General features: G+C 70.8%; 95 protein-coding genes (2 of these 95 cut by a window edge). 53 read left to right on the top strand and 42 right to left on the bottom strand.

Annotated features, from left to right (window positions below):
- Positions 1–1,556 carry the 3' portion of a methyl-accepting chemotaxis protein gene (locus KYK13_RS31795; RefSeq protein WP_223637439.1) on the top strand. The gene continues 61 nt to the left of window position 1, outside the view, so the window shows 1,556 of its 1,617 coding nt (coding positions 62–1,617); its start codon lies beyond the left edge, outside the window; the stop codon is at positions 1,554–1,556.
- Positions 1,557–1,624: 68 nt separating this feature from the next.
- Here KYK13_RS31795 and clpA read toward each other — a convergent pair whose 3' ends face one another.
- The 4 genes from clpA to KYK13_RS31775 form a co-directional block, all read right to left on the bottom strand.
- A complete protein-coding gene (clpA, locus tag KYK13_RS31790) occupies positions 1,625–3,907 on the bottom strand; it encodes an ATP-dependent Clp protease ATP-binding subunit ClpA (protein ID WP_223637438.1) in 2,283 nt (760 codons plus the stop codon).
- Positions 3,908–3,910: 3 nt separating this feature from the next.
- Positions 3,911–4,237 carry an ATP-dependent Clp protease adaptor ClpS gene (locus tag KYK13_RS31785; RefSeq protein ID WP_223637437.1) on the bottom strand — a complete coding sequence of 109 codons (327 nt, stop codon included), beginning with the start codon at positions 4,235–4,237 and terminating at the stop codon, positions 3,911–3,913.
- Between the two features lie 61 nt (positions 4,238–4,298).
- Positions 4,299–5,459, bottom strand: coding sequence for a GNAT family N-acetyltransferase (locus KYK13_RS31780; protein ID WP_223637436.1), 1,161 nt, complete (start codon positions 5,457–5,459; stop codon positions 4,299–4,301).
- 63 nt (positions 5,460–5,522) lie between these two features.
- Positions 5,523–5,963, bottom strand: a complete 441-nt coding sequence (locus KYK13_RS31775; RefSeq protein ID WP_223637435.1) for a hypothetical protein — start codon at positions 5,961–5,963, stop codon at positions 5,523–5,525.
- Positions 5,964–6,106: 143 nt separating this feature from the next.
- Between KYK13_RS31775 and KYK13_RS39385 the strand changes: the two genes are divergently transcribed.
- The 3 genes from KYK13_RS39385 (at position 6,107) to KYK13_RS31755 (ending at position 8,860) form a co-directional block, all read left to right on the top strand.
- Positions 6,107–6,667 carry a NifU family protein gene (locus tag KYK13_RS39385; RefSeq protein WP_370645198.1) on the top strand — a complete coding sequence of 187 codons (561 nt, stop codon included), beginning with the start codon at positions 6,107–6,109 and terminating at the stop codon, positions 6,665–6,667.
- A 113-nt stretch (positions 6,668–6,780) separates the two neighbouring features.
- A complete protein-coding gene (locus KYK13_RS31760; protein WP_255654404.1) occupies positions 6,781–7,584 on the top strand; it encodes an SAM-dependent methyltransferase in 804 nt (267 codons plus the stop codon).
- A 424-nt stretch (positions 7,585–8,008) separates the two neighbouring features.
- Positions 8,009–8,860: an alpha/beta fold hydrolase gene (locus tag KYK13_RS31755; protein WP_223637433.1), complete on the top strand. Its 852-nt coding sequence runs from the start codon at positions 8,009–8,011 to the stop codon at positions 8,858–8,860.
- A gap of 3 nt (positions 8,861–8,863) precedes the next feature.
- Here the strand turns inward: KYK13_RS31755 and KYK13_RS31750 are convergent, their stop codons facing one another.
- On the bottom strand, positions 8,864–9,757 hold the full coding sequence (locus KYK13_RS31750; protein WP_223637431.1) for an oxidoreductase: 894 nt from the start codon (positions 9,755–9,757) through the stop codon (positions 8,864–8,866).
- A 243-nt stretch (positions 9,758–10,000) separates the two neighbouring features.
- On the opposite strand from KYK13_RS31750, the gene KYK13_RS31745 reads away from it, so the two are divergent.
- A complete protein-coding gene (locus tag KYK13_RS31745) occupies positions 10,001–10,750 on the top strand; it encodes a 1-acyl-sn-glycerol-3-phosphate acyltransferase (RefSeq protein ID WP_223637429.1) in 750 nt (249 codons plus the stop codon).
- An 85-nt stretch (positions 10,751–10,835) separates the two neighbouring features.
- Here the strand turns inward: KYK13_RS31745 and KYK13_RS31740 are convergent, their stop codons facing one another.
- Together KYK13_RS31740 and KYK13_RS31735 are read right to left on the bottom strand one after the other, a co-directional pair.
- The gene (locus KYK13_RS31740; protein ID WP_223637427.1) at positions 10,836–12,722 is read right to left on the bottom strand and encodes a glycosyl hydrolase family 18 protein; all 1,887 of its coding nucleotides are present in this window, start codon (positions 12,720–12,722) and stop codon (positions 10,836–10,838) included.
- Positions 12,723–13,112: 390 nt separating this feature from the next.
- Positions 13,113–14,120: a fatty acid desaturase family protein gene (locus KYK13_RS31735; protein ID WP_223637424.1), complete on the bottom strand. Its 1,008-nt coding sequence runs from the start codon at positions 14,118–14,120 to the stop codon at positions 13,113–13,115.
- 406 nt (positions 14,121–14,526) lie between these two features.
- Between KYK13_RS31735 and KYK13_RS31730 the strand changes: the two genes are divergently transcribed.
- Together KYK13_RS31730 and KYK13_RS31725 are read left to right on the top strand one after the other, a co-directional pair.
- Positions 14,527–17,118 (top strand): response regulator, encoded by a 2,592-nt coding sequence (locus KYK13_RS31730; RefSeq protein WP_223637421.1) that lies wholly within the window; start codon positions 14,527–14,529, stop codon positions 17,116–17,118.
- The gene (locus KYK13_RS31725) at positions 17,115–18,251 is read left to right on the top strand and encodes a class I SAM-dependent RNA methyltransferase (RefSeq protein ID WP_223637418.1); all 1,137 of its coding nucleotides are present in this window, start codon (positions 17,115–17,117) and stop codon (positions 18,249–18,251) included. The genes KYK13_RS31730 and KYK13_RS31725 overlap by 4 nt, the downstream gene beginning before the upstream one ends.
- Here the strand turns inward: KYK13_RS31725 and KYK13_RS31720 are convergent, their stop codons facing one another.
- The 3 genes from KYK13_RS31720 to KYK13_RS31710 all read right to left on the bottom strand — a co-directional run bounded on the left by KYK13_RS31720 (position 18,252) and on the right by KYK13_RS31710 (position 21,842).
- On the bottom strand, positions 18,252–19,856 hold the full coding sequence (locus tag KYK13_RS31720) for an ATP-binding protein (RefSeq protein WP_223637416.1): 1,605 nt from the start codon (positions 19,854–19,856) through the stop codon (positions 18,252–18,254).
- A 249-nt stretch (positions 19,857–20,105) separates the two neighbouring features.
- The gene (locus tag KYK13_RS31715) at positions 20,106–21,452 is read right to left on the bottom strand and encodes a TIGR02266 family protein (RefSeq protein ID WP_223637414.1); all 1,347 of its coding nucleotides are present in this window, start codon (positions 21,450–21,452) and stop codon (positions 20,106–20,108) included.
- A 15-nt stretch (positions 21,453–21,467) separates the two neighbouring features.
- A complete protein-coding gene (locus KYK13_RS31710; RefSeq protein ID WP_223637412.1) occupies positions 21,468–21,842 on the bottom strand; it encodes a response regulator transcription factor in 375 nt (124 codons plus the stop codon).
- A gap of 81 nt (positions 21,843–21,923) precedes the next feature.
- Here KYK13_RS31710 and KYK13_RS31705 point away from each other — a divergent pair, with 81 nt between their 5' ends.
- Complete coding sequence (locus tag KYK13_RS31705; RefSeq protein ID WP_223637410.1) at positions 21,924–23,321, top strand: M20/M25/M40 family metallo-hydrolase; 1,398 nt, start codon at positions 21,924–21,926, stop codon at positions 23,319–23,321.
- Between the two features lie 46 nt (positions 23,322–23,367).
- Here KYK13_RS31705 and pip read toward each other — a convergent pair whose 3' ends face one another.
- Positions 23,368–24,333, bottom strand: a complete 966-nt coding sequence (pip, locus tag KYK13_RS31700; RefSeq protein WP_223637408.1) for a prolyl aminopeptidase — start codon at positions 24,331–24,333, stop codon at positions 23,368–23,370.
- A gap of 127 nt (positions 24,334–24,460) precedes the next feature.
- Entirely contained in the window at positions 24,461–25,672 is a 1,212-nt protein-coding gene (locus tag KYK13_RS31695; RefSeq protein ID WP_223637406.1) for a small ribosomal subunit Rsm22 family protein, read from the bottom strand.
- A gap of 58 nt (positions 25,673–25,730) precedes the next feature.
- Between KYK13_RS31695 and KYK13_RS31690 the strand changes: the two genes are divergently transcribed.
- From KYK13_RS31690 to KYK13_RS31675, 4 genes are all read left to right on the top strand, one after another.
- Positions 25,731–26,741, top strand: coding sequence for an ATP-binding cassette domain-containing protein (locus tag KYK13_RS31690; protein ID WP_223637404.1), 1,011 nt, complete (start codon positions 25,731–25,733; stop codon positions 26,739–26,741).
- Positions 26,738–27,544, top strand: a complete 807-nt coding sequence (locus KYK13_RS31685) for an ABC-2 family transporter protein (RefSeq protein ID WP_223637401.1) — start codon at positions 26,738–26,740, stop codon at positions 27,542–27,544. The genes KYK13_RS31690 and KYK13_RS31685 overlap by 4 nt, the downstream gene beginning before the upstream one ends.
- A gap of 7 nt (positions 27,545–27,551) precedes the next feature.
- Positions 27,552–28,346, top strand: coding sequence for an ABC transporter permease (locus KYK13_RS31680; RefSeq protein WP_223646852.1), 795 nt, complete (start codon positions 27,552–27,554; stop codon positions 28,344–28,346).
- Between the two features lie 349 nt (positions 28,347–28,695).
- The gene (locus tag KYK13_RS31675; RefSeq protein ID WP_223637399.1) at positions 28,696–30,723 is read left to right on the top strand and encodes a kelch repeat-containing protein; all 2,028 of its coding nucleotides are present in this window, start codon (positions 28,696–28,698) and stop codon (positions 30,721–30,723) included.
- A 1,101-nt stretch (positions 30,724–31,824) separates the two neighbouring features.
- Here the strand turns inward: KYK13_RS31675 and KYK13_RS31670 are convergent.
- Positions 31,825–32,730, bottom strand: a complete 906-nt coding sequence (locus KYK13_RS31670; protein ID WP_223637397.1) for a helix-hairpin-helix domain-containing protein — start codon at positions 32,728–32,730, stop codon at positions 31,825–31,827.
- Between the two features lie 170 nt (positions 32,731–32,900).
- Between KYK13_RS31670 and KYK13_RS31665 the strand changes: the two genes are divergently transcribed.
- Entirely contained in the window at positions 32,901–34,019 is a 1,119-nt protein-coding gene (locus KYK13_RS31665; protein WP_223637395.1) for a hypothetical protein, read from the top strand.
- On the opposite strand, the gene KYK13_RS31660 is transcribed toward KYK13_RS31665, so the two are convergent.
- Positions 34,016–34,417, bottom strand: coding sequence for a RidA family protein (locus tag KYK13_RS31660; protein WP_223637394.1), 402 nt, complete (start codon positions 34,415–34,417; stop codon positions 34,016–34,018). The two genes, KYK13_RS31665 and KYK13_RS31660, sit on opposite strands and share 4 nt — an antisense overlap.
- Positions 34,418–34,538: 121 nt before the next feature.
- Between KYK13_RS31660 and KYK13_RS31655 the strand changes: the two genes are divergently transcribed.
- The 3 genes from KYK13_RS31655 to KYK13_RS39140 are packed head-to-tail and all read left to right on the top strand — an operon-like array spanning position 34,539 to position 40,176.
- A complete protein-coding gene (locus KYK13_RS31655) occupies positions 34,539–36,167 on the top strand; it encodes a peptide chain release factor 3 (protein ID WP_223637393.1) in 1,629 nt (542 codons plus the stop codon).
- Between the two features lie 15 nt (positions 36,168–36,182).
- A complete protein-coding gene (locus KYK13_RS31650; protein ID WP_223637392.1) occupies positions 36,183–38,204 on the top strand; it encodes a hypothetical protein in 2,022 nt (673 codons plus the stop codon).
- A complete protein-coding gene (locus KYK13_RS39140; protein ID WP_304504067.1) occupies positions 38,191–40,176 on the top strand; it encodes a hypothetical protein in 1,986 nt (661 codons plus the stop codon). The genes KYK13_RS31650 and KYK13_RS39140 overlap by 14 nt, the downstream gene beginning before the upstream one ends.
- Before the next feature lie 8 nt (positions 40,177–40,184).
- On the opposite strand, the gene KYK13_RS31640 is transcribed toward KYK13_RS39140, so the two are convergent.
- Positions 40,185–40,727, bottom strand: coding sequence for a hypothetical protein (locus tag KYK13_RS31640; protein WP_223637391.1), 543 nt, complete (start codon positions 40,725–40,727; stop codon positions 40,185–40,187).
- A 43-nt stretch (positions 40,728–40,770) separates the two neighbouring features.
- Between KYK13_RS31640 and KYK13_RS31635 the strand changes: the two genes are divergently transcribed.
- A complete protein-coding gene (locus KYK13_RS31635) occupies positions 40,771–42,276 on the top strand; it encodes a carboxypeptidase M32 (RefSeq protein WP_223637389.1) in 1,506 nt (501 codons plus the stop codon).
- 4 nt (positions 42,277–42,280) lie between these two features.
- Here the strand turns inward: KYK13_RS31635 and KYK13_RS31630 are convergent, their stop codons facing one another.
- Together KYK13_RS31630 and KYK13_RS31625 are read right to left on the bottom strand one after the other, a co-directional pair.
- A complete protein-coding gene (locus tag KYK13_RS31630; protein ID WP_223637387.1) occupies positions 42,281–42,637 on the bottom strand; it encodes a hypothetical protein in 357 nt (118 codons plus the stop codon).
- Positions 42,638–42,828: 191 nt separating this feature from the next.
- Positions 42,829–43,998, bottom strand: a complete 1,170-nt coding sequence (locus KYK13_RS31625) for a ribonuclease D (protein ID WP_223637385.1) — start codon at positions 43,996–43,998, stop codon at positions 42,829–42,831.
- A gap of 65 nt (positions 43,999–44,063) precedes the next feature.
- Here KYK13_RS31625 and ttcA point away from each other — a divergent pair, with 65 nt between their 5' ends.
- The 3 genes from ttcA to KYK13_RS31610 are packed head-to-tail and all read left to right on the top strand — an operon-like array spanning position 44,064 to position 46,561.
- Positions 44,064–44,921, top strand: a complete 858-nt coding sequence (gene ttcA / locus KYK13_RS31620; RefSeq protein WP_223637383.1) for a tRNA 2-thiocytidine(32) synthetase TtcA — start codon at positions 44,064–44,066, stop codon at positions 44,919–44,921.
- Positions 44,900–45,724 (top strand): tellurite resistance TerB family protein, encoded by an 825-nt coding sequence (locus KYK13_RS31615; protein WP_223637380.1) that lies wholly within the window; start codon positions 44,900–44,902, stop codon positions 45,722–45,724. The genes ttcA and KYK13_RS31615 overlap by 22 nt, the downstream gene beginning before the upstream one ends.
- Positions 45,725–45,736: 12 nt before the next feature.
- Positions 45,737–46,561: a phosphate/phosphite/phosphonate ABC transporter substrate-binding protein gene (locus tag KYK13_RS31610; RefSeq protein ID WP_223637377.1), complete on the top strand. Its 825-nt coding sequence runs from the start codon at positions 45,737–45,739 to the stop codon at positions 46,559–46,561.
- Positions 46,562–46,604: 43 nt separating this feature from the next.
- On the opposite strand, the gene KYK13_RS31605 is transcribed toward KYK13_RS31610, so the two are convergent.
- The 9 genes from KYK13_RS31605 to KYK13_RS31565 all read right to left on the bottom strand — a co-directional run bounded on the left by KYK13_RS31605 (position 46,605) and on the right by KYK13_RS31565 (position 60,220).
- A complete protein-coding gene (locus KYK13_RS31605; protein ID WP_223637374.1) occupies positions 46,605–48,140 on the bottom strand; it encodes a serine/threonine-protein kinase in 1,536 nt (511 codons plus the stop codon).
- Positions 48,141–48,276: 136 nt separating this feature from the next.
- Positions 48,277–51,273 (bottom strand): choice-of-anchor D domain-containing protein, encoded by a 2,997-nt coding sequence (locus KYK13_RS31600; protein WP_223637371.1) that lies wholly within the window; start codon positions 51,271–51,273, stop codon positions 48,277–48,279.
- Positions 51,274–51,508: 235 nt separating this feature from the next.
- The gene (locus tag KYK13_RS31595) at positions 51,509–52,408 is read right to left on the bottom strand and encodes an alpha/beta fold hydrolase (protein ID WP_223637368.1); all 900 of its coding nucleotides are present in this window, start codon (positions 52,406–52,408) and stop codon (positions 51,509–51,511) included.
- Positions 52,409–52,462: 54 nt separating this feature from the next.
- A complete protein-coding gene (locus KYK13_RS31590; RefSeq protein ID WP_223637365.1) occupies positions 52,463–52,654 on the bottom strand; it encodes a hypothetical protein in 192 nt (63 codons plus the stop codon).
- Positions 52,655–52,855: 201 nt separating this feature from the next.
- Entirely contained in the window at positions 52,856–54,775 is a 1,920-nt protein-coding gene (locus KYK13_RS31585) for an AAA domain-containing protein (RefSeq protein WP_223637362.1), read from the bottom strand.
- 66 nt (positions 54,776–54,841) lie between these two features.
- Positions 54,842–56,089, bottom strand: a complete 1,248-nt coding sequence (locus tag KYK13_RS31580; RefSeq protein WP_223637359.1) for a chitosanase — start codon at positions 56,087–56,089, stop codon at positions 54,842–54,844.
- A 132-nt stretch (positions 56,090–56,221) separates the two neighbouring features.
- Positions 56,222–57,094, bottom strand: a complete 873-nt coding sequence (locus KYK13_RS31575; protein ID WP_223637356.1) for a hypothetical protein — start codon at positions 57,092–57,094, stop codon at positions 56,222–56,224.
- Between the two features lie 8 nt (positions 57,095–57,102).
- A complete protein-coding gene (locus KYK13_RS31570; RefSeq protein WP_223637354.1) occupies positions 57,103–57,645 on the bottom strand; it encodes a DUF350 domain-containing protein in 543 nt (180 codons plus the stop codon).
- Positions 57,646–57,697: 52 nt separating this feature from the next.
- Positions 57,698–60,220 (bottom strand): ELWxxDGT repeat protein, encoded by a 2,523-nt coding sequence (locus tag KYK13_RS31565; RefSeq protein ID WP_223637352.1) that lies wholly within the window; start codon positions 60,218–60,220, stop codon positions 57,698–57,700.
- Between the two features lie 505 nt (positions 60,221–60,725).
- Here KYK13_RS31565 and KYK13_RS31560 point away from each other — a divergent pair.
- The 6 genes from KYK13_RS31560 to KYK13_RS31535 all read left to right on the top strand — a co-directional run bounded on the left by KYK13_RS31560 (position 60,726) and on the right by KYK13_RS31535 (position 68,302).
- Entirely contained in the window at positions 60,726–61,550 is an 825-nt protein-coding gene (locus KYK13_RS31560; RefSeq protein WP_223637350.1) for an AfsA-related hotdog domain-containing protein, read from the top strand.
- On the top strand, positions 61,547–62,194 hold the full coding sequence (locus tag KYK13_RS31555; RefSeq protein WP_223637348.1) for an isoprenylcysteine carboxylmethyltransferase family protein: 648 nt from the start codon (positions 61,547–61,549) through the stop codon (positions 62,192–62,194). The genes KYK13_RS31560 and KYK13_RS31555 overlap by 4 nt, the downstream gene beginning before the upstream one ends.
- Positions 62,182–63,144 (top strand): NAD(P)-dependent oxidoreductase, encoded by a 963-nt coding sequence (locus KYK13_RS31550; protein WP_223637346.1) that lies wholly within the window; start codon positions 62,182–62,184, stop codon positions 63,142–63,144. The genes KYK13_RS31555 and KYK13_RS31550 overlap by 13 nt, the downstream gene beginning before the upstream one ends.
- 14 nt (positions 63,145–63,158) lie before the next feature.
- Positions 63,159–65,855 (top strand): PEP/pyruvate-binding domain-containing protein, encoded by a 2,697-nt coding sequence (locus KYK13_RS31545; RefSeq protein ID WP_223637344.1) that lies wholly within the window; start codon positions 63,159–63,161, stop codon positions 65,853–65,855.
- Positions 65,852–66,760: a hypothetical protein gene (locus KYK13_RS31540; protein WP_223637341.1), complete on the top strand. Its 909-nt coding sequence runs from the start codon at positions 65,852–65,854 to the stop codon at positions 66,758–66,760. Before KYK13_RS31545 ends, KYK13_RS31540 begins: the two co-directional genes overlap by 4 nt.
- A 1,278-nt stretch (positions 66,761–68,038) precedes the next feature.
- Entirely contained in the window at positions 68,039–68,302 is a 264-nt protein-coding gene (locus KYK13_RS31535; RefSeq protein WP_223637339.1) for a hypothetical protein, read from the top strand.
- Here the strand turns inward: KYK13_RS31535 and KYK13_RS31530 are convergent.
- Complete coding sequence (locus tag KYK13_RS31530) at positions 68,289–69,620, bottom strand: glycosyltransferase family 39 protein (RefSeq protein ID WP_223637336.1); 1,332 nt, start codon at positions 69,618–69,620, stop codon at positions 68,289–68,291. The two genes, KYK13_RS31535 and KYK13_RS31530, sit on opposite strands and share 14 nt — an antisense overlap.
- Positions 69,621–69,784: 164 nt before the next feature.
- Here KYK13_RS31530 and KYK13_RS31525 point away from each other — a divergent pair, with 164 nt between their 5' ends.
- Positions 69,785–71,875, top strand: a complete 2,091-nt coding sequence (locus KYK13_RS31525; protein ID WP_223637333.1) for a thioredoxin domain-containing protein — start codon at positions 69,785–69,787, stop codon at positions 71,873–71,875.
- A gap of 30 nt (positions 71,876–71,905) precedes the next feature.
- On the opposite strand, the gene KYK13_RS31520 is transcribed toward KYK13_RS31525, so the two are convergent.
- From KYK13_RS31520 to KYK13_RS31510, 3 genes are read right to left on the bottom strand one after another with little or no spacing between them, the layout of a single operon-like run.
- A complete protein-coding gene (locus KYK13_RS31520; protein WP_223637330.1) occupies positions 71,906–73,426 on the bottom strand; it encodes a transglutaminase family protein in 1,521 nt (506 codons plus the stop codon).
- Positions 73,427–73,467: 41 nt separating this feature from the next.
- The gene (locus tag KYK13_RS31515; protein WP_223637327.1) at positions 73,468–73,896 is read right to left on the bottom strand and encodes an N-acetyltransferase; all 429 of its coding nucleotides are present in this window, start codon (positions 73,894–73,896) and stop codon (positions 73,468–73,470) included.
- Positions 73,835–74,935 (bottom strand): ATP-grasp domain-containing protein, encoded by a 1,101-nt coding sequence (locus KYK13_RS31510; protein WP_223637324.1) that lies wholly within the window; start codon positions 74,933–74,935, stop codon positions 73,835–73,837. Before KYK13_RS31510 ends, KYK13_RS31515 begins: the two co-directional genes overlap by 62 nt.
- A 167-nt stretch (positions 74,936–75,102) precedes the next feature.
- Here KYK13_RS31510 and KYK13_RS31505 point away from each other — a divergent pair, with 167 nt between their 5' ends.
- Together KYK13_RS31505 and KYK13_RS31500 are read left to right on the top strand one after the other, a co-directional pair.
- Positions 75,103–76,401, top strand: a complete 1,299-nt coding sequence (locus tag KYK13_RS31505; RefSeq protein ID WP_223637323.1) for an HD domain-containing protein — start codon at positions 75,103–75,105, stop codon at positions 76,399–76,401.
- Positions 76,402–76,418: 17 nt separating this feature from the next.
- Entirely contained in the window at positions 76,419–77,945 is a 1,527-nt protein-coding gene (locus tag KYK13_RS31500) for an MBL fold metallo-hydrolase (protein WP_223637322.1), read from the top strand.
- A 9-nt stretch (positions 77,946–77,954) separates the two neighbouring features.
- Here KYK13_RS31500 and KYK13_RS31495 read toward each other — a convergent pair whose 3' ends face one another.
- From KYK13_RS31495 to KYK13_RS31475, 5 genes are all read right to left on the bottom strand, one after another.
- The gene (locus tag KYK13_RS31495; protein ID WP_223637321.1) at positions 77,955–78,698 is read right to left on the bottom strand and encodes a GlsB/YeaQ/YmgE family stress response membrane protein; all 744 of its coding nucleotides are present in this window, start codon (positions 78,696–78,698) and stop codon (positions 77,955–77,957) included.
- An 11-nt stretch (positions 78,699–78,709) separates the two neighbouring features.
- On the bottom strand, positions 78,710–80,590 hold the full coding sequence (locus KYK13_RS31490) for an FTR1 family protein (RefSeq protein WP_223637319.1): 1,881 nt from the start codon (positions 80,588–80,590) through the stop codon (positions 78,710–78,712).
- Between the two features lie 122 nt (positions 80,591–80,712).
- Complete coding sequence (locus KYK13_RS31485; RefSeq protein ID WP_223637318.1) at positions 80,713–80,949, bottom strand: hypothetical protein; 237 nt, start codon at positions 80,947–80,949, stop codon at positions 80,713–80,715.
- A 63-nt stretch (positions 80,950–81,012) separates the two neighbouring features.
- The gene (locus tag KYK13_RS31480; RefSeq protein WP_370645197.1) at positions 81,013–81,501 is read right to left on the bottom strand and encodes a dihydrofolate reductase; all 489 of its coding nucleotides are present in this window, start codon (positions 81,499–81,501) and stop codon (positions 81,013–81,015) included.
- Entirely contained in the window at positions 81,498–82,292 is a 795-nt protein-coding gene (locus KYK13_RS31475; protein WP_223637313.1) for a thymidylate synthase, read from the bottom strand. The genes KYK13_RS31480 and KYK13_RS31475 overlap by 4 nt, the downstream gene beginning before the upstream one ends.
- A gap of 103 nt (positions 82,293–82,395) precedes the next feature.
- On the opposite strand from KYK13_RS31475, the gene KYK13_RS31470 reads away from it, so the two are divergent.
- Genes KYK13_RS31470 through KYK13_RS31460 form a run of 3 tightly spaced genes read left to right on the top strand, consistent with a single transcriptional unit; the run spans position 82,396 to position 84,894 of the window.
- Positions 82,396–82,956: a cob(I)yrinic acid a,c-diamide adenosyltransferase gene (locus KYK13_RS31470; protein ID WP_223637310.1), complete on the top strand. Its 561-nt coding sequence runs from the start codon at positions 82,396–82,398 to the stop codon at positions 82,954–82,956.
- A 4-nt stretch (positions 82,957–82,960) separates the two neighbouring features.
- Positions 82,961–83,986: a tRNA epoxyqueuosine(34) reductase QueG gene (gene queG, locus KYK13_RS31465; RefSeq protein WP_223637307.1), complete on the top strand. Its 1,026-nt coding sequence runs from the start codon at positions 82,961–82,963 to the stop codon at positions 83,984–83,986.
- Positions 83,959–84,894 carry a DMT family transporter gene (locus KYK13_RS31460; RefSeq protein WP_223637304.1) on the top strand — a complete coding sequence of 312 codons (936 nt, stop codon included), beginning with the start codon at positions 83,959–83,961 and terminating at the stop codon, positions 84,892–84,894. Before queG ends, KYK13_RS31460 begins: the two co-directional genes overlap by 28 nt.
- Positions 84,895–84,991: 97 nt before the next feature.
- Here KYK13_RS31460 and KYK13_RS31455 read toward each other — a convergent pair whose 3' ends face one another.
- Positions 84,992–85,798, bottom strand: coding sequence for a hypothetical protein (locus KYK13_RS31455; RefSeq protein ID WP_223637301.1), 807 nt, complete (start codon positions 85,796–85,798; stop codon positions 84,992–84,994).
- Positions 85,799–85,893: 95 nt separating this feature from the next.
- Between KYK13_RS31455 and KYK13_RS31450 the strand changes: the two genes are divergently transcribed.
- Together KYK13_RS31450 and KYK13_RS31445 are read left to right on the top strand one after the other, a co-directional pair.
- Positions 85,894–86,784, top strand: a complete 891-nt coding sequence (locus tag KYK13_RS31450) for an MTAP family purine nucleoside phosphorylase (RefSeq protein WP_223637298.1) — start codon at positions 85,894–85,896, stop codon at positions 86,782–86,784.
- Positions 86,785–86,890: 106 nt separating this feature from the next.
- Positions 86,891–87,940 carry a YihY/virulence factor BrkB family protein gene (locus KYK13_RS31445; RefSeq protein ID WP_223637295.1) on the top strand — a complete coding sequence of 350 codons (1,050 nt, stop codon included), beginning with the start codon at positions 86,891–86,893 and terminating at the stop codon, positions 87,938–87,940.
- A gap of 29 nt (positions 87,941–87,969) precedes the next feature.
- On the opposite strand, the gene KYK13_RS31440 is transcribed toward KYK13_RS31445, so the two are convergent.
- On the bottom strand, positions 87,970–88,794 hold the full coding sequence (locus KYK13_RS31440) for a M48 family metallopeptidase (protein WP_223637292.1): 825 nt from the start codon (positions 88,792–88,794) through the stop codon (positions 87,970–87,972).
- 147 nt (positions 88,795–88,941) lie between these two features.
- Here KYK13_RS31440 and mutM point away from each other — a divergent pair, with 147 nt between their 5' ends.
- The 9 genes from mutM to KYK13_RS31395 all read left to right on the top strand — a co-directional run bounded on the left by mutM (position 88,942) and on the right by KYK13_RS31395 (position 97,650).
- Positions 88,942–89,847, top strand: coding sequence for a bifunctional DNA-formamidopyrimidine glycosylase/DNA-(apurinic or apyrimidinic site) lyase (gene mutM / locus KYK13_RS31435; protein WP_223637288.1), 906 nt, complete (start codon positions 88,942–88,944; stop codon positions 89,845–89,847).
- 79 nt (positions 89,848–89,926) lie between these two features.
- Entirely contained in the window at positions 89,927–91,783 is a 1,857-nt protein-coding gene (locus KYK13_RS31430; protein WP_223637285.1) for a TIGR04551 family protein, read from the top strand.
- Between the two features lie 3 nt (positions 91,784–91,786).
- Positions 91,787–92,002 carry a hypothetical protein gene (locus tag KYK13_RS31425; protein ID WP_223637283.1) on the top strand — a complete coding sequence of 72 codons (216 nt, stop codon included), beginning with the start codon at positions 91,787–91,789 and terminating at the stop codon, positions 92,000–92,002.
- Positions 91,999–93,240, top strand: coding sequence for a diaminopimelate decarboxylase (gene lysA, locus KYK13_RS31420; RefSeq protein WP_223637282.1), 1,242 nt, complete (start codon positions 91,999–92,001; stop codon positions 93,238–93,240). The genes KYK13_RS31425 and lysA overlap by 4 nt, the downstream gene beginning before the upstream one ends.
- A gap of 16 nt (positions 93,241–93,256) precedes the next feature.
- Entirely contained in the window at positions 93,257–94,144 is an 888-nt protein-coding gene (gene dapA, locus KYK13_RS31415) for a 4-hydroxy-tetrahydrodipicolinate synthase (protein WP_223637281.1), read from the top strand.
- A 17-nt stretch (positions 94,145–94,161) separates the two neighbouring features.
- Positions 94,162–94,980 carry a 4-hydroxy-tetrahydrodipicolinate reductase gene (gene dapB / locus KYK13_RS31410; RefSeq protein WP_223637279.1) on the top strand — a complete coding sequence of 273 codons (819 nt, stop codon included), beginning with the start codon at positions 94,162–94,164 and terminating at the stop codon, positions 94,978–94,980.
- A complete protein-coding gene (locus KYK13_RS31405) occupies positions 94,977–95,744 on the top strand; it encodes a fumarylacetoacetate hydrolase family protein (RefSeq protein ID WP_223637277.1) in 768 nt (255 codons plus the stop codon). The genes dapB and KYK13_RS31405 overlap by 4 nt, the downstream gene beginning before the upstream one ends.
- The gene (gene folK, locus KYK13_RS31400) at positions 95,741–96,280 is read left to right on the top strand and encodes a 2-amino-4-hydroxy-6-hydroxymethyldihydropteridine diphosphokinase (protein WP_223637275.1); all 540 of its coding nucleotides are present in this window, start codon (positions 95,741–95,743) and stop codon (positions 96,278–96,280) included. The genes KYK13_RS31405 and folK overlap by 4 nt, the downstream gene beginning before the upstream one ends.
- Entirely contained in the window at positions 96,277–97,650 is a 1,374-nt protein-coding gene (locus KYK13_RS31395; protein ID WP_223637273.1) for a hypothetical protein, read from the top strand. The genes folK and KYK13_RS31395 overlap by 4 nt, the downstream gene beginning before the upstream one ends.
- A 12-nt stretch (positions 97,651–97,662) precedes the next feature.
- Here KYK13_RS31395 and KYK13_RS31390 read toward each other — a convergent pair whose 3' ends face one another.
- Positions 97,663–98,739, bottom strand: coding sequence for an SIS domain-containing protein (locus tag KYK13_RS31390; RefSeq protein WP_223637271.1), 1,077 nt, complete (start codon positions 98,737–98,739; stop codon positions 97,663–97,665).
- A gap of 136 nt (positions 98,740–98,875) precedes the next feature.
- Between KYK13_RS31390 and fsa the strand changes: the two genes are divergently transcribed.
- The 4 genes from fsa to KYK13_RS31370 all read left to right on the top strand — a co-directional run bounded on the left by fsa (position 98,876) and on the right by KYK13_RS31370 (position 102,801).
- Complete coding sequence (fsa, locus tag KYK13_RS31385) at positions 98,876–99,541, top strand: fructose-6-phosphate aldolase (RefSeq protein WP_223637269.1); 666 nt, start codon at positions 98,876–98,878, stop codon at positions 99,539–99,541.
- A gap of 151 nt (positions 99,542–99,692) precedes the next feature.
- Positions 99,693–100,829, top strand: a complete 1,137-nt coding sequence (locus KYK13_RS31380; RefSeq protein ID WP_223637267.1) for an acyl-CoA dehydrogenase family protein — start codon at positions 99,693–99,695, stop codon at positions 100,827–100,829.
- Between the two features lie 164 nt (positions 100,830–100,993).
- Complete coding sequence (locus KYK13_RS31375; protein WP_223637265.1) at positions 100,994–101,791, top strand: electron transfer flavoprotein subunit beta/FixA family protein; 798 nt, start codon at positions 100,994–100,996, stop codon at positions 101,789–101,791.
- A 44-nt stretch (positions 101,792–101,835) separates the two neighbouring features.
- The gene (locus KYK13_RS31370) at positions 101,836–102,801 is read left to right on the top strand and encodes an electron transfer flavoprotein subunit alpha/FixB family protein (RefSeq protein WP_223637263.1); all 966 of its coding nucleotides are present in this window, start codon (positions 101,836–101,838) and stop codon (positions 102,799–102,801) included.
- Positions 102,802–102,894: 93 nt separating this feature from the next.
- Here the strand turns inward: KYK13_RS31370 and KYK13_RS31365 are convergent, their stop codons facing one another.
- Positions 102,895–103,455, bottom strand: a complete 561-nt coding sequence (locus KYK13_RS31365) for a cytochrome c oxidase assembly factor Coa1 family protein (RefSeq protein WP_223637261.1) — start codon at positions 103,453–103,455, stop codon at positions 102,895–102,897.
- Between the two features lie 112 nt (positions 103,456–103,567).
- On the opposite strand from KYK13_RS31365, the gene KYK13_RS31360 reads away from it, so the two are divergent.
- From KYK13_RS31360 to KYK13_RS31345, 4 genes are all read left to right on the top strand, one after another.
- A complete protein-coding gene (locus KYK13_RS31360) occupies positions 103,568–104,545 on the top strand; it encodes a GNAT family N-acetyltransferase (RefSeq protein ID WP_223637259.1) in 978 nt (325 codons plus the stop codon).
- A gap of 86 nt (positions 104,546–104,631) precedes the next feature.
- On the top strand, positions 104,632–105,555 hold the full coding sequence (locus tag KYK13_RS31355) for a DMT family transporter (protein WP_223637257.1): 924 nt from the start codon (positions 104,632–104,634) through the stop codon (positions 105,553–105,555).
- A 65-nt stretch (positions 105,556–105,620) separates the two neighbouring features.
- Positions 105,621–106,595: an MBL fold metallo-hydrolase gene (locus tag KYK13_RS31350; protein ID WP_223637255.1), complete on the top strand. Its 975-nt coding sequence runs from the start codon at positions 105,621–105,623 to the stop codon at positions 106,593–106,595.
- Positions 106,596–106,631: 36 nt separating this feature from the next.
- Positions 106,632–107,243 carry an MOSC domain-containing protein gene (locus KYK13_RS31345; RefSeq protein ID WP_223637252.1) on the top strand — a complete coding sequence of 204 codons (612 nt, stop codon included), beginning with the start codon at positions 106,632–106,634 and terminating at the stop codon, positions 107,241–107,243.
- Positions 107,244–107,256: 13 nt separating this feature from the next.
- Here the strand turns inward: KYK13_RS31345 and KYK13_RS31340 are convergent, their stop codons facing one another.
- From KYK13_RS31340 to KYK13_RS31330, 3 genes are all read right to left on the bottom strand, one after another.
- Positions 107,257–108,813, bottom strand: coding sequence for a DUF3943 domain-containing protein (locus KYK13_RS31340; protein WP_223637249.1), 1,557 nt, complete (start codon positions 108,811–108,813; stop codon positions 107,257–107,259).
- Between the two features lie 70 nt (positions 108,814–108,883).
- Positions 108,884–110,326 (bottom strand): DUF3943 domain-containing protein, encoded by a 1,443-nt coding sequence (locus KYK13_RS31335; RefSeq protein WP_223637246.1) that lies wholly within the window; start codon positions 110,324–110,326, stop codon positions 108,884–108,886.
- Positions 110,327–110,608: 282 nt separating this feature from the next.
- Entirely contained in the window at positions 110,609–112,087 is a 1,479-nt protein-coding gene (locus KYK13_RS31330) for a pentapeptide repeat-containing protein (protein ID WP_223637243.1), read from the bottom strand.
- A gap of 44 nt (positions 112,088–112,131) precedes the next feature.
- Here KYK13_RS31330 and KYK13_RS31325 point away from each other — a divergent pair, with 44 nt between their 5' ends.
- Entirely contained in the window at positions 112,132–113,094 is a 963-nt protein-coding gene (locus tag KYK13_RS31325) for an RluA family pseudouridine synthase (protein WP_223637240.1), read from the top strand.
- 30 nt (positions 113,095–113,124) lie between these two features.
- Positions 113,125–114,514, top strand: the 5' portion of a protein-coding gene (locus KYK13_RS31320) for a penicillin-binding protein 1A (protein WP_223637237.1). The gene runs 1,184 nt beyond the window's last position; the window shows 1,390 of its 2,574 coding nt (coding positions 1–1,390); the start codon lies at positions 113,125–113,127; the stop codon falls past the right edge of the window.

Below are 114,514 nucleotides of genomic sequence, written 5' to 3'. Positions count from 1 at the left end.
TCGTGCTCGTCACGGCGGTCATCAGCGCCTCCGTGGCGCTGCTGCTCACCCTCATCGCCACCCGCCAGCTGGAGTCCAACCTGGAGGCGCGCCACGCCAGCGAGGGCGAGGCCGTGGCGCTGAGCCTGGCCATCGCGGCGGAGCAGGGCGTGTCCGCGGGCATGGGGTCGCTGCAGCCGCTGCTGGAGACGTTCCGCGAGCGCGAGGACCTGGCCTACATCTTCATCCAGGACCCCACCGGCTTCGTGCTGGTGCACTCGTTCCAGGGGGGCTTCCCGGAGGCCCTGAAGGCCGCGCTCGAGGCGCAGCCGGGCGTGGGCAAGGGGCGCACGCGCGTGGTGCCGGAGGTGCGCATCCAGCGCGGCGGCCGGACGCTGCGCGCCCTGGACGTGGCCGCGGCCGTGGCGGAGCAGGGCCGGTTGGGCACCGTGCACGTGGGCATGGCGCGCGAGTTCATCGACGCGAAGGTGAACGCCCTGCGCTGGAACATGCTGCTGTTCGCCTTCGTCCTGGAGGTGGGCGGCGTGGTGCTGGCGGCGCTGTTCGGCCGGAGCATCGTGCGGCCGCTGGCGGAGCTCACGTCCGTGACGGCCCACATCGTCGCGTCCGGGGACCTCACCCGCCCCATCCAGGCGCGCGGCAACGACGAGGTGGGGCGGCTGTCCAACTCCTTCTCCCAGATGGTGGGCAAGCTGCGCGAGGTGACGGTCAACCTCCAGCACGCCGCCACCGCGCTCACCCAGTCCACGGACCACCTCAACGCGTCCTCCACGGAGCAGGCGCAGACCATCTCCCGCCAGGCCGCCGCGCTGCAGGAGACGCAGGTGACGGCGCAGGAGATCAAGCAGACGTCCACGCTGGCCGCGCAGAAGGCGGAGAGCGTGCTCAGCGTCGCCGAGCGCGCGGACACCCTGGCCAAGGCGGGCGAGGCCTCCATCGCGCAGACCATGGCGGGCCTCAACGACATCCGCGCGCAGGTGGGGGAGATCGCGGAGAAGATCCTCGAGCTGGGCGAGCGCACCCGCCAGATTGGCGGCATCACCCAGACGGTGAAGGACCTGGCGGACCAGTCCAACATGCTCGCGCTCAACGCGGCCATCGAAGCGGTGCGCTCCGGCGAGCACGGCAAGGGCTTCAGCGTGGTGGCGCGTGAAATCCGCGCCCTGGCGGACCAGTCCATCCAGGCGACCACGCGGGTGCGGGAGCTGCTGGACGACATCGCCAACTCCGTCACCTCCGCGGTGCGCATCACGGAGCGCGGCGCGGAGCGGATGGAGGCGGGGCTGGCGCAGGTGCGGGACAGCGGGCACAACCTGCGCGAGCTGTCCTCCATCGTCCAGGACAACGCCGCCGCCGTCCGGCAGATTGCCGCCGCGGTGAATCAGCAGAACGTGGGCATCAACCAAATCACCCTGGCGGTGAATGATTTGTCCAAGATGATGGACGACACCGTGGCCCGCATCGGGTCCACCGGTGAGGCGGCCACCACGCTGCAGATCATCTCCGAGCAGCTCTCCAACGCCGTGGGCGCCTACAAGGTCGAGGCGAAGGAGTAGGAACACGAAGGCCCCGAGTCCCCGTGAAGGGGGCCCGGGGCCTCGGGTGCTTCAAACCGCCGTCGTGCCTACGCGGGCACGGCCTCGGTGGCTTCCGCCTGGAGCTTCACCGCGTCGTCCACGACATCGAAGCGGGCCACGCCGCCGCTCTTGAGCGAGCCGAACAGCAGCGCCTCCGCGAGCGGCTTCTTCAGCGTGTTGTCCACGAGCCGCGCCATGGGGCGCGCGCCGAAGGCCGGGTCGTAGCCGTGCTCGGCCAGCCACGCGCGGGCGGCGGGCGTGAGCTCCAGCTTGACCTTCTTCTCGTCGAGCACCTTCTGGAGCAGGCGCACTTCCTTGTCCACGACCTTGAGGATGACCTCGGGGGGCAGGCCGGAGAAGAGGATCCACCCGTCCAGCCGGTTGCGGAACTCCGGCGTGAAGGTGCGCTCGATGGCCTTCTTCGCCCGCGAGCCGTCCACCACCACGGCGGGGTCACCGAAGCCCATGGCCTTGGTGCTCATCTCGTGCGCACCCGCGTTGGTGGTCAGGATGAGGATGATGTTGCGGAAGTCCGCCTTGCGGCCGTTGTTGTCCGTGAGCGTCGCGTGGTCCATCACCTGGAGCAGGATGTTGAAGAGGTCCGGGTGGGCCTTCTCAATCTCATCCAGCACCAGCACCGCGTACGGATGCTTGCGCACGGCGTCCGTGAGCAGGCCGCCCTGGTCGAAGCCCACGTAGCCCGGAGGCGCGCCGATGAGCCGGCTCACCGTGTGCTTCTCCGAGTACTCGCTCATGTCGAAGCGCAGGAACTCCACGCCCAGGCTCTGCGCCAGCTGCTTCGCCAGCTCCGTCTTGCCCACGCCCGTGGGGCCGGAGAAGAGGAAGCTGCCAATGGGCTTCTCCGGCGCGCGCAGGCCGGAGCGCGACAGCTTGATGGCGCTGACCATCTCCTCAATGGCCTTGTCCTGCCCGTAGATGACGCCCTTGAGCTCCTTGTCCAGGTTCTGGATCTGGACGCCCTCGCTCGCGGACACGCTCTTGGCCGGAATCCTGGCCATCTTGGAGACGACCTGCTCCACGTCGTGCGCGGAGACGACGCCCGTGCGCACACCCTCCGGCTTGAGCCGCTCCGCGGCGCCGGCCTCGTCGATGACGTCGATGGCCTTGTCCGGCAGGAAGCGGTCGTTGATGTGCTTGGCCGCCAGCTCCGCCGCCGCCTGGAGCGCACCCTCGCCGTACTTCACGTGGTGGTGCTCCTCGTAGCGGCTGCGCAGGCCCTCCAGCACCTTGACGGTATCCTCCACGCTGGGCTCGTCCACTTCAATCTTCTGGAAGCGGCGGGACAGCGCGCGGTCGCGCTCGAAGGACGCCTTGAACTCCTGGAACGTCGTGGAGCCGATGCAGCGCAGCCGCCCAGACGCCAGCGCGGGCTTGAGCAGGTTGGACGCGTCCATGGACCCGCCGCTCGTGGCCCCCGCGCCGACGATGGTGTGGATCTCGTCGATGAAGAGGATGGCGTCCGGCAGCTCCTGGAGCGCCTTGAGCACGCCCTTGAGGCGCTCCTCGAACTGGCCGCGGAACTTGGTGCCCGCGAGCAGCGCGCCCATGTCCAGCGAGTAGACGACCGCGTTCTTCAGCGCCTCCGGCACGCGGCCCTCGTGGATGTGGAGCGCCAGGCCTTCCGCGATGGCCGTCTTGCCCACGCCGGCCTCGCCCACGTAGAGCGGGTTGTTCTTGCGGCGGCGGCTGAGCACCTGGATGGTGCGCTCCAGCTCCTTGTCGCGCCCGATGAGCGGGTCGATGCGGCCCGCCTTGGCCTCGTTGTTGAGCTGGACGGCGTAGGCCTCCAGCGGGCTCTTCTTCTGCGTCTCGCCGTCCTCGTCGTCCCCGGCGGGCGTGGCGCGCGCCTCGCCCTCGGACTCGCCGTCCTTGCTGATGCCGTGGGAGATGAAGTTGAGCAGGTCCAGGCGGGTGACGCCCTCCTGCTGTAGCAGGTAGAGCGCGTGGCTCTCCTCTTCACGGAACAGGGCGACCAGCACGTCGCCGCCGTCGATGTACTTCTGCTCCGCGGACAGGGCGTGCATGGCGGCGCGGTGGAGCACGCGCTCCACGCCGATGGTTTGCTGCGGCTCGGCGTCCACGTCGTCGGGCAGGCGCTCGACCGTCTCCTCCAGGAAGGAGACCAGGTTCTCCTGCAGGCGCTTGACGTTCGCGCCGCAGCCCTTGAGCACCTCGCGGGTGCGCGACTCACGGGTGAGGGCCAGGAGCAGGTGCTCCAGGGTCAGGTACTCGTGACGCATCTTCCGCGCCTCGTCGAGCGCGGTGCGGAAGCTGGCCTGCAATTCTTTGGCAATCGATGGTCCTGCCACGGTTCAGCCTTCCTCGGGTTCCATGGACAGCCGCAGGGGGAACCCGTTGTCCCGCGCCGCGGCCTCCACTGTCTTGAGCTTCGTCTCGGCGACGTCGTAGGTATAAACGCCCGCCACTCCGATGCCGTTGTAATGAACGTGCATCATGATCTGCACGGCATCCGTCTCCGACTTGTGGAAGATCTCCTTGAGCACGGCCACGACGAACTCGCGCGTGGTGTAGTTGTCGTTGTGCAGGAGGACCTTGTAGAGCGTCGGCCTCTTCAGCTTCTGCTTGGGGACGGTCTCCGTAACGACCTGGCCGTCATCGTGTGGGTGCTTCTGAGCCATGGGCTTGCGGACTCCCTTGCCTTCGCTTCGCTTTCCCGTTGGCGGGCCTGCCTGAAGATGCTCAGACCCGCTCCTTGAAACCCGTCTCCGCCCACCACAGGGGCATGCCGCTTTCGACGGCTGCCCGCTCGTGCGCCAGGAAGCCGCGCACCGCCCGGTCCAGGCCGGGGTGGAGGAACAGGTGCGCACTGTACGTGAGGTGCGGCTCGAAACCCCGGGTGAGCTTGTGCTCGCCGCCGGCGCCGGGCTCGAAGCGCTCGCGGCCCCGGGCGATGCAGTCCTCCACCGGATGGTAGAGGCACACGTTGAAGTGCAGGAACGGTTGTTCCTCCAGCGCTCCCCAATAACGGCCGTACAGCGTGCGCGGCCCGGTGAAGTTGAACGCGCCAGCCACCCTGCGGCCTTCCCGCCGGGCCTCCACGAACTCGCAGCGGTGCCGGAAGCCGGCGAGCAGGCGGGCGAAGAAGTCCTCGGTCAGCGAGCGCGCGCCCCATGGGTAGCGGTCCACCGTGGACACATGGAGCCGGTGGGCCCAGGCCGCGTCCACCTCCTCCAGGGCGTCGCCCCGCAGGGTGCGCAGGGTGATGCCCCGGGCGTCCATCGCGCGCCGCTCGCGCTGGATCTGGTGCCGCCGCTTGGCGCGGAAGCGGGCGAGGAAGTCATCGAACGTCCGGTAGCCCGCGTTGCGCCACAGGTATTGGACGCCCAGGCGCAACGCATAGCCCTGCGCCTCCAGCACCGGCAGCTCCTCCGCCGTGGGGAAGAGGACGTGGACGCTGGAGAGCCCCTCGGCGCGCGCGAACTCCAGCGCGGCGCTGTAGAGCTCCGCCTCGCGGGAGGGGGCGTCCTCGCCAGGAGCCACCAGCACGCGGCGGCCGGTGGCGGGCGTGAAGGGCACGCCCAGCACGAGCTTGGGGTAGTAGCGCAGGCCCGCGCGCTCGGCGGCGGTGGCCCAGGCGGCGTCGAAGACGAACTCGCCGCGGCTGTCGTTCTTGAGGTACGCGGGCGCCGCGGCGACGAGGCGCGAGCCCCGCCACACGGTGAGGTGGCGCGGCTGCCAGCCGCGCTCGGGCACCACGCTGCCGCTCTCCTCCAGGGCGGCGAGGAAGCCCCACTCCAGGAACGGCACCGACTCCGGGTCCACGAGCGCGTCCCAGGCCGGCGCGGGAACGTCGGTGATGGAGGTGAGCAGGCGCAGCGTGGTGGGGAGCGGGACGGACATGGACGTGGCGAGCGCCAGCCTATAACGGCGGGTGGCGGCTGCCGCCACGACTGGCCGGACGTGCTACTTCCCGCGCGTGAGCTCCTGGGCCAGGAAGCCCGCGACCTCTGTCAGCCCCGCGGCGGCCCGCTTGCGACCCTCGTCCGACTCCATGACGCGGCGGGCGGCGTCGCCGGCGGTGCCCACCTCCAGGTCCACCAGGATGAGGAAGGCGCTCCACCCGGGTGTCAGGGGAGCGACCTTGCCCGGCCGCAGGGGCCGCTCGCCCAGGGTGGTGGCCACCTTCTCCAGGAGGCCTTCTTCCTTGAGACGTTTCGTGCGCCCGAGCATCTGCGTCCAGGTGGCCTCCAGAAGGGAGGTCAGCAGCGGACCCTTGAGGGCGGTGGCGAGGCGCAGGGAGGCCTCCTCGGCGTCCACGTGGTGGGCGGCCGCGTAGGTGGGGCTCAGCCTGGCCACCACCACGGCCCTGGTGGCGAGGTGGGCGAGGCGCGGCGGGAAGGACATGGGACCTTGTGTCATACATCGATGACGGGCGTCGGCTCCATCCGGAGTGAATCCGCCGTGCGGGGCGTTTGCCTGACGGCCGGACTGGTTGCTATGGGGCCCGGCGCCCTTTAGAGGAAGCGGACTTTCGTAGGGAGAACAGCATGTCAGTGAACATCCAGCTCGAGTGGACCCCCAACCCCAGCACGCTGAAGTACGTGGTGGACCGCAAGCTGCTGGCCGGTGGCGCGGTGAACTTCACCAGCCGCGACGACGCGCAGGCGAAGTCGCCGCTGGCGCTCAGGCTGATGGACATCACGGGCGTGACCGCGGTGATGCTGGGCACGAACTTCGTCACGGTGACCAAGGGCGAGTCGGGCGAGTGGGACGAGCTCAACGACTCCGTGATGTCCACGCTGGACACGCACCTGTCGGAGAACCTGCCGGTGGTGGACGAGGCGGCCATCCAGGCGGCGCGTCAGGCCACGGCGTCGGACGGCACGGTGGAGCAGCGCATCCAGGTCATCCTGGACGAGGAGATCCGCCCGGCCGTGGCGCAGGACGGCGGTGACATCACGCTGGACCGCTTCGAGGACGGCATCGTGTACCTGCACATGAAGGGTTCGTGCGCGGGCTGCCCGTCGTCCACGGCGACGCTGAAGATGGGCATCGAGGGCCGTCTCCGGGAGATGATCCCGGAGGTCACCGAAGTGGTGTCCGTCTGAGGCGGAACGTCAAAGCGCCGCAGGTCCGCAAGGAGCTGCTGCCGGACCAGTCCCAAGCGCTCCTGCGTGAGCTGCACCTGCTCACGCGCGACGGGAACCTCAACGCGGACGCGCTGCGCAAGCTCAAGCAGGTGAACCACCTGGTGGGCCTGCTTCGCCCCGCGATGGAGGACGTGCAATCGCGCCACGCCAACCCCGTGGTGGTGGACGCGGGCAGCGGCAACGCGTACCTGGGCTTCGTCGTCTACGAGCTGTTCCTCAAGGACGCGGCGGGCGGCGAGCTCCTGTCCATCGAGGGGCGGCCGGACCTGACGGAGCGCGCGAAGGGGCGCGCCGAGCGGCTGCACTTCGACCGGATGCGCTTCCAGACGGCGCACATCGACGCGGCACAATACCCGGAGCGCATCCACCTGCTGATGGCGCTGCACGCGTGCGACACGGCCACGGACGACGCGCTGGTGGCGGCCATCCGCCACGGCGCGGACCACGTGGCGGTGGTGCCGTGCTGCCAGGCGGAGGTGGCCGCGCAGCTCAAGGAGAAGAAGGCGAAGCAGGCCGGAGCCATGGCGCTGCTCTTCCAGCACCCGTGGCACCGGCGCGAGTTCGGCTCGCACCTGACCAACGTCATCCGCGCGCTGACGCTGGAGGCGTTCGGCTACCAGGTGACGGTGACGGAGCTGACCGGGTGGGAGCACTCGTTGAAGAACGAGCTCATCCTCGGGCGGCGGGTGCACCGGGACAACCGGCGCGCGCGGCTGCAGCTCCAGGCGCTGCTGGCGGAGACGGGCGTGCAGCCCCGGCTGACGCGGCTGTTGGGCGTCACGCCCGCGGGGGCTGGCGCGGACGTGGAGGCGGAGCCCCCGCCGGCGTCGGAGCCCGGGCCGGACGCGGCGTCCGTGGCGCCGCCGGAACCCTGACGCAAGCGGACCCGACCTGAATCGTAGGGCCAGGCAGGTGACCTCACGGGAGGGGGGCGTGTGTCACCCTCCCGGGATGGCCGCCTGCCTGCCCGTGCGAGGCGGACGGGCAGGCGTTACATGCCCGCCGTCCTGGCGCTGCGCACGGGCTGACACTCCAGACGGCCGGGTTCCCTGGCGAAATGCCACGGAGCATGTCGGAGGACGTGGGCACGTCAGAGGGGCCGGTCAGGATGGCTCGATGCCAGAGGTCGGGCTCGGCGGCAGGACCCAGGGCGGCGTTCGCGGTGTCTGAATGTCGGGGTACGCAGTCTCGTCCCGGGGTGGGGCCGGCCCAGCGGTCGTGAGGGCACCGGATGCGAATGGGACGAGCGGTGGAGCCCCTCCGCCATGACGCGGTGGGGGTGTCGTGATGGGAAGGGACATGGCCTTGGAGCTGGATGACTGGGGTGGGAGCGGCCCGCTCCTGCACTTCGCCTGCGCGAACGGTTTTCCCCCGGAGACGTACCGGAAGCTCTTCACGCGGCTCGCGACGCGCTACCACGTGGTGTCGCTGCGCACGCGGCCGCTGATGCCGGAGGAGGACCCGAAGGCGCTGACGACCTGGAAGCAATTGGGCGAGGACCTCGCGCGCGAACTGAAGGCGCGGGGGCGCTCCGGCGTGCTGGGCGTGGGGCACAGCGTGGGCGGCACGAGCACGCTGATGGCGGCGGCCGCGAACCCGGGGCTGTTCCGCGCGGTGGTGGCGCTGGACCCCGTGCTCGTCACCGGCTCGCGGCTGTGGGCGCTGCGCCTGATGAAGCTCCTGGGCCGCATGGACCGCGCGCCCATGGTGCGCGGCGCGCTGCGGCGGCGGGACCGGTGGACGACGCGCGAGGAGGCGGCCACGGCGTACCGGCAGCGCAAGCTGTTCCGGGACTGGGACGCGGACTGCTTCAACGACTACATCACGCACGGGCTGGTGCCCACGGAGCAGGGCGACTTCCGCTTGCGCTTCCCGCGCGAGTGGGAGGCCCGCATCTTCGAGACCTTCCCCTCGGACCCGTGGTCGCTCATCCGCGCCAACGCGACGCCCACGCTGGTGCTGCGCGGCGAGCGCTCCGACACGCTGCTGCCGGACGCGCTGGCCCGGGCGGAGAGGGAGATGAAGCGCGCGCGGGTGGACACGCTGCCGCTCGCCTCCCACCTGTTCCCCATGGAGATGCCGCGCGAGACGGCCGAGCGCGTGCTGACGTTCCTCGACGAGCTTCCGCCCGTGGACGTGCCCGCGCACTGAGCGTCAGCCGTAGGCCTCGCGCTTGATGCGCTTGTCCGGGATGCCCAGCTCGTGCAGGTGGCCCAGCACCGCCTCCATGAAGCGCGGCGTGGCGGGCGTGCGCGTCTCCAGCGCCTTGCGCCGGTCCCACGGGGTGATGGCGGGCCCGCACACGTACACGAGGCAGGTGTCGGGGTTCGGGACCAGCTCGCGCAAGAGCGCCTCCCCGACGCGGCCCTTGCGCACCCGCGGGCCGTACTTCGTCTCATCCGTCTCGCGCGTGAGCGTGTGCACCAACCGCACGCGGTCCGGCGCGGCCTGCTCCAGCGCGGCCAGCTCCTCGCGGTAGAGGATGTCCGCCCAGGTCTTGTTGGACGCGAGGAACGTGTGCCGCAGCTTCAACCCGCGGTGCAGCGCGTCCTTCACGATGGCGAAGTTCGGCACCGCGCCGGAGCCCGCCACCACGTGGAGGATGTGGTCCGCCCGCTCCGTGACGTCGTCCGGCAGGACGTACGGCCCCATGAAGCCCGTCACCTTCAGCTTCGCGCCCACCAGCCGGCCGTGCACCAGCAGCGGCGACAGCAGCGGCGGATAGCGCGTGACGCCCGGGATGAACTCCTCGTCCTTCACCGTGATGGCCACGTGCCGCTCGTGCGGCGCGGAGGCGAGTGAGTACGAGCGCGGCGACTCCTTGCGCCCCTTCTGCTCCTGCAGGTACGCGCACTGCTGCGCGAGCGCCCGGAACTGATGCGGGTCGATGTTCAGGAACTGGCCTGCCTTGTAGTCGAGCGGCCCCGCCCCCGCGTCCAGCTCCAGCCGCAGGGTCGCCGTGTCGTGGGTCTCCATCCGCACGTCGAGGACGGTGGCCTCGTACTCGACGGGCCGCTTCGTTCGGGAGGGCGTGGCCTCAGCGCTCATGGGCCTCCCATAACACGCGGGGTGTGAGGTGGTGTGGCCCGGCGCCGCTCAGGCCGCGCGTCCCACCTCCAGCACCCGGGGCTGGCCTTCGTTGGCTGGACGACGGAAGGGCGAGCGGGCAGTCCAGCGCCCCCCGAGGACTGCTGACCCACCCCACTGGGCAGGACTACATCTTCGGGAAGGACGTCCAGCCATCACTCCCCCTAGGCTCCAGGGGCATCCAGAAAGGACGTGGGCCGGCCCGTGCTTCGACTTCTCTTCGCCCTGATGTCGCTGCTCCCTCGGAATCCGCGCCGCTACGTCGTGCGCGGGCTGATGCATGCCGTGTGGGGCCGGCTGTCCCACGCGAAGGTGTACGGCGTGAAGGACCTGCCGGCCGGCCCCTGCCTCTTCATCTGCAACCACCTGTCCAACGCGGACGGCTTCACGCTCTACCGGGCGCTGCGTCCCCGGCGCGTCGTCTTCCTGGCCGGCGTGAAGCTGCACGGCACCGTGATGACCCGGCTGGCGGCGGAGACGATGGACACCATCGACATCACGCCCAACTCGCCGGACATCGAAGCGCTGCGCCGCTGCGTGGAGCTGCTCAAGGGCGGCCAGTCCGTCCTCATCTTCCCGGAGGGGGGCCGCAGCCGCACCGGAGGGATGATCCAGGGGAAGAAGGGCGTGGGGCTCATCGCCAAGCGAGCGGGCGTGCCCATCGTGCCGGTGGCGCTGACGGGCACGGAGAAGCTCATGCCCATCAACGACGCGGACATGGGCGGCGAGCGGCTCTACCACGCCGACGTCACCGTGACCTTCGGGCCCGCCTTCCGCATGGAGGACCTGGAGCCGGAGGTGGCCGGCGCCTCCGATACCCGCCAGGCGTTGGTGGACGCGATGATGCGCCGGGTGGCCATGCTGCTGCCGCCTCGGTACCAGGGCGTCTACGCCGGCGGCCCGGAGCCGGTGGCCCCCACCGCGCCTTCCTCCGCCGTGCCGCCTTCCGCGTAGGCGAGCGCGCGAGGAAGCCGCGACAGGAAGAAGCGGCCGCGCGGGCGGGTGCCCTCGCGGCCGTCTGTCTTCAAGCCACTCCCGGCTACTGGAGGAACGCCTTCTTCACTTCCGTGAGCAGCGGATTGGCGCCCGTCGCGGGGTCGGTGCAGCCCTGGTTGATGGTCCAGATGATGGTGCCGCCGTAGCCGTTCGCCTTGGCGTACTGGCCCTTGGCCTGGATGGCCTCCGGGCCGTCATAGGTGATCCAGCGCACCGTGCCGTCCTCCACCGGCGTGCTGAACGTGACGTAGTTGGCCTGCGCCGCCGCGTCCCACTGGAGCGTGCCCGTCTTGGAGAGCGCCAGGATCTTCTTGTACGTGAAGGAGTTGTCGCCGCCCACGTAGTCGGACCAATTGGTGAAGGGCTGGCGCGGGCCGGTGATGTGGCGCCACGCGAGGCCGTAGAACGGGATGCCCATGCCCAGCTTCTCCTTGGGGATGCCCGCGTTCACCCAGGCCTTGAGGCTGGATTCGACGGACGTCGGGTGGGTGCCGGACTCGCCCTTGAGCGCGGACGTGAACCACGAATCCCAGCCGTCCCAGACACCAATCATCTCGTAGGACATCACGTTCACCTGGTCCAGGGACTGGGCCAGCTGCGGGTACCACTTGAGCGACGCGTCCGAGGCGAAGTTGTTGTTCACCCAGCCAATGGGGAAGGTGAGCAGCATGCCGGGCCGCGCCTGACGCAGCCGCTGCACCAGCGCGAGCAGGTCCGGCTTGTCCGCCTCCTCCACCGGCTCCCAGTCGATGTCGAGCCCGTCATAGCCGTGGTCATCCATCGCCTTGAGCAGGCTCTGGACGAACCTCTCGCGGTTCGCGGAAGAGGCCGCGCCCACCCAGTTGTCGTGCTCGCCCGCGCCGCCCACCATGATGAGGGCCTTGCGCCCCGCGGCGTGCGCGCGCGTGGAGAGCGTCTTCGCCATCGCGGAGCCGTTCGAGTTGTCGAAGTGGGCGTCCACCGTGCCGTCCGTGTTCGGCGTCACGCGGCCCACGATGATGTGCGTCATCGCGCTGAAGTCCACCTTCTCCGGCGGGTAGTCATCCGCGTTCCAGCCCGTGTAGTAGCCGGACACCCACTTGTTGGTGTTGCCCACCGGGCCCGTCACCCCCGCGTCCGCCGTGGCCTTCTTCGTCGCGTCCGCGCTGCTCGTGGCCACCACGTGGTACGTGCCCGCCGTGCGCGGCGCGGTGTACGTGCCGCTGGAGGTGATGGTGCCGCCGGTGGAGCCTTCGAGGACGCTCCACGTCACGGCCGTGTTGCTGCTGCCCGTCACCGTCGCGGTGAAGGTCTGCACGCCGCCCAGGGGCAGCGTGGCGGCGGTGGGGGTGACGCTGACGCTCACGCCGGTGGTGCCCGCCGCCAGGCGCACGTTGTCGAGGTACAGCACCGGCAGCGAGCGGCCCGCGTTCTCCATCACCACCAGGCCATCCAGGGAGGTGTTCGCCGCGCCCAGATGGGCCAGCGGCATGCGGCAGAGCGTCCACGTATTGGCCTTCAGCGTGCCGCCCGCGCAGGTGGAGTTGAGCGCCACGGGCGGCTTCGCCACGCCGCCCACGCTCGCGTAGAGGGCGAGCGCGGGGTTCGTCGTCGCGCCCGGGTTCACCTGCAGCTCCACGAAGCCGTACCCGGTGGTGGGCACGCCCGCGTGGTGGAAGTACAGGCCCGTCCAGGGGCCGAACGTCGCGGAGATGGAGCGCGTGCCCGCGTACACGGGAGTCGTCGCGGTGAGGCTGTGCGTCGCCCAGGACCAGTCCTGCCAGCCCGAGCCGAGCGCATCGTCATACAGCGGGGACGCGCTCGCGAGCGCGTCCCCGGACGTCCCCAGCGCGTCGTCGTCGCCGGCCGTGGAGGTGAAGTCTGGCGCGCCATCGCAGCCGGCGTGCACCGCTGCCAACGCCACGAGGAACCCCATGAGCTGCCTTTTCAAGGTCACTCCTGCGGCCAGGTGAAGAGGGCAGGCCGGAGGTGCCATCTCCTCTGCTCGCGGCGCGTGGCAGAGGTCCTCCGGTCGCCCTGTCGCCACGCCGGGATTGGCGGGCGTGCAAGGGGGACCTGGCGAATCGCAGGCGAAGAGACACCGCGATTCCTCGTCTGCCTTCAAGGCATGGGGTGGGGTCTTTCGGCACGTCGCGAGGACGCCAGGCCGCTGTGCCAGCGACGCGGCGGGCGTCTGGCTTCAGAGCGGAAGATGCCTGGTGACGGCCTGGACGGGCGGGCGCCCTCCGCGCCTGGAGGCGCCACGGGGGCGCCTCCAGGGGAAAGGCGGTCGTGCTGCGATGTGCGCGGCTTCAATGCTTCACAGGGATTGAAGCCAGCCTCAGCTCCTGCCCAGGGACGTGAGGAAGCTCCACGCGCTCTTGTCCCCGCCCAGGTACGTCTGGAAGTGGTTCTCCCCGGGGCGGTAGAGGTCCGTCTGCTTGAGCTGCTGATGCAGCGCGGGCAGGTGGTAGTAGGGCACGGACGGGAAGAGGTGATGGGACAGGTGGTAGCTGGCGTTGAAGGGCGCGATGAAGAAGCGCTCGAACCAGGTGGCCGCCTCCACGTCCCGCGTCTCGTGCGTCTCGTCCGGGGTGGCCGGGGTGAAGGGGTGCTCCACCACGGCGCGGATGCGGAACGCCACCATCATCAGCGTCAGCGACGGGATGGACCACAGCAGCAGGTAGTGGAGCCAGCCGCCCGCGAGCGTGAGGAAGGTGATGAGGCCGACCAGCCACAGCGCGTAGCGGAGGTGCTCCGCGCGGGACGGCGGCGGGCCTCCCTTGCCCAGGGAGCGGCCCGTATAGGACCAGGGAATCATGATGCGCACGTGGGACAGCGTGAAGATGCCCACCAGGTCCCCCAGGAGCACCCGCGCCATGCCCCAGCGCGTGCGCGGGAACATCCACGCGGGGTCGCGCTGCGCCGTGCGCCAGTACGGGTCCCTGGGCGTGTTGACGTAGCGGTGATGCTCCGCGTGCTCCTTGCGGTAGCCCTCCGTGGTGATGTTCATGGGGAACGCGCAGAGGAGGTCCGCCAGCACGTCGTTGACCTTGCGGTTCGTGCTCAGGTGGTAGTGCGACGCCTCGTGCACCAGGCTCAGCAATGCGTGTTGCCGCGAGGAGATGACCACCGCGGCCAGCACCCACGCCCACCACCGGTCCACCTGCACCACGAACGCCACGGACGCCGCGATGATGAGCCATTGGCGTGTGACCGCCCAAAGGCCGCGCCCGTTGGCCACCACCGACAGCTGCCTGACGGTCGCCGTCAGGGCACGACGGTCAAACACACGGGAGGTGACCGCTTCCGAGTCATCCGGCGACAACGCTTCTGGAACGGCGAGCATCTGGAGACAGACCTCCTGCCGGGAGCGAGTGCGCTGGCGGAAGGCCGGGAGGTCCTTTCCTCCCCCGTCCAAGGCGACCCCCTGCCGCACACCCCGGTTCATGTGGGACTGCACCGCCTTGGCGGTAATAATCTCATATCACAGTAATTTAGAGGTCTGAAAGACCCGCTCAGTCTTACAGTCCAGACGGACGTGGCGGGTCCAATGGGTGTCTGTCGAGGTGAGGTGTTGACTGGTGCCCAGAAGGCAGCCCTGGGGGAGGCCTGGCGCTCGGAAGATGGGACGTCCGGGCCTTTTGGCCGGTGAGATGGAGGGGTTGTCCGTACACTGGACACGAACCCCTTTCCGCGTCTCGCGGCGGCCCCCCAGGAAAGGCGGGGAGGTTTCTGGACCTCCCCGTGAGTGGATGCAGGAACCCTTCGACTTCCAGACGCTCTTCGAGCTGTCGCCCAATCCCTACATGCTGCTGGACCGGGAGCTGAGGTTCGTGACGGCGAACGCGGCCTACCTGCGGGTGACGGCCAGCCAGTTGGAGCAACTGGTCGGGCGCACCCTCTTCGAGGCCTTCCCCCACGACCCGGACGACCCGGCCAATCCCAGCGTCCGGATGTTGCGCGAGTCGCTCCAGCGGGTGCTGACGCAGCGGACGCGGGACACGCTGGCGCTCATCCCCTACCGGGTGCCCCGGCAGAAGGACGGCGGCGTGGTGATGGAGGAGCGCTATTGGAGCGCCACGCACACGCCGCTGTTGGATGGGCGTGGCGAGGTGGCCTTCATCCTCCAGCACACGATGGACGTGACGGAGCTGCAGCAGCTCAAGCAGGCCGTGCGCGACGTGGAGTCCTCGCCGGACGGGGGCGTGCCCCGCACGCAGTTGATGGGCGGGGTGTTCGCGCGGGCCCAGGCGGTGCAGGCGGCCAACCTGGCGCTGGACGATGAGCGCCGGCACCTGCGCCGCATGTTCGAACAGGCCCCGGGCTTCATGTGCTCACTGCGGGGCCCCGAGCACGTGTTCGAGCTGGCCAACCGCGCCTATCACCAGCTCGTGGGCCACCGGGACCTGTTGGGCAAGCCCGTGCGGGAGGCCCTGCCGGAGGTGGCCGGGCAGGGCTTCTTCGAGCTGCTGGACGGGGTGTACTCGAGCGGCGAGCCCTTCATCGGGCGCGGCATGCGCGTGCAGGTCCAGCGCGAGCCCGGCGGGCCGCTGGAGGACGCCTTCGTGGACTTCATCTACCAGCCGGTGATGGAGGCGGATGGCCGCGTCTCCGGCATCTTCGTCCAGGGCCACGACATGACGGCGCAGAAGCGGGCCGAGGACGAGCTGGCGCGCCACCGCGAGCACCTGGAGGAGCTGGTGCGCGAGCGCACGCGGGCGCTGGAGGAGAGCGAGGCGGAGCGCCGGCAGGCGGAGGCCGCGCTGCTCCAGGCGCAGAAGATGGAGGCGGTGGGCAAGCTCACCGGCGGCGTGGCGCACGACTTCAACAACCTGCTCCAGGTGGTGAGCGGGAATCTCCAATTGCTCGAGCGCGACACGGTGGGGGACTCGCGCGCGCGGCGGCGCCTGGAGACGGCGCTGGGCGCGGTGGAGCGCGGGGCGCGGCTTGCGTCGCAGCTGCTCGCGTTCGCGCGCCGGCAGCCGCTGGCGCCCACGGCGCTCAACCTGGGCCGGCTGGTGCGCGACATGGACGACCTCCTGCGCCGCGCGCTGGGCGAGGACGTGGAGGTGGAGACGGTCATCGCGGGCGGGCTGTGGAACACGTCCGTGGACCGCAACCAGTTGGAGAACGTCATCCTCAACCTGGCCATCAACGCGCGCGATGCCATGGACGGCCGGGGCAAGCTGACCATCGAAGCGGGCAACGCGATGCTGGATGACCACTACGCGATGCTGCACCCGGAGGTGACGGCGGGGCAGTACGTGCTGCTGGCCATCTCCGACACGGGCTGCGGCATGACGCCGGAGGTGATGCAGCGCGCGTTCGAGCCGTTCTTCACGACCAAGCCGGAGGGCCGGGGCACCGGCCTGGGGCTGAGCATGGTGTATGGCTTCGTGAAGCAGTCCGGCGGCCACGTCAAAATCTACAGCGAGCTGGGTCACGGCACGTCCATCAAGCTCTACCTGCCGCGCACCTTCCAGGCGGCGGCGCAGCCGGCGGAGAGCGGGCCGGGGCAGGTGGAGGGCGGCACGGAGACCATCCTCGTGGTGGAGGACGACGCGGCGGTGCGGGCCACGGTGGTGGAGGTGCTCACGGAGCTGGGCTACCGCGTGCTCAAGGCGCATGACGGCCAGAGCGCGCTCGCGGTCATCCAGAGTGGCCTGCCGGTGGACCTGCTCTTCACGGACGTGGTGATGCCGGGGCCGGTGCGCAGCCCGGAGCTGGCGCGGCTGGCGAAGGCGCACCTGCCGGACATCGAGGTGCTCTTCACGTCCGGTTACACGGAGAACGCCATCGTGCACGGCGGCCGGTTGGATCCGGGCGTGAGCCTGCTGTCCAAGCCGTACCGGCGTGAGGACCTGGCGCGGAAGATCCGCTCGCTGTTGCGCGGACGCGAGCAGCGGCTGGCGGCGAAGACGTACCGCGCGCCCGAGGAGGCGAAGGAGAACCGCACGCTGCGCATCCTGCTGGTGGAGGACGACGCGGACATCCGCGAGTCCGCGTCCGAGTTGATGGCGGACCTGGGGCACACCGTGCGCGCGGTGGAGAGCGCGGAGGCGGCGGGCGAGGCGCTGGCGAAGGAGCCCTTCGACCTGCTCTTCACGGACGTGACGCTGCCGGGCAAGTCCGGCAGGGTGCTGGCGCGCGAGGCCGCGCGGCGCTACCCGGCCCTGCGCATCATCATCGCCTCGGGAGACTCGCGCGCGGTGGCCGGGGAGGACGGCGAGGCGCTGGAGCGCGTGGTATTGCTGCCCAAGCCGTATGACCTGAACCAGATGGAGCGTGCGTTGGAGCAGGCCGCAGAGGAAGCCACCGCCGCCGCCCGGACGCGGCCCACGTGACGGACGCGAAGGCCCGGACGGGCGAAGTCCTCTATGTGTCCACCCTGCCGGGCCTGGAGCCCGCGCTGGAGGCGGAGGCGCGCGAGCGCGGGCTGTCCTTCCGGCGCGTGGAGGGCGGCATCGAGTGCGAGGGCCCGTCCGGCCTGCACCAGACGGCGAACCTGCACCTGCGCACCGCGAGCCGCGTGCTGCTGCGCCTGGGCTCCTTCACGGCGCCCACCGCGGACGCGCTGGTGCGGGGGCTGGAGCGGCTGCCCATGTCAGGCGTCTGGGACGGCCAGGCGCCGCTGCGGCTGTCGGTGAGCCTGCACCGCTCCGTGGCCCCGGGGCCGGCCGTGGTGCTGGAGTCCGCGGCCGTGGCATGGAACCCGCGCGAGGTCGCGGGCACCGGGCACCTGGATGAAGAGGGCGCGGGGCCGGGGCTCACGCTGCTGGTGCGGGGGGAGGGCGAGCGCTGGACGGTGAGCGCGGACACCTCCGGGGAGCCGCTGCACCAGCGCGGCTACCGGCAGGAGGTGGGGCGCGCGCCCCTGCGCGAGACGCTGGCCTCGGGCATCCTCCGGCTCGCGGGCTACGCGGGGGACGTGCCGCTGGTGGATCCGATGTGCGGCTCGGGCACGTTCCTGGTGGAGGGCGCGTGGATGTCCCAGCGCCGCGCGCCGGGGCTCCTGCGCGCGTTCGCGTTCCAGTCGTTCCCGTCCTTCGACAAGGCCGCCTGGGAGCGCCGCCGCGCGGAGGCGGAGGGGGAAGCGCTGGCGGAGCCTCGCGTGGCACTGCGCGGCTACGACCTCAACGCCGGCGCGCTGGGCACTGCGCGGCGCAACGCGAAGCGCGCGGGCGTGACGCTCACGCTGGAGCGGCACGACCTGCGCACGCTGAAGGCCCCGCCGGAGGGCCCCGGGCTGGTGGTGGCCAACCCGCCCTATGGCAAGCGCGTGGGGGAGGCGGAGGACCTGCCGGACCTCTACCGCGCGCTGGGAGCGACGTTGAACGGCGCGTTCCGCGACTGGCGCAAGGCGCTCATCGTCCCGGACGAGCCGAGGCTGGTGGCGGCGCTGGGGCTGAAGGACGCGCGGCGGCTCCCCGTGAAGAACGGCGGCCTGCGCTGTCTGCTGTTGCTGGCGGGCGGGTAGCTAGAGCGGCAGGACCAGCTCGAAGCGCGCGCCGCCCTCGGGCCGGGCGCCCGCGCGCACCCTGCCTCCGTGCGCGAGCACCACGCGCCGCACGATGGCCAGGCCCAGGCCCCGTCCGTTGGCCCGGGTGAGGAAGAAGGGCTCGAAGACGCGCTGCGGATCCAACCCCGCGATGCCCGGGCCCTCGTCCTCGACGACCAGTGACACGCCGTCCGGCACGCGGCGCACCGCCACGCGCACCGTGCCCCGGGCCGGCGAGGCCTGGATGGCGTTGCGCATCAGGTGCGTGACGGCCAGCTGCAACAGCGTCTCGTCGCCGGACAGGTCCGGCACGTCCGGCGCTTCGTCGAAAATCACGCGGGGCGCGGGCAGCTCCTCGCGGCCGTGGAGGAGCTGTCCCAGCGCGCGGTGCACCAGCTCGCCCAGCGACACGGGGCGCGGCCGGGGCTCCAGCGGGCGCACCGCGTCCAGCAGGTCGCGCACGATGTCCTCCAGCCGGATGGCCTCCTCCTCCAGCATCTCCACCGCGGCGGCGCCCGCGGGCCCCAGGCGGGGTTCGCGCTTGAGCACCGCCACCGTGTTGAGGATGGCCCCCAGGGGGTTGCGCACCTCGTGGGCCACGACGCCCGCGGCCTCGCCCAGCACCGTCAGCCGCTCGCTGGCGATGAGCTCGTTCTGCAGCCGCGACACCTCCGCGAGCCGCGCCTCCGCCGCGCGGTGGTGCCGCACGTTCTCCAGCGCGCCGCCGATGAGCTGCGCGAACAACTCCAGCGCTCCCGCGTTCGCGGGCGTCAGCGTGGTGGACTGCACCGCCAGCACGCCGAAGGGCTCGTCCCCCACGAAGATGGGCGCGTCCAGCGCGCGCGAGCCCGGCGGGTAGATGCGCTGGATGCTGTCCGCCACCTCCGGCGTGTGCAGGTGCCGCGCCATGCTGAAGGCGTCCGGGTGGAACACGGCGCGGCGGCTCGTGAGCACCTCCGCCAGGTGCGGCATCAGGGAACGGTGGAAGCGCACCTCGTGCACGTCCTGTCCGTACAACCGCGCCGCCGCCGCCAGGCTCTCCGGTTCCTGGCGCATGGGCCCGTGGCGCAGGGAGTCGCCCTCCAGCAGCATCACGGAGACGTAGAAGCCCTGCTGGTGCACCGCGTCCACCGCCAGCTCCAGCACCGCGCGCTCATCTCGGCAGCGCAAGAGCTCCGCCGCGGTGGACACCAGCATGGTGGACAACCGGCGCACCGCGTCCCCGCCCTCCGCGTCCAGGAGCAGCACGACCTGCTCCTCCGGCACGCGCCCCGGCCCCGTGACGGGGGAGAGCATGTACTGGTGCCCCTCCGTGCCGCGCACGCGCACCCACGCGGGCTGCACCGGCGTGGGCAGCTCGCCTCGCGCCAGCGCTTCGCAGATGGGCTCCACCCACGCGCGCTCGTCGGGCCCGAAGCGCGCGGAGAGCTCCAGGAGCGACGGCAGCTCGTCCTCGCGCAGCCCCAGGAGCGCCCGCAGCGCGGCGTTGGTGAACACCAGCTGGGTGCCGCGAATCACGAACAGGGGCACCGGCAGCGTCGCCAGCAGGCCGTCCAGCGAAGCGGCGGGAACGGGTCCGCTCATCGACGTCCCCTCCACGCGCGCCCGTCCGCTCCCCTGGCCGCGTGCCCCTCTGCTCCAGAGGGGCGGGAGGCCGGAGGCAATCGCCGCGAGGGGGCTCCGTAGGGAGGGGGGAAGGCGTTGAGCACCGGAGAAGACACCATGAACTTCGCGAACGAGTTGGACCGCAGGGACCTGGAATTGAAGTCCGTCATGGCGGTGTGGGTCGCCTTCGTGGCGATGAGCGCGGTCTTCCTGGGCCAGTTGTTCTAGTCAGGGCTTCTTGGCGCGGCGGACGTACTGCTGGATGAATTCCCGCTCCTCCGCGCGCAGCGCGCTCAGGCGCAGTCCGTAGCCCCGGGGGTTCTTGCCGTCGTCCAGGGAGTTCTCCCAGATGACGGAGCTGCGCAGGGTCATCACCCGCTCCGGATCATCGAAGCGCAAGGTCAGCTCCACCTGCGTTCCCAGCCGCAGCGGCCGGTCCGTGCCGATGAACAGGCCGCCCGACGACAGGTTGATGATCCGGTGGTCGGTGAAGATGCCCGTGTTCTTCATCGACACCTTCACGTCCGCGTGGAGCCGGTCGTCGGACCGGCGCTCCAGGCCCACGAACTCGGCGCTCGAATACGAGGGCGCGGGCGCGGCGATGGGGCGCCGGACGGGCGCGGGCGGAGGCGGCGTGGGGGCCGCGGCAGGAGCAGGCGGAGTCACGGGCCGCGCCACGGGCGTCATCACCGGCGGAGGCCGGGCCGGCGCGGAGGGCGGTACGGGCCGCGTCATCGTGCCTGGCGCGGGCGTCGGTGGGATGGAGGCGGCCACCGGACGCGTCAGGGTGCCCGGCACGGGCGTGGGCGGAATGGAGGCCGCGACCGGACGGCCCAGCGAGCCCGGCGCGGGCGTCGGAGGGATGGACGCGGCGGCCGGACGCGCGAGTGAGCCCGGCACGGGCGTGGGCGGAATGGAGGGCGCCACCGGCCGCGTCAGGGTGCCCGGCACGGGCGTGGGCGGAATGGAGGCGGCGGCGGGACGCGCGGCCTGCGGCGCGTCCCCCGGCGGCGGACGCGCCGGCAGCGCGGTGCCGCTCATCGGCAGCGGCGCGGCGGGCAGCGCGCCACTCATGTCCAGCCGGGGCGGCGGGGGCGCGGGCGGATGCAGCGCGCCCTGGAGGAAGAGCGTCTCCGCCTCGCGGATCCGCCGCGAGAGGAAGTCGAAGATCTCGGTGGAGACCTTGCGCAGCTCCGGATGCAAATCCGGCGACAGGTGCTCCGGCGAGAAGCGCTTCGCCATGCGGAAGAAGGCGAGCCGGAACTCGTCGAGCGACGCGTTCGGCTTGAGCCCGAACACGTCATGCGGCGCCAGGTGCAGCAGGCCTCGCAGCTGGTTGCGCAGGCGCTCGGCCTGCTGGCTCTCGATGGAGGGCGTGGGCGCCGCGGTGGAGAACAGGTCGCGCACCTCCGGGAGTTCCTGGAGCGCGACCCAGTTGGTCCCATCGCGCGACGCGCGCACGGCCGTCTTCAGACGACCGGACGCGATGAGGTCGCGGAAGGCTTGCAGTTGCAGGGGGCCCAGCACGCGGCCGAGCGAATCTCCCACCCAGTAACCGACAGCGGATGACGACACGGAAACCTCGGGGAATCAGGACGCGAGCGCCTGTCGCACGGCGTTGGCAATCTCCAGGGGATGGAAGGGTTTGCCCACGAAGCCCATCGCCCCCGCGGCGATGGCCTGCTCCACCACCGGCTCCGCGTCCATGCTGCTGATGACCAGCACGCGCGTGTCCGGCGACACACTCTTGATGGCGCCCAGCACCTCCAGCCCGCTCTTCTTCGGCATGAAGAGGTCCAGGAACATCACCGCCGGCTGCTCCTTCTGCGCCAGCGCCAGCCCTTCCTCCCCGTCCGCCGCCTCCAGAAGCCGCAGGTCGATGCCCGTGTCCGCGATGACGTCCTTGAGGATGCGACGCACGAAACTGTCGTCATCCACCAGCAGCAGGGTAGGTAGTCCAGGCATGGCGGCAGGATACATAAGACGCGCGACGTTTGGGCGCGCGCATCCCAAGTGCCTGCTCGCCTTTTGGGTTAAGGGGTGGGCATGTCCACCGACCCCGCGCTGTCCCATTTCGAGTCCCACAAGGCCGCGTACCTGGAGGACCTCAAGGCCCTCGTACGCATACCCAGTGTGTCCTTCCCCGGCTTCGACGCCGGCCTCGTGCGCAAGAGCGCCGAGGCCACCGCGGCCCTCTTGAAGGACCGTGGTTTTGAAAACGTCCAGTTGCTCGAAATCGAGGGCGCGCATCCGTATGTCTATGGCGAGGTGCTCAAGGCGCCGGGCCGGCCCACGCTCCTGCTCTACGCGCACCACGACGTGCAGCCCGCGGGAGACGAAGGCGCGTGGAAGAGCCCGCCCTTCGAGCCCCAGGTGCGCGACGGCCGCCTGTACGGCCGCGGCGCGGCGGACGACAAGGCCGGCATCGTCGTGCACACCTCCGCCGTGGACGCGTGGCTCCAGAGCACCGGACACCTCCCACTCAACGTGAAGGTCATCATCGAGGGCGAGGAGGAGGCCGGCAGTGACCACCTGGGTGCATTTCTCCAGAAGCACGCGAAGCTGGTGGCGGCGGACGCCATCGTGTTGACGGACACGTCGAACTTCGACACGGGCCTGCCGTCCATCACCACGGCGCTGCGCGGGCTGGTGACGGTGGACGTGGAGGTGCGGGGGCTGCACCAGGCGGTGCACTCGGGCATGTGGGGCGGGCCCATTCCGGATCCGGCGATGGCGCTGTGCCGGATGCTGGCGTCGCTGACGCACGCGGACGGCTCCATCGCGATTGAAGGCGTGACGGAGCAGGTGAAGCCGCTGACGGCCTCGGAGCGCGAGAGCATCCAGGCGCTGCCGGGAGACGAGGCGACCTTCCGCGGGCAGGCGGGCCTGCGCGAGGGCGTGGAGCTGCTGGGCGGTGGGCGGCATCCCTGGGAGACGAACTGGCGTCAGCCGAGCCTGGCCATCAACGCCATCCAGGCCAGCAGCCGCAAGGACGCGCGCAACATCGTCGTGGAGTCCGCGTGGGCGCGCGTGGGGATCCGCGTGGTGCCGGACATGGATCCGGAGGACGTGCAGCGCCGGCTGGTGGCGCACCTGAAGAAGGTGTGCCCCTGGGGCCTGGAGCTGGAGATCCGCGAGGACCAGGCGTCGGGGTGGTGGTACACCGACTCGTCGCACCCGGCGTTCCAGGCGGCGTTCCGCGCGCTGGAGAAGGGCTACGCGAAGAAGCCGGTCACCATCGGGTGTGGTGGCTCGATTCCGTTCGTGGAGCCGTTCGCGAAGGAGCTGGGCGGCGTGCCCGCGCTGCTCATCGGCGTGGAGGACCCGTACACGTATGCCCACTCGGAGAACGAGAGCCTGCACCTGGGCGACTGGGAGAAGGCCATCCGCTCCGCCATCCACCTCTATGAGGAGCTGGCGAAGTCGCTGACGCCTCGCGGCTGAGCGGGGCGGGGACGGCCACGGGCGTCGGGGCCCGTGGCCGCGTGCGCTACAGGCCGCGGAAGCGGTCCGTGGCCTCGATGAGGGCGGAGGTGTTGCCGGGCTCGTTGGCGGAGTGGCCCGCGTCCGGCACCATCACGAACTGGGCCTCCGGCCACGCGCGGTGCAGGGCCCACGCGCTCTCTGGCGGGCACACGACGTCGTAGCGTCCCTGCACGATGACTGCGGGGATGTGGCGGATGCGCTGCACGTCGTCCAGGAGCTGCGTGTCCGTGCGCAGGAAGCCCTTGTTGACGAAGTAGTGGCACTCGATGCGCGCGAAGGCGATGGCGAAGGCGTCGCCCGCGTTTCGCGCGACGAGCTCCGCGTTGGGGTACAGGCAGCTCGTGCGGCCCTCCCACACGCTCCACGCCCTCGCGGCCTCCTGCTGCGTGTGCTTGTCGTCGCCCATCAGCCGCTTCGCGTACGCGTGCAGCAGGTCGCCCCGCTCGTCCTCGGGGATGGGCGCGAGGTAGTGCTCCCACGCGTCCGGGAACATCGCGCTCGCGCCGCGCTGATAGAACCAGTCAATCTCCTGCTTGCGCAGCAGGAAGATGCCGCGCAGCACCAGCTCCGTGACGCGCTCCGGATGGGCCTGCGCGTACGCGAGCGACAGGGTGCTGCCCCACGAGCCGCCGAAGAGCAGCCAGCGCTCCAGGCCCAGGTGTTCGCGCAGCCGCTCCATGTCCTCCACCAGGTCCCAGGTGGTGTTCTGCTCCAGGCTGGCGTGCGGGGTGCTGCGGCCGCAGCCGCGCTGATCAAAGAGGATGATCCGGTAGACGGCCGGGTCGAAGAAGCGGCGCTGCTTCGGGTCGGTGCCTCCGCCCGGGCCGCCGTGGACGAAGAGCGCGGGCTTGCCCTTGGGGTTGCCGCTCTCCTCGAAGTACAGCGTGTGGCCGCCGGTGACCTTCAAGTGGCCGGTGCGGTAGGGCTCGATGGCGGGATAGAGCGTACGCAGCGGCGTGGTTGCGGGCACGGGATTCCTTCCTTGGAAACGGGGTGGCGCGCACCCTAACAACAGGCGGCGCTTGCGGGGGCGGGCCGTTCAGGGGAGCACGTCCACCCGAGAACGCCCCGCAGCGGAGCTCCGATGCGTGCCCGCTTCAGGGCTTCTCGGGCGGGACGGGCGCCGCGGGCTCGCGGGGCGCTTCCGGCGGCTTCGGCGCGGGCGGCACGCCGCGTCCGGCCTGGGCCACCATGCGCACCTCGGCGTTCTCCCCGAGCGCGTAGCCGTCTCCCTTGAGCTCCAGGTCCGTGGCTTCGATGACGTCGCCGCGCTGCAGGTGGAAGAACCTCTCGTTCTTCTCCGAGCGGTGGCGCTCCTGCATCGCCAGGCCCACGCGCCCCTCCGGGCCGCAGCCGATGTAGCGCTGGCGGCCCTTGCCCTCCAGCGACTCGCTGACGATGCGGAACAGGCGGCCCGGCGGCGGCGCCTGCCAGGGCTCGCCCTTGGGCGCGACCAGCAGGTAGCTCATCTTGAGCGACTCCTTGTGGAAGCCCGCCGAGCGCGCCAGCTCCTCCACCACGCGAGGCATGGGCCACGCGCGCTCGGCGTGGCACCAGTCCGTCTCCTTCACCAGCGCGGGGCACGCGCCGCGATACATGCACGGCGCGCGGATGGCGTAGCCGCGCTCCACCAGCAGGTCGCGCACCTTGAGCAGGTTGCGGCTCGTCTCACGCAGCGCGGGCTCCATCACCAGCAGGCTGCCGCCCTTCTTCACCTTGGCGAGCACCGACTCCAGCAGCGCCGCGCGCGGCTTCAGCGCCTCGTCCGTCGCGCCGTAGAGCTCGTTGATGACGTGCCCCATCGTGATGAGGTCGTACTGGCCCTCCGGCAGCGTGGCGTTCTTCTTCAGCGGATCCCACTCGCGCGTGGCCAGGGCCTCGCCGGCCTCCGTGGCCAGCTCGCGCGCCAGGTTCAGCGCGGGCTTGCTGCGGTCCGCCGCGGTGACCTCGCTCGCGCCCGCGTCCATGGCCGCGAAGGCCACCGGGCCCGGACCGCTGCCCAGGTCGAGCACATGGCGCGGGCGGTTCGGCAGCTCGCCCAGCACCTGACGGGCCTGGGCGTAGGACACCGGCCAGTAGAAGAGGAGGTACGCGCCCAAGAGGCGCGGGTCGTCCATGTACCGGGCGCCGGCCAGCTGCCGCTCGCGGGTGAGGCCGTGCGACAGCTGCTTCACGCCCGCGCCCACCTCCTTGACCTCCTGCGGCGTGAGGCGTCCTTCCGGCCCGTCTCCCCGGCCCCGGGACGCGCGCCACACGGAGATGAGCCGGGGCAGCCATCGCTCCAGGTCCTTGCTGTATGCGTTGCTCATCGTTGCCTTCACATCAGGGGTCGCCACCCGGAGGCGACCGCGTTAAACCCGTCCCGCCATGATTTCCGTCCGCGGACTGCGCAAGCACTATCAGGTTCACAAGCGCCCGCCTGGCCTGAAGGCGGCCCTGCGCTCGCTCGTCCACCGCAGCTACACGACCGTCAAGGCCGTGGACGGCATCACCTTCGACATCCGGCCCGGAGAGCGCGTGGGCTTCCTGGGCCCCAACGGCGCCGGCAAGACGACGACGCTCAAGGTGCTCGCCGGGCTGCTCCACCCGTCGGAGGGGGAGGTCCGCGTGGATGGGCACGTGCCCCGGCTGCGCGAGGAGGCGTTCCTCAAGAAGATCATGCTGGTGATGGGGCAGAAGCAGCAGCTCCTGTGGGACCTGCCGCCGTCGGAGACGTTCGAGCTCAATCGCGCCATCTACGACGTGCCCCGCCCCCAGTACAAGCAGACGCTGGAGGAACTGGTGTCGCTCCTGGAGCTGGGGGACCTCATCGGCAAGCCGACCCGGCAGCTCTCCCTGGGCGAGCGGATGAAGTGCGAGCTGGCCGCGGCCCTCATCCACCGCCCCCGGGTGCTCTTCCTGGACGAGCCCACCATCGGCCTGGACGTGTCCATGCAGGTCACGATGCGCGCGTTCATCAAGGCCTACAACGAGCAGACGGGCGCCACGCTCATCCTGACCAGCCACTACATGGACGACGTGGCGGCGCTCTGTCCGCGCGTCATCGTCATCGACAAGGGGCAGCTGTCCTACGACGGCAGCCTGGACGCGCTGGTGCAGCGCGTGCGCCCGGAGAAGCGCGTGGTGCTGCGGCTGGGCCAGCCCGTGGAGGCGGGCCTGCTGGCGCCGCTGGGCAAGGTGGTGTCGCACGAGCCGGGCACGGCGGTGCTCCAGGTGCGGCAGGACGCGGTGAACGCCACGGTGGGCCGCGCGCTGTCCACGCTGCCGGTGATGGACCTGACGGTGGAGAACGCGCCCCTGGAAGAGGTGATGAGCGAGCTGTTCCAGGAGGGCAAGGCGCGCCGGGCGGAAGCCGCTCGGGAGGCGGTGACGGCGTGAGCCTGCGCACGGCCCTCAAGGCGTTCCCCACGATGCTGCGCATCGGCTTCTCCGAGGCGGTGGCCTACCGCGCGGAGATGGTCATCTGGGTGCTGTCCACCACCATGCCGCTCATCATGCTGGCCCTGTGGTCGGCGGTGGCGCGAGGCGGAGCGGTGGGCCGCTTCGGACAGGCCGAGTTCACGGGCTACTTCCTCGCGGCCTTCTGCGTGCGGCAGTTCACCAGCTCCTGGGTGGCGTGGCTGGTCAGCTACGAGGTGAAGCAGGGCACGCTGGCGATGCGGCTCTTGAGGCCCGTCTCCCCGCTCCTGTCGTACGCGACGGAGGTGCTGGCGGGCATCCCGCTGCGCGTCGTGGTGGTGCTGCCCGTGGTGGGCATCAGCCTGTGGGCGGCGGGCGCCGAGCGGGCGGTGCCCACATCGCTGGGAGGCTGGGGGTTGTTCCTCTTGGGCCTCGTGGGCGCGTGGCTCATCACGTTCTATCTGAACGTGCTGTTGGGCACGCTGAGCCTGTTCATGGAGAGCAGCCAGAAGCTGATGGAAGTCTACATGGTGCTGTTCTTCGTCTGCTCCGGGTACATGTTCCCGGTGGAGTTCTTCCCGCCCGGTGCGCGCACGGTCATGGAGTGGCTGCCGTTCCGCTACCAGATGGGGCTGCCGGTGGAGCTGATGACGGGGGCGCACGCGGCGAAGGAGGCGTGGACGTTGCTCGCGGCGCAGTGGACGTGGGTTGCGGGGCTGGGCGTAGTGTCGATGGCCGTCTGGCGCCGGGGCCTGGCGCGCTTCGCGGCGTTCGGAGGGTAGGGCGGTGGTGAACGCGAAGCGCTACCTGCGCCTGTTGGGCGTGCAGCTGAAGGCCTCCGGGCTCCTGGCGTTGCAGTACCGGGCGGACTTCCTGGCGGAGGGGCTGACGTCGCTGGCGTGGACGTTCACCGCGCTGGCGCCGCTGTTCGTCGTCTTCGGCACGCGGCCCAGCATCGAGGGGTGGACGTTCCAGGAGTCCCTGCTGGTGGTGGGCTGGTTCACGCTGCTGCAGGGCGTGCTGGAGGGCGCCATCAGCCCCAGCCTCACGGGCATGGTGGAGCACATCCGCAAGGGCACGCTGGACTTCGTGTTGCTCAAGCCGGCGGACGCGCAGTTCCTCGTCTCCACGCAGCGCTTCCTGCCATGGCGCGCGGTGAACGTGCTGTCCGGCGTGGCGCTGTTCGTCTACGCGTTCGTGTCGCTGGGGCGCTGGCCGTCGCTGCCGGGCATCTTCGCGTCGCTGGTGTTGCTCGGGACGAGCATGCTCATCCTGTACTCGATGTGGATCCTGGTGGTGAGCGCGGCCTTCTTCGTGGTGAAGGTGGACAACCTCACGTACCTGTTCACGTCCATCTTCGACGCGGCCCGCTGGCCGTCCTCGGTGTTCCGGGGCTCGCTGTCGTGGGTCTTCACCTTCATCATCCCGCTGGCGCTGATGACCACCTTCCCCGCGCTCGCGCTGTTGGGCCGGCTGCCGTGGACCTGGCTCGTGGGCGCGGTGGTGGGCTCGGTGGCGTTCGCCGCGGTGGCGCGGTGGGTATGGCTGATGTCCATCCGCCACTACACGTCCGCGAGCAGCTGACCCAGGGGGCGCTGACAGCGGGGCAGGCCCTCCGGGACGCGCCCGCTGCGGCGGCGAGAAGTCGTCTCAGGAACGCGGCTCACCCCGTGGAGTCTGGGTGATAGGAATTCCCCTGTTGTCTTTTCTTCGTCTGGGTTAAGGGGCCGCCCCCCCCCCCGCGGCGAAAGCCGCACCCCTCATGAAGTGAAGGACTTCCCCCTCGATGATCCGTATCCGTTTTCACGGCCTGCTGGCCGCGCTCGCGCTTGCGTCCGCGTCAGCCTGCGCCCCCGACGCACCGTCTTTCATTGACGCTCCTTCCACCTCCACCGCGCGGCTCGATACATCCGTATGGAACAGCGCCGGCACCATGGCCTCCGTGCGCGTGGACGCCACGGCCACGCCGCTGCGCAATGGCTATGTGCTCGTCGCGGGCGGGGGCACGTCCTCCGCGGAGCTGTATGATCCGCGCACGGGGCGCTGGTTCTCGCTGGGCGCCATGGCCACGAGCCGCCAGCGCCACACCGCGACGCTGCTGTTCTCCGGCAAGGTGTTGGTGGTGGGCGGCGGCACGTCGGTGCTGGCCGCGAACGGCGCGGAGCTGTTCGACCCGGACACCAATGGCTGGAGTGCCGCGACGGGGCTGGACCTGCCCCGCTCCCAGCACACCGCGACGCTGCTCCCCGACGGCCGGGTGCTGGTGGTGGGCGGCGACAGCGGCTTCGGCAACGCGCTGTCCTCCGCGCTGCTGTATTCCCCGGCGACGAACTCGTGGTCCGTCACCGGCAGGATGGGGGCGCCGCGCCTGGGGCATGCGTCGACGCTGCTGCCGGATGGCCGGGTGCTGGTGACGGGCGGTCGCGACAGCGCCAACGGGGACGTGCTCGCGACGGCGGAGCGCTATGACCCGGCGACGGGCGAGTGGACGACGGTGGGGCGCATGGCCACGCAGCGCACGGGCCACACGGCGACGCTGCTCTTCTCCGGGCAGGTGCTGGTGGCGGGCGGCTTCGCGGGCAGCCTGGCCACGGACACCACCGAGTTGTTCGATCCAGGCACCGGCACCTGGACGTCCCAGGGCGTGTTGCCATCTCCGAGCGTCTTCCACACGGCGACGCTGCTCACCTCCGGGCAGGTGCTGGTGGCGGGCGGCTCCACGGGCGGCCAGCCCTATCTGGACCGCGCCGCGCTCTACAGTCCGGCCACGGGCGTCTGGACGGAGACGGCGTTGATGGCGTCCCGCCGCATCAGCCACGCCGCCGCGCTGCTGCCATCGGGAGAGGTCCTCGTGTTGGGCGGCGTGCCGCAGGTGGGCGCGCGCAGCGCGTCCGCGGAGCGCTACCGCCCGTCCATCCTGGCGTGGAGCACGGCCGCGAGTCTCGTCACCGCGCGCTCGCAGCTCAGCGCCACCCGGTTGGACACGGGCGACGTGCTGGTGGCGGGCGGTGCGTCCTCCTCGGGAGTCGCGCTGTCGAGCGCCGCGCTGTACGACGAGACGACGAACACCTGGAGGGACACCGCCGCGCTGGGCAACGCTCGCTTCCTGCACTCCGCCACGCGGCTGAAGGACGGCCGGGTGCTGGTGACCGGAGGGCAGCGGGATGCCTCCACCTGGCTGTCCGCCACGGAGGTCTACGCGCCCTCGACGGACACCTGGACGGCGGTGGGGAGCCTGGGAACGGGGCGGGCCCGTCACACGGCGACGCTGCTTCCGGGCTCCGGCAAGGTTTTGGTGTCGGGCGGCACGTCGGGCGCGAGCACCGCCTCCACGCTCGCCAGCGCGGAGCTGTTCAACCCGGTCGCGGGCACCTGGAGTCCCACGGGCGCCATGGGGCACGCGCGCACGTACCACGCGGCGGTGCCGCTGCCTTCGGGCGAGGTGCTGGTGACGGGCGGCAGCTCCACTGGGGCGGATGCCATCATGGCGACCGCGGAGCTGTACGACCCCGCCACGGGGACGTGGCGGCCCACGGCGTCCATGGCGGTGGCGCGCTACGGCCACATCGCGGTGCCGCTGGGCAATGGCAGCCAGGTGTTGGTGGCGGGCGGCTGGGGCGCGGATGGGCCGCTGCGTTCGGCGGAGGTGTACGACGTGGCGCTCGGTACGTGGAGGACGGTGGCGCCCATGAACATGCCGCGCTACCTGCCGCACGCCACGGCGCTGTCCACGGGCCGCGTGCTGGTGGTGACGGGAGAGGGCGGCTCGGGGTTGGGCGTGCTCGATTCGGCGGAGGTGTATGACGCCGCGATGAACGCGTGGACGCCCGCGGGCATCCAGTCCTCGCGCAACACGCACCACGGCCTGGCGCTGCTGCCCTCGGGCCGGGTCCTCGTCGCGGGAGGCAGCGGAAGCGGCGGCGCGCGCGTGGCCGTGGACGTGTACTCACCGGCGCCTTGAGCCGGTAGCCGGAGTAGCCGGAACGGGGCGGGCACATGCAATGCCCGCTCCACGCCACAAGGAGCGCCACGTCCGCAACCGAAGTGGGCACACGGGAGCACTGGCCGCCCCCGCCCGAGCGCTCAAAAACCTGTCCGACAGTCGGACCGGTTCAGCCGGCTGGGGCGGAGGGCCGCTCTCCCCTGTGGCGACCCTCCAAACCTGTCCGACAGTCGGACAACCTCATGGGGTTCAGCTGGAGTGACGGCTCCCGGCCTGGGACCTCAAACCTGTCCGACAGTCGGACAACCTCATGGGGTTCAGCTGGAGTGCCGGCTCCCGGCCTGGGACCTCAAACCTGTCCGACAGTCGGACAACCTCATGCGGTTCGGTTGGAGTGACGGCTCCCCGGCCTGGGCCTCAAACCTGTCGGACGGTCGGACAACCTCATGCGGTTCGGCTGGAGTGATGGCTCCCCGGCCTGGGTCCTCAGACCTGTCGGACAGTCGGACAGGTTCCGGTGGCTAGGGGGAAAGGGGCGCCCCCGACGGCAGTCCTCAAAATCCTGTCCGACAATCGGACCGGTTCCCGTGGTTCGAGGGACACCGGTCCCCTGCATCGATCTTCAAGGCTTGTCCGACAGTCGGACAGGTTTGCGTGACTCGGGGCAGCAGCGCTTCCCGCTTCGGTTCTGAGAACTTGTCGGACAGTCGGACAGGTTTGTGCGGCTCGGGGGAACGGCGCCCCGGCCTCGGCCCGCAGGACTTGTCGGACAGTCGGACAGGTGCGGTCGGGTTGGATGGAGCGCCGGTCCCCTGCCGCTGTCCTAGAAACCTGTCCGACAGTCGGACAGGTTCGCGCGGGTTGGATGGACGGTCTCCCTTGATTCGACTTCCCAAACTTGTCCGACAGTCGGACAGGTTTTGGCAATGCGCCTCCGGCCGGGGCGCTCCCACTGGGCTCTCACCTTCTCAATCAGGGGAACAGCTTGGATGCCCGAGGATTCGCGGCTTCTTCGTGGACGCGGCTTGTGGCTCCACGGCTCCGGGCGTCGTGGCTTCGTGGGAGACCCGGGGTTCCTTGCTGATGCGTGGAACCCCGGGGGCACAGGGTGGACCCTGCTCAGGCCCCTGCGTGTGGCGCTTCGTGCGCCGCGTCCTCGCGGGTGTAGTACGCGAGGCATTCCTCTTCACGTCCTCGCACCACGCGTCTGCCATTGAGCGGGCCGACGTGGGACGTCACCACCGTGTACTGGCCTTCGATGTCAGCCTGGTCGTAGTAGATGACCACCCAGTCATCCGTCGCGTTCTGCTGGTGCGCCAAAGCCGTGTTGGAGAACAGCGCGCGGAAGTTCCAGTCGTCCACGTGCTCGCGCATTACCGGCAGCCAGGCTTCTCCGGAGGGGTTGAACCGCTTGGGCGCGATGCGCCGCAGCTCGCCTGCCTCCGCCCTGCGCCTATAGTCCGCGTCCACCTTCAGGAGCAGCGCTACTGACGGATGCGGCGCGTCCTCTCCTCCGTGGGACCGGGCCCGCGCGCGCTCACGCCGGTTGCGTCCCAGCCTCGCGGCCAGCACCTCGCGCACCTGCTCCGCGCGCCGGGGGCCGAAGCCCTCCACCCGTTCCAGCCGCCCGTCGTGCGCGGCCAGCTCCAGGGCCTCCAACGTGGTGATGTCCAGCTCCTCGTGGATGCGCTTCGCCAGCTCCGGCCCGATGCCGGGCACACTGGCGAGCAGGCCCTCGGGGGACGCTTCACCCTCCAGCCGCTGGAGCAGCTCCAGCCGCCCCGTGCGTATCAGCTCCGCGACCGCCGCCGCGATGCTCTTGCCCACGCCAGGCAGCTCCCTCAGCCCTGCCTCGCCCTCCGCCGCCAGCACCTGCGCCACCGAGTCCGGCCAGTTCGCGATGGTCGCCGCCGCCTTGCGGTAGGCCCCCACCCGGAAGGGCATCGCGTCCTGCGTATCCAACAGGTCCGCCACCCGTTCCAGCGCGTCCGCGATGTCGATGTTGCTCTTCCATTCGACGCCCATGGTACCTGGAAGGTAGGGGCTCCCCGGGAGGACGGCCACCCCGCGGCCTGATGCCAGCGCGCACGGCGTCACTCCCCCGATAAATTCCCCGGCCCCGCGACCTCGCCGCGCTCGCTGGGTTGAAATGGGCCGCAGGCAGTCACGCGAACCTTTCGACCCGGAGAAGGACGATGCGCTGGAACAAGACGTTGGCGGTGGGAACGGCCCTGGTGCTGTCGGCGGCGTGCGGCGGGATGGATGAGCGGGAGGCCGTGGAGTCCCTGCCGGACTTCGCGGGCACGTCGCTCGAAATCAATACGGACGCGCTCGCGCAGGACGGCGCTGCGCTCGTGGCCCAGGACCTGATGCAGGTGGAGGCGTCGCTCGACGGCCAGGGGGCCGCGATGCTGGAGGGCGCCCGCCTGGAGGTGAAGGCCCTCAACGACACGCTCCGGCAGGCGCTGGTGCCCATCGCGGACCTGGCGAAGCGGGCCGCCAACGAGCAGCCCCGCGACGTGCTGGCGTTCGGCCCCGCGGACCGCGCCAACGCCACCTTCCGGCTCTTCGTCCGCAAGGGCGACGGCCAGCGCTACCAGTGGAAGCTGGAGGCCCGCCCGCTGAACAGCGCCGACGACGCGGCCTACACGCTGGTCGCGGCGGGCGCGCTCCAGCGCGACGGTGAGCCGCACCGCGGCCGGGGCACGCTGGCCATCTCCCTGGACAACCTCAAGGCGGTGGCCCCGTCCTTCGCGGGCCAGGGCAAGCTGATGATGTCCTTCGCCCACTTCGGCAAGGGCGGCAGCAAGTCGCTGGCCTACCGGCTGGCGAACTTCACCCCGAACCCCGCCACGCACGACGCCGTCACCGGCGCCTTCGTGGGCCACAAGATGGAAGCCACCGGCGTCACCCGCGTGCGCGTGCTCGGCGCGTACAACCTGCCCGGCACCGCCACCTCGGCGAAGGAGAAGGTGCTCTCCGCGGTGCGCCACATCCCCGGCACCGGCGGCCGCGTGGACGTGCGCGCCTGGGGTGGCGACATCGCCGCGAACACCTCCTACGTGGGCAGCGCCTGCTGGGACGCGCAGGAGAAGGAGCTCTATCGCGTGCTGCTCCAGTGCTCGGACTCGGGCCGTCCGGAGAGCTGCACGGAGGTGGCCGGCAGCCGCGTGGGCAGCGCCCAGGCCTGCCCCGCGGTGGAGCTGCGCGGCGACGTGACGCCCCCGGAGGGCACCGGCGACGCCGTCACACCCGAGCCCGGCAACCCTGGCGCGCCCGACGACGTGCCCTCGGATGTCGCCGCCGGGTTCTAGAAGGGCAGGGCGGACGCCACCACCGCGTCCGCTTCAATCTCCACCAGCATCCGTGGGTCGATGAGCGCCTTCACCTCCACCATGGAGGTGGCGGGGCGGATGGCCGCGAACACCTCGCCGTGGGCGCGGCCAATCTCCTCCCAGCGGGAGATGTCCGTGACGTACATGCGCGTGCGGACCACGTCCTCCAGCCGGGCCCCCACCGCCTCCAGCGCGGCGCGGATGTTGGCGAGCGCCTGGGCCGCCTGCCGGTACGCGTCCCCTTCACCCACGAGCTGGCCGTCCGCGCCCGTGGCGGTGGTGCCGGAGACGGACACGAAGGGGCCCGTGCGCACGGCCCGCGAGTAGCCCACCCTGGGCTCCCAGGGGGTGCCGGTGGCATGGAGGATGCGCTGCATGGTGAAGGCTCCGATGTGGGCCTGGAGAGGGCTGCCCGGGAGGGCCGGAGCCCGGCCGGACCTCCAGGCGCTGCTTGCGAAGCTGCAAGGAACGACCGCCCGTGATAGTTGGCCTCGGATCATGGCCAACGAGCTCGAGAGGGAGGTCGCCCGGCGACGGACCTTCGCCATCATCTCCCACCCCGACGCGGGAAAGACAACCCTGACGGAGAAGCTGCTGCTCTACGGCGGCGCCATCCACCTGGCTGGCAGCGTGAAGGCCAAGCGGGCGCGGCGGCACGCGACCAGCGACTGGATGGAGCTGGAGAAGGAGCGCGGCATCTCCGTCACGTCCTCCGTGCTCCAGTTCAACTACCGCGACCACGCGGTGAACCTGCTGGACACCCCGGGCCACCAGGACTTCTCCGAGGACACCTACCGCACGCTCTCCGCCGCCGACGCGGCGGTGATGCTCATCGACGCGGCGAAGGGCGTGGAGCCCCAGACGAAGAAGCTCTTCAAGGTGTGCCGCATGCGCGGCATCCCCATCTTCACCTTCGTCAACAAGCTGGACCGCTTCGGCCGTGAGCCGCTGGATTTGATGAACGAGCTGGAGCAGGTGCTCGGCATCCGCTCGTACCCGATGAACTGGCCCATTGGCATGGGGCCGGAGTTCCGGGGCGTCTACGACCGGCAGGCGCGCGTGGTGCACGTGTTCTCCGCGGAGGGCTCGCACGGCGAGTCGGAGGTGGCGGAGCGCTCGGTGTCCATCGACTCGGACGAAATCAAGACGGTGCTCACGGAGAACGAGCTGGCGAAGCTCCGTGAGGACATCGAGCTGCTCGACATCGGCGGGGACCAGTTCACGCGCGAGAAGTCGGACGCGGGACAGCTGTCGCCCATGTTCTTCGGCAGCGCGATGACCAACTTCGGCGTGCGGCCCTTCCTGGACGCGTTCCTGGACCTGGCGCCCGCGCCCACGTCGCGCCCCACCACGCAGGGCCCTCGCGAGCCGACGAACCCGAAGTTCGCGGGCTTCGTCTTCAAGATTCAAGCGAACATGGACCCCGCGCACCGCGACCGCATCGCGTTCATGCGCGTCGTGTCCGGCCGCTACGTGAAGGGCATGAACGCCTTCCACTCGCGCCTGGGCAAGGAGGTGCGGCTCGCCAAGCCCAGCCAGTTCATGGCCGCCGAGCGCACGTCCATCGAGGACGCGTGGCCGGGGGACGTCATCGGCCTGTTCGACCCGGGGCAGTACCGCATCGGCGACTCGCTGGCGGAGGGCGCGCAGGACGTGGTGTTCGAGGGCGTGCCGCGCTTCAGCCCGGAGTTCTTCGCGGTGGTGCGCTCCAAGGACCCCCTGCGCCGCAAGCAGATGGAGAAGGGGCTGGAGCAGCTGTCCGAAGAGGGCACGGTGCAGATCTTCCAGCAGCTCGCCATGGGCATGAAGGACCCCATCGTCGGCGTGGTGGGCGCGCTCCAGTTCGAGGTGCTCCAGTACCGCCTGGAGCATGAGTACGGCGCGAAGATCGCCCTGGACCGGCTGCCCTTCAGCCACGCCCGCTGGGTCGTGGGCGCGAACTTCGACCCCAAGTCGTTCGACTGGGAGGGCAACCGTCAGACGGTGCAGGACCGCGACGGGCTGCCCCTGGTGCTCTTCCGCGACGACTGGGCGCTCCAGCACGCCGAGGAGAAGCATCCGGAGCTGAAGTTCGTCTCCGAGGCCCCGCTCTTGCGGCAGGCGGCCTCCAGCGCGACGGGCAGCTGACGGCGATGCCGGCACATGGCCTCCGTCAATGACCCGAGTCCCCTGGGGGGGGAGACGCAAGCCGGCCCCCCCATGCCCGTGGCGCCCCCTCCCGAGGGCGCGCCGCCCGAGCCCCGCGCGCGCCGGGTTCCCAGCACGTGGCTGAAGTGGATCGCGCTGGGCCTGACGCTCGCGCTCTGGCCCGCGTTCAAGCTCGCGCTGGGGCCCCAGAGCGAGCTGCGCGTGCGCTTCGCGAAGGTGGGCTGGGGCCTCACGGGGCAGCTCACCACCGCCAGCCGGGGCGGCCCGCCCGAGTCCCGGCCCCTCACCGAGGAGGACCTGACGCAGGTGCTGGAGGATGGCATCCCGGAGGGCCTCCAGGAGGTGCGCATCCCGCTGCCGCGCGACTCGCGGCGCGCGGAGCTGACGCTGTGGAAGATGGAGGACCGCCCCATCCTGGAGGTGACGTGGGTGCCGCTGCGCGGGACCGTGTTGAGCGGGCCTGGGGTACGACCGCTGCCCTTCGAGGACGCGCTCAACCCGGACGGCTCGCGCACCGTGCGCGTGGACCGGCTGCGGCCGGGGCCCTGGAACGTGGACACTGCGGACCTGCTCTTCGCCGGGGTGACGTGGGCGCTGGCCTGGCTGCTCCTGGCGGCGCGCCGGGGGGAGGGGAGGGCGGCGGCCTTCGCGAGGCGCCAGGGCCGCTGGGCCCGCTACGCAGTGGCTCCGCTCGTGGCCTGGGCGCTGTGGTGGCTGGCGTTCTTCCCGGGGATCCTCTCCTACGACCCGCTGATCCAATGGCTGCAGCTGCGCACGGGGCAGTTCGAGGACTGGCACCCCGCGTTCCACACGGCGTACCTGTGGCTCATCGGCGGGCCGTTCGACTCGCTGGCGGCGGTGGGACTGGCGCAGGTGGCGCTGTTCGCGGCGCTGCTGGGCAAGGCGTTGGAGGAACTGGAGCAGTGGCGGGTGCCCGCGTGGGCGCGGTGGGCCGTGGTCGCCTGGGTCTCGTTGTCCCCCGCGGTGAGCATCAACGTCATCGCGGCGTGGAAGGACGCGCCGTTCACGGCGGCGTGCCTGGGCACCGTCTGGGTGCTGCTGCGCACGGAGCGCCGGGGGCGGCTGGACCGCGCGAGCGCCGTGGCGCTGGGCGTGTTCCTGCTGTGCCTCACGCTGCTGCGGCACAACGGGGTGGTGATCAGCGTGCCCCTGCTGGCCACCTGCGCGTGGCGCTACTCGAAGGACCGCGCGCGGCGGACGGCGGCGCTGGTGGTCGTGGGCGGCGTGCTGCTGGTGCGCGGGCCGCTGTACTCCGCGGCGAACGTGGCGCCGCCGCCCCCGGAGCTCACGCAGGTGCTCCTCCTCCACCGGCTGGGCGTGGTCGCGAACGCGCCGGACCTGACGCCCGAGGAGGCCCGCGTGCTGTCCAGCCTGATGCCGCTGGAGGAGTGGCGCGCCCGCTATGACTGCGGCTCCGTGGCCCGCATCATCTTCGGCTCGCCGCTGGACCGGCCGGGGCTCAAGGGACGGGCAATGGAGCTGCTGGGGCTGCTCTGGGAGCACGCGAAGCGCCACCCCGAGGCGATGCTGCAGCACCAGCTCTGCGTGACGCGCTACGCGTGGGACCCAGTCCTGTCGGCGCTCTACATCGGGCCGTTCAACGGCAAGGGCAACACGGTGGACCCCAACCGCGTGGGCGTGAAGCCACACTCCTGGCTGCCGGGGCTGCGGCCCCTCCTGGAGGACTTCGCCCTGGGCACCTACGCGCAGGTGGGCTGGCCCCGCGCCACCTTCTGGCAGCCGGCCCCGTCGGTGTACCTCTGCCTCGCGGCGTGGCTCGTGCTGGCCTGGCGGCGGCGCGGGCTGGCCGTGCTGATCATCTTCCAAGCCATCGTCCTCAACCACCTGGCGTGGCTGCTCCTGTCCCCCAACCCGGACCTGCGCTTCCTCTTTCCCACGGTGCTGTCGGCCCCGCTGCTGCTGGCGTTCGCCCTGGCGCCGGGGGGTGGTGTGTACGGGCCCCATCAGGTAGACAGCTCGAATGTCGCGGCATGACTCCGCGCCCGGGGGGGCGCACGGCGGTGGTTCCTGGAAGCTCGCGGCCCTGGCCCTGGTGGCGGCGCTCGCGCTCTGGCCACTGTTCAAGTACCAGGCGGGGCCGGACACGGAGCTGCGCCTGCGCTTCCAGGCGGTCACCGGGCCGCTGACGGGCAGCGTGTCCTTCCAGCGCGACGGCCACACCCCGCAGCAGCGCGACCTGACGCCCGCGGACCTGCTCCAGGTGCAGGGGGCGGACCTCCCGGAGGGGATGCGGGAGCTGCGCATCACGCTGCCCCGGCGCACGCGCTCCGCGGAGGTGGTACTCCAGGGCATGGCGGACCGGCCCGTCGAGCAGGTGACGTGGGTGTCCATGCGCTCGCCCCCGCTCTTCGGCGCCGCGCGGCCGGAGCAGACCTTCGAGCAGCGGCGGGAGGGCGATGCGCGCCACGTCGTGGTGCCCCGACTGGCGCCCGGTCTCTGGAACCTGGAGCGCGTGGACGTCTACGCGGTGCTCCTGGCGTGGGGTTTCCTGTGGCTCGTGCTGGAGACGCGCTGGGGGCAGGGGCGCGTCGCGGCCTTCGGGCGGCGGCAGGCGGGCTGGGTGAAGTACGCGATTCCCCCGGCGCTGACGTGGGGGCTCCTGTGGGCGCTGTTCTTCCCGGGGCTCGTGTCCTTTGACCCGCTGGCCCAGTGGGAGCAACTGCTGGACGGCAGGTACGTGGACTGGCACCCGGCGTTCTCCACCTGGTGGATGGGCGTGATGGCGGCGCCCTCGGGGTCGCTGGGGGGCGTGGCCGGCCTTCAACTCCTCCTGTTCGCGGCGGTGGTGGGCAAGGGGGGGGAGGAGCTGGGCCACTGGAGGGTGCCGGCCTGGGCGCGCTGGGGCGTGGTCATGTGGGTGGCGCTGGCGCCCGCGGTGGCCATCAACGTCATCGCGGTGTGGAAGGACGCTCCCTTCACGCTGATGTGCCTGCTGTCGGTGCTGCTCCTGCTGCGCGCGGAGCGGACCGGGAGCCTGGGCAGGGGCGGCGCGGTGGCGCTGGGGCTGTGCGTGGCGGCGCTGTGCCTGCTGCGGCACAACGGCCCCGTGGTGGGCGGGCCCCTGCTGGTGGCGGCCCTGTGGCGCTACCGGGTGAAGCGCGAGCGCCTGCTGCTGGCGGTGACCGCCGTGGCCGCCGTGTTCTTCGTCCGCGTGCCGATGTACGCGGTGATGAAGGTGAAGCCCGCGGCCTCGATGCTGCACCAGGTCTTCGCCATCCACCGGCTGGGGGCCGCGGCCCGCTCCGGCGACCTGCCGCCGGAGGACGTGAAGGTGCTGGAGGAGTTCATGCCCCTGGAGGAATGGCGCAGCCGCTACGCCTGCGAGGCCGTGGGGCCCCTCATCTTCGGCTCCCCGATTGGCGCCCACGAGGAGAAGCTGGAGGGGCGTGACGCGGACCTGGGCGGCGTGCTGTGGCGCTTCGCGAAGCGCCACCCCGGGGTGCTCGTGGAGCACCAGCTCTGCGTCAGCCGCTACGTCTGGGCGCCCGCTTCGCTGCTGTACGTGGGGCCCTTCAACTGGGGCGGCAGCACCATCGACCCCAACCGCCTGGGGCTGAAGACGCGCTCCTGGTTGCCGCGCTGGCCGGGCTACTTCGAGGACCTCGTCAGGGCCACGTACTCGGGGCCGGGCTGGCTGCGCGCCATCTTCTGGCAGCCGGCGGTGTCCTTGTATCTGCTGCTCGCGGGCGTGCTCGTGGCGACGTGGCGTCAGCGCTCCCTGACGGCGCTCGGGTGCGCGCAGACCGCGCTCATCAACGCGGCCTCCTGGGTGCTGGTGTCGCCCAACCCGGACCTGCGCTTCCTGTTCCCCACGCTGCTCTTCAGCCCATTCTTCCTCGCGTTCGCCCTGTCGCCGCGCCGCGTCCGGGTGGGGGTCGCGGCGCAGCCGGGCGCGGACGCTCCGGCGGCGGGGGCCGTCTCCCGGGAGGGAGAGGCCGCCGCCTGAGCCACCCGCTACTTGTGCGGCACCACGGTGCCGCCGCGGAAGGCGGAGTCGCGCAGCACCAGGCCCTCCTTGTAGAGGCGCGCGGCGCGGTTGCCGACGAAGAAGTCCTTCGGGTCTCCCCGGCGGAAGGTCTTCTTCACGAACTCCTCCACCTCCAGGTAGAGGCGGCGGAACTTGTCCGGGGCCGCGTCGCGCCGGCCCGTCTGGGACGTCACCTCCAGCTCCACCCACATCTTCCCGCTGAGCAGCTCGCCCTCTTCGTTGCGGCGCGAGCGCTCGATGAAGATGACGGGCGAGCGCACCTCGTCGATGCGCCAGGAGCCCTTGTCCGGGCCGCGCTTCACCTTGTCCACCAGCGCGGGGCCAATCTCGCTGGCCACCAGGTAGAGGTCGTCCTCCGGCAGGCGCGGGATGTTGTCCGCCGTGGCGCGGAAGGGTTCCCAGTCCGGGGGCACGCGCCGGGGGTAGACCTCCAGGACGTGGCGCTCCAGGAAGCGGAAGAAGGCGACCTCATCGTCGGGCGCCATGAAGAATTGGAGGATGTTGGCCATCGCGGGCGCCCTCATATCCTGGAAGCACGCTAGAAACACAGCCATGGACACCTGGCTGCGCTCGCGGATGTATGAGCTGAACGACCTGAACGGCGCCATCAACCTGGCTTCCTGGGACCGGGAGGTCTACCTGCCCTCCAAGGCGGCCACCGCCCGCGCCCAGCAGCTGGCCACCCTCCAGGGCCTCCACCACGAGCGCCTGGTGGATGAGCGCCTGGGCGAGGCCCTGGCCCGCGCGGGGGAGGGCGGCCCGGACGCGGCCTCCCTCACGCCCGACGAGCGCGCCATGGTGCGCGTCCTCACCCGCGAACGGGAGCGCGCGGTGCGGCTGCCCGCCCGGCTGGTGACCGCGCTGGCGGAGGCCCAGGGGGCGGGGCTCCAGGCGTGGCGCGAGGCCCGCACGACGAAGCGCTTCGAGCGCTTCCAGCCCGCGCTGGAGGCGCTGCTCGCCCTGCGCCGCGAACAGGCGGACGCGCAGGGCCACGACGGCGAGCGCTACGACGCGCTGCTCGAGGGCTTCGAGCCCGGCATGCGCGTGAAGCGCCTGACGCCGGTGCTCACCGCGCTGCGCGACGCGCTCATCCCCATGGTGGCCACGCTGGGCGGCCTGAAGCGGCCGTTCCCCGCGTTCCTCTCCGGGCGCACCTACGACACGGACCGGCAGTGGCAGTTCACGATGCGGCTGCTCAAGGCCGTGGGCTTCGACCTGGAGGCGGGGCGCCAGGACCTGAGCATCCACCCCTTCACCAACAGCCTGCACGCGCAGGACGTGCGCCTCACCACGCGCCTGGACGCGGCGTGGCCGCAGGCCGCCCTCTTCGGCACGCTCCACGAGGCGGGCCATGGCCTGTACGAACAGGGCTTCTCCCCGGAGCACCACCGCACGCCGCTCGCGTCGGTGCCCTCCATGGGCCTGCACGAGTCCCAGTCCCGCCTGTGGGAGAACCTGGTGGGCCGCGGCCGCCCCTTCTGGGTGACCCACTTCCCCGCGCTGAAGGAGGCCTTCCCGCAAGCGCTGGCGGACGTGGACCTGGACGGCTTCCACGCGGGCATCAACCACGTGGTGCCGTCGCTCATCCGCGTGGAGGCGGATGAGGTGACATACAACCTGCACATCGTGCTGCGCTACGAGCTGGAGCTGGCGATGCTGCGCGACGAACTGCCCGTGTCCGAGCTGCCGTCCGCGTGGAACGAGCGCATGCGGCGCTACCTGGGCATCACGCCGCCGGACGACACGCAGGGCGTGCTCCAGGACATCCACTGGGCCTGGGGCGAGCTGGGCTACTTCCCCACGTACTCGCTGGGCAACCTCTACGCGGCCTCGCTGTACGCGGCCGCGAACCGGGCGCTGCCGTCGCTGGAGGCGGACCTCGAGCGGGGCGACACGTCGTCACTGCTGGGGTGGCTGCGCACGAACCTGCACGCGCACGGCTTCCGGCTGCCCGCGGAGGAGCGCGTGCGCGCCATCACCGGCGAGGGGCTCACGGACCGGGACTTCCTGTCGTACCTGCGCGGCAAATACGGCGCGCTGTACGGCGTGAAGCTCTAGCGGCTCAAGTCGTGAACACCAGCGGGCGGCACGCGCGCGCCAGGTGCAGCGCGTCCCTCGCGAGCGCGTGCGAGTCTGGGTCCTGCGCCTCCAGCCACGCGGCGCGGGCCACCTGGCTGCCCAGCTCGAAGCAGAGGCTGGCGGTGCGGCGCGACAGCCGGCTCTCCTTCTGGAGTGCGCGCACGTTGAGCTCGCACAGCTCCGCGCACTGACGCAGGAGGCGCACCGCGTCGTCGTCCGCCGCGAGGCCCTGGGCCGCCAGGCGTGCCATGCCCGCCTCGCAGGAGGACTGGCACTTCAGGCTCGCGGCGATGCACCGGGAGACCTCTGTCCGCGCGCCGCCTGTCCTGGCTCCCAGCATGACCAGCCTCCCCTTCGTGCGGCGTCAAAGGTACGCACGGACGCGGTTCTCGCAACCGGCACCCGGGCCGCAGATGGGGCCTCAACATCTGCGTTCCAGGGTCATGGACAACGCGCCGGCGGGGGATGCACAAGGCCCGCGCGCGATTCAGCCGAAGCGTCCTCCGGTGGCCTTTTCGTCGCGGGGGAACGTCAGCTGCCCAGCACCGGGAAGGGCTTGAGCAGCGCCACCAGCTTGTCACCGTACAGCTTGAGCCTCTTCTCCCCGAGGTAGGGCAGCTGCGCCAGCTCCTCCACGCTCGCGGGCGGCTTCGACGCCAGCGCGTCCATGAGGGGGTTGGTGAGGACCACGCTGGGCGTCACCTTGCGCACGGCGGCCTGTTCGACACGGAAGGCCTTGAGCGCGTCCTCGCGCTTGCGCCGGTGGGGGTCGCGCGGGCCCTTGGGCTCGCGGTCCAGGTCCAGCTCTCCCCGGGTGGACTTCTGCTGCAGCTCGCGGATGAGCGCGAGGATGGCGTCGCCGTGCGCGCGCACCACCGCGCCCCGCACGCCGGCCGCGCGCGCCAGGTCCTTGTGCGTGTCCGGCTGCTTCAGCGCCAGGTCGGTGATGGCCATGTTGGACAGCATCCGGCCCATGGGCACGTTGTCCTTCTCCGCCCACTCCAGCCGCAGCTTGTGCAGCCCCTGCGCGATGGCGTGCGCGAGCGCGTACTGCGCCGTGGACAGGCCGTTCTTCGACAGCTTGGGCTTGTACTCGGCGCCTACCTGGGGGCGGGCCTCCGCCTCCGCGCACATGCGCTCGCAGTCCAGGAGCACCTCCTCCAGGATGTCGGCCTCGCGGCACGCGTCGCGCACCTGGCGGCCCAGCTCGCAGAGGTAGCGCACGTCGTTGGCGATGTAGTCCCGCATGCCCGGGGGCAGGGGGCGCAGGGAGAAGTCGGACTGCTGGTGCTCCTTCGGCAGCTCCACGCCCAGCCGCTCGCGCGCCAGGTCCGCCAGGCCCACCTTGGGCCATCCCAGGAGCGTCACCGCGCGGTGCGTGTCGAAGAGGCCGCGCACGCGCACGCCGGCCTCCGCGAGGAACTGCAGGTCGCCCTGGGCGGCGTGGAAGTACTTCGTGCGGCCGGGGTCCTCCATCAGCGGGGAGAGCAGGCGTGGATCCACGCCCGGCTGGAGCGTGTCGAAGAGGAAGATGTCCGTGTCGGTGCCCAGCTGGAGGAAGCACAGGCGGGCCCGGAAGGCGTGCAGGGCATCCGCCTCCAGGTCCACCGCCACCTCGGGCGCGGCCTCCAGTACCCGCGTGGCGGATTCCTCACCCGCGCGGTCCACCACGTCCACGGCACCCTGAGGGAAGGTCGGCATCGCGGGGAGCAGGCTAGCGGACCGGCCCGCCCCTTTGACGTGTTTTTTCCCGGACCGCCGCTAGGATGGCGCCGCCGATGAACGACGCCCAACGTCTGGAAAAGAGCCTGCTTGGCCACATGGGCCGGGCCATCGCGGACTTCCGCCTCATCGAGGCCGGGGACCGCATCATGGTGGGCGTGTCAGGAGGCAAGGACTCCTACACGATGCTCCACCTGCTGCGGGAGCTGCAGCGGCGGGCCCCCGTGAAGTTCGACCTGCTGGCCGTGAACCTGGATCAGGGACACCCCGGCTTCCCCGGCCACATCCTGGAGGGCTACTTCCAGAAGGAAGGCTACGCCTACAAGATGCTGAAGGAGGACACCTACAGCATCGTCCTGGAGAAGACCCCGCCCGGGAAGACGCAGTGCTCGGTCTGCTCGCGGCTGCGCCGGGGCATCCTCTACAACGCCGCCGTGCACCTGGGCTGCAACAAGATCGCCCTGGGCCACCACCGCGACGACCTCATCCACACGATGCTCCTGAACATGTTCTTCGCCGGGAGCCTCAAGGCGATGCCGCCGCTCCTGAAGAGCGACGATGGCCGCAACGTGGTCATCCGGCCGCTGTGCTACGCGCCGGAGAAGGAGATCATCCAGTTCGCGGAAGCGAAGCAGTTCCCCATCATCCCCTGCGACCTGTGCGGGTCCCAGGAGAACCTGCAGCGAAAGCGGATGCAGAAGCTGGTGGAGGACCTGGGCAAGGAGATCCCCAACGTCCGCCAGAGCCTGCTCAACGCGATGTCGAACGTGCGGCCCACGCACCTCTTGGACAAGACGCTGAACCCGGACCCGCTGAACGCGACGGAAGACGGGCCCGCGGCCACCCCCACCACCCCCGACACGCAAGGGAGCGCCAGTCCATGGCTCGAGAGCAGGCAGTGAACGCGCGCAAGGAGCGCAACGCGGCGCTGGTGGAGGCCATGCTGCTGGCCGCCATGGCGGACGGCAGCGTGTCCCAGCGCGAGATGCAGACGCTCCTGGCCCGCGTGCTGGAGCGCCCGGAGTTCGAGGGCACGCAGTCCGGCGAGCTGAACCTGCTGGTGGAGTCCAGCGCGGTGCGGCTGTCGGAGGCGCGCAACCTGGAGGAGGTGCTGGCCTCGCTGCGCCGCAGGCTTCCGGACCACAAGAACCGGATGCTGGCCTTCGGCCTGGCGGCGGCGGTGGCGCTGGCGGATCAGCGGGCCACGCGCTCGGAGCTGGGGCTGCTCAAGACGTTCCAGGCGGCCCTGGGCATCTCCGAGGACGAGGTCGCGCAGATCATCGACGTCATCGAACAGGGGGGCAGCCTGTCGGAGGCGCTGGGCGAGCCCCTGGAGCGGCTGTTCGCGGAGGTGATGGTGCTGGTGCTGGCGGCGGACGGCCAGCTGAAGGAGGCGGAGGCCCGCGCGATGGTGGAGAGCTTCGCCGCGGATCCGCTCTTCCAGAACGTGAGCCCGGAGCGGGCGCAGGGCTTCGTGAGCGAGTCCGTGGCGGCGCTCGCGTCGGACGGGCTGCCGCAGCGACTTCAGGTCCTGGCGCACGGCCTCTCCACGCACTCGCAGCGGGTGAAGGCGTACCAGCTGGCCACGAAGATCGCCCACGCGTCCGGGCGGACGAGCACCGCGGAGCAGCGCATCCTGGACCTGCTCCAGGCGACGTTCGGTCTGGCGGACGATGAAGTGGCGCGGCTGGACCAGCAGGGGTAAGCAGGGAGTCGTATGACCCTGCAAGTCCCCTCCGGTCCGCGGCATTCCTTCCGATTCGGCCTGCCGCCGTCGCTGGGCAGTGAGACGGCGCGCGAGCGCGCGGAGCGGCTCGCGTCGTTCCTCCAGCGCGCGCTGGGCAAGCTGGTGGAGGTGAGCGTCGCCACCAGCTACGAGACGCTGGCGAAGGACCTGCTGTCGGGGCGCGCGGACGCGGCGTGGGCGCCGCCCTTCGTGTGCGCGCGCATGGAGGCCATGGGGGTGCGGGTCCTGGCGCGAGGGGTGCGCCGGGGCATGTCCAGCTACCGCTCCGCGCTGGTGGGGCGGGCGGGCTCCGGGCTGACGCTGGAGAAGCTGAAGGGCGCCAAGGCGGTGTGGGTGGACCGCGATTCGGTGGCGGGCTACCTCTTGCCCAGCGCGTTCCTGAAGACGCAGGGGCTGGAGCCGTCGCGCGTGTTCGTGTCCCAGCAGTTCACGGGCTCGTACCAGGGCGCGCTGGAGGCGGTGCTGGAGGGCAGGGCGGAGGTGACGAGCGTGTTCTGTCCGCCGGCCTCCACGGGGCTCACGTTCACCACGGGCGTGGAGGACGTGCTGGGGCCCGGGATGGGCTCGAGGTTCGAGCTGTTGGCGTACACGGACGAGGCCCCCAACGACGGCGTGCCGGTGGCCATGGGGCTGCCCGCGCCGCTGGTGGCCTCGCTGGAGGCGGCGCTGTTGGGGCTGCCGTCCACGCCGGACGGACAGGTGCTCCTGCGCGACATCTTCAACGCGGACCGGTTCGAAGTGGCGCCGCGCATGGGCTACCGCGCGCTGTACCGCGTGGCCCTGGCGAGCCTGTAGTCGCGCGGCCTTCCGGGGCACGGCTCCGGAGGGAACCCGGGGCCTACTTGTCGGAGTCGGGCCCGGTGCCGCGCGGGCGCCGGGCGGAGGACACCGAGGCCTCGGTGCGGCCCGTCTTCGCGGGGGCCCTGGTTCCGGCGGAGTCTTCCGAAGCGCGCACGGCCTTCGCGGCGGAGCGGCTGCCCGTGGAGTCCCCGGAGGACTTCATGGCCTTCGCGGCGGAGCGGCTTCCCGTGGAGCCCTCGGGAGGACGGGAGGGCTTCGCGGCGTCGCCGCGCAGGGCCTCGTGCTTCGAGGTGGGGTGGCCCGAGTCCTCGTCGTGCAGGGGCCGCGTGTCCGCGAGGCTCACGCCCGTGTTCTCCCGCGTCCTCACGGGCCGGGCCTCCGGACGGCTGAGGCCGGAGGTCTCCTTCGTGCGCGACGTCCGCTCCGGCGCATGCCCCACGCCGGAGTCATCCGGCGACCCGGCGGCCTTCGTCGAGGACTGGCTCACCGACGGTTCCTGCGCGCGCGGCGCCGTCTTCGCGGGACCTTGCGCCTTGCCCGACGCCGCCGTCGTCCCGGAGGCCGGGGGCTTCGCGGGGGCACTCCCCCCCGGCCGGGCCATCAGGCGCGGGTCGAAGTAGATCATCGTCGGCTCGGCCGCGAAGCGCTCCTCCTCCAGCTCGTCCGCGTACACGTCCCGCATGAACGCGGCCAGGTGCGCGCTGGTGCCTTGCAGCTTCTCCTGCTGGAGGAACTCCTCCAGCGCCAGCTGCAGCTCGCCCGCGGTGGAGAAGCGGTCGTCGCGCTTGCGCGCCAGCGCCTTGAAGACGATGGGGTCCAGCGACTTGGGGATGCCCGGCACGGCCTCCGACGGCGGGACGATTTTGTGCCCCACGACGGCCTTCAGCGTGGCCATCTCCGTCTCGCGCTTGAACAGGCGCCCGCCCGTGAGCAGCTCGTAGAACACCGTCCCCAGGCCGAACACGTCCGAGCGCGCATCCAGCGGCTCGCCCCGCGCCTGCTCCGGAGACATGTACGCGTGCTTGCCCTTGATGGTGCCCACCACCGTCTGGGACAGCTTCCCCTGGGCCTTCGCCACCCCGAAGTCGATGAGCTTCACGCCGCCGTTGAAGCCCACCAGCACGTTCTGCGGCGACACGTCCCGGTGGATGAGCGACAGCTTCCGGCCGGACGGGCTGCGCGCGTTGTGGGCCGCGTCCAGCCCCGCCGCCGCCTCCGCGATGATCCGGCAGCGCAGGCCCAGCGGGAAGCCGCCCGGGTGCGCCGTGGCGCGCGGCACCAGCGAGCCCAGCGGCTCTCCGTGCACGTACTCCATCGCGATGTAGTACTGCCCGTCCACGTCCCCCATCTCGTAGATCTGCGCGATGTTGGGGTGGTTGAGCAGCGCCGCGATGCGCGCCTCGTCCAGGAACATCTGGAGGAACTCGTCGTCCTCCGACAGGTGGGGCAAGAGCCGCTTCACCACCAGCAGCTTCTGGAACCCCACCGGCCCCTTCTGCCGCGCCAGATAGACGGCCCCCATGCCACCGGTGGCCAGTTTGCGCAGCAATTCATAGCGGCCGAACGTTTCCACTCCGGCCGTGACGATAGCCGCGTCAGCGCGGATCTCAAAAGCCCGAGCATCCCCAAAAACGCGCACCGGGCCGGCCCCTCTTCAGGGACCGGCCCGGCCGCGCTGCGTCACGACTCCGTCAACCCAGGGCCCCCGGCTACGGCGTGGCGGCGCAGACGCTGCGGTAGCGGATCTCCACGGACTGGCCCGGGGTGGGCACGGAGCCCGCCGCGAAGATGACCGCGTTGCGGCCCGGGTCGTAGGTCCACTGGTTCGCCTCCAGGATGCGGCCATTCACCCGGACGCTCATCTCCGCGGTGCCATCCGGCGTCGCGGTGAGGGGGAAGTCCGCCTGCGGCACCCCGGCCTGCTGGATGATGGGGTCCAGGAACCCGCGGTAGTCGCCCTCGCAGATGGAGCCCACGGTGCCGCCCGTGCCCCTGGCCACCGCGGCGAAGCGGTCCGCGCTGCTGCTCGCGGTGGAGCAGGAGCCGTTGGGGATGAGCGCGTGCAGGTTGCTGCGCTGGGACATGCCCGTGCCCTTCAGCGTCTGGAGGAACTGGATGTAGCTGTCCGGCCCGAAGCCGGAGTGGTCGTCCTCGTCCGCCAGCACCACCACCGCCATGCGCGCGGCGGCGCGGGTGAAGCCCAGGTTGCCGTCGTTGGGCTGCGGGGTGCGGACGTCGTCGGCCTGCTCGGACAGCGGGGCGGACAGGCCCTGGCGCATCGTCTCCAGGCCCTGCACCAGGTTGTGGCACAGGCCCACGTCGAGGTTGGCCTGGATGGTGGCCGCCGCGTTGGCGCTGTTGCCGGACACCACGCGGGCGCGGCTGCCGTCCACCGGGAAGAGGCGGCCGGCCTCACCGCCGTTGGCGCCGCCGCCGCACAGCCCCTGGCGCGGCACCAGGCCCGTGCTCGTGACGCCCACGCGCACGTCCACGTTCAGCTCCCTGGCGCGCGCCAGCCACCCGGGGATCGCGCTGCGCAGGCGCTGCTGGTACGGCTCCATGGTGGTGGTGTTGGAGACCACGAAGAGCACGTCCAACTGGCTGTCGGTGCCCTGCGTGAAGCGGTCCACCTGGATGCCCTCGTGGTTGGTCTCCGCCAGCAGCGGGACCAGGAAGCGGTTGCGCTCCTCGTCCACCTGGAAGTACAGCGGGCTGTAGTGCTGGCCCAGCACGTTGCGGGCGTAGTCCACCTCCATCTCGAAGCCCTCGCCGGGCTGCAGCGTGATGGGGGCCGTCACCGGCGTGCGCAGGGAGAACTGCTTGGACGTGCCGTTGCCGATGACGGCGTCCCCCACGGTGAGCGGCTCGCTGCAGCGGTTGGACATGAACGTCCTGCGCGGCCTGGCTGGGCAGTCGTAGCGGATGGGCCCGAAGTCCACGAAGGACGGCGTGGCCACGAGGCACGACGGGTTGGACACCGCGTGGATGGGCAGCGTCACCGTGGGGTAGGCCGGGTTGTTGACGGTGAGCATCAGCTCGCCGTTGAACTCGCCGCCCGTGGGGGGCGCGCGGAAGGCAATCATGGAGCTGAAGGCCGTGTCGTAGAGCACCACGCCGCCGGTGATGGGCCCGCCGGGCATGGAGAACACGCCGCCGCCGTCATTGGACAGGTGCACGTTCTTGATGGCGCACTCGGCCCGGCCCGGGTTGCGGAAGTAGAAGCCCAGCACCGCGCCGCGGCCCGGCACCACGTTGGCGAACTCCAGCTTCGGCTGCGGCAGCAATTCGTACACGCAGGGGCCGGAGGCGCGGGCGCGGCCCGTCAGGGTGATGGCGCGCTCGGGCGTGAAGAGGTCGTTGGACTGCACGTAGAGCGTCGCGGTGAAGCTGCCCTCGTTCCTGGGCTCGAAGTAGACCTTCATCTCCAGCGCGTCGTCGCCCGGGTTGATCTGCAGGCCGTTGGCCTCCAGCGTGGGCCAGGTGCCGCCCTTCCAGGCATACGTCTGGGTGCCGCGCGCGGGCGTGCTCACGCTGAACTGGGCGGCGTCGCCGACCGCGCGCACGCCGGTGAAGGTGAGCGGGCCGTTGCTGCCCGCGTTGGTGATGCGGATGACCTGCTCCACCTTGCCGCCCACCGGCAGTTCGCCGAAGTCGAGCGCCACCGGGGCCACGGCCAGCGTGGGCCGGCCACCGCGCGCATCCAGCATCACGCGCGACTCACGCGCCTTGTCGGACGCGTACGCCACGGTGAGGTTGCCCACGTTGGGCCCGGAGAAGCGCGCGGCGAACTCCATGCGCATCTCCACCACCTGGCCCGGCTGCACCGTGGTGCCCTCCGGCTTGGACAGCGCGGAGAAGGCCCGGTCGCTGGTGGCCAGCGAGGAGATGGTCACCGGGCGCCAGGTGACGTTGCGCGCGCGGGTGAAGGACTCGGTGCGCTCGTGCACCGGGATTTCGTCGAAGGGCACGGGCGCCGGGTCGAACACGAAGGCGCTCGCCACGGAGTTGCCCTTCAGGTCCACCACGGACGGGGTGCACGTCTCGCAGGACACCACCTCCAGCCGGGCGCCCATCCGCCCCAGCGAACGCGGCAGGTACTTCGTCTTCACCACCTGCGTGGTGTTGGGGGGCACGGTGATGGTGTCCGGGGTGAACGGATCCACGTTCTCGCCCGCGAGCTTCAGGGTCAGCGGCAGGTCCACCGGGTTGGTGACGGTGACCTCCAGCGTGCGGTCGCTGTCCACCTCGAGCGTCTCGTAGTCCAGCACCGGCGGGTTCACGCCGATGCGCGTGGGCGTGCCCAGGCCGTGCACGGGCACCTGCTGCAGGGCGCCCACGTTGGCGTCCGTCGTCACGCGCAGCGTTTCGTCCACCGGACCCTCGGCCAGCGGGTGGAAGCGCACCTTGACGACGTGTGACTCGCCCGGCGGAACGCGGCCTCCGCCGTCCGTCAGCTCCACCTGGTAGGACGGGTTGTTGCCCAGGCCCAAGGCCTCCAGCGCGGAGAAGGGCACGTAACCGACGTTGCGGATGCGGACCTCCTTCTCGCGCCACTCGCCCACCGGCACCTCGCCGAAGTCGAGCGCGTCCTGGTCCAGCACCGCCGTGGCCTGCACCGCGCGCGTCTGGTCCTCTTCGTGACACGCCATCGTCCCCGTCACCAACGATGCCAGCAGGACGAACCGACCCCTCCACCCCATCCCCATTGTCCGCTCCCCACCCTTCCCCACCACACACACAGATGCCCGGGACACGTGATCCAGCTCGGGTGACCCCTAATCAAGACCCGTGCCGGGCGGAAATGTCATCTGGCGGGCCCGTGAAAACGGGGACTTGGCCAGCACTCCGGCGACCAAGTGAGCGCTGGAGGGAACCGGGGTGCCCTGGAGGGTGAAAGGTTTTTCCCGACCTTTTGCCAAGGTGGGTCCCCAACTTTTCAGGTCATGAACCGGACGCTTCAGCACCCCGGGCGCTGGAGCTGGCGGCGACGAAGGCGGCGATCGCGGCGGCGATGGCGGCGGGCTGCTCCAGGTGCACGTGGTGGCCTCCCTCGAAAGCGCGGGGCGGCCCCACGAGCGTGCGCAGGGCCGCCACCCGCGCCTCCAGCAGCTCCGGGGCAGGGGACAGCCCATTCGTTCCACGCAACAGCTGCACGGGGCAGGTGACGGCGGCCTCCAGCGCCAGCCACTGGGGCTCGTCGAAGGACTGGCCGAAGCGGCGGCGGTGGCGCGGATCAAAGGTGAAGGTGACGTCGCCCTCCGGCGTGCGCCGGGTGCCGTGGCGGGCGAAGAGGAGCGCCGCGTCCGGGGAGAGGGTGGGGTTCGCCTGACGCAGGCGCTCGGCGGCGGCCTCCACGGTGGGGTAGCGCTTGCGGTGGGGCGGGCGGTGCGCGTCATCCAGGAAGCCGCGCAGCCGCTGCACGGCGCCCGCGGGAGGGCCGCCGGAGGGCCCCAGGCTTTCAATGAGGGTCAGGCTCTGGACGCGCTCCGGGCGCGCGGCGGCGTACGCGAGCGCGACGATGCCGCCCAGCGAGTGCCCCACCAGGTGCACGGGGGGCAGGGCCAGCCCGTCCAGGGTGGCCTCCACGTCCAGCAGGTGGTCGCTGAAGTGGTACGCGGCGCCGGGGCCCGCGTGGCCGCTCTGACCCATGCCGCGAAGGTCGAGCAGCACCGTGCGCCAGGCCTCGGGCAGGTGCTCGCAGAGCGGATCAAAGCTGTGGGAATGGTCGAGCCACCCGTGAAGCATCAGCACGGCGGGCGCGCCCTGGGGGCCACGCTGCCGCACGTGCAGCGGCAGCCCTTCTGCGTCGACGGTGAGGGATTCAAATGCGGCGGCGGGCACGGATGCCTCCTCGTGCCTCCAAGCCTTACCCTGTCCCCCCGGGTGCTGGCGACCCTACGCGACGGTGCTGGACGACGACGCCGCCGGGCGCGGCGGGCCGCCCGTGTCGGGACGGCCGAGCACCAGGGCCAGCTGCCGGGCCTGGCTCTCCGTGGCGCAGCGGTACTCCTGGGTCTTGCCGTTGGGCCGGTTGATCCGAATCACCCAGACGTCATTCTCCTTGGTCACCACAGGCGCTTGAGACATGCAGTCCCTCCGTGTCCGGCAAGGAAAGCAGTCTTCGTGCCGCCCCCCGGGATGGGGCCAAATGCCTGATTTCCGGCCGTCTCCCATGCCTGCCGGCCGAGCAGGTGACAAAATTCGTTCAGCGATGCGACAAATTTCGCGCGCTCAGCCCGCACTCCTTGCGTAGCCCCGCAGGGCATGCCGGAGTCGTTGGGAAGACAATCATTGTTCAGCCGGGTCCGGCCATTCCCATGCCGAGCGGTAGCCGCCGTCCGTCTGGGTGCCCTCGATGAAGCGCGCGTAGAAGGGGTGGCTGCTCAAGGTGGCGGAGTCGCCCACGACGAACAGGTGCCGGCGGGCGCGGGTGAGGGCCACGTTCATGCGGCGCAGGTCGTTGAGGAAGCCCAGCTGCCCCTCGCCGTTGGAGCGGGTGAGGCTGACGAGGATGGCGTCCTTCTCCCGGCCCTGGAACGCGTCCACGGTGTCCACCTCCACCTCCGGGTGCACGGCCTCCAGCGCCTCGCGCAGGTGGCGGGCCTGGGCGCTGTACGGCGCGATGACGGCGAGCTCGCGCGGGGACAGCCCCTTCGCCAGGAGCTCTTTCGCGCGGGCGAGGACGTAGGTGGCCTCGCCCGGGTTGAGGAGGCTGTGCGTGGTGGGCTCCACCTCTTCGTCGAAGCCCTTGCCCGCGGTGTCCAGGTAGAGCACCGGCGGGGCGTCCACGTCCGCGCCGGCGTCGAGCACCCCCGCGAGCGTGCGGTCCGCCACGGACGGGTGGGCGCGCAATTCGCCGCCGTACATCTCCTTCGAGGGGAAGGCCATGATGGCGGCGTTCATCCGGTACTGCTCGCGCAGCATGCGCTTCACGTCGTCGCCGTGGTCCTGGAGCAGGCGCTCGAAGAGGCTCGTGCCCAGGCCCGCCTTGGAGGCCTCCTGCGACAGCACGGTGGGCGGCAACTGCTGCGGGTCTCCGGCGAGCACCACCTTGGGCGCGCGCAGGAAGCCCAGCAGGGCCAGCGGCTCGGTGGCCTGGGTGGCTTCGTCCAGGAGGGCGCGGTCGAACTCCTCGCCCGCGAGCACGCCGGAGCCCAGGCTCGCGAGCGTCACGCACACCACGTCCGCGCGGGCGAGCACGGCCTTCACGGCCTTCTTCTCCAGCTTGCGCGCCTCGTCCATCAGGTCCTTGGCCTCGGCCGTGGAGGAGCGCGCGTTGGCGAAGCGCTCGCGGCTGCGGCCCTGGCTGCGCTGGCGCCGCGCGTAGCCGAAGAGGTCGAAGGCCTCATCGAACAGGTCGCGGCTGACGACGCGGTCCGGGTGCTCCTCCACCACGATGTCCAGCGTGTGCTCCTGCAGGCGGGCGGCGACGCGCGCGGGGTGGCCCACGCGGATGGCGCGCAGCCCCTGCTCCAGGCACAGCTCCAGGAGGTGATCCACCGCGGCGTTGCTGGCCGCCGTGCACAACAGGCGCTCACCGCGTGACACGGCCTGGGCCGCGATTTCCGCCAGCACGGTGGACTTGCCGGTGCCGGGCGGGCCGTGGACCAGGAAGAAGTCCTCCGCGGCGAGCGCGCGCTTCGCGGCGTCCTGCTGCTCCGGGTTGAGCGGGCGGGTGGGGGTGAAGTCCTTCGCGTTGTCGAAGCGCGGGGGCTCGTTGCCCAGGAGCACCTCGCGCTTGTGGCGCTCCTGGCCCTTGTCCATGCCCTTCACGCGCTGGAGGCCGGCGCGCACGCGCTCATACGTGACGTCGTTGGGGACGACGTCCAGGCGCAGGAGCCCTTCGGACAGGTAGGCGGGCGGTTCGCGGTCGAAGGCCAGCTGGATGCGGGTGGAGGTGGCGCGCGACACGAGCGCCTTCGCCGGGTCCTTCACCTCCGCGCGGCGGGGCAGCACCGCCACCAGGTCGCCGTTGGACACGCGCGTGGGCAGCCTCCCCCGGTCCGCGCGGGCGAGCGTGAGGAGGATGCGGCCGCCCAGGCCCACCTCCTCCTCGACGGTCTCCAGGTCCAGCACGGACAGGCCCTGCTCCTCGCGCTCGCGCAGGGTGAGCCCTTGCGCGAGCGCGGACATGCGGGCCTTCTCGGCCTCGCGCTCCTGGGCGAGCAGCGAGGCGAGCTTGTCGAAGAACGAGACGTCACGGGCCATGGCCCCGGGTCATGCCATCCCGGGGCGCCCGCCGTCACGGTCCGAGTGTCGGACTGTCCTCCCGTCCTACTGGCAGGAATACGTGGACGAAGCTGGCGTGCTCCAGGTGCCATCCGGGTTGATGTTGCGCACGGTGTAGCCGCTCGCCGGGTAGGCCGTCCCCCAGCAGTCGCGGGCGCGCACGTCGTTGCGCAGGGCGGTGCCCAGGTCCCAGTTGCCGCGGCGGCGCTGCTTCTCGTACGCGGCCACGCGGTCCACCGCCTCCACCCAGGTGGAGTCCGACGCGAGCACGTCGCGGCGCTTCTCCAGGAACGCCTGGAGCCAGGCGCCTTCCGTGATGCCGTTGTAGCCAATCACCGGCGCCACCTGGCCGCTGTTGCCCAGGGCCGTGTTGGCCTTGCGGATGAGGTCCTTCATTCCGTCGAAGCCGTGGTTGATGGAGGCGTCGTACAGCGCGGCCTTGGTGAGCGCCTGGGTGAGGCCCCACTTCGCGGCCTCGTTGATGGTGGGCGTGTAGTAGAGCGCGTCGCTCACCTGGTCCTGGCACTGCTTGAAGTCCGCCTGCGTGGCGGCGGTGTTGAAGCTGGCCGCCCAGTCCGCGGTCCAGTTGCCCACCGCGTCCAGCTCCGCCGTGGACGCCTGTGACTGGCCCGTGGACAGGAAGCGGTTGTTGATGACGGTGAGCGCGTTCCAGTACTTCGCCAGGCGGTTGCCATTGGCCTCCGTGCGCAGGGCCCGGTAGCACTGCACCACCTGGATGGCGTCACCCGTGCCGGTGCAGAAGCCCGCGCGGCCGTTGGTGTAGCCGCGCCCGTCGTGGATGTTCTCCGAATAGGCGTAGTCCAGCGCGGGCGTGTCGTTCTCCCAGATGCTGGTGAGCGCCTCCGCCACCTTCTTCTGGTTCGCGGTGAGGCCGGAGCCGCCGGGGGACGTGCCGCCGCAGCTGTCGGACTGGACCTTCACGTTGGCGGCGGTGAAGGACGTGCTGGAGGTGGTGGAGTAGTTGAACGTGTAGGACGCGTTGACCGCCACCGTCAGCGACGACGTGCGCGTGAAGGTGCACGTGCGGCCGGACTGCGTGTGCGTCCAGCCGGGTTGATCATCGTCACACGTCACGCCCGAGGGCACGTCGAGCGCGATGACCGGGTTGGCGATGGCCACCGTCCCCGTGTTCTTGAACGCGAGCGTGCCCCAGTAGTCCGGGCCGACATACGTGTTCGTCGTCACCGAGTGCGTGCACGCGCCCAGCGCCTGCTCCACCACGCTCGGAGCCGCCGTGTCCTCCGCCGCGCCACAGCCTGTTGCCAGTGCCATCAGCCCCAACGTCATCCACGTCCGTGAAGCCGCCATGTGCCTGCCCCCGCTTGGGTGAGGGGATGCCCGCCCTTGACGAGCATCCCGGATAGAGCAGGAATACTTGGATTCGGTGTGAATCGCCAGTGGCGCTCAGCCCGGTGCGTCCGGCAGCGGGAGCACCCGCCACAGCTGCGGCTTGTCGTACTGGGGCGGGATCATCCCCAGCGGCCAGCCCTCCGCGGTGAGCTCCGCGTACTGGTACCCGCGCCCTCCGAAGGGGATGCGGGTGCCGGTGCCGGGCAGGCCCACGCCGATGGCCGCGTGCGCGAGCGCGTCCGAGTAGAGCATCACCGCGTCCACGCCCACCTGGCGCAGCAGCATCAGCGCGAGCACCGCCTTGGAGTCGCAGTCGCCCCGGTCCTGCGCGGGCACCAGCCCCGGCGGGACGATGCCGAAGGGTTCATCTCCGGGCAGCTCGTAGCGGATGCGGCGCACGAAGCCGAGGATGAGCTCGGTGGCCTGCGCCGCGTCCAGGTCGCGCTCGCGGATGGAGGCGGCGAAGCGCTCGCCCAGCGCGCGCACCGGCTCCGCGTTGCTGCGCATCAGCTCCGCGTAGATGCAGCGCATGTCCGTGCCGCAGCCCGGCGGCGCCACGTAGGTGAAGCGCTCCGGGCCCATGGCGCGGTAGTGCAGCCGCACGCTGTAGTCGCGGTGCGCCTGCTCCAGCCCGCGCTCCACCGCCTCGCCCAGGCCGTAGGCCAGCTGCTGACGTGCGGGCTCCATGCCCTCCACGCGCCAGTCATAGGACTTCGCGCGCTCCGGGGGCGTGTCCTCCGGCACCAGCACGATGCCCAGGTCCTTCAGCGCTTCCTGGGGACTGGCCGGGGGCACCTCCACGGCCGGCTTCGGGGCCTCCGCGAGCCGGCCCGCCTTGCGCGTCACCACGAGCTGCCAGCTGGCGAGGGCCATGAGCGCGCCCGCCAGCACGAGCGACAGCAGCGTCTTCCACGAGCGCGCGGCCATGGCGGCTTTCAGGCGGGCGCGCGCAGCATGCCGGTGGGGAGCTGCGGGAAGGGGATGAGTCCGTTGAGCGCGGCCTGCAGGCCCGGCGCGGTGAGCAGCGCGATGACCAGCAGGAAGGCGCACAGGAGCAGCGCGGCGGCGATGTTGCCCTTGCGCACCTCCGCCAGCTCCTCGATGCCCGGCGTCATCTTGTCGAACAGGCGCACGCCCAGGGCGAGCACCGCCACGCCCACCGCCAGCGACAGCGCCACGTGCACCAGCGCCAGGCCCAGCAGCTGGAGCACCGCGACGAAGGACACGGGCGGGTTCTGCACCGCCAGGTCCACCGCGTCGCTGGTGGCCTTCAGCGCGTGCTGCACGAGCAGGCCCAGCGACACGAGGCACATCGCGTGCACCAGCCCGGCGGCGACGTTGCCCTGGCGCAGCTCCTCCACGGGGTGGCTGTCCAGCAGGCGGCTCAGGCCGCGCATGCTCAAGCCGATGCCGAGCGCGGCCACGAGACCACCGAGAACGACCTTCACGAGTCCGACGGCGAAGAGGGTCAGGTCCATGGGGCGGGTCAGGACTGTAGCGGAAGTCCTCCTCGCCGCCATGGCCCATGACTCACGCGCGCGGCGTGCCGTCCTTCCGACGGCGGCTGAGCGTCCAGGCGAGGGCGAGGACGGCGCCCCAGCCCGCCGCCGCGGAGGGGCCGCTGCCCACCGAGCAGCCCAGGCCCCGCCGCATGTCCGTCGTCGGGTCGTACTGCACGGTCACGTGGAAGTCGCAGAGCGCCGCGTTGCCGGCCTCGTCCATGGCGGTGACCTGCACCGAGTGCAGGCCCGGCGCGAGCGGCGTGCCCACGACGGGGCTGTAGGTGATTTGCGTCGCGGAGACAGCGTCCTCGGCGGTGGCCTCCGGGTACTCCGCGCGGGTGCCGGACATCACCGCGGTGGTGAGCGTCTGGTCCTCCGGGCAGGTGAGCGTGGGCGGGCGCGAGTCGCGCACCCGGACCTGGATTTCGCAGGTGCTGCTATTGCCCGCCTCGTCGGTGCTCACGACCTGCACGGGGGTGACGCCCAGCGGGAACAGGTCTCCGGACGCGTGCGTGCTGGTGACGGTGACCTTGTTGGACATGCTGTCGACGGGCGTGAGGTCCGGCCAGTACGCGTGCGCGCCCTGGGGGCCTTCCGCCTCCACGCGGACCTCGTTCACCTTGCAGGCCTTGCTGGGGGCCTGGGTGTTTCGGACGGTGACCGGGAAGGCGCAGGTGCTCTCGTTGCCGGACGCGTCCTTCGCCGTCACGTTCATCCGGGTGGTGCCCACGGGCAGCAAGCTGCCGTTGGTCGGGCTGTAGACGACGAGCACGTCCTGGGTCGTCTCGTCCGCGATGCCCAGCTTCGGATAGTAGAAGGTGGCGCCCCGGGGCGACTGCGCGCTCACGGTGAGCCCCGTGGGGCAGTTGGCGATGGCCGGCGGCGTCAGGTCCAGCGAGGTCATCCGCGTGGTGCAGTACGCGATGCGACCCTGATCATCCCCGGCCTGGTAGGTGACGGAGAGGGTCTGATGGAGCGGAATCTGCTGGCCGTCCTCGAACGAGGAGCGGATCCACGCCCGGTCCGGCCCGGTCCGCAGCTCGGGTTTGAAGTCGACCCGCACCGTGCCCGACGGACCGTTGGAGGGCACATCCAACCGGGCAGGGCACACGAAGGTCGGCGACGCGTCATCCCGCTCCATCCGCCACAGGGCTCGCGACGTCCATGCGTCGCCAGCCGACGTCAGGAGCGCACCCTGGAATGGCACCAGCCCCGCCGGCGGCGCGAGCGGGTGGCCCGAAGGCAGCCGTGTCAGCCGGGACGTGCCCGCGTCGGTCCCATCCGAGCGCCACAGCTCGCTCGCCCCCGTCTCCGTCGTCACGATGAAGGCGAGCCCGTCCTCCCAGGGCGCGAAGCCGCGCACGGACTCGTGCCCGTACGCGGTGGGGTGCGCGAGGCGCCGGGTGCCCGCGGCGGTTCCGTCCGTCACCCACACCGAGTCCCCGAGCATCGCGCCCCGGGCCACCAGGAAGGCGCGGTGGCCCGCCGGGACGAGGAGCTGTCCTGAACCGCGGTTGAGCATCGCGCTGGGCAGCGCCGTCAGTTGCTGGGTCCCCGCGTCCGTTCCGTCCGTGCGCCACAGCTGCGAAGCCGCCTCCGTGCTCGTCGCGACGAAGACGAGCGTGTCGCCCACGGCGGCCAGCTGGGTGGGCACGAGGCCCGTGGCGGCGGGATTGAAGTCCTTGATGCGCACGGTGCCCGCCTCCGTGCCGTCGGACTTCCAGACCGCGCGGCCATGCTGGCCGTCGTCCGCGGTGAAGTAGAGCGTGTTGCCCACCGCGGTGAGGTCCCGGGGAGACGAGTCGCCGGCGCCGGTCGCGATGTCGCGCACGAGCGTGGTGCCCGCCTCGGTGCCGTCCGTGCGCCACAGCTCGGTGCCCAGCTCATTCTTCGCGGAGAAGAAGACCGTGTTCCCCACGCGCACGAAGCCGTCCGCGTTCGCTTGGGTTGCGCCCGAGGCGATGTCCTTGACGGGCACGGTACCCTCGGTGGTTCCGTCCGACTTCCAGAGGTCGAACTCCGTCTCCCCCATGCCCGCCGGAGTGAAGAGCACGGAGTCCCCGAAGACGAAGAGGGGCCCCTGGGCGGCCACGCCGTCGAGCTGGCCGGAGTTGAGCTCGCGCGTGATGCGCGTCCCCTCACGGGTGCCGTCGCTCGTCCACAGCTCGCGTCCGGTCTCCGGCGACGTCGCGGTGAAGAACAGGCGGTGCGGCGTGGCGCGGAGCGAGCCCGGTTCGATGTGAGCGCCCGGCGGCAGCAGCTCCTCCTGCACGGAGCGGGTGCCCGCGGTCGTTCCGTCGGTCACCCAGAGGTCCTGGAGCGTGGCGCCGCTCGGAGTGGCGAGGAAGTAGAGGCGCCCGTTCAGCTCGGCGGTGGGCTGCGTGCCGGAGCGGAGGAGGTCCAGTTCAAAGCGGGGCTCCACGGTGACGTCCATCACCCGGCGCACCGACATCGGATCCAGGCCGTCGGATGAGCTCTTCGCGAACGCGGGGCCAGAGCCCACCACCAACGCCAACGCCGAAAGCCACGCACGACGGCTGATCGTCCCCATGCCCGCCCCTCCACGCCCGTTACGCCAACGCCGCGTACCGGGGGCGCACCGTCATCACGCATCCGCCCCGCGACAACCCGCGCCCCGTCCGACTGTCAGACAGGTTGCGTCCCACGGTCCTCGCCCCCACGGCAGGTGTTCATAATCGGCCGCTGCGCTCGGGAGGACGCGCACGTGGACACACCCCGTGCGGGTGGCGGTGGGTTGCCAGGACTCCGGTGCGTCCCCTGCGATGGGCACCATCTACCTGGATGGTGGGGAGCGCGGCGGGAGGCGCGGGTCCGCCCCGAGCGGGACTCTCCCGAGGGACAGTGAGCCCCGGGCCGCACCGGCCGTCTCAATCCAAGACACGGTTTTGAGACGTCTGATGACGGATCATGCAACAAGCCCGCAAGGCCCTCCGGGTTTGCTCCACCGGGCCGGGAGCGCTGGCCTTCCCCGGTTCTCGTGTTGAGACATCGCAATTCCTAGACTGCCTCTCCCCCTCAGATGGAGAAAGGCAGACATGGATTCTGATTCCAGCCACCGCCGGCGAGGCGTGCGGGTGGCGTCGCCGGAGGCCGTCCCCTTCCTCCTTGTACCGGAGCCGTTGCTGGCGGAGGTCGAGCACCCCTGTCGCATTCCGGTGAAGGACGTGGAGGAGGCGGAGTTCCTGGCCGCCGCGCTCCAGGAGCACTGTGGCCTCTACCTGGGCACGAAGGCCGCGGACTTCCCCGCGCTGGCGGAGTGGGCGGACGCGACGCCCGTGGGCGTGCGCGTGGGCGACCCATGGCGGAAGGAGCCGCCGGAGAACGTCTCCGAGCTCCTGGCCCGCATCCCCGTGCGCAACCCCGTCACGGAGGGCCGGCAGTCCTTCAGTGAGGCGGAGCAGGCCCGGCCGCTGGAGCGCATCGATCCGGTGCTCGTGCACAAGCGGGACCCGGCGAACGTGCTGCTCGCCAACGCATGCCGGGTGGGGGCGCTCCAGCAGTTCAACGCGTTCACCGAGTCTCCGGAGTTCATCTTCGACCATCCCTCCGGGCACGTGCAGGGCATGCTGCTCACGGAGCTGGCGCGGCAGGCGAGCATCGCGGCCATCCACGGCGCGGGGCTGCCGCTGGACTGGTCGCTCATCATGATGCGCCTGTCGCTGGAGTTCCGGCGCTTCGTGCGCAGCGACGTGCCGGTGGTCATCCGCGCCTTCGTCAGCTTCCGGCTGCCGGAGTGGGCCGGGCCGGTGCGCAGCGTCGGGAAGCGCAGCCGCATGTGGATCGCCGTGCAGGGCTGGCAGGAGGACTTCTGCTGCTTCTCCGGGCTCATTGGCGCGCTGAGCGCGAAGGAGGCGTCATGAAGGGCCTGCACCGGTGGATGCCCACGCTGTTGCTGGTGACGGGCGTGGGGCTGCTGATTCCGCTCGGCATCCGGCAGGTCCTGCGCACGCCGGAGGACAGCCGGCCCATCGCGGGGCTGATGTTGGGCCTGTACGTGACGTGGATGCTGGTGGAGAGCCGGGTGACGCTGCGCGAGACGCGCAAGCCCACCGCGGAGCGGGACAGCGCCACGCTGGAGCTGTATGCCATTGCGCGGCTCACGACCATCCTGCTCGCGGTCGCGCTCCCCGCGCTGGAGCTGGGGCCCGTGCCGCGCGCGGTGGGGTTGTTCTGTTTCATCGCCGGGGTGTCGCTGCGGCTCATGGCCATCCGCACGTTGGGGAAGGCCTATTCGCACCGGGTGCGGCTGCCGGACGCGAGCCTGCTCGTGACGGAAGGGGTGTACCGGAGGCTCCGGCACCCGGCGTACACCGGCATGTTGCTGGCGCACGTGGGCTACCTGCTCGTGTTCCCCGCGGTCGTGGGCATCGCGGTGTTCGCGCTGCTCTTCGTTCCGGCGGTGCTCCTGCGCATCCGGCAGGAGGAGCGGCTGCTCCTGGGCTCCTTCCCGGGCTACGCCGAGTACGCGGCGAGCCGCAAGCGGCTGGTCCCATGGGTCTGGTAGGCGGCTTCGGCGTCGTGCTCACGGGCGCGACGGGCATGGTGGGACAGGCGTTCCTGCGCCAGCGCGGAGCGCATCCCGTGCACGCGTTGGTGCGCTCGCCCGACGGCCGTGACTGGGGCGACGGGGTGCATGTCGTGCGGGGAGACCTGCACGGTATTCCAGACGCGTTGTTCCCGCCGTACCCGTATGTCGTCCTGCACCTCGCGACGAAGCAGCGGGACCCGGACGGCACGGGCTTCGAACGAACCAACGTGGACGGGACGCGGCGGCTGCTGTCACGGCTCACCGGGGACTGCCGTGGCGTCCTCTTCGGCAGCTCGATGTCTGTCTATGGCTCGGGCCCGCACGAGGGCGTCCGGGAGGACCATCCGCTCAGGCCCGTCACGGCGCTGGCCCGTTCGCGCGTGGCGGCGGAGGAGGTCATCACGGAGCACGCGGTGCGGACGGGAAAGCACGCGGCGCTGCTCCGGCCGAGGTTCCTGCTCGGGCGCGGGGATCGGTTCGTCCTTCCCGCGATGGTGAAGCTGCTGAAGCGGGGCGTGCAGCTGGGAGGCGACGGGGTGGGGGGCTCGGTCATCGATGTGGATGACCTGGGGCGCATCCTCTGGGGGCTCGCGCGCCGGATGGTGGAGGCGCCGCGTCCCGAACAGCAGGCGTTCAACGTCGCGTACTCGCGCCCGCTGCTGCGCGGGGAGTTCCTGGGCACGGTGGCCCGGGGACTGGGGCTGCCCCCGCCCCTGGTGAAGGTCCGCGCTCCCGGTTGGCTCCCGAGCGTCTTGAGGGAGCTCCCCAGCCGGAGGTCGCGCGCGATGGCGGAGCGTCTGGAATTGCTGATCCATTCACAGTGTCTGGATGTCTCGCGGCTCGCGGCGGTGCTTGGGCCGGAGGACCTATTGGCGAGGTCTCCGGTGGATGCCCTGCGAAGCGCGCTCAATGACGTTCGTTCCTGAAGGAATTCCCTGTCATGTCATCGACTCTTCCGCTCGTCTCCATGACCGAGGCCAGCGATCCGCAGCAGGTGGGCCAGAAGTTCGCGCGTCAGCAGCACCTGGCGCGGCACGGCTTCCCGGTCCCCGAGTTCTTCTGCCTCACCACCACGATGTTCCAGGAGGTGGCGCGGCCCCTTCAGGGTGCCATCGACCGGCTCACCACCGCGGTGGACCGGACGTCCCATCAGGACATCCGCCGCGTCGCGGAGGAGATTGAGCACCTCTTCCTCCAGGTGCCCCTGGGGGCGGAGCGCGAAGCGTCCATCCTGGAGGCCTTCGACCGGACGTTCAGCGTAGGCGGGGTGGTGGCCGTGCGGGCCTCGGTGGTGGGGCGGGCGCTGGAGGAGAGCGAGGATTCGGAGACGGATCCATTCGCGGGAGTGAGCTCCACGTTCCTCTACGTGCGGAGGGACGCGCTGCTGGACCGCATCCGCCGCTGCTGGGCGTCCGGTTACACGCCGGAAGGGCTCATCTACCGGCTCGCGCAGGGCCGGGACGTCCGGGGACTGATGGTGGCGGTGGGCGTGCAGCGGATGGTTCCGGGCCGCCGCTCGTTCGTGGCCTTCACGTGCGACCCGAAGACGACGGAGCGCCGCACGCTGGTCGTCGCGGGGCACGGCATCGGGGAGGGCGTGGTCCAGGAGAAGGTGGGCGTGGACCACTACTTCATCCACCCGGAGACGGGCCACATCGACCGGCAACTCGCCCACAAGGCGGACATGCTCTGCGAGAACCCCGAGCCTGGGGGCGAGCTGGTCCGCCGCCCCGTGCCGGAGCCTTTGCGGGACGCGCCGTGTCTCACGGATGAGGAGCTGAAGCGCCTGGCCCGAATGGCGAGGGACATCGAGCGCAGCTTCGGCAAGCCGCAGGACATCGAGGGCACGTTCACGGAGGGCGGCAATCTCCACGTGTTGCAGGCGAGGCCCATCGCCTTTGACTTCCGGAAGATCCGTGTGTGGGGTTGCGGCAACGTCTCGGAGAGCTTCCCGGGCGTCACGACGCCGCTGACGTACTCGCTGGCCAGCTACTTCTACGAGGTCATCTTCTACGACCTGCTGCGCCGCATGAAGGGCGCGGACGCGAGGGCCCTGCATGACCAGACGCCCGCGTTCCAGAACATGCTGGGGTTCATCGACGGGCGCGTCTACCACTCGCTGTCGAACCTGATGCACGTCAATGGCATCAACCCATTCATCGCGGCCACCTCCATGCGGGACCTGGAGGACGTGCTCCAGCGGGACGCCTCGCTGGTCATCCGGCTGCCGGGGCACCGTGAGAGCTTTCCCAGTACGGCGAGCTACGCGTATGCGTTGGGGCGCTCGGTGCTGGGGGCGCTGACGGTCACCGCGACGTTCCAGCGGGACTTCGAAGCGTTCGGGGCGTGGTGGAAGCGGACGCTCGCGGGGTTGCGGGCGTTGTCCGTGGAGAAGGAGGACCCGCTGGTCCTCATCCATCACTTCCGGCGCGTCTGGACGGAGGTGGGGAACTGGTGGGGGCTGACGCTGATCAACCACTGGTACATCAACACGTGCTTCGGACTGGCGCGCAGGCTGTTGCTCAAGTGGACCGGCGAGGACCCCAGCGCGCTGCTGGTGGGCTTGATGTGCGGGGCGAAGCCGGACGCGGGCACCCACGCGTTGCTCTCCGCGGTGGCGCTCGCGGAGCAGGTGCGAGCGGATCCGGCGCTGGCGAAGCGCTTCGACGAAGGGGAGGCGGAGGCGCTCTGGAAGAGCATCGACGCCGGGGATGTGCCGCCCGCGTTCGCCCGTGCCTTCCGGGAGCACCTGCGCGAGTTCGGGGACCGGGGCGTGCAGGAGTTGAACGTGGAGCGCCCGAACCTGCGGGACACGCCGTGGGACCTGGTGCGAGTCGTCCAGTCCTACGCTCGCTCGTCCGTGACACGTGAGGAGCTGAGGGCGTCGGACAGGGCAAGGCGCACGGAGGCGGAGGCGCAGTTGGCCACGCTCCTCCAGGGGCATCCGCTGCGGAAGCTGGCCATCGAGCAGCTCCTGGAGAAGTTGCGGACGGTGATTGGTCTGCGCGAGGACAGCCGGTTCTGGCGGGGCCAGCTCTTCGGCTTCAGCAAGCAGGTGTTCGCGGCGCTGGGACAACGGATGTCGGAGCGGGGCGTGCTCGATGCGCCGCTGGACGTGCATTACCTCACGATGCGCGAGGTGCTGGACCACTTCGAGGGCCGGAGTGTCACGAGGAACCTGGGAGAGCTCGCGAGGCTGCGGCGGCGGGAGCAACAGGACAACCAGGAGCGCCAGCCGCCGCGAGACTTCACCACGGTGGGCAGCGTGGCGGATGGCATTCCCAGGGCGGTGGAGGCGGCCAGTGATGACGCCTCGCTGTTCAAGGGAATCGGTTCGAGCGCGGGCATCGTAGAGGGCAACGCGCGCATCGTGCTGGACCCGGGCGCGGTGGGCTCGCTGAGCAAGGACGACATCCTGATCGCGAAGGAGACGGATCCGGGCTGGCTGTTCTTGATGCTGGCGTCGGGAGGCATCGTGGTGGAGCGCGGCAGCATGCTGTCGCATACAGCCATCGCGGGCCGGAAATTCGGCATCCCCACGGTGGTGGGCGTGGCCAACGCGACGACGCGCATCCCGGATGGAGCCAGGGTCCGGGTGGATGGTTCCACGGGCACGGTCACGCTGGTGGCGGCATGAGCAGGACCGTCATGGAGCGGGTGAGGGCGACGCTGCGCTTCTCCGTGCAGCGTTACCCGCCGCTGTTCTACCTGTTGGTCATCACGCTCTGGTGCGTGAGCCTGGACGGGATGTTTGGAGTGCTCGACGGCGGCGGGGGACTGGCGTTCTCCGCGGACCTGCTGCTCGTCGCGCTGAGCATCTTCGGCGTGGGCTACTTCATGCGCATCGTGGATGAGCTGCGCGACTACGAATACGACTTGGTCCACAACCCGGACCGGGGGCTGGCGAAGGGGGACGTCAGCTTCGGGGACCTGTACGTGGCGCTGGGGCTCAACGCGGCCGTGTTGCTCGGGACGAACCTGGCGGTGTCCTGGGTGAGGGCCGCCATCCTGTCGGGTATCATGGTGCACGCCCTGGTGCTCTGGTGGCTGGAGAAGAATTGGGCTCCGTACCAGCGCAGCATGTTCCTGATGATTGGAATCGCCATCCAGCTCCACGTGGGCCACGGCCTCTACGTCTGGGTGGCGCACGCGGAGCGCACCGGAAGGCCACTGAATCCCCAAGGGCTGCTGGCCATCCTGGGAATGGTCTTCCTGTACCTGCACTGGGAGGTGATGCGGAAGACCGCGTGGCCGGGGACGACGAAGCCAGGGGAGAAGCTCTACTCCGACGAAGTGGGGTCCACCGCCAGCGCGGTGATTGCCTTCATGGTGATGGCCGGAGCATCGGGGCTCATTCTGTGCCTCACGAAGCCCTGGCAATCACACGTCACGGGCTGGCTCTTCCTGCTGCCCCTGGGAATGGCGGGCATCAACCTGACGCTGTTCTTCAAACAGCGCAGGCCGCGAGCCCGGTCAGGACGACTGGCGGCCCGGAGCTACTTTGCGTTTCTCTTTGTCATGCTGGTGTTGCCAGTACGTTGATGTGAAGACTCCAGAGCTGTCCTTGAGCAATACAGTCAGAGATGGCGGACCCGCTCATGGCTTCGGCGTGATGCAGGAGCCAAGTCTGCATTTGCCAAGCAAGAGTGGAAACGGCGGGGCAGTCAAGTGGTGCTTATGACATGGCGAGCCTTCAGCGAGAAGCACGTTGGTCCGTTTCTGAGCCGCTTTGTTGGTGGGCACACACTCAACTGCACACAGTTCCTGGTCGATTGAGTTGGGGTCTACCCTGGGAAGGTAGTTGTTTCCACATGCCGCCTGCGCAGCCTTCTTCCAATCCGCCCTGACGGGTGGGCCTTGCGCGATGGCGGGGAAAGCGAGAGCGAGGCAGAAGCTGGCGAGCAGCAATCGTTTATGAGTCATGGCCTGACGCTATCTCATAGGCTGGTCGGCACCTAATCACTACGCGAAGCGCAGGAGCCGGAAGGTTCCCTGGCCCTGAGTATTGCGCTCCGAGTGCATCATCGTTTCAGGGGGGCCTTGCCGGGGCGCTGCGAACCAATGGGCGCTGGTTGATGACAAGGAGGACTCACCGATGACGTCCACCCGACGTCGCGCCCTTGGCGCATCCGCTCCGTTCGTTGCCTGTCTCCATGTCTCTCTGACCGCAGGTGCCGCGCCCCGGCCCGTGTTTGCTCCGGGCGGTGGTGGATTCGCTGACCCGACAGTGGTCAGCAACAACAGTCAGCTCTACAGCATGTCGACCGGCAGCCTCGTTTCCGAAGCCTTCGTGCGCCACGGGCGGTGGCATGTGGGCTCCGGACCTGGAGCGGATCAGCGCGAACGATTGAGAGCTCCACTTCGACGCCCCGTGGTTGGATTGGACGAGAACCAGCGCTGCATCGGGGCGGCCACCGCCAGTTCACCACTCGGGCCCTTCACTCCAGTCGCGGGCGGACCCCTGGTCTGTCCCGGGCGCGCCAGTACGCCGGCTCCGGATGACAACGTCCCGGAGCGGCCCATCGCGACTGCTGGCGTCATCGACCCGTCCGGATTCAAGGACAGCGATGGCACGCGCTTCCTGCTCTACAAGACAGACGCAGCGGTTGCCATCGTCGCTGCGCATCGTCCGGCTCAACGCGGCGGGCACGCAGGTTGCCAGCGGGGCCACCAGTCGCCAGTTGTTGCGCTCGGACCGCATCGTGGAGAACCCGGTGCTGGTGACGCGCGCTGGCGACTGCATCCTGTTCGCCTCTCGCGGGCCGTACATCAAGTGCACCTACGAGACCATCAGGGTGCGGACCCAGGGCCTGGGCACCAATGCCTTCAACTCCGTCGCGCAGCACCCCTGCCCACGGATGGAAACAACGGCGGGGGGGCGGCCCGGGTGGCGCGGACATCGCCGCGGCGCTCGATGGCGGGCGGCGCATCTTCTTCCACGGCTGGCTTCGCGGAAGCGGCCCCTGCCCGGTGAACTTCGACGCGCAGACCGATGACGGGGGCCGCCGGGGCATGTGCCTTGGCGTGCTCGGCTGGGACTCGAACGACAACCCCGTCGTGAACAAGCTCCTCAGCCCGGATTGATCAGTCCCCCCAGTCGCCACACCGTGAACGTGTGCAGCCTGCGTCCCCGGAACACCCCCGTGAGCTTCACGGGCCCCTCCACGGAACCAAAGCGTTGCACCAGCTCCGCCGGCGGCTCCGCGCCGTTCTCCGAACACCACAGCACGTCCTGCCCGGGCTTCAATTCCAGCTCGGGCCACAGGTCGTACTGGCTCTTGCGCCGTGACGGACCTGCCGTGTCCGTCTCCACGCCCGCCGCGTACGCCACCTGCGACGCCAGCTGATACGTGGGCGCGTAGACCGCCGTGGGCCCTGGCGCCATCCCCGGGAACAACTGCTCCGGCCTGCGCAGCCGCTCCAGCACGCCCCAGCCGTGCGTCCTCGCCAGCACCACATCTCGCTCGAACGTCAGCACCGGGAACAGCAGGTGCGACGTCACCGCCAGCACCACCGCCATCCCGCTCCACGCCGCCGCGCGCTGCCACACCGGCCGCATCCCCGCCACCCCGACACAGGCCGCCACGTATGCCGCCGCGGGCCAGTTGGCCTCGCCCCGCGTCTTCGCCGCCGCGTAGCCGAAGAACAGCAGCGGAATCACCGCCGCCATGCGCAGCAGGAACTGCTCCCTGGGCCCTCGCACCGCGTACACCAGCGCCAGCGGGAACAGCACCGGGCCGCCCATGGCGAACTGTCCCACCACGTACTCGCCGAGCGTGACCCAGCCGCCGCTTCCGCCCAGGCCGTGGTTCAGCTGGAACTTGAACCCCACCCAGTCATGGCTCGCGTTCCACAACACCACCGGCAGGAAGCACAACAACCCCAGCCCCGCCGTGAGCCACGCCCCCGCGGGCAGCCGCCTCGCCCGCAGCGCCGCGAGCATGAACGCCAGCCCCAGCAGCACGGACGGATACTTCGACAGCAGCGCCAGTCCACACGTCAGCCCCGCCAGCACCCACTTCTCGCGGTACAGCGCCCACAGCCCCAGCACCCAGAACAGCAGCATGGGCGAATCCGGCGTGGCCCAGACTCCGGAGAGGATGCCCACCGGCACCGCGCTCCACAGCGCCACCGCTCGCCATGCCGCGTCGCGCGAGCGATACACGTCCAGCGCGAGCCCCCACACCGCCACGCCCGTCCCCAGCCCGCACAGGAGCGACGTCCCCCGGATGCCCAGCGCCGCGATGAGCCACGCCACCATCGGTGGATGGTCGAAGTAGCCCCAGGCCAGATGCCGGGCCCATTGCCAGTAGTAGGTTTCGTCGAAGTAGACGTCCGTCCCGAGCGCCAGTGCGAGCCGGACCGCCACGCCCAGGGCCACCAGGACGAGACAGGCCCTCATTCCCGGGCCGGGGCTGGAGGAGTGGGCGGACGCACGCACGCCCCCGGACAAAGCGCACCGGAGGGCCGTTGGCCAGCGAGGAGTGAGGCCATTTCGGCTTGCCCCCGCGAACCCAGGCTCACAATGTGAAGGACCGCGAAGCCGCTGCAAACCGGGAGTACCCCATGGACGACCATCCCCTCTCTGGACACACCAACCGTCTGGCACGGGAGCCGTCGCCGTACCTGCGCCAGCACGCCACGAATCCCGTGGACTGGTACCCCTGGGGGGACGAAGCCCTGGCCCGCGCCCGCGCGGAGAACAAGCCCATCCTGCTCTCCGTGGGCTACTCCGCGTGTCACTGGTGCCACGTCATGGCCCACGAGTCCTTCGAGCATCCGGACATCGCGCGCCTGATGAACGACGGCTTCATCAACATCAAGGTCGACCGCGAGGAGCGCCCCGACCTGGATCAAATCTACCAGGGCGTCGTGCAGCTCATGGGGCAGGGCGGGGGCTGGCCCCTCACCGTGTTCCTCACCCCGGACCTGCGCCCGTTCTACGGGGGCACGTACTTTCCGCCCTCGGACCGCTACGGCCGGCCGGGCTTCCCGCGCCTGCTCTCCGCGCTGCGCGACGCCTGGGAGCACAAGGCCGAGGACATCGAGGAGCAGGCCCAACGCTTCCAGGAGGGCCTGGGCGAGCTGTCCGTCCACGGGCTGGATGCCGCGCCCGCGCACCTGTCCGCGGAGGACATCGTCGCCATGGGCCAGTCCATGCTCAAGCGCATGGATCCGGTGAACGGTGGCTTCGGCGGCGCCCCCAAGTTCCCCAACCCCATGAACATCGCGCTGCTCCTGCGCGCGTGGCGGCGCGGCGGCGGCGAGCCCTTGAAGGCGGCGGTGTTCCGCACGCTGGAGCGCATGGCGCTGGGCGGCATCTACGACCAGCTGGGCGGCGGCTTCCACCGCTACTCCGTGGACGAGCGCTGGCTGGTGCCCCACTTCGAGAAGATGCTCTACGACAACGCCCAGCTCCTGCACCTGTACTCGGAGGCGGAGCAGGTGGAGTCACGGCCGCTCTGGCGCAAGGTCGTGGAGGAGACCGTCGAGTACGTCCGCCGCGAGATGACCGACCCGGCCGGCGGCTTCTACGCCACGCAGGACGCGGACAGCGAAGGCGAGGAGGGGAAGTTCTTCGTCTGGCGCCCCGAGGAGGTCCGCGCTGCCCTGTCCGTGGGCCAGCAGGCGGACACCGTGCTGCGCCACTTCGGCATCAGCCCTGGGGGCAACTTCGAGCACGGCGCCACGGTGCTCGAGGTCGTCGTGCCCGCGGAGCAGCTCGCGAAGGAGCAGGGCCGCCCCGTGGAGGCGGTGGAGGAGGAGCTGGCGGAGGCGCGCCGCGTCCTCTTCCTCCTGCGCGAGCAGCGCGTGAAGCCGGGCCGCGACGACAAGATCCTGGCGGGCTGGAACGGGCTGATGATCCGCGGGCTCGCGCTGGCCTCGCGCGTGTTCAACCGCCCGGAGTGGGCGAAGCTCGCGGCCGACGCGGCGGACTTCGTGCTCGCGAAGATGTGGGACGGCAAGCGGCTGCTTCGCACGTACCAGGACGGTCAGGCCCGCATCGACGGCTTCATGGAGGACTACGGAGACTTCACCGCCGGCCTCACCGCGCTCTATCAGGCCACGTTCGACGCGAAGTACCTGGACGCGGCGGACGCGCTCGCGCACCGCGCGGTGGAGCTGTTCTGGGACGAGGAGAAGCAGGCGTACCTCGCCGCGCCCCGCGGGCAGAAGGACCTGGTGGTGGCGACCTATTGCCTCTTCGACAACGCGTTCCCCTCCGGCGCGTCCACGCTGACGGAGGCGCAGGTGGTCCTCTCCGCGCTCACCGGCGACGTGTGCCACCTGGAGCACCCGGAGCACTACGTCGCCAGGCTGCATGATCAGCTGGTGCGAAATCCCATGGGCTACGGCCACCTGGGGCTCGCGGCGGACGCGCTGGTGGACGGCGCTTCGGGCGTCACCTTCGCGGGGACTCGCGAGGCCGTGGCCCCGCTGCTGGCCGCCGCCAACCGCACCTACGCGCCGGTGTTCTCCTTCGGCTGGAACGACACGGGCGCTTCTCCGCCCGCGCGCCTCCAGGAGCTCTTCGAGGGGCGCGACCCGGTGGAAGACAAGGGCGCCGCGTACCTCTGCCGCGGCTTCGTCTGCGAGCGGCCCATCACCGAAGCGGGCCTGCTCGCGGAGCGGCTGGTGGCGACCCCGGGCCACTGAGGCGCGGCCGCGGGGACACGCGCACGCGGCCTACTTCACGTCCGTGACCTGGAGCGAACCGATGAGGGGCGTAATCTCCGCGTTCCCCTCGTAGCCCACGTAGAAGTGCGTGGCGTCCGCGACGGGCTGGTTGAACGTGGGGTCCAGCTGGGTCCACTCGCCCACGTAGGCCTCCACCCACTCGTGCCAGTACAGCGCGGGCACGCCGTCCGAGTTCACCATGTAGATGACGCCGTCCACGCGGCGCGCGGGGATGCCGGACGCGCGCAGCATGGCCACCGTGAGCAGCGAGTGCTCCGTGCAGTCGCCCTTCTTCTGGCGCAGCACGTCCGTGGCCCGGTCCGCGCTCGCGCCGTAGTCCTTCTGCATATTGCTGTACACCCACGCGGACAGCATCCGCGCCGCCGTGTACGCGTCCTTCTCCTCGCGGATGATGCTCTTGGCCTGCGCCTTGATGGCCGGCGCCTCCGACTCCACCGCGAGCGTGGACTTGAGGTTCTCCCCACCGTCGGGATCCGCCACCGGCCGGGGCAGGCGGCCCCTGGGCGCGGGCGGCGCCGCCGTCACCGTCACCTCCACGCGCCCGTCCGGCAGCCGCTGATACTTCTGCCGGTACGTGTCCTGCTGGAACTTCTCCGGCAGGTTCTTCATCACCAGCTTCACCTGGCCGGGAACCTCGCGCGCCTTCGCGGGCAGCGGCTTGGGCAGCACCACGCGCGTGAGGCCGAAGACCTCCACCAGGTCCAGCCGCTTCGCCACCGCCTCGGACTCGGCGCGCGCCTGCATCGTCTGGCCGAAGTCCACGCGCACCATCTTGCCGTCCGTCGTCAGGAGCGACGTCACCGGCACCTTCTCCTTGTCCGACAGCGTGCTCACCCGCGACAGCTTCGCCTTCACGCCGCCCAGCACCTGCTCCTCGGGCGCCTCCACCGTGGTGACGGTGCGGTAGCCCTCCAGGTCCGTGCCGTCCAGCGCCACGCCCTCCACCTTCTGGCCGCGCAGGAGCGCCACGCGCGCCTGATCCGCGTCCTCCACCGTCTCCTTGGGCAGGGGCAGCGGCTTGAGCACCTCCTCCGGCTGGCCCGGGCGCTTGCGCACCACGCGCAGGGAGTCCCCCGCCACCGTGCCCACGAGCTCGTTGTCCCCGCCGTCGCCCTTCTGCGTGACGGTGAAGGACAAGAGCTTGCCGCCCGGCTTCGCTTCGTAGACGCGCACCTCGCGGTGCACGCGCTCCGACACGCGCGTGCCCACCTGCGCCTTGAAGATGAGCTCGTTGATGCTCTGGGCCTTGTTGCCCGGCAGCACCGTCAGGTCCGTGAAGAACCAGCCCACCTTCTTGTCCATCAGGTACAGGCCGAAGTACTCGCCGCCCTTGGGGCGCGGGGCCTTCAGCGCGTCCGACAGCTCCTGGGCCTGCGGCGCCTTCGCCAGGGCCTTGGACGCCGCGGCCTTCACCTGGTTCTTCAGCGCGGGGGCCTGGGCCCAGGCCGCGGAGGGCGCCCCCGTCAGCAGGGCGAGCAGGCTCAACAATCCCAGACGGGTGCGTCGCATCGGTCGGTTCATGGAAGGCATCTGCTCGCTCCGGAGGGGGACTACAGGCGCTTGGTCAGGATGATGAGGTCATCACCCTGCTTGTAGAAGTCGCGGATCCGCGCCTCCTCGCCGTACTTCATGGACGCGTAGAAGCCGCGCGTGGGGCCGTAGGCCTCCGTGGCGCTCGTCTCCACGCGGATGATCCGCGCCTTGCGGCGGCGCAGGTCGCCCTCCATGGCGGAGACCAACGCGGCCCCCACGCCCTGGCCCCGCACCTCCTGCGCGGAGGCAATCCAATACAGGTCGAAGGTGTGCTCCGTCATCGGCGTGGGGCCATAGCAGCAGTAGCCCACCAGCCCGCCGCCGTCCTGCCCGCGGTCCGCCACGAGGATGGAGTAGTCCCGGTTGCCCGCCGTGAGCGCGATATCAACCAGCTCGATGGCGCAGTCCTGCTCCTCCTGCGAGAAGGTTTCGATTCGCCGGATCAACGCGGCGAGCGGTTCCCGGTCCTTTCTTTCGAGCGTGCGGATTTCCATGGGTCCTTTCAAGCGCGACCTCCACGATGCGGGAGGCCAGGGCCGCGTAGTCCATGCCGGCGGCCTGCGCCGCCTTCGCGAACCCCGCGCCCGGGTGCAGGTCGCAGTTGGGGTTGATGTCGATGACGTACGGCACACCCTCGGGCGACACCCGAAGGTCCACGCGTCCATAGTCCTGGCAGTCCAGCGCTGCAAATGCTTCCAGCGCCGTCTGGATGCAACGCGCTTCCTGCACTGCGTCGAGCCGGCAGGGCCCCGTGGGCGAGTCCCGGTACTCCGGTGACTCCTCCTCCCACTTGGCCCGGTACGACACGATGTTCGGCCTGTTTTCGAACGCGCGGCCGAAGTGGATCTCCGTGAGCGGCAACGCCTGTCGCGGACTGTTGCCCAACAGGGGAACGTACACTTCGCGTCCCGGGATGAACTGCTCCACGAGCGCGGGCTGGTGGAAGGTGCGCAGCACGGACTCGCACGCCCGCACGAGCGCCGAGCGCTCCGTCACCACGGAGTCGAAGTCCATGCCCACGCTGGCGTCCTCGCGCGCGGGCTTCACGATGAGCGGCCACGGCAGGTCCACCGCCAGTGCGTCCTCGCGCTTGCGCACGACGCAGGAGGCGGGCGTGGAGACGCCGTGGGCGCGAAGCACGTCCTTGGCCTTGGGCTTGTGCAGCGCCAGGCCCAGCGAGAGGGCGGACGAGCCGGTGTACGGCAGGCCCAGCGCGTCCAGCAGGCACGGGACGGCCATCTCTCCGCGGCTGTCGGCGGCCAGCGACTCGCAGAGGTTCACCACGAGGTCGGGCTGCAGGAAGCGCAGCGACTCCACGAAGTCCAGCCGGTCTCCCTCGATGGCGAGCGGCTCGGCGACCACGCCGTCACGGCTGAGCGCATGGGCGAGGCTTTCGGCCACCCGGACCACGTCCTCGCGGGCTTCGCGCCCGGGGTCGTCCTCGAGGAGGTCGTGGTCACGATTGTGCAGCAGGATGATGTGCATTCGGAGTGGCCCGAGGGTTAGCACGTCCCCAGGGACCTTCCCAGCCTGTGACATGGTGTCCGGTCGGTCCCTCACAGGGCTACCGCCTGGCGGGGTATGCGCTACGGTGGGTGACCCGTTGGGACGGCGACCGGCCACCCCCGGCTCCTCGGCCCGGCAAGAACACCATGCGGATTCGCGACCCCATCCACGGCGTCATTCCGGTCAGCGACCCGGAGAAGGCCGTCATCGACAGTCGCTTCTACCAGCGCCTGCGCTACGTGCGGCAGCTGGGCTTCGGGGACCTGGCCTTCCCCGGCGCCACGCACACCCGGCACGCCCACAGCCTGGGGGCCATGTACGTCGCCTCGCGCGTCTTCGGCGCCGTGGCCAGCCGCTCCGACCTGCCGGACGACGTGCGTGAACATTTCTGCACGGCCGTGCGCCTGGCCGTCCTCTGCCATGACCTGGGGCACATGCCCCTGTCCCACGCGTCCGAGCGCATCGCGCCCCGGCGGTCACTGCTGCGGCTGCCCGGCTGGCTGGATGCCGTGGCGGAAGGCGAGCAGGCGACCCACGAGGACTACACGGCGAAGCTGCTGCTCGACAGCTCGCTGACGGACATCATCCAGAAGGAGTTCGGTCCGCGCGGCATCACCCCCATGGCGGCGGTGGCGCTGATTACGGGCGCGAAGCCGCCCAAGGACCCCGGCTTCACGTACAAGGGCGTGGACTGGACGCCGCTCTTGCGCGCCATCGTGTCCGGGGAGCTGGACGCGGACCGGATGGACTACCTGCTGCGCGACTCGTTCTACACGGGCGTGAACTACGGCCGGTATGACATGGATTGGATCGTCTCCAACCTGAACCCGGCGGTGAAGGACGGCAGGGCGGTGCTGGCCCTGTCGCGCGCGGCGGCGTTCGCGTTCGAGGACTTCCTGCTCAGCCGCTACCACATGTTCGTGTCGGTGTACCTGCACCACACGTCGGTGAACTTCGACCACATGCTGCGGCGCTACTACGAGGAGACGCCCGGCGAGTTCGAGATTCCCCACGACCCGGAGTCCTTCCTGCTCTGCGACGACGCGGCGCTCTGGTACACGCTGCGCCGCTCGAAGAACCGGTGGGCGGAGCGCATCAGCCGCAGGCAGGGCTTCAAGCTGCTGGCGCAGTTCACGGAGCGCGACACGGGCTACGACCTGGAGGTGCTCAACAGCGCGCTCACCAGCGGCGGCTTCGAGCACTACACCGTGCAGTCCAAGGGGGCGCTCAGCAAGTACGTGGGGTCCTCCGGGGGCAGCGGCAACCCGGGTCTTTTCATCCTCGACGTGTCCACCGGCCGGCTGACGGAGGTGGCGCGCTACACGCCGCTGTACCAGCGCTACAGTGGCGCGGTGCGACTGACGCGGCTCTATGTCCGGCCGGACCAGGCCGAGCGGGCGCGCGAGATGATGGGCCGGCTGCTCGGCCAGACGACGCAACCTTGAAGGACGACGGTGCAACCATGAGCGAGCCCCTTCCCGGCATGGGCCTCTTCGGGCCCCACACCCCCGTGGAGCCCCGGCCCTCCTCGGTGGTCATCCTCTACCGGCGCGTGCACGGCGGCGTGGAGGTGTTCTGGGTGAAGCGCGAGCGCGCGCTCTCCTTCGCGGGCGGCTTCCAGGCCTTCCCGGGCGGCAAGCTGGACAAGGACGACCACGACGTGCCCGTGCAGGGCGCCCAGGGCGAGGAGGCCGCGCTGCGCTCCGCCGCGGCGCGCGAGCTGTTCGAGGAGGCGGGCGTGCTGGTGGCGGAGGGGGCGCGCGCGCTGTCGCCCCAGACGCTGGAGGAGGGGAGGGCGGCGCTGCTCGCGGGCACGGTGAAGTGGAGCGAGTGGCTGGCGCGTCACGCGCTGGCGCTGCGCGCGGAGGACCTCAAGGCCGCGGGGCGCTGGGTGACGCCGCCGTCCGTCCCGGTGCGCTTCGACACACGCTTCTACCTGGTGGAGCTGCCCGAGGGCGCCACCGCGAGCATCATCCCCGGCGAGCTGACGGAGGGCGCGTGGATCCGCCCGGAGGACGGGCTGGCGCGCTGGAGCGACGGCACGGCGCTCTTGCATCCGCCCGCGCAGCACGCGCTGCAGGTGCTGTCCGACTTCACGGACGAAGCGGACGCGCGCGCGAGGCTGTGCACGCCGCCGTACTGCCCGGGCTTCGTGGCCCAGCGCATCGAGTTCCAGCGCGGCGTGCGCGTGGTGGCGCTGGAGACGCCCACGCTGCCTCCGGCGACGCACACGAACGCGTACGTGCTGGGCACGGGCGACCTGCTCATCGTGGACCCCGGTTCGTCGGACGTGAAGCAGTACGCGAAGCTCTTGTCGCTGGTGTCAGGGCTGAAGGCGGAGGGCGCGCGGCCGGTGGCGGTGGTGCTCACGCACCATCACGGCGACCACGTGGGCGGGGCGTTCGCGGTGAAGGAGCGGCTGGGCATTCCGCTCTGGTGCCATGCGCGCACGGCGGACCGGCTGGACTTCCCGGTGGAGCGCCTCTTGGAGGACGGCGAGGTGTTGAACCTGGACGGCCCCATGCCGCAGCGCTGGCACGTGCTGCACACGCCGGGGCACGCGCGCGGGCACGTGTGCCTGGTGGACTCGCGCAGCAAGTCGGCCATCGTGGGGGACATGGTGGCGAGCGTGGGGACCATCGTCATCGACCCGCCGGAAGGCAACATGGTGGACTACCTCACGCAGCTCAAGCGGCTGCGTGACTGGCCCGTCACCACGCTGTACCCCGCGCACGGCTCGCCGGTGCCGGACGGCCCGGGCAAGCTGAACGAGTACCTGCGCCACCGCGCCCAGCGCGAGGCCCTCATCCTGGAGGCGGTGCCCGCGACGGGCGCGACGTTGCCGGAGGTGGTGGCCACGGCCTACGCGGACACGCCGCCCCTCCTGCACCCCGTGGCGGAGCGCAGCGCCCTGGCCTCCCTGGAGAAGCTGGTGGCGGAGGGCCGCGTGCGCGAGGACTCCCTCACCTGGTTCCGCGTGGGGGCCTGAGCCCGGCGCCTAGAAGCTGCCCATGAGGCCCAGGTGCGGGCCCTTGTTGCTGTAGGTGGCCACGGGCATCAGGTGCACGGACGGGGTGGGGGCCGCCTGCGGCGCGGCCTCCTGGCGCAGCACCTTGGCGTGGGACAGCTCGAAGCCCGCGCTCGCGCCCACCACCGGGAGGATGAAGAGGGCGGCGTTGACGGCCGGGGGCGTCTCCGTGCCTCCGCTGTTCACCAGCGTGAGCGCCAGGAACGTCGCGCCCCAGCCCACCAGGCTCCCGAGCACCGTCGGGCCCACCCGGCCGCGCCCGTCCATGAGCCGGCCGCCCGCGTACGTGCCCACCGGGATGCCGATGATGGCTCCCGCTCCGGCGCCCGCGGCGGCCATCACCAGGCACTCGTCGCAGCCCACCGTGGCCGACCCCAGCAGGTACCCCACCGAGCCCAGCACCGTCGCACCCACGACGCCGCCCGCCGCGCCGCCCAGCACCTCCACCGCCACGCGCGGCACCGGGTCCTTCGCCACGGGCGCGGCCTTCACGGACGGCAGCGCCTCGGCGGGGACGGAGGCGCGCTTCGGGACCTCGTCACCCGACGTGGCGTCCGGAGGCGGAGGCACGTCCTCGTCCGGCGCGCCCACCAGCGGTGGCGGCGTGAGGCTCCCGGCGGGAGCCTGGGCCGGCTCGGCGGGGGCCTCCTGGGCGGAGGCCAGGCTCGACACGAGCAGCAGGGCGAGGAGTGGGAGCGGACGCGGGAGCTTCACCAGGGCCCACGCTACCGCAAGGGCGGCGTCGGCGTCGCCCCGTCCCCGGAGGCCGGCGTCTCTTCGCGGGTCCGGCGGCGCAGGGTCCTGTACACGAGCGGCGCCACGGCCAGCAGTGCCTGCGGTACCAGCGACAGCGCGTCCGGATACAGGCCCAGCATGTCCACGTGGATGAAGCGCACCGGCACCAGCGGCAGCGCGCCCACCTCCTGCAGCGAGTGGATGCCCTTGCCCAGCAGCATCACCGCCGTCACCACCATCACCACCGTGGAGGCGTTGAAGAGCGTCTTCATGGGCAGCCGGTAGCCCATGCGGTTGACGAAGAGCACCAGCACCCCCAGCGCCAGGATGCCCGCCACCACGCCCCATACGACGCCCGCCGCGGAGTCCACCGCCAGGCCCTGGAGGAAGATGGCCGTCTCGAAGCTCTCGCGCAGCACGGACGTGAACGCGATGACGAACAGGCCCACCGTGCTGCCGCGGCCCAGCGCGCCCTGCATCTTCTGGCGCAGCTCGCCCATGAAGTGGCTCACGTTGGCGCGCGCGTTGAGCCACAGCGCCGCGTACAGCAGCATGCCCACGGCGACCAGCGCGGTGAGGCCCTCCATCCACTCGCGCTGCGCACCCGCCATCAGCTTGCGGCCCAGGACATACGCGATGGCGCCCGCGATGAGCGCGGACACCACGCCCACGTGCACCACGCGCACCTGGTCCATGGCCTTCATCTTCTTCAGCGCCGCCAGGAGCGCCGTGACGATGATGGTCGCCTCGAAGCCCTCGCGCAGCAGGATGAGCAGCGTGAGCCACGCCACGGACAGCACGTCCGTGGTGCTGCCCGTGGACTTGCGCGCCTGGTCCAGGAGCGACAACAGCTCACGCCCCTCATCCTGGAGGTGCGGGCTCTTGCGCTCCGCCGCGAGCCGCGCCTGGAGGAATGCCGCCTCCAGCTTCTGGGTGAGCGCCGGGTCGCGCCCGCGCAGCTTGGGCTCCACCGGCTCCAGGCCGTTCAGGTACGCGTCCAGCAGCGCGTTCTTCGCGCCCGTGTAGTCGCCGTCCGCGCCCAGCCGCAGCGCGTGGCCCACCGCCGCGCGCGCGTTGAGCAGCACCTTCTCCTCGTCCGCGTCCGGCATGTGCCGGCGCAGGCACGCCACCTTCTCCGCGCCGAACGCCTTCGCCAGCTCCGCGTCCGTGGACGTGGCCAGCCGCTCCATCGACGCGTTGGGCGGCTCGCCCTGGCACGGCGGCTGGCGCAGGGTGAAGACGAAGAAGGCCAGCGACCAGCGGTCGTCTTCGGAGAGCGTGGGGTAGGCGGGCATCGCCGTGCCGGGCACGCCGAAGCTGGTGGTGTTGAACGCCTTGTACGGCGTGATCCCGTCCTCCATCCGCTCCGGGTCGTGGAAGTCCGCCGGCTTGGGCTCCATGGTCGCCGCGATGGACACGTCCGCCTTGCCGTCCGCGCCGTGGCACGCCGAGCAGTTGGCCTGGAACAGCTTCGCGCCGTGCTCCAGGTCCGGCGTCACGCGAGGACTGCGCGCCAGGCCTCCGGCCAGCACCAGGCTCTCCACCAGCTCACCGCAGTCGCGGCTCACGCCCTCCGGGTCCTTCGCCTCGTTGACGCGCGCCTGGATGGCCTCCACGCGGGGCACGAACGTGGCCGCCGCCGGGCCCAGGTCCTGCGCCGCCGCCAGCGCCTCCGCCGCGAAGCTCTTCTGCTCCGTCAGCTCGAACTCCGACCGGGACGCCACCGCCGCCGGGTAGTCCGCCTGGAGGTACTGGAGGATGCCCACCAGCCGGTGCCAGGTGCGCCCCTCGTCGTTGGCCGGGGCTTCGGCCCGGGCGGAAGAGGACAGCGCAAGCAGCAGGCACAGGGCGAGGGAGGCGGCGTGTTTCACGGCCGTCTTCTACCAACCCCCTCTGGCGCGTTCAATTCTGCGAATCAAATTCAATTGATGAGACCCCCCTCAGAATCGAGGGGGGCTCGGGGGGAGACACTCAGCGTGCTCCCGGGGATGACTCAGGGCAGCTCGATCCCGCAGTACTGCGGGTACGTCTTGCACGGATAGCAGGGGCCGCCCGGGCCGAAGTAGCAGACCTCGCCAGGAGCGCAGATGCCGCTCTCCGGGCACTGCCGCAGCTCCTGCTCCTGCGTGCCGGGCTGTGCGCCCGGGCCTTCCTCGATGGGCCCGCCACAGGCGGCGGCGAAGCCCAGCACCGCGAACAGCCCCAGCCCACGAATCACATGACGACGCATGCACGCTCCTTCGGTGAGAGGAGCCCGCACGATAAGTCGAATCTGGAACCCCCGGAATGGGGGCTAACCCTGACGCTCGTAGGTGAAGAAACCGAAGGGCAGGTCGCCCTCCGGGTGCCGTTCCTCCTCCACCAACCTCCATCCGGTGAGGTCCATGGGCGGGAAGGAGGCATCGCCGGGGAAGTCCCGCTCGATGCGGGTGAGGTAGAGCCGGTGCCACAGCGCCTGCGTCTGCGCGTAGAGGTCCGCGCCGCCCGCGATGAAGACCTCGCTGTCGCTTCCTGCCTGCGCCAGGGCGTCCGCCACGGTGTGGGCCACGCGGACCCCTTCGGGGGCGGCCCAGTCCCGCTGACGGGTGAGGACCACGGTGGTGCGGCCGGGCAGCGGACGTCCGATGGAGTCGTACGTCTTGCGGCCCATGACGAGGGTGTGGCCCATCGTCAGTTGCTTGAAGCGCGCCAGGTCCGGCTTCAGGCGCCAGGGCAGGGTGTTGCCCTGCCCGATGACGCGGTTCGCCGCCATGGCGACGATGGCGGACACGCGCGGGCTCATACGGCCACGGGCGCCTTGATGGCAGGGTGCGGGTCGTAGCCTTCCAGCGTGAAGTCCTCGTAGCGGAAGGCGAACAGGTCCTTCACGTCCGGGTTGAGGCGCATGCGCGGCAGGGGGCGCGGCTCGCGCTTCAGCTGCTCCTGCGCCTGCTCCACGTGGTTCAAGTACAGGTGCGCGTCGCCAATCGTGTGGATGAACTCGTGCGCGGTGAGGCCGGTGGCCTGCGCCACCATCATCGTGAGCAGCGAGTACGACGCGATGTTGAAGGGCAGCCCCAGGAAGATGTCCGCGCTGCGCTGGTAGAGCTGGCAGGAGAGCTTCCCGTCCGCCACGTAGAACTGGAACATCACGTGGCAGGGCGGCAGCTTCATGGATGGCACGTCCGCCACGTTCCACGCGCTCACCAGGTGGCGGCGCGAGTCCGGGTTCTTCTTCAACCCGTCCACCAGCTGCCGCATCTGATCCACGTGGCCGCCGTCGGGCGTGTTCCACGAGCGCCACTGGTGGCCGTAGACGGGGCCCAGGCTGCCGTCCGCGTTGGCCCACTCGTCCCAGATGGTGACGCCGACCTCCTGGAGCGAGCGCACGTTCGAGTCGCCCCGCAGCATCCACAAGAGCTCGTGGATGATGGACTTCGTGTGGAGCTTCTTCGTCGTCACCAGGGGGAAGCCCTGGGTGAGGTCGAAGCGGAGCTGGTGGCCGAAGAGGCTCAGCGTCCCCGTGCCGGTCCGGTCGCCCTTCTGCGTCCCGTGCTTCAGGACGTGCTCCATCAGACTCAGGTATGGCCGCATTGGGCTTTTTCCTTAGGCGGGGTCGAACGGCTGATCAAAATAATGATCCCGGGCCACCTCGGCACGGCGGTGCATCTGTCGCATCGCTATAAAAAGGGCTGCCATGAAGATCTACACGAAGACCGGCGATGCCGGAGAGACGGGCCTCTTCGGCGGTGGCCGCGTGGCGAAGGACGACGCGCTGGTGGACGCCTACGGCGAGGTGGACGAACTCAACGCCACGCTGGGCCTGGCCCGCACGTTCCCGCTGCCGGCGGACCTGGACCACTTCCTCCAGCGCATCCAGGACCAGCTCTTCACGGTGGGCGCGGTGCTGGCCACGCCGCCGCACACCAAGGCGGCGGCCCACATCCCGGAGCTGCGCCCGGAGTGGGTGGAGGAGATGGAGCGCCACATCGACCGCTACGAGGAGGAGCTGCCCAAGATGACGCACTTCATCCTCCCCGGCGGAGCGCCCGCGGCCGCGGCGCTGCACCTGTCGCGCACGGTGTGCCGCCGCGCCGAGCGCCGCGTGGTGACGCTGCTTCGCGAGGACAAGGCCCCGCCCGCCGTGTCCATGTACCTGAACCGCCTGTCGGACCTGCTCTTCGTGGTGGCCCGGCTGGTGAACTTCCGCGCCGGACTGCCGGACGTGAAGTGGATCCCCGAGAAGCCGTCAAAGTAGCGCCGTGTACGCGACGCAACTGCCCACTGCCAGGCTCAGGCAGCTCGCCCAGGACGTGGGCTTCGACCTCATCGGCTTCGCGCGGGCGGAGCCCATTCCTCCGTCGTCGCTGATGTCGTGGCTGGAGGCCGGCTACGACGCGGACATGGACTGGATGGGGTCGCGCGCGGAGGAGCGGCTCGACGTGTCGGTGCTGCTGCCGGGCGCGCGCACGGTGCTGTCCTTCGCCAACAACTACTGGCGGGACGATGAACCGGCGCAGGGCTCGCCCATCGCGCGGTACGCGAGGGGCCGCGACTACCACTCCACGCTGCGCGACCGGATGAAGGCGTTCCGCAAGACGCTCAACGCCTGGTACCCAGGACTGGGCACCTACGGCGGCGTGGACAGCGGGCCCATGATGGAGAAGGTCTGGGCCGCGCGCGGCGGCCTGGGCTACGTGGGCAAGAACGGCTGCCTCATCACGGAGTCGCACGGCTCCTGGGTGCTGCTGGCCACGCTCATCCTGGACGCGGAGGTGGACGCGTACGCGGAAGGGCCGGTGGCGGACCGCTGCGGCTCCTGCCGACGTTGCCTCATGGCGTGTCCCACGGGCGCGCTGGTGGGCAATCGGCAGGTGGATGCGAGAGCGTGTCTGTCGTACCAGACCATCGAGAACCGCGACCGCGACGTCCCGGAGGCGTTCCGGCTCAAGTTCGACAACCTCATCTTCGGCTGTGACATCTGCCAGCAGGTGTGCCCGCTGAACCGCAAGCCCGTGTTCGCGGACGACGAGCGCTTCGTGCCCCGCGCGGTGGCGTCATTGGGCACGCTGGAGCTGGCGGCGCTGACTCCCGAGCAATACAAGGAACTCATCCCGGGCACGGCGCTGGCGCGCGCGCGGTACGACGGTTTGAGGCGCAACGCTGTCTATGCACTGGGCGTCGCACGGCAGGTGCACGCGCGGCCGTTGCTCGAAAAACTCAGCGGCGACGACAGCGAGCTGGTACGCAGCGCCGCACGATGGGCGCTTCTGCAACTGGAGCCGTGACGCCGCCGCTCGGGCGGGTGTACTCCGCGCTGGCGTTGCAGGTGCTGATCAGCGCGGGCACGTACCTCGCCGCCAAGCGGGCGATGACGGAGCTGTCGCCCTTCACGGTGGTGCTGTGGCGCTTCCTCGTCTGCGGCGCCGCGTTCGTGACGCTGCTCGCGCTGACGCCGGGGCCCAAGCTGCCGCCGAGAAGCGCGTGGACGCGCGTGGTGCTGCTGGGGCTGATGGGCGGGCCGGTGAACCAGACGCTGTTCTTCTCCGGCCTGTCGCGCTCCACGGCGGCGCACGCGGCGCTCTTCTACGCGCTCACGCCGCTGGGCGTGTACGTGGCCAGCCTGGTGCTGGGACGGGAGCGCGCGTCCACGCGCACGACGGCGGGCATCCTCACGGCGCTGGCGGGCGTGGTGGTGCTGCTGTTGGGCCGGGGGCTGGCGAGCGCGCGGGGCACGCTGGAGGGAGACCTGCTCATCCTCGCGGCGGTGGTGGCGTGGGTGGTCTACACGACGGAGGGCAAGCCGCTGGCCTCCGAGCACGGGGCGCTGCGCGCGACGGCGTGGACGATGACCGTTGCCACCGCGTTGCAGCTGCCGCTCGTGCCGTTCGTGCTGGAGCCCTCGGCGGTGTGGGCCGCCAGCGCCCTGGCGAAGGGCTCCATCGTGTACCTGGGGCTGATGACGTCCGTGGTGGCGTACCTGCTCTGGTACTACGCGCTGTCGAAGGTGCCCGCGTCGCGCGTGGCCATCTTCTCCAACCTGCAACCGGCGGTGACGGCGCTGGTCGCGTGGCTCTTCCTGGAGGAGGCGCTGCACTGGGAGCTGGCGCTGGGAGGCGCGCTGGTGCTCGTGGGCGTGCGGCTGACGCAGGGCGCGCCGGTGAAGGCCGCGCCGGTGGTGGTGCGCGCGGGCTGACCGCCTCACACCGCAGTGACACCCGGAAGAAGGAAGCCCTCCGAAGGCGGGCCGCCTCGCGGAGGGCTTCTGGTTGCTCTCTGGGTGGGCGACCGCGTCAGTCCCCGTTGGGGTCCCACTCGGAGATGTCCTTCTTCGCGGGCTCCTTCGGAATCTCGGGACGCGGCGGCGGCGCGGGGCGGGGCGCCGGCTCCTTCTTCGCCACCGGCGGCGGGGGCGGCGCGTCCTCGTCGTCCGAGTGGCTCGGCCGCGCGGGCTCCGCGACCACGGGCTTGGGCTCGGGCTTGCGCGGGGTCGGCTCCGCGCGCGGCGGCGGCTCCGCGAAGGCCTCGATGTCCGGGGCCTGCGAGCGGCGGGGCTCCGGTTCGGGCGCCACGGCAGGGGAGGGCGGGGGCGGCGGGCGCGCGGGCTCGGCGGCCTTCGCGGGGACGGGGGCCTGCGGCTTCGCGGGCTTCGGGTCCAGGACGTCCGCCGCGCGGAAGCTCGTGCGCTCCGGGGTCGGCTCCGGCGGCTCGTCGTAGGAGTCGCGCACCGGCCGCGCGCGCACCGGCTTGTTCTCGTCGTCGCCGAACGGGTCGTCGTCGCGGCGGCGGTCCTTTTCCTTGATGTCGCGCAGCTTGGCCGCTTCCGTCTTGCCCATCCGGCGCTCGGGCGCGGCCTCCGGGGCGTCCGGCGCCCGGTTGTTCACCGCGTTGAACTGGCGAGCACACTGCGTGCGCTGCTGGAGGCAGCCGTCGAAGCAGCGCGTCAGCTTCTTGATGGCCGCGCCATTGCCGCCGTACTCGATGGTGCAGTCCTCCTTGCACGTGGCGGCGTCCTCCTCGCAGCCGGGCGGGACGGTCCCGGCCAGGGCAGGGGTTCCAAGGAGGACGCTGAGGGCGATGAGGCGCGGAAGAAGACGCATGGCAAATGTGAAACCTACCAGTCTTCCTCGCTTCCCGGGCGAGCCCCCCGCGATATCGTCAGGCCCACGCCCGGCGACCGGGCGAGAGGAGACGCATGCCGGCGGTCAAGGTGGGCATCATCGGGGGCCACGCCCTCTACCAGGCCCTGGGACTCCAGGGGCGCGGTGAGCACCTCTCCGTGGAGACGCCCTTCGGGCCCCACAGCACGCCGCTCATCTCCACGGAGCTGGACGGCGTCCCCATCGTCTTCGTCTTCCGCCACGGCCAGGGCCACGTCCACAACGCCACCCGCGCCCCCTACCGCGCCAACCTCTTCGCCCTGAAGACGCTCGGCGTCACCCACGTCGTCGCCACCGGCACCGTGGGCAGCCTGCGCGAGTCCATCCAGCCGCTCCACCTGGCCCTGCCGGATCAGGTCATCGACCGGACCTACCGCCGCCCCTGCACCTTCTACGACGACGTCGCCGTGCACGTGGAGCTGGCCCAGCCCTTCTGCGCCACCCTGCGCCAGACGCTCGCCGACGCCGCCGGCAAGGGCGACACCGTGGTGCATCCGTCCGCCACCTACGTCTGCATCGAGGGCCCCTCCCTGAGCACCCAGGCGGAGAGCCAGCTGTACCGCACATGGGGCGCGGACCTGGTGGGGCTCACCGCCATGCCGGAGGCGCGGCTCGCCCGCGAGGCGGAGCTGCACTACGCCCTCATCGCGCTGCCCACCGACCACGACTCCTGGCGCCCGCAGCCCCTGGGCCAGGAACCCGAGGCGCTCCTGCCGCAGTTCGCCCAGCGCCTGGACGCCGTCACCGCCCACGGCGCCGCGCTCCTGCGCCGCGCGCTGCCCCGCATCGCGAGCACGCCCGCCACCTGCCGCTGCGACAGGGCGCTCGCGCTGGCCATCTTCACCGACCGCACCCGCATCCCCGCGGAGGTGAAGAGCCGCCTGCGTCCGCTCCTGGGCCGCTACCTGCCCTCCGGACTCGTCTAGCGTTCAACACGCGGCATGGCCCTGCACGAGCGCTCGTCCGGCCGCCTGCTGCCGAAAGCGCGGCGCGTCCCCACATTGGCTCCCCACAGACCCGGAGGGGACCCACATGGGGCTGCCACGGCTCAAGCACCTGACGTGGAGGGAGTTCGCGCGGCGCTTCTGGAAGGAGATTGAAGAGGACACCGTCACCGACGTGGCGGCGCAGCTGTCGTACTACTTCATCTTCTCGCTGTTCCCGTTCCTGTTCTTCCTCGTCACGCTGGTGGCGTACCTGCCGTTCGCGCCCGGCGCGGTGGACGCGATGATGGACCGCATCCGCCCGCTGGTGCCCGGCGACGCGCTGAACGTGGTGAGCCAGCACCTGCAGTCCATCGTCGGGGAGACGCGCCCCAAGCTGCTCACCGTGGGTCTCCTCGTCGCGCTGTGGACCGCCTCGCGCGGCGTGGACGCCCTGCGCAAGGCGCTCAACCTGGCCTACGACGTGTCCGAGTCCCGGCCCTACTGGAAGACGCAGGGCCTGGCGCTGCTGGTGACGCTGATGGGCGGCCTGCTGATCCCGCTCTCCTTCACCATCCTGCTGCTGGGCGGGCGCGTGGGGGCGTGGGTGGCGGACAAGCTGGCGCTCGTCGACGAGTTCCACCTCGTCTGGTCCTGGCTGCGCTGGCCCTTCACCGCCGCGCTGGTGATGCTGATGCTGTCGCTCTGCTACTACCTGCTGCCGGACGTGAAGCAGCGCTTCAAGTACATCACCCCGGGCTCCGTCATCGGCACGCTGGCGTGGCTGGGCAGCACCTGGGGCTTCACCCAGTACGTGGAGCACTTCGGCAAGTACGACGTCACCTACGGCTCCATCGGCGGCGTGGTGGTGCTGCTGCTGTGGCTCTACCTCTCCGGGCTCATCTTCATCCTCGGAGGGGAGCTCAACGCCATCCTGGAGCACGCCTCCGCGCAGGGGAAGGCGAAGGGCGCGCGCGACTTCGGTCAGCCCGCGCCCCTGGAGCCGCCCCTCAAGACGCCCGGCGCGGCCAAGAGCGCCGCCAGCGCCCGGAAGACGCGGCTCGCGCTGTTCAGGCGCAAGCGCCGCGTGGCGGAGGGCAAGGACCCCGAGCCCCCGGGCCTCCTGCCGGACGGGAACGAGCCCCCGTCCGTGCACTGAAGGCGCCGGGGCCGGAAGGAACCGCGGGCCTACTGCTTGCGCAGCCTGGCCTGGATGGCCGGCAGCCCGCCCGGCGTGTTGCGGTTGCCCCTGAGGCCCTCCTGCGCGATGAGCTTCCGCAGGTGCGAGATGCGGTCCTCGTTGGTGGGGTGCGTGGACAGCCACTTGAGCATGCCCGGCGTGGAGCCCTGCTCCTTCTGGAGCTTCTGGAAGAAGCTGATGAGGCCGTTGGGGTCGAAGCCCGCGGCGGAGGCGTACCTCGCGCCGTACTCGTCCGCTTCGGTCTCCTCACTGCGGCCGTGCGCCAGCTGCAGCCCGCCGCCCGCCAGCTGCGCGGCGATCTGCGCGGCGGTGCCCGGGTTCTGGCCCAGCGCCACCTGGGTGATGGCCTGCAGGCCGTAGGCGTTCACCATGGCGCGCGCGGAGTGCCGGCCCACCACGTGGCCCGCCTCGTGCGCCATCACGCCCGCCAGCTCCGCCTCCGTGTCCGCCGTGAGCAACAGGCCCGTGTACACATAGAGGAAGCCGCCCGGCGTGGCGAAGGCGTTGACCGTCTTCGGGTCGTCGATGACGTTGACCTTCCACTTCACCCCGGGGCGGTCCTTGTTGGCCTGCGCGAGGATGGGCGCGGAGATGCCCCGGACGTACTCCAGCACCTGCGGGTCCTCCACGTACTTGACCTTCTCCTTCGTCTCCAGCTCCTGCTTCACCTGGAGGCCGAGCTGGTTCTCCTGCTCGTCGGAGATGAGCGCCTTGGCGAGCGCCTTCTCCGCGCCCACGCGCTGCTTGGCGCAGCCCGTGGAGAGGCCCGAGGCCAGGGTGAGGGTCAGGAGTGCGGTGACCATCCGTTGCATGGGCGAGTGTTCCTTCGGGTTGGGGTGGGAGGCTTTCCGTCGCCCGTCGTAGCCACACCCCCATGCCCCGGGCAAGCGCCTTCCCCGGTCCCCATCCACCGGGGGACATGCGCCGGAAACAGTCCGGTGGTATGCCCGGCGCCAGAGATGCCTGAGCTACCGGAAGTGGAGATCGCCCGGCGCAACCTGGAGCGCTGGTTCAAGGGCCGGCGCATCGTGCGCGCGGAAGCGGATGCGACCCGCGTCTTCCGGGGCGCGGAGCAGGCCCACTTCACCCGGCTCACCGGGCGTGTGACGGCCCTGGAACGCAAGGGGAAGTACCTCCTCCTCACGCTGGAGGGCGGCCAAGGCCTGATGGCCCACCTGGGCATGACGGGCAAGTTCGTGCGCCGCGAGGAGGGCGAGCGCGTCCCCCACAGCCGCGCCCGCTTCCACCTGGATGACGGCCACGTGGTCCACTTCAGTGATCCACGCCTCTTCGGCCGCATGGCGCCCGTGCCCGCGAAGGCGCTGTGGGAACTGCCCGCGGTGAAGGCCCTGGGGCGGGATCCGCTGACCGACGGGCTCACCGGCCCCCAGCTCCAGGAGGCGGTGGGGGACTCGAAGCAGGACTTGAAGGTGGCCCTGATGGATCAGGGCCGCGTCGCGGGCCTGGGCAACATCCACGCCGCGGAGGCGCTCTTCCGCGCGGGGCTGCACCCGGCGCGCAAGCCCGGCACCCTCACGCCCGACGACTGGAAGCACCTGGCCCGGGCCATCCACGCCGCGTTCGACTTCGCCTTCAAGGAACAGGAGGGCGAGGACATCACCTACCTGGAGGAGGCCGGCTCCGTGAACCGCTTCCGCGTCTACGGGCGGGCCGGAGGGCCGTGCTCGAAGTGCGGAACGCAGGTGGAGTCCTTCACCCAGGGTGGGCGCACCACGCATTTCTGTCCGAAATGTCAGCCGCTCACCACGGTTGGCTCCCGCGCGTCCCAGAAGGGGACGGCGGAAGGGAAGGGAAAGAAGGCCTCTGCCGTCAGCGGCCCGAAAACCCGATCCCGTAGACGTTGACACCCCAGGGGTGCATGGCTTGAATCGCCCGCCCTTTACACCCGGCCGCGTCATGTCGCGGCCCCGGAGACCGTTGACCATGTCTCACGTCCTGCTGGCGGCGCTGCTCGTCGCCTCGTCCACGGCCGCCGCGCAGACGCCGGTGCCCGATGGTGGCACGCCCTCGGCAGCACCCCAGGAGTCGGCGCCCGCCGGGGCCACCTCCCCCGCGGCCCCGGCCGCCCCCACCTCCGAAGGCGTCAGCCGCGAGGAGCTGGAACAGCGGCTGGAGGCCACGCGTCAGGAGCTGCGCGAGGACATCCGCGCCCAGACGGCCACCCAGGCCGTGGCCAACAATGATTGGCAGGAGGAGTGGACGGAGGAGAAGCGCAAGCTGGAGCTGTTCACGCTGGACGGCTACCTGCGCGTGCGCCCCACGCTCTTCTACAACTTCGCCCTGGGCAAGGCGCCGCTGCCGGCCGGCACGCCCCTGGGCCGCCAGCTGTGGACGCGCTCGCCGCGCCCCGGCGAGAAGACCCAGGCGGGCGCCAACATGCGCTTCCGCCTGGATCCGTCCTTCAACGTCTCCGAGGACGTGCGCATCAAGGCGCAGGTGGACGCCCTGGACAACGTCCTCCTGGGCTCCAACCCGGACAGCGCCTACAGCGGGGATGGGCGCAACAACTTCACCATCTTCTCGGAGAACCAGTCCCCGACCACCTCCGCCATCAACGCGTTCAAGGACTCCGTCGTCGTGCGCCGCGCGTACGGCGAGGTGACGACGCCGGTGGGCATCCTGCGCTTCGGCCGCATGGGCAGCCAGTGGGGCCTGGGCATGCTGCGCAATGACGGCAACTGCCTGGACTGCGACTACGGCGACACGGTGGACCGCATCCAGTTCGTCACGGAGCCGTTCGCCGGCTGGTACGTGACGCCCATGCTGGACTTCAACTCGGAGGGGCTGTCCACGGCGAAGGCCAACGCCCAGGGCGAGCCGGTGGACCTCACCCAGTCCGACGACGCGCACAGCCTGGTGCTGGCCATCGCGCGGCGCGACACCGAGCAGCAGCAGAAGGCCAAGCTGGACAACAACCAGGGCATCCTCAACTACGGCCTGTACTTCACCTACCGCACGCAGCGCTACGCGACGCTGGGGGAGACGGGCGTCCCGTTCACGGACGTCAACCCCACCATCCCCGTCAACGTCACCGCGCCCACCTTCGTCCCGCGCGGCGCCACGCTCTACATCCCGGACCTGTGGTTCCTGTACGCGGAGCGGAAGTTCCGCATCGAGGCGGAGTTCGCCGCGCAGCTGGGCTCCATCGACGGGCGCGCCCTCGCGGCCAACGACTCCACCACCCAGTCGCTGCGCGTCGCGCAGTTCGGCGGCGTGCTCAAGTCGGACTTCCACGTCATCGAGAACAAGCTGCACCTGGGCGTCGAGCTGGGCTTCGCCTCCGGTGACAGGGCGCCGGGCTTCGGCAACTACCCGGGCCGCCAGGGCACGGGCCCGGATGGCAACACCGCGCCGGGCGACGTGGAGGGCCGTCAGTACAGCTGCGACAACAGCGGCTGCAGCGACAACGCCATCCGCAACTTCCGCTTCAACCGCGACTACCGCGTGGACCTCATCCTGTGGCGGTCCATCCTCAATGGCGTGACGGACGCGTTCTACGTGCGGCCGAGCCTCAAGTACTCCATCGCGGAGGGCTTCGACGTCTACGGCAGCGTCATCTACTCGCAGGCGTTCTACGCGCAGTCCACGCCGTCCTACATCAGCAAGAGCCTGGGCCTGGAGGCGGACGTCGGCGCGCGCTACGTCACCGAGGACGGCTTCGTGGCGGGCATCGACTACGGCATCCTCTTCCCCCTGGACGGCCTGAAGGACTTCGGCCTGCCGGCGCAGAAGCTGAGCACCGCGCACGCCATCCGCGGCACGCTGGCCATCCGGTTCTAGGCCATGCGCGCGTCCCTCCCGCGGCTGTGCGCCGCCACCAGCCTGGGGTTCGCGCTGGTGGCGTGCGGCATCAAGGGCAACCCGCGCGCGCCCCGGCCTGCGCCGCCGCCCGCTCCCACGGCGCAGACGGCGCCCCAGCAGGAGCCGCCGCACGGGCCCGTGGAGCCCTCGGGCCCCACGGTGCCTCCGTCCTCCACGGACGCCGGGCTGCCCGAGTGAGCGCCTTCCACCACCAGAAGGGCGTGCTGCACGCCGAACAGGTGCCCCTGTCCGCCATCGCGGACGCGGTGGGCACCCCCACGTACGTCTACTCCACCGCCGCGCTCACGGAGCGCTTCCAGGCGGTGACGGAGGCGTTCCAGGGACAGAAGCACCTCATCTGCTACTCGGTGAAGGCCAACTCCAACCTGGCCATCCTGGGGCTCTTCGCGAAGCACGGCAGCGGCTTCGACATCGTGTCCGGCGGCGAGCTGGCGCGCGTGAAGCAGGCCGGCGGCGAGCCCGGCAAGACGGTGTTCGCGGGCGTGGGCAAGACGCCGGACGAGATGGCCCAGGCGCTGGCCCAGGGCCTCTTGCTCTTCAACGTGGAGAGCGCGGAGGAGCTGGACGCGCTGGACGCGGTGGGGCGCAAGCTGGGCCGGCGCGCGCCGTTCGCCCTGCGCGTGAACCCGGACGTGGACGCGCGCACGCACCGCTACATCTCCACCGGCCTGAAGACGTCCAAGTTCGGCGTGCCCTTCGAGGAGGCGGTCGCCCTCTACGCGAAGGCGAAGAAGCTCAAGGGGCTGAAGGCGCTGGGGCTGGACTGCCACATCGGCTCGCAGCTGACCCGCACGGCCCCCATGAAGGCCGCCATCACCAAGGTGGCGGACCTCTACTCCACGCTCAAGGCGCAGGGGCACGCGCTGGAGTACCTGGACGTGGGCGGCGGGCTGGGCATCACCTATACGGACGAGACGCCGCCCAGCCCCCAGGAGTACGCGCGCACGGTGCTGGCCGCGACGGAGGGCACGGGCGCCACGCTGCTGCTGGAGCCCGGGCGGGCGCTGGTGGGCAACGCGGGCGTGCTGCTCACGCGCGTGCTGTACCGCAAGCCCACGCAGGCGCGCACCTTCGTGGTGGTGGACGCGGGCATGAACGACTTGATGCGCCCGGCCCTCTACGAGGCGCACCACGACCTCCAGCCGGTGGTGAGGCGCCGCGGCCGGGACGTGGAGGTGGATGTCGTGGGGCCGGTGTGCGAGTCCACCGACGTGCTCGCGCGGGCGCGCCCCCTGGTGCTGCCCCGCCAGGACGACCTGTACGCCTTCATGAGCGCGGGGGCTTACGGGATGAGCATGGCTTCCACCTACAACTCGCGGCCCCGGCCGGCGGAGGTGCTGGTGGATGGAGCAGCCTGGCGTGTCGTACGGGAGCGCGAGCGCGTCGAGGATCTCTGGCGCGGCGAGCGGGCCTGAACATATAAGCGCCGGCATGAAGACCTTCGAAGGCTCCATGACGGCGCTGGCCACTCCGTTCCTCGACGGTGCGCTGGACGAGGGGGCCTTCCGCGCCCTGGTCCGCTACCAGCTGGCGGGCGGCACGAATGTCCTCCTGCCCATGGGCACCACGGGCGAGGCGGTCACCCTGGACGCGGACGAGCGCGCGCGCGCCATCGCCGTCGTCGTGGACGAGGCGAAGGGCCGGGCGCCGGTGGTGGCGGGCGCGGGCAGCAACAGCACGCGCGACACGATTGAGTCCGTGCGCCGCGCGCGCGAGGTGGGCGCCGACGGCGCGCTCATCGTCACGCCCTACTACAACAAGCCCACGCAGGCGGGCCTGGTGGAGCACTACCGCGCCATCGCGAAGGCGCACCCGGGCTTCCCGCTCATCGCCTACAACGTGCCGGGCCGCACGGGCGTGGACCTCCTGCCGGAGACGGTGCTCCAGCTGTGTGACATCCCGGAGGTCGTGGCGCTGAAGGAGGCCACGGCCAGCCTCATCCGCGCGGTGGACCTGGTGGAGAAGTGCGGCGACCGGATGACGCTCCTGTCCGGTGACGACTTCACGGTGCTGCCCTTCATCGCGTGCGGCGGCAAGGGCGTCATCTCCGTGTCCTCCAACGTCGCGCCCCGCATGATGGCGGACCTGGTGGCGGCGGCGCGGAGCAACGACATCGCGAAGGCGCGCGAGCTCCAGGTGCGGATGAACGCGCTGCACCGGCTGCTCTTCGTGGAGTCCAACCCCATCCCGGTGAAGTGGGCGCTCCACCTGATGGGCATGTTCAGCCCGGAAATCCGCCTGCCGCTCGTGCCCATGGGCGAGGCGAACGCCGCGAAGCTGAAGGCCGAGCTGTCCACGCTGGGCCTGCTGAAGGCCTGAAGAAGGGGCGCGCGCCAATGACCCGCACCGTCATCACCGGCATCTCCGGTCGCATGGGCAGCACGCTGGTGCGCCTGGCCACGGCCGCCAGCGACCTGCCGGTGGTGGGCGCCACGGTGCGCCCGGGCAGCCCGCTGTCCGGACAGGACGCGGGGCTCGTGGCCCGGCTGGGCGCTCCGCTGGACGTGCTCGCGCAGGACGACCTGGGCCGCGCGCTGGACGGCGCGAAGGCGGACGTCGTCGTGGACTTCACCGGCCCGGAGGCGACGCTGCATCACGCGAAGGTCTGCGCCGGGCGCGGCGTCGCGCTGGTGGTGGGCACCACGGGCTTCACGCCCGAGGGCCGCGCGCAGCTTCAGGAGCACGCGAAGCGGATCCCCATCGTCGCGGCGCCCAACATGTCCGTGGGCGTCAACCTGGTCATCCGCATGGCGGCGGAGCTGGCGCGGGTGCTGGGCCCTTCGTTCGACGTGGAGGTGCTGGAGACGCACCACCGCATGAAGAAGGACGCGCCCAGCGGCACCGCGCTCAAGCTGGCGGAGGTGCTGGTGGACGCGCTGGGCCGCACGAAGGACGACCTCACCTTCGCACGCGAGGGACAGACGGGGGCACGGCCGCCCGGTGAGATCGGCGTGCAGGCGCTGCGCGGCGGGGACGTCGTGGGCGAGCACACGGTGTACTTCTTTGGCGAGGGCGAGCGCATCGAGCTCACCCACCGCGCGACGAACCGCGACCAGTTCGCGCAAGGGGCGCTGCGAGCCGCGCGCTGGGTGGCGGGCCGCGCGCCAGGACTCTATGACATGGCCGACGTGCTCGGCCTCCAGGGGAAGACATGACCGCCCGCTATTGCCGCTTCCAGGTCGACAGCCGCGCCAGCTACGGCCGCGTCGACGGCAACGAGGTGGTGGTGCTCACCGCCGCGCCGTGGGCCGGCGGCAAGGAGACGGGCCTGCGCCGTTCGCTCCAGGGCCTCACGCTGCTCACGCCGTCGGACGCGTCCAAGGTCGTCTGCATCGGGCAGAACTACCGCAAGCACGCCGAGGAGATGGGCAAGCCCATCCCCACGGAGCCGCTCATCTTCACCAAGCCCTCCACCGCGCTCAACGGCCCGGGCTCGCCCATCCGCATCCCCAAGGCGAGCCAGGAGGTCCACTACGAGGCGGAGCTGGCGCTCGTCATCGGCGAGCGCCTGAAGAACGCGGACGAGGCCACCGCCGCGCGCGCCATCTGGGGCCTCACCGCCTTCAACGACGTCACCGCGCGCGACATCCAGCGCAAGGAGATCCAGCACACCCGCGCCAAGGGCTACGACACCTTCGCCTGCGCGGGCCCCTGGGCCGTCACGGGCCTGTCCCCGGCCGACCTGCGCGTCGTGTGCCGGGTGAACGGGCAGGTGCGCCAGGATGGCCGCACGTCCGACATGGTGTTCGGCGCCGCCCGCCTGGTCTCCTTCATCTCCCACATCATGACGCTGCTGCCCGGCGACCTGGTGAGCACGGGCACTCCGTCCGGCGTGGGCGCGCTGAAGGCCGGGGACACGGTGGAGGTGGAGCTGGAGGGAATCGGGACCCTGGTGAATCCGGTTGAGATGGAGCCTTGAGTGCGACCGTCTATGTAGGACTGGGTTCCAACGAGGGCGACCGTGAGTCCCACCTCGTGGCCGCCCTCGCCGCGATGTCGTGCATCGACGCGGTGTCGGTGCTGGGCTGTTCCTCCCTCTATGATTCGGCCCCGGTGGGGCCCGCGCAGCCGCGCTTCCTCAACGCCGTGGTGGCGCTGGAGTGCGACCTGACGCCGCAGCGCCTGCTGTGCATCCTCCAGCGGATCGAACTGGACCTGGGCCGCCGCCGGCTGCAGCGCTGGGGCCCGCGCACCATCGACCTGGACATCCTCCTGTGGGACGAGGAGGACCACTCCGTGGTCGCGGATGCGAACCTCCAGGTGCCCCACCTCGAGCTGCACAAGCGCCGCTTCGCGCTGGAGCCCCTGGCGGAGTTGGCCCCCCAGGCCCGCCACCCGGTGATGGGCGTGACGGTGCAGGAGCTGCTCGCGAAGCTCGCCCCCCAGGACGTCCGCAAGCGCGAGGCCCTCTTCTGGCCCGACATGGGCGCCCGTTTCCCCATCCACGAACTATGAGCCTGTCCCTCGTCCTGGCCACGACCGCGCTGCTCGCGGCCGAGCCCTCCTCCCTGCCTCCCGGCCACCCCACGATTCCGCCCGGCACCCAGGCTTCGCCTACCGGCATGGGCCCTGGCTCCAATGCCGCCAACGGCGCGCTGCCTCCCGGCCACCCCACGATGCCCGCGGGCTCTCCCGTGGCGCCGGGCGCGCCGCTGCCGTCGGGCCACCCGGCGGTGGACACGAACAAGCTGCCGCCCTCCGCCGAGGAGCTGATGAAGCAGCTCGACTCGTCCGAAGGCCTGCGCGAGCGGGAGAAGACCTTCGAGATCGCCTCGTCGCTGGGCAAGCTCTACTACACGAACGGCCGCAACGCGGACGCGCTGGCCTACCTGGGCCAGGCGCAGGCCAAGGCGGAGGGGCTGCGCTCGCTGTTCCTCGCGTCCCGGAAGAAGCTGGGCAAGGCCCCCATCGCCACCCCGGAGGCCGCGAACTGCGGCTTCACGCCGGGCCAGGCGCTGGACGCCATGGAGTCCGTGGCGCAGTCCCGCGCGAAGTCCGGGGACACCGCGGGCGCCGCGGCGTGCGCGCTCGCCGCGCTGGCCCCCGCGCTGGACGTGGACGTGCTGCGCGGCAACGCGCTGTACCTGAACGGTGACAGCGCCGGCGCGCTGAAGATGTACGCGCGCGTGCTGGAGGTGGAGCCCCGCCACGAAGAGGCGCTCTACGCCCACTCCTCGGTGCTCTTCGAGACGAAGGGCGAGGACCTCCAGGCGCTGAAGACGGCGCGCGAGGGCTTCGACGCGATGGTGACGGCGCACCCGGAATCCCAGCGCGCCCCCATGGCCCGCGAGCTGAGCGGGCGCATCGACGAGACGGTGAAGGCGGGCGGCCGCAAGAAGTGGCTCGCCTCGCGCGCCGCGGACCGCAAGGTGCGCCTGTCGCAGTCCACCGCGCAGGCCGCCGCGATGCCGCCGGACGCGCCGCGCCCGCTGTCGCCGGAGATGGTGGACGCGGTGAAGAACACCGAGCGCACGCCGGAGCTCGAGGCGGGCCTCGCGAAGCTGGTGGAGGAGGGCGAGGAGCACCTGGCGCACGGCCGCTACCAGGAGGCCCTGTCCAACTACACCCGCGTGGTGCCCTTCCAGCCGGAGAACGGCCGCGCGAAGGCGGGCATGGCCTGGGCGCTGGTGGGCCTGGGCCGGCCCATGGGCGCGCGCGTGTGGAGCGTGGCGCTCCAGTCGGACGCGGCCGCCGTGGAGAAGCTGGGCGACACGCTGCTCGCCAAGGGCGACGCGAAGGGCGCCAGGGCGCTCTGGGAGAAGCTGGCCCAGGACGTGCCCGACTACCCCAACAAGGCGCAGCTGGAAGCGAAGCTGTCGCGGTAGCCCCCAGCTTCCCTAGACGAACTTCGCGGCCAGCAGGTCCTGGACGTCGAGCAGGCCCACCGCGCGGCCCTCGACGTCCACCACGGGCAGCTGGTCCACCTTCAGCTCGCGCATCTGCGCGGCGGCGGTGAGCACCAGCGTGTCCGGCGTGATGCAGCGCGGGCGCTTGCCCATCACCTGCCGCACCGGCACCTCGAAGTCCGTGTGGCCCTTCTCCACCAGCCGGCGCAGGTCGCCGTCCGTGAAGATGCCCTCCAGCCTCCCGTCGCGGTCCACCACGCACGCGGCGCCCGGCCGGCCCGGCGTGTTGGTCATCACCACCACCGCCTGCGACAGCCGCGCGGTGTCCAGCACCAGCGGGTTCGCGGGGCCCGTGCGCATCAGCTCGAAGACGCGCAGCACGGAGCGCCCCAGCTTCCCACCCGGGTGCAGGAGCGCGTAGTCGTCCCGCCCGAAGGGGCGCGAGCGGAGCAGCGTCATCGCCAGCGCGTCGCCCACGGCGTGCAGCGCGGCGGTGGACGCGGTGGGGACGAGCCCCATGGGGCACGCCTCTTCAATCCGCCCGATGTCCAGCACCACCTCCGCGCCCTTGGCGAGCGGGCTGTCCGCGTCCCCGGTGAGCGCCACCACGGGCACGCCCATGCGCTTGAAGAGGGGCAACAGGCGCAGCAGCTCCTCCGTGCTGCCGCTGTTGGACAGCGCGAGGATGACGTCGCCCGGGCCCACGCGCCCCAGGTCGCCGTGCACGGCCTCCGCGGGGTGGAGGAACACGGAGCGGATGCCGGTGGACGCCAGCGTGGAGGACAGCTTCTGGCCGATGTGGCCCGCCTTCCCCATGCCCGTCACCACCACCTGCCCCGGGCAGTCGCGCACGAGCTTCAGCGCGCGCAGGAACGCGTCCCCCAGCCGGTCCGTGACGCCCAGGATGGCGCGGGCCTCCGCCTCCAGCACGCCGCGCGCGTAGGTGAGCGCGGCCTCGTCGTCCAAGCTTTGAGCCTGGGGGTGGGCGGGAGCGGGGGGCGGCGCGCGGCCGGGGAGGGCGCGCAGGCGGGGCTGCTTCTTGGCGGTGGAGCGGGGGGCGCGGGCCATGGCTGGGCGCTACCTCTACTCCAGCCTCCGCGTGGGCGGCCATCCTTGACGCATGGGGGGGCCTGGGCTACGGCCTGCCCGCCCGGCCGCCCGTGGCCGGGACACCTTCTTCACCACCGGAAAGCAAGGGGACGGCATGAAGTTCTTCATCGACAGCGCGGACGTCGGCGAAATCCGCAAGGCCCACGAGATGGGCTGCGTGGACGGCGTCACCACCAACCCGTCACTGCTGGCCAAGGTCGGCCGCGGGCTGGAGGAGACCATCCGTGAAATCTGCTCCATCGTGGATGGCCCCATCAGCGCCGAGTGCGTCTCGCTGACGGCCCCGGAGCTCATCAAGGAAGGCCAGGGCCTGGCGAAGATCCACGACAACGTCGTCGTGAAGATCCCCATGGGCGTGGAGGGCATGAAGGCCGTCAAGGCGCTGACCGCCGACGGCATCCGCACCAACGTCACCCTCTGCTTCTCCGCCAACCAGGCCCTGCTGTGCGCCAAGGCCGGCGCCACGTACGTGTCGCCCTTCGTGGGCCGGCTGGACGACATCTCCCAGGACGGCATGGAGCTCATCGCCCACATCCTGGAGATCTACCAGAACTACGACTTCACCACGCAGGTGCTGGTGGCCAGCGTGCGCAACCCCGTCCACGTCCTCCAGGCCGCGCGCCTGGGCGCGGACGTCGCCACGCTGCCCTACAACGTCATCACCCAGCTGGCGAACCACCCCCTCACCGACGCGGGCATCCAGAAGTTCCTCGCGGACTGGGAGAAGGTCCCCAAGCAGGCGAAGCCCGCCGGAAAGTAGTCCCCAGGGCGTCCAGGCGTCCCCCCGTCCCGTGTTCCGGTGTCCCTGGAACGACGGGGGGACCCTCGCGGGGGCTGGCGCCAGAGCGGCGGGAGCGGTATGGCAGGGGAGCGGATTGATATTTGAATCAACCCTCCCGGAGCCCCGCCCCATGGATTTCCAGCTCAGCGAAAACCAGCGCGCCTTGCAGGAGGCCGCGCGCAAGTACGCCCGTGACGTGGTGCGCCCCAAGGCCGCGCACTACGACGAGACCTCCGACTTCCCCAAGGACCTCATCTCCGCCGCCTTCGAGCTGGGCCTGCTCAACATGGCCATCCCGTCGGAGTACAACGGCGTGGGCCTGACGCACCTGGAGCAGGTCATCGTCTGCGAGGAGCTGGCGTGGGGCTGCGCGGGCGTGGCCACGTCCCTCATCGCCAACGACCTGGCCAACCTGCCCATCATCCTCGCGGGCACGGACGACCAGAAGAAGCGGCTGCTGGCCCCCTTCGGGGAGAAGCTCAAGCTCAGCTGCTTCTGCCTCACGGAGCCCAGCGCGGGCTCGGACGTGGCGGCCATGAGCACCACCGCGCGCCGCGAGGGTGACGAGTACGTCCTCAACGGCAGCAAGTGCTTCATCACCAACGCCGGCTACGCGGAGCAGTTCACCGTGTTCGCCACGCTGGACAAGGGCAAGAAGCACAAGGGCATCACCTGCTTCGTCGTGGAGGGCCGTCCGCAGGGCCTCACCACCGGCAAGCACGAGAACAAGATGGGCCAGCGCGCCAGCAACACCACCACCGTCACGTTCGACGAGGTGCGTGTCCCGGTGAAGAACCGCATTGGCGAAGAGGGCGAGGGCTTCAAGATCGCCATGGCCACGCTGGACAACAGCCGCCCGCTCACCGCGAGCATCTCCATTGGCATCGCGCGCGCGGCGCTGGAGCACTCGCTGGAGTACTCGGCGCAGCGCCACACGATGGGCAAGCCCATCCGCGAGCACCAGGCCGTCCAGTTCATGCTGGCGGAGATGGCCATGAACACCCACGCCGCGCGCCTGCTCACCTGGGAGAGCGCGCAGGTGCTGGATGAGGGACAGCGCAACACCCTCCAGTCCAGCTACGCGAAGTGCTTCGCCGCGGACATGGCCATGAAGGTCGCCACGGACGCGGTGCAGGTGTTCGGTGGCTACGGCTACATGAAGGAATACCCCGTGGAGAAGCTGATGCGCGACGCCAAGCTCATCCAGGTCTACGAGGGCACGAGCCAGGTGCAGCGCCTGGTCATCGCGAAGGAACTGTTCAGGTAGAAAAGCAAAACTGTGCCCGGCGGGGCTTTCCCGTTGCCGCCGCCGTGTGCGGATGTCTATTACTCCGGCCCTGATGCGCGACGCGTCAACGCACGTCACGTCGCGCCCGGTGCCGCTCGAAGCCCACGACTTTCCAAACACTCCCCACTGAGGAGAAGCCCGCCGTGAAGATTCTTGTCACCGCCAAGCGCGTGGAAGATCCCGAGTCGAAGATCAAGGTCAAGCCGGACGGCTCGGACATCGTGAAGGAGGGGTTGAAGTACAAGATCAACCCCTTCGATGAAATCGGCGTGGAGGAGGGCTTGCGCCTCGCGGCGAAGCACACCGGCGAGGTGGTGGTGGTCTCCATCGGCGGCAAGGAGGTGCAGGAGCAGCTGCGCCACGCGCTGGCCATGGGCGCCAACCGCGCCATCTGGGTGAACCACACGGGCCCGTTGGATCAGCTGGGCATCGCGGGCCTGCTCCAGAAGGTCGCGGAGAAGGAGAAGCCGGACGTCGTCCTGTTGGGCAAGCAGTCCATCGATGACGACCAGAACCAGGTGGGCCAGTACCTGGCCGAGTTCCTGGGCTGGGGCCAGGCCACGTTCGCCTCCAAGGTGGAGTCGCTGGAGAGCGACCAGGAGAAGAACAAGGTCCCCGCGGTGGTGCTGTCCGCGGACAAGAAGAGCGTCCAGGTGGTGCGTGAAGTGGACAACGGCCTGGCGACCCTGGAGGTCCAGCTGCCCGCGGTCATCACCACGGACCTGCGCCTGAACCAGCCGCGCTACGCGAGCCTCCCGGGCATCATGAAGGCGAAGAGCAAGCCCATCGAGGAGCTGACCCCGGCGGGCCTGGGCGTGGACGTGGCCCCGAAGATCCAGGTGCTGAAGCTGGCGTCGCCCCCGGCGCGCAAGGCGGGCATCAAGGTGCCGGACGTGGCCACGCTGGTGGAGAAGCTGCACAACGAGGCGAAGGTCGTCTGACCGCCGCTGCCAACCCTTCCAACGATTCCGGAGACAGACACACCATGTCCATCGTCCTCATCGTCGCCGAGCAGCAGCCGGACGGGAACCTGCGCAAGGCCTCCCTGAACGCCATCGCCGCGGGCAAGCAGCTGGCCGACAAGGCCGGCGCCGAGCTGCACCTCGTCCTCCTTTCCAAGGACCCGTCCAGGCTGGCGGAGGAGCTCAAGGGCACCGGCGCCAAGGTCATCCACACCGCCGCCGCTCCCGAGTTCGAGCACTACCTGGCGGAGGTCTACGCCCCCGTGGTCGCGGGCCTGGCGCAGGAGCTGAAGGCGTCCTTCGTGGGCGCGGCCTCCACGGCGCAGGGCAAGGACCTGCTGCCGCGCGTCGCCGCCCGGCTGAAGGCCGCCATGGCCACCGACATCACCGGCATCAACGGCAGCGGGGCGGACATCACGTTCACCCGCCCCATGTGGGCCGGCAACGTGTTCGCCGAGGTGAAGCTCACCACGCCGGTGCAGGTCATCAGCATCCGCGCCACGGAGTTCAGCCCGGCCGCTGGCGCGGGCGCCTCCGCGGAGGTGAAGTCCTTCCAGCCGAAGCTGGAGGCCTCCAAGACGAAGTTCGTCTCCTTCAACGAGGTGAAGAGCGCCCGTCCGGAGCTCACCGAGGCCAGCGTGGTGGTCTCCGGTGGCCGCGGCACCAAGGGCGACTTCAAGGAGATTGAGGCCCTGGCGGACCTGCTGGGCGCCGCGGTGGGCGCGTCCCGCGCGGTGTGCGACGCGGGTTGGGTTCCCAACGACCTGCAGGTCGGTCAGACGGGCAAGGTCGTCGCGCCGAAGCTGTACATCGCCGCGGGCATCAGCGGCGCCATCCAGCACCTGGCCGGCATGAAGTCCTCGAAGACCATCGTCGCCATCAACAAGGACCCGGAGGCGCCCATCTTCCAGGTGGCTGACTACGGCCTCGTGGACGACCTCTTCAAGGTCCTGCCCGCGCTGCGCGAGAGCATCCAGAAGCTGAAGTAGGCCGCTTCCGCCGTCCTGACGGCGGACCGCGACATCCGAGGGGCGCGTCGCCGGGTTCCTTCCGGGGGCGCGCCCTTCGTCGCGTCGGGCGGCCTACAGCTCGATGTCGTGGTCGTGGCCGGGCCTCTTCTGCGCCGGAGGCTCGGAGGGCTCGGTCCCGTTCGGGGGGACGCCGGGCTCCAGCTCGTGGGGCACCTCCTCCTCGGGAGGCGCCTCGCCCGTTTCGAGCAGGTCGATGCGGCTGCCGTCCTCCAACTGGACGAAGAGGGTGCGGAAGGTCCACGTGTCGTCGTCCTTGTCCGCTACCGCGTGCAGGGTGCCGTCCGCCTTGGGGCCGTCCAGCGGGACGACGAACTCCGCGTGGGTGTGGCCGTTGATGCTGCTCACCTGGGAGTCGCGGGGGAAGCCCGCCTTGAAGGTGCCCCCCAGGGCCTGCTGCACGTGTGGATCCTCCTGGGCCTCCGCGATGGCCTCCGTGTACGCGCCCATGTCCTTGAAGGACGCGTAGCCCCAGCCCACGACGATGGCCGCGAAGCAGAAGCAGGAGCCGAGCAGCCCCAGGCAGCCCACGGACACCGCCCACTTCCAGTTGCGGTTCCACCACCCCTGGCGGGGCACGGGTGCGTAGTCACCCTCGGGACTTGTCGGCGGCATGGGCCCTCCTGGCCTGGACGTGGGGCCGTGTCATAGCCGGTTCCGGACGAAGCGGGGGCTGCCCTGCACCGGGGGCGGGTTTCGGGGGCGCCTTCATGACAAAGTGGGCGTCATGCCCTCTGGTGGCGTCTCGACGGCCGAGCTCGCGGACCTGCTTGCGGCGCTGCCCTTCGGCCACCGGCTGTGGGTGCGCGGCATGGGGCGGTGTCTCTACCCGCTCCTGCGCAGCGGGGACGCGGTGCGGCTGTTGCGCTGTGGACCGGAGCGGCTGGCGCGCGGGGACGTGGCGCTGGTGCGGCACGGGCCCCGGCTGGCCGCGCAGGTGGTGTTGTCCACGGAGCCCTGGGTGACGGAGTCGCTGTTGGGCGGCACGGACGTGGCGGGCGGTGAATTGGTGGGGCGCATCATCGCGCTCAAGCGCGGGCGCTGGGTGGTGCGGCTGCCCCGGCCCACGCGGCCCGCGCTGTTCCTCCTTCAGCGCACGCTGTCCGGCGTGTGGACGCAGCCCGCGTCCCGGAAGCTGTTCCGCCAGCTGCGCGACCTGTTCTCCGGGTGGACGAAGCCGCTGCGCCGCCAGTTCGTGGGCCCGCTGGAGATCCGCCTGGTGCGCCTGGAGGACCTGGACGCGCTGCTCGCCTTCGCCACCGAAAGGCTGGTGGTGTCCGGCACCTTCCTGCGCCGGCAGCTGCGCGACCGGTGGGGCCTGCCTCCGGAGCGGCGCGTGGGCGCGGCGGCGGGCGCGTTCGACGCGCAGGGGCACCTGCTCGGCTTCGCCTGGGCGGACGACTACCACCAGGAGGGGCTGTCCCTGGACGGCTTCTGGGTGCGCTCGCTGGTGGTGGCCCCCCGGGTGCGGCGCATGGGCGTGGCCACCGCGCTGGTGCGGTGCCTCCTGGAGGAGGTTGAGCGGCAGGGCGCGGACCGGCTGCACGCGGACATCGACGAGGACAACACCGCCTCCCTGCGGACCTTCTCCGGCCTGGGGTTCCGCCCCGCGTCCGAGGCGCTGACCACCGCCACGAACCAGCAGTGGGACGCGGCGGGGGGGAGCAAGCGGCTGGTCGTGCTGGTCCGCCCGCTTCCCCGCTGACGCGGGATGGGGGTTGCGCTCCGCCGGCGGCTGGGCCAAACGGCGGGGCGTGCTGCCGCATCTCGTGGGCAGGGAAGGCGGATCCGGTGTCTGAAGGGCGCGAGGCTGCGCGGTGGCGGGCGGACGGGGCGCTGGTGCTCCTCACCGTCTTCTGGGGACTGACGTTCGTGGTGGTGAAGGACGCGCTCGCGTTCGCGGATCCGTTCACCTTCCTCACGCTGCGCTTCGTGGTGGGCGCGACGGTGCTGGGCGTCATCGCTCGCGGCCGGATGTTCGCGCCCGGCATCATCCCCAAGGGGTTGCTCCTGGCGACGGTGCTGTTCCTGTGCTTCGCGCTCCAGACGGTGGGGCTGCAGACCACCACGCCGTCGCGCGCGGCATTCCTCACCGGCCTCAACGTCCTCTTCGTCCCGCTGTTGTCCATGGTGCTGCTCAGGCGCCTGCCGCGGTGGGGCACCACCGTGGGCGTGGTGCTGGCCGCGGTGGGCCTGTACTGGCTGACGCAGCCTGGCCAGGGCGAGGCGCCGTCAGGAGGCGCGGGCGGTCTGCACCTGGGGGACTGGCTGTCCATCGGGTGTGCGCTGGCGTACGCGGGCCACATCCTGCTCACCGAGCGCTTCGCGTCGAAGGACAACGCCCTGGGCCTGGTGGCGGTGCAGCTCGTGGGCGTGGCGGTGCTGTCCGCCCTGTGCCTGCCCTTCGGGGAGCGCAGGCTGGAGTGGAGCCCGCCGTTGGTGGTGGCGGTGCTCGCGTGCGGCGTGCTCGCGAGCGCGGTGGCCATCCTCGTCCAGACGTGGGGCCAGGCTCGCACCACCGCGGTGCGCGCGGCGCTCATCTTCGCGCTGGAGCCGGTGTTCGCCTCGGCCTACTCCGTGGCGGTGGGCCGCGAGGTGCTGGGCGCGAAGGAGTGGCTGGGCGGCGCGCTCATCGTCGTGGGCGTCTTCGCGTCCGAGCTGGGCACGGTGGTGTGGGACGGATGGCGGGCACGGGGCCGCACGCCCGCCGCCTGAGCATCCGGCGCGCGGGGTGGGGGGAGCGCGAGCGGCCGGGCCGCGCTATAGACAGCGCCCATCCCATGAGCGTGGAGCTGAGACGCAACGGCCTGCACCTGACGGGCACGCCCCTGTCGCTGGACGCGAAGCGTAAGTCGCCGCTGTCGTTCGTCAGCCACGGGCACTCGGACCACATCGCCCGCCATGAGAGCACCATCGCCACCGCGGCCACGCTGCGCTTCATGGCCCACCGGCTGGGGCCGGTGGCGGCCCCGCTGTCCGTGCCCTTCCGCCGCCCCTTCGAGTTGGGGCCGCTCCTCCTGGAGCTCCTGCCCGCGGGCCACATCCTGGGCAGCGCGCAGCTGCGCGTCACGCGCGCGGACGGCCGGCGCATCGTCTACACGGGCGACTTGAACACCGCGCCGTCGCTCACCGCGGAGGCCACGGAGGTGGCCAGCTGCGACACGCTGGTCATCGAGTCCACCTTCGGGCACCCGCGCTACCGCTTCCCTCCGCGTGCGGAGGTGCTGGGGCAGGTGGAGACGTGGCTGCGTGCGCAGCTGAACCGGGGCGTGACGCCGGTGTTGCTGGGCTATCCGCTGGGCAAGAGCCAGGAGGCGATGAAGCAGCTGGCCCTGCGGGGCTTCCAGCTCGTCGCGCACCCGTCCATCTTCGAGGTCGCGGAGCTGTACGCGGAGCTGGGGGTCCCCATCGACAACCTGCGCCGCTATGACGGCCGCGTGGAGCCGGGCGAGGTGCTCTTCTTCCCACCGCACCTGGCGCGCGGCGGGGCCCTGGCTCCGCACTGGCCCCGCGCGACGGCGGTGCTCACCGGGTGGGCCATGGACCCCGGTGGCGCGCGGCGCTACGGCGCGGACGTGGCCTTCCCGCTGTCGGACCACGCGGACTTCCCGTCGCTCATGCGCTACGTGAAGGACACCGGCGCGCGGGACGTCATCACCTGCCACGGCTTCGCCGAGGAGCTGGCCCAGGCGCTGCGGGACGCGGGCACGGATGCCCGCCCGCTGGGCAAGCCACGGCAGATGCCCCTGTTTTGATTTCGGCTCGCTGGCGTGTTGGAACGGGCGCTCGATATGCCCACTCCTGCTCCCTCGCTGACCGGACACCTGGCCAACGTGCTGCTGTGCACGGACGCTGAACCCAAGCGCTTCGTCACCCGGGAGGTGCCGGAGCTGAGGGTCACCTTCGAGGGCATCGTCGGAGACCGCCACGCGGGCCTCACGCGCAAGGCGGACGTGCGCGCGCCGTGGTTCCCCAAGGGCACCCTCATCCGCAACACGCGGCAGCTCTCCCTCGTGTCGCGCGAGGAGCTGGCGGAGGTGGCGCGCACGCTGGGCGTGCCGCACGTGCTGGCGTCGTGGCTGGGCGCGAACCTGGAGCTCGTGGGCGTGCCCCGGCTCACGCACCTGCCCCCGGGGACGCGGCTGTTCTTCCCGGAGGAGGCCACGCTGGTGATGGAAGGGGAGAACCAGCCCTGCGTGGGGCCCGGCCGCGTGATTGAAGCGCACCACCCGGACCTGAAGGGGCTGGCGGGCCGCTTCGTGAAGGCCGCGTGGCAGAAGCGCGGGCTGGTGGGCTGGGTGGAGCGCCCGGGCCTCATCCGCGCGGGAGACGAGGTGCGCGTGATGCTGCCTCCGCCGGTGACGTACTCGCTGCCCTCCGCGCCCTCGGAGGCGGTGGGCTGAAGCGTCCCTGCCTTCAGTGCAGGGAGACGAAGATGCGCAGCTGCCAGGTGTCCTTCGTCACGGCCGGGAAGGCATCGAAGCGGCTGTGGCGCCGGAAGAAGTTCAGCTGAGAGCCCATCCCCAGGTGCTTGTAGACAGGGAGGTCCACCTGCAGCTGGGCCTGGTGCACCCGGTGTGCGCCGCCCGAGCCGTCCACCACCAGCACGTGTTCGGCGTCCGCCTCCAGCGTGATGACCTCCCAGTCCTCGCGCAGGTACGCCATCTGGAGTTGGAAGCCCACGCCGGGGCCATAGTCGTAGTCGCGGCCCTCGTTGCCTTCGCTGTCGGTGTGCTCGGAGGTGACGCCCGTGAGGAGGCTGCCGTCCGCGAGCAGCGCGGTCCTCAGCCGGGAGCGGTTGGCGAACCGGTGCTCGTGCAGCAGGCCCACGTTCAGGAACTGGCCGCCCACTTCATACGCGAGCGTGTCCGTGTAGCTGAGCTGCTGGAGCAGGCCCAGGCGCAGCTCGTCGTGCCCGGTGCTCCAGAGCGTGGACTTCGCGAGCAGCCCCTGCAGCCGCGCGTTGGTGACGAGGCTGTCCTCCCGGGAGGTGAACTGGACGCGCGCGTTGAAGGCGTCGAAGGGGCGGTGGTGCGGGCCCCGGTACATGTCGCCATAGCGCAGGGTGCCCTGGATGAAGAACTGATCTTCCCCCCAGGCCAGGGACCTGCCGTCACCCAGCTTGAGGTAGCCCAGCGAGGCCCAGCCCGCGATGTCGTCCGGCCACCACTCCGTCGGCGAGGGGCCATGGTACGAAACGTCGCCGCGCGCCACGCGGTTGAAGCCGCGTACGGGGCTGATGACGCCGGCGGTCAGCTCGCGGACGAAGCGCCCGCGGCCCCGGGCCTCCGTGTCCAGCACCAGCGAGGACACCCGGTAGAGCGCCTCGCCCATGGCCACGCCGCCCACGGTCGTGTTGATGAGGTCATTGGCGGAGGGCGGCTCGTTCTCCGCGAACAGCTCCCACTCCAGGCTGCCCAGGAAGGTGAGCGGCACCGCGGCCTCGTAGGGCAGGCCGTTGTCCCGCGCGGCCGTGTAGTAGAGGCCGCCGTGGTACGGGTGCGCGAACTGGTTGGTGGAGAAGCCGTCCTGGTCCCAGACGAAGCCCGTGTGGAGGTTCTCCTTCCAGACGGACGGGCTGATGTACGCCCAGTCCTTGTTCGCGACGTACCGGTCCCACGTCCAGACGAACAGGTTGATGGCGGTGACCTCCCCCGCCGCGAGCCACGGGTGGGGCCCGGGGTGGGCCCGGATGTCGTCCTCCCTCAGGGGCGCATCCGCTGGAGGCACGGGGTTCTCCTGCGTCGTCGCGGGAGGGCAGGGCGCCCACCGCGTCTTCTCGCCGGGTGAAAGGTGCGCCGCGCAGACGGCCATGACGTGGTCCGGAACGGAGCGCACCATGTCCTGTGGCGAACCGTCCGCGAACGCGACGCATGCGCGCAGGGCGCACGCCAGCGCCACGCCTCGCGGCAGCCATGGCCCCCGCCCGCCGTACCCCATCCGGACCGCCCGCACCTCCGCGCACGGCCCCATGCCGCACATCCGGAAGGTAAGCAGTCATGTGTTGGAAAGCGCCCCCGGAGCTCATCCTCGCGGGCAACGGCTAGTAATGAACGGAGACGAAGACGCGCAACTGGTACGCGTCCTTCAACACGTCCGGGTAGGCGTCGAAGCGGCTGTGGCGGTGGAACCAGTTCAGCTCCGAGCCCACCCCCAGGCGCTTGTGCACGGGGAGGTCCACCTGGAGCTGGCCGGTGAAGACCTCGTGGGAGCCGCCGGAGCCGTCCCACACATCGATGTGGGAGGCGCCTGCCTCCAGCGTGACGACCTCCCAGTCTCCGCGCAGGTACGCCATCTGGAGGTTCAAGCCCAGGCCGGGGCCATAGTCGTAGTTGCGGCCCACGACGCCGCTGTGCTCGGAGGAGATGCCGGTGAGGAGGCTGCCGTCCACCAGCAGCGCGGTCCGCAACTTCGAGCGCGCGTTGAAATGGTGCTCGTGCAGCAGGCCCGCCTCCAGGGACTGGCCTCCCAGCTCGTACGCGCTCGTGTCCACGATGCTGAGCAGTTGGAGCAGGCCCAGGCGCAGCTCGTCCTGCTCCGTGCTCCAGAGGGACGCCTTCAGCAGCATCCCCTGGATGCGCGCATGGCTGATGAAGGTGCTCTGCTGCGAGGTGAACTGCACCCGCGCGTCGAAGGCGTCGAAGGGGCGGTGGATGGCGCCCTGGTACATGTCGCCGTAGCGCATGGCCAGGTGGAGGAAGAACCGGTCCTCGCCCCAGGCCAGGGGCCGGCCGTCGCCCAGCTTGAGGTAGCCCAGGTCGCCCCAGATGGACAGGGCGTCAGGCCGCCAGTCCGCGGGGGTGGGCTCGTGGCGCGTGATGTCGCCGCGCACCACGCGGTTGAAGCCGCGCACGGGGCTCATGGCTGCGGCGGTGAGCTCGCGCACGAAGCGCTCGCCGCCCCGGGCCTCCGTGTCGAGCACCAGCGAGGACAGCCGGTAGAGCCCCTCGCCAATGGCCATGCCGCCCACGGACGTGTTGATGAGGTCGTTGATGGAGGGCGGCTCGGTCTCCGCGAACAGCTCCCACTGCGCGCTGCCCAGCAGCGTGAAGGCCAGGGCGGCCGCGTAGGGCACGCCGTTGTCGCGGGCGGCCGTGTAGTAGAGGCTGCCGTGATACGGGTGCGCGAACTGGTTGGTGAGAAAGCCGTCCGCGTCCCAGACGAAGCCCGTGGTCAGGTTCTTCTTCCACGAGGACGGGCCCACCTTCGACCATTCCTTCTTCGCCAGGACCCGGTCCCACGTCCAGACGAACAGGTTGATGGCGGTGACCTCCCCCGCCGCGAGCCACGGGTGGACCTTCTTCCGGGGCGCCTCCTCGCAGACGGTGTCCTCCTTCAGCGGGGCATCCGCGGGTGGCGAAGGCGGACCGGCCCGCGCGGGCGTGTCAGGGGGAAGGGGAGGGGCGTCCTCGCACGGCTCTTCCTGGGAGAAGGCCGGCTGGGCGAAGGCCGGCCCACCCAGCAGCAGCCCACAGGCGAACAGCACGCCACCCAGGGGCCACGGACTTCCCCCGCCGCCGTGCCCCCGTCCGCGCCTGCCTCGCCCCATAGCCCGCCCGCCGCACCCTCGCTCGGGGTGCCACGCCGCATGCCCTGAAGCTAGGGAGCCGGGCGCGGGAGGAAACCCCGCCTCCCCCGGGGATGAGAGAGGTACGGCTTCCTGCACACAGGCGTCGCGCGACATGGAAAGGCCCGGCGGGATGCGCGCGGGGCGCTCCGGCCGGGCCTCCACCTTGCGTCCACCTCCCGCGTCACGGGAGGCGGGGCACTACGCCTCCGGCGACTGGACGATGAGCTTCTCCTTGCCGCACACGTCGCAGCGCACGTGCACGAACAGGTCGTCGTCGCTCTCCTCGGGCACCTCGCCCTCGGGCACGCCCAGCTCCGCCTTGCCCAGCGCCGGCACCTTCGCCGGGATGTCCTGCGCCTTGAGCGCCTGCACGTAGGTCATCTCGCGGTCGTGGCACTCGCGCACCTCCGGGCCGGACAGCCACTGCGGCTCCATGCCCTCCGGCAGCCGGCTGAGCAGCTCCAGGTTCGACACGGACTCCGCCAGGTACGCCAGGCGGCGCAGCCGCGCCTCCTCCGGCAGGGCCGCGAACACCTGGAAGCCCTCCAGCAGCGCCTGCCGGTCCTCGCCCGTGGCCGCCTGCGCCAGCTCCAGCGACGCGTCCGCGGACTCCAGCGCCTCGTCCCAGTTGTTCTCCGGGGTGAAGCCCGCCTCCAGCAGCGCCGAGTACAGCTGCGCGGCCGCCAGCCGGCGACGCACCTCGTGCAGGTGCTCCACCACCTCGTGCGTCAGGCGCAGCTCCAGGAGCGCCCCCGTGGTGCGCGGATCCACGGAGCCCGTGAGGTCATCCACCTCCACCTCGGAGCGCAGCTCCGCCTTGAGCTGCTTCGCCGCGGCGAAGCGGAACAGGGGCAGCACGCCCACCTCGCGCAGGTACACCGCCGCGACGTTGGCCTCCTTGCCGCCCATGCGCAGCGCCTTCTGCGCGCGCTCCACCGCGCCGGGGTCCGACGCGGGCTTCTTGTTCTCCAGCCGCGTCTTCACCGCCTCGCGGTAGAGCGTCTCCAGGGAGCTGCCCGGCGGCAGCCGCTGCGGCAGCAGCGGACGCAGGCCCGGCACGTCCAGCACCCAGAGCGGCGGCGCGCCCACGCGCTTGAGCGCGCGGAAGAAGAGCGAGCCCGGCGGATCCTGCGGCCGGAACGGGGGCAGCTCGTCCGGGTGCGCGGAGCCGGCGCCGTCCATGGCGCCTCCGCCCGCGTGCGCCTGGCCCATGGCCTTCTCACGCTGCTCGCGCGTGAACGCGGTGATGCCCTGCACCGGCGGCGGCGGGGGCGGCGGGGCCTCCTCGCCGTCCAGACCCGTGACGCGGTCCATGTCCACGTCGTCCATCTCCAGGTCGTCCAGCCCCCGGGCGCCCGTGAAGTCACAGCGCAGGAGCTTCAGCTTTTCGAAGACACAGCCTTCCAGGTTGGCGCCGCGGAAGTCGCAGTCCTGGAGGCGGCCGCCGTGGAAGTAGGCGTTGGTGAGGTCCGCGTCCCGGAAGTTCATCTTCGACAGGTCGCAGCGCTCCCACTCGGAGCCCACCAGCTCCAGTCCGGAGAGGTCGGCGTTGGCGGAGAACAGCTGCGTGAACGTGGCGCCCGTCTGGCCGGTGGGCGCCTGGCCGGACTTGCGCAGCTTGTTCCATTCGGCGGAACCGTTCTGGAGCAGCTTCTCGATAGTTGGGGCTTTCGGCATGGACCGCGAATTATTCGTGTGGTCTGGTCCAGGCGCCAGCACAAATGATCGAGTACCGAATCGAAGCCGACACCGTCGGGATGCGGCTGGACAAGCACCTGCGCAAGCGGATGCCCAACGTCCCCGTCAGCCACCTCTTCAAGATGATCCGCACCAAGAAGGTGCGGGTGAACGGCAAGCGCGCGCAGCCAGAGCAGTTGCTTGTCGAAGGAGACGTGCTCACCATCCGCGGCACCGAAGAGCAGCTCACCCTCGCGGAGCGTCCGAAACCGGACCGTCCACCCCCCCCGCCGCCACCGGTAGACCCCTCCCGGCTGGTCATCCTGATGGAAGACGACTGGCTCATGGCCGTGGACAAGCCCAGCGGAATGGCCGTCCATACCGGCAGCGGCATCACCGGGGGCACCCTGGTGGACTACGTGCGCGCCTACCTGGGCCCCAAGGCCACCCGCAACGACTTCACCGCCTCACCCGCCCACCGCCTGGACCGGGAGACCTCCGGCGTCATCCTGGTGGCCAAGCGCCGCCCGGCGATGGTGCATTTCACGGAAATCTTCACCCACGGCCACCCGAAGAAGCGCTACCTGACCCTGGTGAAGGGGAAGATGCCCCGGGATTCCGGTGTCATCGACCTGCCGCTCGCCGAGCACCAGCAGACGGCCGAGTCCAAGTCCCGTCGGGGAGTGAACATGCAGGAGGCCGTCACCCGGTGGAAGGTCGTGCGCCAGTCGAGCGAGGCAGCCCTCCTCTCCTGCACCATCGAGACGGGGCGCACGCATCAGATAAGAAGGCACCTGGTCGCCGTGGGGCACCCGGTGGCGGGTGACAAGAAGTACGGAGACTTCGCCTTCAACCGCGACGTGCGGGCGCGCTGGGGGCTCAAGAGATTGTTCCTGCACGCCGAGCGCATCGAATTTCCGCACCCCGAGGATGACAGGAAGGTCGTCGTGGAGACCCCCATGCCACCCGAATTGAAGGACGTGCTGAAGCGGGCGGCGCTCCTCTAAGCCTTGAGCCCAGGACTCGACAGAACACGCATGTCCGACCCGAAGATTGACCGCAGCCAGAAGAAGCTGGTGCTCGACGGCGTCCCGCCCAAGCGCAACATCCTCGTGCGCCTGATGAAGCTCGTGGCGGTGCTGGGCCTGATGGGCGGCACCGCGGCGGTGCTGGCCATCGTGGGCGCCTACTACGTCTTCTCCGAGGGGCTGCCCGCCATCCCGAAGGTGGACGAGTACTGGCCGCCCATCGTCACGGAGGTCTACACCGACGACGCGGTGCTCGCGGGCGAGTTCTACAACGAGCGGCGCAAGGTGGTGCCCTACGAGCGCATCCCCAAGCGGCTGGTGCAGGCGTTCATCGCCAGCGAGGACTCCAGCTTCTTCGACCACTTCGGCGTGGACGTGCTGGGCACCGCGCGCGCCGTGTCCAAGACGGTGCTGTCGAAGCTGGGCCTGCGCTCCGGCGGCGTGCAGGGCGGCTCCACGCTCACGCAGCAGACCGCGAAGGCGGTGCTCATCTCCGCGGAGGGCTACAAGGAGGCCACCGCGAAGACGCCCAAGCGCAAGATTCGCGAGGCCATCCTCGCCTTCCGCCTGGAGCAGGCGCTGACGAAGGAGGAGATCCTCTATCTCTACCTGAACAACGTCTTCCTCGGGCACCACAGCTACGGCGTGCAGAGCGCGGCGGAGAACTACTACCGCAAGGACGTGCGCGACCTGACGCTGGGGGAGATGACGCTCATCGCGGGCCTGCCCCAGGCGCCCAGCCGCTACTCGCCCTTCCTGCGTCCGGACGCCGCGAAGAAGCGCCGCTCCTACGTGCTGGGCCGCATGCTGACGGAGGGCATGATCTCCAAGGCCGAGCACGACCAGGCCAACGCGGAGCCGGTGAAGGTGTACCCGGTGGAGGACGTCTTCCACGAGTTCGCCCCGTACTTCGTGGAGCAGGTCCGCAAGGACGTGGTGGACCGCTACGGCAACCCGGTGCTCCTGAAGGAAGGCCTCAAGGTCTTCACCACCATGGACAGCGAGCGGCAGCGCGCGGCGCAGGACTCCGTGCTGGACGGCCTGATGTCCGTGGACAAGCGCCAGGGCTGGCGCGGTCCGGTGATGCAGCTGGCCACGGAAGCGGAGCGCAGCGCCTTCATCGCCAAGGCGAAGAAGGCCATGGGCAAGGAGGAGCTCGTCGAGAACCGCCTCTACGTGGGCGTCGTCACGCGCATCGACGACGACGGCAAGGGCGCGGACGTGCAGGTGGGGCCGCACCAGGGCCGGCTGCCTCTCCTGGGCATGCGCTGGGCGCGCAAGGTGAACCCGGAGAGCTACTACCCGGCGAGCATGATCACCTCCGTCAAGAAGGCCCTGGCGGTGGGTGACGTCGTCGTCCTGCGCAACGTGGTGAAGAAGGAGCTGACGGACGACAAGG

Origin of the sequence: Corallococcus sp. EGB, from assembly GCF_019968905.1 — a bacterium.
Lineage (GTDB): Bacteria > Myxococcota > Myxococcia > Myxococcales > Myxococcaceae > Corallococcus.
Note: the sequence above shows the minus strand (reverse complement) of the source record. Positions and strands in the feature narration are given on the sequence as shown.

Bases quoted from the DNA above. Each gene is read 5' to 3' on its own strand.
- KYK13_RS31600 (WP_223637371.1), bottom strand. From the start codon at position 51,273: ATGGGGATGGGGTGGAGGGGTCGGTTCGTCCTGCTGGCATCGTTGGTG.
- KYK13_RS31590 (WP_223637365.1), bottom strand. From the start codon at position 52,654: ATGTCTCAAGCGCCTGTGGTGACCAAGGAGAATGACGTCTGGGTGATT.
- dapB (WP_223637279.1), top strand. From the start codon at position 94,162: ATGACCCGCACCGTCATCACCGGCATCTCCGGTCGCATGGGCAGCACG.
- KYK13_RS31460 (WP_223637304.1), top strand. From the start codon at position 83,959: ATGGGCGCTTCTGCAACTGGAGCCGTGACGCCGCCGCTCGGGCGGGTG.
- fsa (WP_223637269.1), top strand. From the start codon at position 98,876: ATGAAGTTCTTCATCGACAGCGCGGACGTCGGCGAAATCCGCAAGGCC.
- KYK13_RS31630 (WP_223637387.1), bottom strand. From the start codon at position 42,637: ATGCTGGGAGCCAGGACAGGCGGCGCGCGGACAGAGGTCTCCCGGTGC.
- KYK13_RS31325 (WP_223637240.1), top strand. From the start codon at position 112,132: ATGATCGAGTACCGAATCGAAGCCGACACCGTCGGGATGCGGCTGGAC.
- KYK13_RS31635 (WP_223637389.1), top strand. From the start codon at position 40,771: ATGGACACCTGGCTGCGCTCGCGGATGTATGAGCTGAACGACCTGAAC.
- KYK13_RS31615 (WP_223637380.1), top strand. From the start codon at position 44,900: ATGGCTCGAGAGCAGGCAGTGAACGCGCGCAAGGAGCGCAACGCGGCG.
- KYK13_RS31485 (WP_223637318.1), bottom strand. From the start codon at position 80,949: ATGCGTCGTCATGTGATTCGTGGGCTGGGGCTGTTCGCGGTGCTGGGC.
- mutM (WP_223637288.1), top strand. From the start codon at position 88,942: ATGCCTGAGCTACCGGAAGTGGAGATCGCCCGGCGCAACCTGGAGCGC.
- KYK13_RS31545 (WP_223637344.1), top strand. From the start codon at position 63,159: ATGTCATCGACTCTTCCGCTCGTCTCCATGACCGAGGCCAGCGATCCG.
- KYK13_RS31390 (WP_223637271.1), bottom strand. From the start codon at position 98,739: ATGGCCCGCGCCCCCCGCTCCACCGCCAAGAAGCAGCCCCGCCTGCGC.
- KYK13_RS31380 (WP_223637267.1), top strand. From the start codon at position 99,693: ATGGATTTCCAGCTCAGCGAAAACCAGCGCGCCTTGCAGGAGGCCGCG.
- KYK13_RS31670 (WP_223637397.1), bottom strand. From the start codon at position 32,730: ATGGGCGTCGAATGGAAGAGCAACATCGACATCGCGGACGCGCTGGAA.
- KYK13_RS31655 (WP_223637393.1), top strand. From the start codon at position 34,539: ATGGCCAACGAGCTCGAGAGGGAGGTCGCCCGGCGACGGACCTTCGCC.
- KYK13_RS31570 (WP_223637354.1), bottom strand. From the start codon at position 57,645: ATGGACCTGACCCTCTTCGCCGTCGGACTCGTGAAGGTCGTTCTCGGT.
- KYK13_RS31360 (WP_223637259.1), top strand. From the start codon at position 103,568: ATGCCCTCTGGTGGCGTCTCGACGGCCGAGCTCGCGGACCTGCTTGCG.
- KYK13_RS31535 (WP_223637339.1), top strand. From the start codon at position 68,039: ATGCCTTCAACTCCGTCGCGCAGCACCCCTGCCCACGGATGGAAACAA.
- KYK13_RS31755 (WP_223637433.1), top strand. From the start codon at position 8,009: ATGGCCTTGGAGCTGGATGACTGGGGTGGGAGCGGCCCGCTCCTGCAC.
- KYK13_RS31695 (WP_223637406.1), bottom strand. From the start codon at position 25,672: ATGAGCAACGCATACAGCAAGGACCTGGAGCGATGGCTGCCCCGGCTC.
- KYK13_RS31550 (WP_223637346.1), top strand. From the start codon at position 62,182: ATGGGTCTGGTAGGCGGCTTCGGCGTCGTGCTCACGGGCGCGACGGGC.
- KYK13_RS31705 (WP_223637410.1), top strand. From the start codon at position 21,924: ATGTCCACCGACCCCGCGCTGTCCCATTTCGAGTCCCACAAGGCCGCG.
- KYK13_RS31540 (WP_223637341.1), top strand. From the start codon at position 65,852: ATGAGCAGGACCGTCATGGAGCGGGTGAGGGCGACGCTGCGCTTCTCC.
- KYK13_RS31455 (WP_223637301.1), bottom strand. From the start codon at position 85,798: ATGCGTCTTCTTCCGCGCCTCATCGCCCTCAGCGTCCTCCTTGGAACC.
- KYK13_RS39385 (WP_370645198.1), top strand. From the start codon at position 6,107: ATGTCAGTGAACATCCAGCTCGAGTGGACCCCCAACCCCAGCACGCTG.
- KYK13_RS31560 (WP_223637350.1), top strand. From the start codon at position 60,726: ATGGATTCTGATTCCAGCCACCGCCGGCGAGGCGTGCGGGTGGCGTCG.
- KYK13_RS31575 (WP_223637356.1), bottom strand. From the start codon at position 57,094: ATGGCCGCGCGCTCGTGGAAGACGCTGCTGTCGCTCGTGCTGGCGGGC.
- KYK13_RS31370 (WP_223637263.1), top strand. From the start codon at position 101,836: ATGTCCATCGTCCTCATCGTCGCCGAGCAGCAGCCGGACGGGAACCTG.
- KYK13_RS31445 (WP_223637295.1), top strand. From the start codon at position 86,891: ATGGGGCTGCCACGGCTCAAGCACCTGACGTGGAGGGAGTTCGCGCGG.
- KYK13_RS31365 (WP_223637261.1), bottom strand. From the start codon at position 103,455: ATGCCGCCGACAAGTCCCGAGGGTGACTACGCACCCGTGCCCCGCCAG.
- KYK13_RS31735 (WP_223637424.1), bottom strand. From the start codon at position 14,120: ATGCTCGCCGTTCCAGAAGCGTTGTCGCCGGATGACTCGGAAGCGGTC.
- KYK13_RS31425 (WP_223637283.1), top strand. From the start codon at position 91,787: ATGCGCGCGTCCCTCCCGCGGCTGTGCGCCGCCACCAGCCTGGGGTTC.
- KYK13_RS31690 (WP_223637404.1), top strand. From the start codon at position 25,731: ATGATTTCCGTCCGCGGACTGCGCAAGCACTATCAGGTTCACAAGCGC.
- KYK13_RS31430 (WP_223637285.1), top strand. From the start codon at position 89,927: ATGTCTCACGTCCTGCTGGCGGCGCTGCTCGTCGCCTCGTCCACGGCC.
- KYK13_RS31475 (WP_223637313.1), bottom strand. From the start codon at position 82,292: ATGCGGCCATACCTGAGTCTGATGGAGCACGTCCTGAAGCACGGGACG.
- KYK13_RS31785 (WP_223637437.1), bottom strand. From the start codon at position 4,237: ATGGCTCAGAAGCACCCACACGATGACGGCCAGGTCGTTACGGAGACC.
- KYK13_RS31585 (WP_223637362.1), bottom strand. From the start codon at position 54,775: ATGGCCCGTGACGTCTCGTTCTTCGACAAGCTCGCCTCGCTGCTCGCC.
- ttcA (WP_223637383.1), top strand. From the start codon at position 44,064: ATGGCGCCGCCGATGAACGACGCCCAACGTCTGGAAAAGAGCCTGCTT.
- KYK13_RS31665 (WP_223637395.1), top strand. From the start codon at position 32,901: ATGCGCTGGAACAAGACGTTGGCGGTGGGAACGGCCCTGGTGCTGTCG.
- KYK13_RS31720 (WP_223637416.1), bottom strand. From the start codon at position 19,856: ATGAGCGGACCCGTTCCCGCCGCTTCGCTGGACGGCCTGCTGGCGACG.
- KYK13_RS31675 (WP_223637399.1), top strand. From the start codon at position 28,696: ATGGCCTCCGTGCGCGTGGACGCCACGGCCACGCCGCTGCGCAATGGC.
- KYK13_RS31350 (WP_223637255.1), top strand. From the start codon at position 105,621: ATGAGCGTGGAGCTGAGACGCAACGGCCTGCACCTGACGGGCACGCCC.
- KYK13_RS31525 (WP_223637333.1), top strand. From the start codon at position 69,785: ATGGACGACCATCCCCTCTCTGGACACACCAACCGTCTGGCACGGGAG.
- KYK13_RS31780 (WP_223637436.1), bottom strand. From the start codon at position 5,459: ATGTCCGTCCCGCTCCCCACCACGCTGCGCCTGCTCACCTCCATCACC.
- KYK13_RS31330 (WP_223637243.1), bottom strand. From the start codon at position 112,087: ATGCCGAAAGCCCCAACTATCGAGAAGCTGCTCCAGAACGGTTCCGCC.
- KYK13_RS31505 (WP_223637323.1), top strand. From the start codon at position 75,103: ATGCGGATTCGCGACCCCATCCACGGCGTCATTCCGGTCAGCGACCCG.
- KYK13_RS31500 (WP_223637322.1), top strand. From the start codon at position 76,419: ATGAGCGAGCCCCTTCCCGGCATGGGCCTCTTCGGGCCCCACACCCCC.
- KYK13_RS31450 (WP_223637298.1), top strand. From the start codon at position 85,894: ATGCCGGCGGTCAAGGTGGGCATCATCGGGGGCCACGCCCTCTACCAG.
- KYK13_RS31565 (WP_223637352.1), bottom strand. From the start codon at position 60,220: ATGGGGACGATCAGCCGTCGTGCGTGGCTTTCGGCGTTGGCGTTGGTG.
- KYK13_RS31660 (WP_223637394.1), bottom strand. From the start codon at position 34,417: ATGCAGCGCATCCTCCATGCCACCGGCACCCCCTGGGAGCCCAGGGTG.
- KYK13_RS31345 (WP_223637252.1), top strand. From the start codon at position 106,632: ATGCCCACTCCTGCTCCCTCGCTGACCGGACACCTGGCCAACGTGCTG.
- KYK13_RS31395 (WP_223637273.1), top strand. From the start codon at position 96,277: ATGAGCCTGTCCCTCGTCCTGGCCACGACCGCGCTGCTCGCGGCCGAG.
- KYK13_RS31340 (WP_223637249.1), bottom strand. From the start codon at position 108,813: ATGGGGCCGTGCGCGGAGGTGCGGGCGGTCCGGATGGGGTACGGCGGG.
- KYK13_RS39140 (WP_304504067.1), top strand. From the start codon at position 38,191: ATGTCGCGGCATGACTCCGCGCCCGGGGGGGCGCACGGCGGTGGTTCC.
- KYK13_RS31710 (WP_223637412.1), bottom strand. From the start codon at position 21,842: ATGCCTGGACTACCTACCCTGCTGCTGGTGGATGACGACAGTTTCGTG.
- KYK13_RS31580 (WP_223637359.1), bottom strand. From the start codon at position 56,089: ATGGCACTGGCAACAGGCTGTGGCGCGGCGGAGGACACGGCGGCTCCG.
- KYK13_RS31775 (WP_223637435.1), bottom strand. From the start codon at position 5,963: ATGTCCTTCCCGCCGCGCCTCGCCCACCTCGCCACCAGGGCCGTGGTG.
- KYK13_RS31470 (WP_223637310.1), top strand. From the start codon at position 82,396: ATGAAGATCTACACGAAGACCGGCGATGCCGGAGAGACGGGCCTCTTC.
- KYK13_RS31405 (WP_223637277.1), top strand. From the start codon at position 94,977: ATGACCGCCCGCTATTGCCGCTTCCAGGTCGACAGCCGCGCCAGCTAC.
- KYK13_RS31650 (WP_223637392.1), top strand. From the start codon at position 36,183: ATGGCCTCCGTCAATGACCCGAGTCCCCTGGGGGGGGAGACGCAAGCC.
- KYK13_RS31520 (WP_223637330.1), bottom strand. From the start codon at position 73,426: ATGCGACGCACCCGTCTGGGATTGTTGAGCCTGCTCGCCCTGCTGACG.
- KYK13_RS31640 (WP_223637391.1), bottom strand. From the start codon at position 40,727: ATGGCCAACATCCTCCAATTCTTCATGGCGCCCGACGATGAGGTCGCC.
- KYK13_RS31750 (WP_223637431.1), bottom strand. From the start codon at position 9,757: ATGAGCGCTGAGGCCACGCCCTCCCGAACGAAGCGGCCCGTCGAGTAC.
- KYK13_RS31625 (WP_223637385.1), bottom strand. From the start codon at position 43,998: ATGCCGACCTTCCCTCAGGGTGCCGTGGACGTGGTGGACCGCGCGGGT.
- KYK13_RS31555 (WP_223637348.1), top strand. From the start codon at position 61,547: ATGAAGGGCCTGCACCGGTGGATGCCCACGCTGTTGCTGGTGACGGGC.
- dapA (WP_223637281.1), top strand. From the start codon at position 93,257: ATGAAGACCTTCGAAGGCTCCATGACGGCGCTGGCCACTCCGTTCCTC.
- KYK13_RS31480 (WP_370645197.1), bottom strand. From the start codon at position 81,501: ATGAGCCCGCGCGTGTCCGCCATCGTCGCCATGGCGGCGAACCGCGTC.
- KYK13_RS31530 (WP_223637336.1), bottom strand. From the start codon at position 69,620: ATGAGGGCCTGTCTCGTCCTGGTGGCCCTGGGCGTGGCGGTCCGGCTC.
- KYK13_RS31440 (WP_223637292.1), bottom strand. From the start codon at position 88,794: ATGCAACGGATGGTCACCGCACTCCTGACCCTCACCCTGGCCTCGGGC.
- KYK13_RS31510 (WP_223637324.1), bottom strand. From the start codon at position 74,935: ATGCACATCATCCTGCTGCACAATCGTGACCACGACCTCCTCGAGGAC.
- KYK13_RS31610 (WP_223637377.1), top strand. From the start codon at position 45,737: ATGACCCTGCAAGTCCCCTCCGGTCCGCGGCATTCCTTCCGATTCGGC.
- KYK13_RS31730 (WP_223637421.1), top strand. From the start codon at position 14,527: ATGCAGGAACCCTTCGACTTCCAGACGCTCTTCGAGCTGTCGCCCAAT.